The organism is Actinoalloteichus hoggarensis (genome assembly GCF_002234535.1).
Classification (GTDB): domain Bacteria; phylum Actinomycetota; class Actinomycetes; order Mycobacteriales; family Pseudonocardiaceae; genus Actinoalloteichus_A; species Actinoalloteichus_A hoggarensis.
This window is the reverse complement of the sequence record NZ_CP022521.1, coordinates 1,956,495-2,071,837: the sequence shown is the minus strand read 5'-3', so window position 1 is coordinate 2,071,837 and position 115,343 is coordinate 1,956,495. Positions and strand designations below refer to the sequence as shown.

99 protein-coding genes and 1 pseudogene (2 of these 100 cut by a window edge) are annotated in these 115,343 nt (G+C 71.9%); 27 read left to right on the top strand and 73 right to left on the bottom strand.

All coding sequences use genetic code 11. From position 1 onward, the window contains the following. Positions 1 to 846 carry the 5' portion of a cytochrome P450 family protein gene (locus AHOG_RS09185; RefSeq protein WP_093940971.1) on the bottom strand. 360 nt of this gene lie to the left of the window's left edge, so the window shows 846 of its 1,206 coding nt (coding positions 1-846); its start codon is at positions 844 to 846; its stop codon lies beyond the left edge, outside the window. 414 nt (positions 847 to 1,260) lie between these two features. Between AHOG_RS09185 and AHOG_RS09180 the strand changes: the two genes are divergently transcribed. Both AHOG_RS09180 and AHOG_RS09175 read left to right on the top strand, forming a co-directional pair. Then, a complete protein-coding gene (locus AHOG_RS09180) occupies positions 1,261 to 2,106 on the top strand; it encodes a DUF4253 domain-containing protein (protein WP_245856662.1) in 846 nt (281 codons plus the stop codon). A 316-nt stretch (positions 2,107 to 2,422) separates the two neighbouring features. Next, a complete protein-coding gene (locus AHOG_RS09175; protein ID WP_093940969.1) occupies positions 2,423 to 3,523 on the top strand; it encodes an AsnC family protein in 1,101 nt (366 codons plus the stop codon). A 353-nt stretch (positions 3,524 to 3,876) separates the two neighbouring features. Here the strand turns inward: AHOG_RS09175 and AHOG_RS09170 are convergent, their stop codons facing one another. From AHOG_RS09170 to AHOG_RS09095, 15 genes are all read right to left on the bottom strand, one after another. Then, a complete protein-coding gene (locus AHOG_RS09170) occupies positions 3,877 to 5,619 on the bottom strand; it encodes a PH domain-containing protein (RefSeq protein ID WP_093940968.1) in 1,743 nt (580 codons plus the stop codon). Continuing rightward, complete coding sequence (locus tag AHOG_RS09165) at positions 5,616 to 6,164, bottom strand: PH domain-containing protein (protein ID WP_093940967.1); 549 nt, start codon at positions 6,162 to 6,164, stop codon at positions 5,616 to 5,618. Before AHOG_RS09165 ends, AHOG_RS09170 begins: the two co-directional genes overlap by 4 nt. Continuing rightward, positions 6,161 to 6,799, bottom strand: coding sequence for a TetR/AcrR family transcriptional regulator (locus AHOG_RS09160; protein ID WP_093940966.1), 639 nt, complete (start codon positions 6,797 to 6,799; stop codon positions 6,161 to 6,163). Before AHOG_RS09160 ends, AHOG_RS09165 begins: the two co-directional genes overlap by 4 nt. Positions 6,800 to 7,899: 1,100 nt before the next feature. Then, the gene (locus AHOG_RS09150; protein WP_093940964.1) at positions 7,900 to 8,346 is read right to left on the bottom strand and encodes a hypothetical protein; all 447 of its coding nucleotides are present in this window, start codon (positions 8,344 to 8,346) and stop codon (positions 7,900 to 7,902) included. 93 nt (positions 8,347 to 8,439) lie between these two features. Beyond that, on the bottom strand, positions 8,440 to 9,369 hold the full coding sequence (locus AHOG_RS09145; RefSeq protein WP_093940963.1) for an RluA family pseudouridine synthase: 930 nt from the start codon (positions 9,367 to 9,369) through the stop codon (positions 8,440 to 8,442). Then, positions 9,366 to 10,193 carry a signal peptidase II gene (lspA, locus tag AHOG_RS09140; protein ID WP_093940962.1) on the bottom strand — a complete coding sequence of 276 codons (828 nt, stop codon included), beginning with the start codon at positions 10,191 to 10,193 and terminating at the stop codon, positions 9,366 to 9,368. The genes AHOG_RS09145 and lspA overlap by 4 nt, the downstream gene beginning before the upstream one ends. Then, complete coding sequence (locus AHOG_RS09135; protein WP_157736727.1) at positions 10,147 to 10,827, bottom strand: histidine phosphatase family protein; 681 nt, start codon at positions 10,825 to 10,827, stop codon at positions 10,147 to 10,149. Before AHOG_RS09135 ends, lspA begins: the two co-directional genes overlap by 47 nt. 286 nt (positions 10,828 to 11,113) lie before the next feature. Further along, on the bottom strand, positions 11,114 to 14,278 hold the full coding sequence (gene ileS / locus AHOG_RS09130; protein WP_093940960.1) for an isoleucine--tRNA ligase: 3,165 nt from the start codon (positions 14,276 to 14,278) through the stop codon (positions 11,114 to 11,116). A gap of 436 nt (positions 14,279 to 14,714) precedes the next feature. Beyond that, a complete protein-coding gene (gene wag31, locus AHOG_RS09125; RefSeq protein WP_093940959.1) occupies positions 14,715 to 15,539 on the bottom strand; it encodes a DivIVA-like cell division protein Wag31 in 825 nt (274 codons plus the stop codon). Positions 15,540 to 15,615: 76 nt separating this feature from the next. Further along, a complete protein-coding gene (locus tag AHOG_RS09120) occupies positions 15,616 to 15,900 on the bottom strand; it encodes a YggT family protein (RefSeq protein WP_093940958.1) in 285 nt (94 codons plus the stop codon). A gap of 25 nt (positions 15,901 to 15,925) precedes the next feature. Next, positions 15,926 to 16,534, bottom strand: coding sequence for a cell division protein SepF (locus tag AHOG_RS09115; protein WP_093940957.1), 609 nt, complete (start codon positions 16,532 to 16,534; stop codon positions 15,926 to 15,928). A gap of 103 nt (positions 16,535 to 16,637) precedes the next feature. Continuing rightward, positions 16,638 to 17,384, bottom strand: coding sequence for a YggS family pyridoxal phosphate-dependent enzyme (locus AHOG_RS09110; protein WP_245856660.1), 747 nt, complete (start codon positions 17,382 to 17,384; stop codon positions 16,638 to 16,640). Further along, entirely contained in the window at positions 17,381 to 18,091 is a 711-nt protein-coding gene (pgeF, locus tag AHOG_RS09105) for a peptidoglycan editing factor PgeF (RefSeq protein ID WP_093940955.1), read from the bottom strand. The genes AHOG_RS09110 and pgeF overlap by 4 nt, the downstream gene beginning before the upstream one ends. 198 nt (positions 18,092 to 18,289) lie before the next feature. After that, on the bottom strand, positions 18,290 to 19,663 hold the full coding sequence (ftsZ, locus tag AHOG_RS09100) for a cell division protein FtsZ (protein WP_093940954.1): 1,374 nt from the start codon (positions 19,661 to 19,663) through the stop codon (positions 18,290 to 18,292). Positions 19,664 to 20,055: 392 nt separating this feature from the next. After that, on the bottom strand, positions 20,056 to 21,516 hold the full coding sequence (locus AHOG_RS09095; protein WP_211290559.1) for a xylulokinase: 1,461 nt from the start codon (positions 21,514 to 21,516) through the stop codon (positions 20,056 to 20,058). Between the two features lie 240 nt (positions 21,517 to 21,756). Here AHOG_RS09095 and AHOG_RS09090 point away from each other — a divergent pair, with 240 nt between their 5' ends. The 3 genes from AHOG_RS09090 to AHOG_RS09080 are packed head-to-tail and all read left to right on the top strand — an operon-like array spanning position 21,757 to position 24,265. Continuing rightward, positions 21,757 to 22,620: a LamB/YcsF family protein gene (locus AHOG_RS09090; protein ID WP_093940953.1), complete on the top strand. Its 864-nt coding sequence runs from the start codon at positions 21,757 to 21,759 to the stop codon at positions 22,618 to 22,620. Between the two features lie 5 nt (positions 22,621 to 22,625). Further along, positions 22,626 to 23,384, top strand: coding sequence for a 5-oxoprolinase subunit B family protein (locus AHOG_RS09085; protein ID WP_311770132.1), 759 nt, complete (start codon positions 22,626 to 22,628; stop codon positions 23,382 to 23,384). Further along, positions 23,384 to 24,265, top strand: a complete 882-nt coding sequence (locus tag AHOG_RS09080; protein WP_093940952.1) for a 5-oxoprolinase subunit C family protein — start codon at positions 23,384 to 23,386, stop codon at positions 24,263 to 24,265. The genes AHOG_RS09085 and AHOG_RS09080 overlap by 1 nt, the downstream gene beginning before the upstream one ends. Before the next feature lie 139 nt (positions 24,266 to 24,404). Here AHOG_RS09080 and AHOG_RS09075 read toward each other — a convergent pair whose 3' ends face one another. The 14 genes from AHOG_RS09075 to mraZ all read right to left on the bottom strand — a co-directional run bounded on the left by AHOG_RS09075 (position 24,405) and on the right by mraZ (position 42,443). Next, positions 24,405 to 25,250 (bottom strand): helix-turn-helix domain-containing protein, encoded by an 846-nt coding sequence (locus AHOG_RS09075; protein WP_093940951.1) that lies wholly within the window; start codon positions 25,248 to 25,250, stop codon positions 24,405 to 24,407. A 149-nt stretch (positions 25,251 to 25,399) separates the two neighbouring features. Beyond that, positions 25,400 to 26,416, bottom strand: a complete 1,017-nt coding sequence (gene fgd, locus AHOG_RS09070) for a glucose-6-phosphate dehydrogenase (coenzyme-F420) (RefSeq protein ID WP_093940950.1) — start codon at positions 26,414 to 26,416, stop codon at positions 25,400 to 25,402. A gap of 379 nt (positions 26,417 to 26,795) precedes the next feature. Further along, positions 26,796 to 27,653 carry a cell division protein FtsQ/DivIB gene (locus AHOG_RS09065; RefSeq protein WP_169725831.1) on the bottom strand — a complete coding sequence of 286 codons (858 nt, stop codon included), beginning with the start codon at positions 27,651 to 27,653 and terminating at the stop codon, positions 26,796 to 26,798. Positions 27,654 to 27,731: 78 nt separating this feature from the next. Continuing rightward, on the bottom strand, positions 27,732 to 29,183 hold the full coding sequence (gene murC, locus AHOG_RS09060; RefSeq protein WP_093944303.1) for a UDP-N-acetylmuramate--L-alanine ligase: 1,452 nt from the start codon (positions 29,181 to 29,183) through the stop codon (positions 27,732 to 27,734). A 127-nt stretch (positions 29,184 to 29,310) separates the two neighbouring features. Beyond that, positions 29,311 to 30,513, bottom strand: coding sequence for an undecaprenyldiphospho-muramoylpentapeptide beta-N-acetylglucosaminyltransferase (gene murG, locus AHOG_RS09055; RefSeq protein ID WP_093940948.1), 1,203 nt, complete (start codon positions 30,511 to 30,513; stop codon positions 29,311 to 29,313). Positions 30,514 to 30,574: 61 nt separating this feature from the next. Beyond that, positions 30,575 to 32,017 (bottom strand): putative lipid II flippase FtsW, encoded by a 1,443-nt coding sequence (gene ftsW / locus AHOG_RS09050; RefSeq protein WP_211290625.1) that lies wholly within the window; start codon positions 32,015 to 32,017, stop codon positions 30,575 to 30,577. Further along, on the bottom strand, positions 32,014 to 33,603 hold the full coding sequence (murD, locus tag AHOG_RS09045; protein WP_093940946.1) for a UDP-N-acetylmuramoyl-L-alanine--D-glutamate ligase: 1,590 nt from the start codon (positions 33,601 to 33,603) through the stop codon (positions 32,014 to 32,016). The genes ftsW and murD overlap by 4 nt, the downstream gene beginning before the upstream one ends. Positions 33,604 to 33,964: 361 nt before the next feature. Then, positions 33,965 to 35,014 (bottom strand): phospho-N-acetylmuramoyl-pentapeptide-transferase, encoded by a 1,050-nt coding sequence (gene mraY, locus AHOG_RS09040; protein ID WP_221438486.1) that lies wholly within the window; start codon positions 35,012 to 35,014, stop codon positions 33,965 to 33,967. 20 nt (positions 35,015 to 35,034) lie between these two features. Continuing rightward, positions 35,035 to 36,537 carry a UDP-N-acetylmuramoyl-tripeptide--D-alanyl-D-alanine ligase gene (locus AHOG_RS09035; protein ID WP_093940944.1) on the bottom strand — a complete coding sequence of 501 codons (1,503 nt, stop codon included), beginning with the start codon at positions 36,535 to 36,537 and terminating at the stop codon, positions 35,035 to 35,037. Further along, positions 36,534 to 38,075 (bottom strand): UDP-N-acetylmuramoyl-L-alanyl-D-glutamate--2,6-diaminopimelate ligase, encoded by a 1,542-nt coding sequence (locus AHOG_RS09030; RefSeq protein ID WP_093940943.1) that lies wholly within the window; start codon positions 38,073 to 38,075, stop codon positions 36,534 to 36,536. The genes AHOG_RS09035 and AHOG_RS09030 overlap by 4 nt, the downstream gene beginning before the upstream one ends. A gap of 264 nt (positions 38,076 to 38,339) precedes the next feature. After that, entirely contained in the window at positions 38,340 to 40,160 is a 1,821-nt protein-coding gene (locus AHOG_RS09025; RefSeq protein WP_245856658.1) for a peptidoglycan D,D-transpeptidase FtsI family protein, read from the bottom strand. A 23-nt stretch (positions 40,161 to 40,183) separates the two neighbouring features. Further along, positions 40,184 to 40,813, bottom strand: a complete 630-nt coding sequence (gene ftsL / locus AHOG_RS09020; protein WP_157736726.1) for a cell division protein FtsL — start codon at positions 40,811 to 40,813, stop codon at positions 40,184 to 40,186. Then, positions 40,810 to 41,796 carry a 16S rRNA (cytosine(1402)-N(4))-methyltransferase RsmH gene (gene rsmH / locus AHOG_RS09015; RefSeq protein WP_093940940.1) on the bottom strand — a complete coding sequence of 329 codons (987 nt, stop codon included), beginning with the start codon at positions 41,794 to 41,796 and terminating at the stop codon, positions 40,810 to 40,812. The genes ftsL and rsmH overlap by 4 nt, the downstream gene beginning before the upstream one ends. 215 nt (positions 41,797 to 42,011) lie before the next feature. Continuing rightward, entirely contained in the window at positions 42,012 to 42,443 is a 432-nt protein-coding gene (gene mraZ, locus AHOG_RS09010) for a division/cell wall cluster transcriptional repressor MraZ (RefSeq protein ID WP_093940939.1), read from the bottom strand. A 660-nt stretch (positions 42,444 to 43,103) separates the two neighbouring features. Between mraZ and AHOG_RS09005 the strand changes: the two genes are divergently transcribed. Genes AHOG_RS09005 through AHOG_RS08995 form a run of 3 tightly spaced genes read left to right on the top strand, consistent with a single transcriptional unit; the run spans position 43,104 to position 47,881 of the window. Continuing rightward, positions 43,104 to 44,096 (top strand): AAA family ATPase, encoded by a 993-nt coding sequence (locus tag AHOG_RS09005; protein WP_245856930.1) that lies wholly within the window; start codon positions 43,104 to 43,106, stop codon positions 44,094 to 44,096. Between the two features lie 60 nt (positions 44,097 to 44,156). Further along, the gene (locus tag AHOG_RS09000; RefSeq protein WP_093940938.1) at positions 44,157 to 45,434 is read left to right on the top strand and encodes a DUF58 domain-containing protein; all 1,278 of its coding nucleotides are present in this window, start codon (positions 44,157 to 44,159) and stop codon (positions 45,432 to 45,434) included. Next, positions 45,431 to 47,881 (top strand): transglutaminase TgpA family protein, encoded by a 2,451-nt coding sequence (locus AHOG_RS08995; RefSeq protein ID WP_093940937.1) that lies wholly within the window; start codon positions 45,431 to 45,433, stop codon positions 47,879 to 47,881. The genes AHOG_RS09000 and AHOG_RS08995 overlap by 4 nt, the downstream gene beginning before the upstream one ends. 503 nt (positions 47,882 to 48,384) lie before the next feature. On the opposite strand, the gene AHOG_RS08990 is transcribed toward AHOG_RS08995, so the two are convergent. From AHOG_RS08990 to AHOG_RS08980, 3 genes are all read right to left on the bottom strand, one after another. Further along, positions 48,385 to 48,603, bottom strand: a complete 219-nt coding sequence (locus AHOG_RS08990) for a hypothetical protein (RefSeq protein ID WP_093940936.1) — start codon at positions 48,601 to 48,603, stop codon at positions 48,385 to 48,387. Positions 48,604 to 48,696: 93 nt separating this feature from the next. Continuing rightward, the gene (locus AHOG_RS08985; protein WP_093940935.1) at positions 48,697 to 49,110 is read right to left on the bottom strand and encodes a DUF3040 domain-containing protein; all 414 of its coding nucleotides are present in this window, start codon (positions 49,108 to 49,110) and stop codon (positions 48,697 to 48,699) included. A 216-nt stretch (positions 49,111 to 49,326) separates the two neighbouring features. Continuing rightward, entirely contained in the window at positions 49,327 to 50,109 is a 783-nt protein-coding gene (locus AHOG_RS08980) for a class I SAM-dependent methyltransferase (RefSeq protein WP_093940934.1), read from the bottom strand. A 191-nt stretch (positions 50,110 to 50,300) separates the two neighbouring features. On the opposite strand from AHOG_RS08980, the gene AHOG_RS08975 reads away from it, so the two are divergent. Then, positions 50,301 to 51,098 (top strand): ParA family protein, encoded by a 798-nt coding sequence (locus AHOG_RS08975; RefSeq protein WP_425427593.1) that lies wholly within the window; start codon positions 50,301 to 50,303, stop codon positions 51,096 to 51,098. Positions 51,099 to 51,577: 479 nt separating this feature from the next. Here AHOG_RS08975 and AHOG_RS08970 read toward each other — a convergent pair whose 3' ends face one another. The 9 genes from AHOG_RS08970 to AHOG_RS08930 form a co-directional block, all read right to left on the bottom strand. Then, a complete protein-coding gene (locus tag AHOG_RS08970) occupies positions 51,578 to 52,837 on the bottom strand; it encodes a uracil-xanthine permease family protein (RefSeq protein ID WP_093940932.1) in 1,260 nt (419 codons plus the stop codon). Positions 52,838 to 53,233: 396 nt separating this feature from the next. Beyond that, positions 53,234 to 54,019 carry a phage shock envelope stress response protein PspM gene (pspM, locus tag AHOG_RS08965; protein ID WP_093940931.1) on the bottom strand — a complete coding sequence of 262 codons (786 nt, stop codon included), beginning with the start codon at positions 54,017 to 54,019 and terminating at the stop codon, positions 53,234 to 53,236. Positions 54,020 to 54,031: 12 nt separating this feature from the next. Beyond that, positions 54,032 to 54,850: a PspA/IM30 family protein gene (locus tag AHOG_RS08960; RefSeq protein ID WP_093940930.1), complete on the bottom strand. Its 819-nt coding sequence runs from the start codon at positions 54,848 to 54,850 to the stop codon at positions 54,032 to 54,034. Positions 54,851 to 54,975: 125 nt separating this feature from the next. Then, positions 54,976 to 55,731: a hypothetical protein gene (locus AHOG_RS08955; protein ID WP_093940929.1), complete on the bottom strand. Its 756-nt coding sequence runs from the start codon at positions 55,729 to 55,731 to the stop codon at positions 54,976 to 54,978. Between the two features lie 106 nt (positions 55,732 to 55,837). Further along, entirely contained in the window at positions 55,838 to 56,278 is a 441-nt protein-coding gene (locus AHOG_RS08950; protein WP_093940928.1) for a helix-turn-helix domain-containing protein, read from the bottom strand. A 120-nt stretch (positions 56,279 to 56,398) separates the two neighbouring features. Next, positions 56,399 to 56,878 (bottom strand): CinA family protein, encoded by a 480-nt coding sequence (locus AHOG_RS08945; protein WP_093944301.1) that lies wholly within the window; start codon positions 56,876 to 56,878, stop codon positions 56,399 to 56,401. Positions 56,879 to 57,102: 224 nt separating this feature from the next. Then, complete coding sequence (gene pgsA, locus AHOG_RS08940; RefSeq protein ID WP_093940927.1) at positions 57,103 to 57,717, bottom strand: CDP-diacylglycerol--glycerol-3-phosphate 3-phosphatidyltransferase; 615 nt, start codon at positions 57,715 to 57,717, stop codon at positions 57,103 to 57,105. Beyond that, positions 57,714 to 59,156, bottom strand: a complete 1,443-nt coding sequence (gene rimO / locus AHOG_RS08935) for a 30S ribosomal protein S12 methylthiotransferase RimO (protein ID WP_093940926.1) — start codon at positions 59,154 to 59,156, stop codon at positions 57,714 to 57,716. The genes pgsA and rimO overlap by 4 nt, the downstream gene beginning before the upstream one ends. 71 nt (positions 59,157 to 59,227) lie before the next feature. Further along, complete coding sequence (locus tag AHOG_RS08930; RefSeq protein ID WP_093940925.1) at positions 59,228 to 59,749, bottom strand: RloB family protein; 522 nt, start codon at positions 59,747 to 59,749, stop codon at positions 59,228 to 59,230. Between the two features lie 89 nt (positions 59,750 to 59,838). Here AHOG_RS08930 and AHOG_RS08925 point away from each other — a divergent pair, with 89 nt between their 5' ends. Further along, positions 59,839 to 60,351 (top strand): amino-acid N-acetyltransferase, encoded by a 513-nt coding sequence (locus AHOG_RS08925; protein WP_093940924.1) that lies wholly within the window; start codon positions 59,839 to 59,841, stop codon positions 60,349 to 60,351. Between the two features lie 196 nt (positions 60,352 to 60,547). Further along, positions 60,548 to 61,057, top strand: coding sequence for a phospholipase (locus AHOG_RS08920; RefSeq protein ID WP_245856656.1), 510 nt, complete (start codon positions 60,548 to 60,550; stop codon positions 61,055 to 61,057). Positions 61,058 to 61,253: 196 nt separating this feature from the next. Here AHOG_RS08920 and AHOG_RS08915 read toward each other — a convergent pair whose 3' ends face one another. After that, positions 61,254 to 63,653 (bottom strand): FtsK/SpoIIIE family DNA translocase, encoded by a 2,400-nt coding sequence (locus tag AHOG_RS08915; protein ID WP_376700029.1) that lies wholly within the window; start codon positions 63,651 to 63,653, stop codon positions 61,254 to 61,256. Here AHOG_RS08915 and AHOG_RS30470 point away from each other — a divergent pair. Then, positions 63,631 to 63,864, top strand: coding sequence for a hypothetical protein (locus tag AHOG_RS30470; RefSeq protein WP_425427592.1), 234 nt, complete (start codon positions 63,631 to 63,633; stop codon positions 63,862 to 63,864). The two genes, AHOG_RS08915 and AHOG_RS30470, sit on opposite strands and share 23 nt — an antisense overlap. 159 nt (positions 63,865 to 64,023) lie before the next feature. Here the strand turns inward: AHOG_RS30470 and AHOG_RS08910 are convergent, their stop codons facing one another. The 6 genes from AHOG_RS08910 to AHOG_RS08885 form a co-directional block, all read right to left on the bottom strand. Next, complete coding sequence (locus tag AHOG_RS08910; RefSeq protein ID WP_211290558.1) at positions 64,024 to 64,275, bottom strand: PIN domain-containing protein; 252 nt, start codon at positions 64,273 to 64,275, stop codon at positions 64,024 to 64,026. A gap of 14 nt (positions 64,276 to 64,289) precedes the next feature. Then, positions 64,290 to 64,496, bottom strand: coding sequence for a type II toxin-antitoxin system Phd/YefM family antitoxin (locus AHOG_RS08905; protein ID WP_093940922.1), 207 nt, complete (start codon positions 64,494 to 64,496; stop codon positions 64,290 to 64,292). Between the two features lie 130 nt (positions 64,497 to 64,626). Then, positions 64,627 to 66,318, bottom strand: coding sequence for a ribonuclease J (locus tag AHOG_RS08900; RefSeq protein WP_169725830.1), 1,692 nt, complete (start codon positions 66,316 to 66,318; stop codon positions 64,627 to 64,629). Beyond that, entirely contained in the window at positions 66,315 to 67,271 is a 957-nt protein-coding gene (gene dapA, locus AHOG_RS08895) for a 4-hydroxy-tetrahydrodipicolinate synthase (RefSeq protein WP_093940920.1), read from the bottom strand. Before dapA ends, AHOG_RS08900 begins: the two co-directional genes overlap by 4 nt. 637 nt (positions 67,272 to 67,908) lie before the next feature. Beyond that, positions 67,909 to 68,661, bottom strand: coding sequence for an FAD-dependent thymidylate synthase (gene thyX, locus AHOG_RS08890; RefSeq protein ID WP_093940919.1), 753 nt, complete (start codon positions 68,659 to 68,661; stop codon positions 67,909 to 67,911). A gap of 381 nt (positions 68,662 to 69,042) precedes the next feature. Continuing rightward, positions 69,043 to 69,798, bottom strand: a complete 756-nt coding sequence (locus AHOG_RS08885) for a M23 family metallopeptidase (protein WP_093940918.1) — start codon at positions 69,796 to 69,798, stop codon at positions 69,043 to 69,045. Positions 69,799 to 70,717: 919 nt separating this feature from the next. Between AHOG_RS08885 and AHOG_RS08880 the strand changes: the two genes are divergently transcribed. Both AHOG_RS08880 and AHOG_RS08875 read left to right on the top strand, forming a co-directional pair. After that, the gene (locus AHOG_RS08880) at positions 70,718 to 71,281 is read left to right on the top strand and encodes a toxin-antitoxin system HicB family antitoxin (RefSeq protein ID WP_093940917.1); all 564 of its coding nucleotides are present in this window, start codon (positions 70,718 to 70,720) and stop codon (positions 71,279 to 71,281) included. Between the two features lie 54 nt (positions 71,282 to 71,335). Next, complete coding sequence (locus AHOG_RS08875; protein ID WP_093940916.1) at positions 71,336 to 72,244, top strand: DUF4097 family beta strand repeat-containing protein; 909 nt, start codon at positions 71,336 to 71,338, stop codon at positions 72,242 to 72,244. A 367-nt stretch (positions 72,245 to 72,611) separates the two neighbouring features. Here the strand turns inward: AHOG_RS08875 and AHOG_RS08870 are convergent, their stop codons facing one another. Continuing rightward, complete coding sequence (locus tag AHOG_RS08870) at positions 72,612 to 73,829, bottom strand: winged helix-turn-helix domain-containing protein (RefSeq protein WP_093940915.1); 1,218 nt, start codon at positions 73,827 to 73,829, stop codon at positions 72,612 to 72,614. Positions 73,830 to 74,227: 398 nt separating this feature from the next. Between AHOG_RS08870 and AHOG_RS08865 the strand changes: the two genes are divergently transcribed. Together AHOG_RS08865 and AHOG_RS08860 are read left to right on the top strand one after the other, a co-directional pair. Next, positions 74,228 to 74,824 (top strand): GNAT family N-acetyltransferase, encoded by a 597-nt coding sequence (locus AHOG_RS08865; RefSeq protein ID WP_093940914.1) that lies wholly within the window; start codon positions 74,228 to 74,230, stop codon positions 74,822 to 74,824. 63 nt (positions 74,825 to 74,887) lie between these two features. After that, positions 74,888 to 75,352, top strand: coding sequence for a VTT domain-containing protein (locus AHOG_RS08860; protein WP_093944299.1), 465 nt, complete (start codon positions 74,888 to 74,890; stop codon positions 75,350 to 75,352). A 407-nt stretch (positions 75,353 to 75,759) separates the two neighbouring features. Here AHOG_RS08860 and AHOG_RS08850 read toward each other — a convergent pair whose 3' ends face one another. The 5 genes from AHOG_RS08850 to rpsO form a co-directional block, all read right to left on the bottom strand. After that, a complete protein-coding gene (locus AHOG_RS08850; RefSeq protein WP_093944298.1) occupies positions 75,760 to 76,197 on the bottom strand; it encodes a hypothetical protein in 438 nt (145 codons plus the stop codon). Continuing rightward, positions 76,197 to 76,967 carry a 4-hydroxy-tetrahydrodipicolinate reductase gene (gene dapB / locus AHOG_RS08845; protein ID WP_093940912.1) on the bottom strand — a complete coding sequence of 257 codons (771 nt, stop codon included), beginning with the start codon at positions 76,965 to 76,967 and terminating at the stop codon, positions 76,197 to 76,199. The genes AHOG_RS08850 and dapB overlap by 1 nt, the downstream gene beginning before the upstream one ends. Then, positions 76,964 to 78,307: a M16 family metallopeptidase gene (locus AHOG_RS08840; protein WP_221438616.1), complete on the bottom strand. Its 1,344-nt coding sequence runs from the start codon at positions 78,305 to 78,307 to the stop codon at positions 76,964 to 76,966. Before AHOG_RS08840 ends, dapB begins: the two co-directional genes overlap by 4 nt. Before the next feature lie 86 nt (positions 78,308 to 78,393). Further along, the gene (locus tag AHOG_RS08835; RefSeq protein WP_245856655.1) at positions 78,394 to 80,649 is read right to left on the bottom strand and encodes a polyribonucleotide nucleotidyltransferase; all 2,256 of its coding nucleotides are present in this window, start codon (positions 80,647 to 80,649) and stop codon (positions 78,394 to 78,396) included. A 228-nt stretch (positions 80,650 to 80,877) separates the two neighbouring features. Further along, the gene (gene rpsO / locus AHOG_RS08830) at positions 80,878 to 81,147 is read right to left on the bottom strand and encodes a 30S ribosomal protein S15 (protein ID WP_075739921.1); all 270 of its coding nucleotides are present in this window, start codon (positions 81,145 to 81,147) and stop codon (positions 80,878 to 80,880) included. A 410-nt stretch (positions 81,148 to 81,557) separates the two neighbouring features. Here rpsO and AHOG_RS08825 point away from each other — a divergent pair, with 410 nt between their 5' ends. The 6 genes from AHOG_RS08825 to AHOG_RS08795 all read left to right on the top strand — a co-directional run bounded on the left by AHOG_RS08825 (position 81,558) and on the right by AHOG_RS08795 (position 91,946). Beyond that, positions 81,558 to 83,732, top strand: coding sequence for a molybdopterin oxidoreductase family protein (locus AHOG_RS08825; protein ID WP_157736725.1), 2,175 nt, complete (start codon positions 81,558 to 81,560; stop codon positions 83,730 to 83,732). Next, positions 83,732 to 85,195, top strand: coding sequence for an FAD-dependent oxidoreductase (locus AHOG_RS08820; protein ID WP_093940910.1), 1,464 nt, complete (start codon positions 83,732 to 83,734; stop codon positions 85,193 to 85,195). The genes AHOG_RS08825 and AHOG_RS08820 overlap by 1 nt, the downstream gene beginning before the upstream one ends. Before the next feature lie 809 nt (positions 85,196 to 86,004). Further along, positions 86,005 to 87,399: an MFS transporter gene (locus AHOG_RS08810; RefSeq protein ID WP_093940908.1), complete on the top strand. Its 1,395-nt coding sequence runs from the start codon at positions 86,005 to 86,007 to the stop codon at positions 87,397 to 87,399. A gap of 580 nt (positions 87,400 to 87,979) precedes the next feature. Next, complete coding sequence (gene nirB, locus AHOG_RS08805) at positions 87,980 to 90,481, top strand: nitrite reductase large subunit NirB (RefSeq protein ID WP_093940907.1); 2,502 nt, start codon at positions 87,980 to 87,982, stop codon at positions 90,479 to 90,481. Next, entirely contained in the window at positions 90,478 to 90,822 is a 345-nt protein-coding gene (gene nirD, locus AHOG_RS08800) for a nitrite reductase small subunit NirD (protein WP_093940906.1), read from the top strand. The genes nirB and nirD overlap by 4 nt, the downstream gene beginning before the upstream one ends. Next, the gene (locus AHOG_RS08795) at positions 90,819 to 91,946 is read left to right on the top strand and encodes a uroporphyrinogen-III synthase (RefSeq protein ID WP_093940905.1); all 1,128 of its coding nucleotides are present in this window, start codon (positions 90,819 to 90,821) and stop codon (positions 91,944 to 91,946) included. Before nirD ends, AHOG_RS08795 begins: the two co-directional genes overlap by 4 nt. A 593-nt stretch (positions 91,947 to 92,539) precedes the next feature. Here the strand turns inward: AHOG_RS08795 and AHOG_RS08790 are convergent. The 6 genes from AHOG_RS08790 to AHOG_RS28425 form a co-directional block, all read right to left on the bottom strand. Further along, positions 92,540 to 93,076, bottom strand: a complete 537-nt coding sequence (locus AHOG_RS08790; protein WP_093940904.1) for a 2'-5' RNA ligase family protein — start codon at positions 93,074 to 93,076, stop codon at positions 92,540 to 92,542. Positions 93,077 to 93,101: 25 nt separating this feature from the next. Then, entirely contained in the window at positions 93,102 to 93,578 is a 477-nt protein-coding gene (locus AHOG_RS08785; protein ID WP_093940903.1) for a helix-turn-helix domain-containing protein, read from the bottom strand. A gap of 160 nt (positions 93,579 to 93,738) precedes the next feature. Continuing rightward, a complete protein-coding gene (locus AHOG_RS08780; protein WP_093944295.1) occupies positions 93,739 to 94,692 on the bottom strand; it encodes a bifunctional riboflavin kinase/FAD synthetase in 954 nt (317 codons plus the stop codon). A gap of 50 nt (positions 94,693 to 94,742) precedes the next feature. Continuing rightward, complete coding sequence (truB, locus tag AHOG_RS08775; RefSeq protein ID WP_093940902.1) at positions 94,743 to 95,678, bottom strand: tRNA pseudouridine(55) synthase TruB; 936 nt, start codon at positions 95,676 to 95,678, stop codon at positions 94,743 to 94,745. 249 nt (positions 95,679 to 95,927) lie between these two features. Next, a complete protein-coding gene (locus AHOG_RS08770; protein WP_093940901.1) occupies positions 95,928 to 97,268 on the bottom strand; it encodes an MFS transporter in 1,341 nt (446 codons plus the stop codon). Positions 97,269 to 98,282: 1,014 nt separating this feature from the next. Further along, positions 98,283 to 98,822 (bottom strand): hypothetical protein, encoded by a 540-nt coding sequence (locus AHOG_RS28425; RefSeq protein ID WP_157736724.1) that lies wholly within the window; start codon positions 98,820 to 98,822, stop codon positions 98,283 to 98,285. A 432-nt stretch (positions 98,823 to 99,254) separates the two neighbouring features. Between AHOG_RS28425 and AHOG_RS08760 the strand changes: the two genes are divergently transcribed. After that, a complete protein-coding gene (locus tag AHOG_RS08760; protein ID WP_093940899.1) occupies positions 99,255 to 99,722 on the top strand; it encodes a hypothetical protein in 468 nt (155 codons plus the stop codon). 8 nt (positions 99,723 to 99,730) lie between these two features. On the opposite strand, the gene AHOG_RS28420 is transcribed toward AHOG_RS08760, so the two are convergent. Next, entirely contained in the window at positions 99,731 to 99,877 is a 147-nt protein-coding gene (locus AHOG_RS28420) for a hypothetical protein (protein WP_157736723.1), read from the bottom strand. A 340-nt stretch (positions 99,878 to 100,217) separates the two neighbouring features. Here AHOG_RS28420 and AHOG_RS08755 point away from each other — a divergent pair, with 340 nt between their 5' ends. Beyond that, entirely contained in the window at positions 100,218 to 100,649 is a 432-nt protein-coding gene (locus AHOG_RS08755) for a hypothetical protein (RefSeq protein ID WP_245856654.1), read from the top strand. A 73-nt stretch (positions 100,650 to 100,722) separates the two neighbouring features. Here AHOG_RS08755 and AHOG_RS08750 read toward each other — a convergent pair whose 3' ends face one another. Together AHOG_RS08750 and AHOG_RS08745 are read right to left on the bottom strand one after the other, a co-directional pair. Then, the gene (locus tag AHOG_RS08750; RefSeq protein WP_245856928.1) at positions 100,723 to 101,988 is read right to left on the bottom strand and encodes an MATE family efflux transporter; all 1,266 of its coding nucleotides are present in this window, start codon (positions 101,986 to 101,988) and stop codon (positions 100,723 to 100,725) included. A 197-nt stretch (positions 101,989 to 102,185) separates the two neighbouring features. Next, positions 102,186 to 102,488: a helix-turn-helix domain-containing protein gene (locus tag AHOG_RS08745; protein WP_093940897.1), complete on the bottom strand. Its 303-nt coding sequence runs from the start codon at positions 102,486 to 102,488 to the stop codon at positions 102,186 to 102,188. 66 nt (positions 102,489 to 102,554) lie between these two features. Between AHOG_RS08745 and map the strand changes: the two genes are divergently transcribed. Beyond that, positions 102,555 to 103,325 (top strand): type I methionyl aminopeptidase, encoded by a 771-nt coding sequence (gene map, locus AHOG_RS08740; protein ID WP_093940896.1) that lies wholly within the window; start codon positions 102,555 to 102,557, stop codon positions 103,323 to 103,325. A gap of 319 nt (positions 103,326 to 103,644) precedes the next feature. Here the strand turns inward: map and AHOG_RS08735 are convergent, their stop codons facing one another. From AHOG_RS08735 to rimP, 7 genes and pseudogenes are all read right to left on the bottom strand, one after another. Next, complete coding sequence (locus AHOG_RS08735) at positions 103,645 to 104,415, bottom strand: SDR family NAD(P)-dependent oxidoreductase (protein ID WP_093940895.1); 771 nt, start codon at positions 104,413 to 104,415, stop codon at positions 103,645 to 103,647. 376 nt (positions 104,416 to 104,791) lie between these two features. Then, positions 104,792 to 105,280: pseudogene (gene rbfA / locus AHOG_RS08730) on the bottom strand (30S ribosome-binding factor RbfA); the annotation flags it as partial. Between the two features lie 72 nt (positions 105,281 to 105,352). After that, positions 105,353 to 105,649, bottom strand: coding sequence for a DUF503 domain-containing protein (locus AHOG_RS08725; RefSeq protein WP_093944293.1), 297 nt, complete (start codon positions 105,647 to 105,649; stop codon positions 105,353 to 105,355). A 108-nt stretch (positions 105,650 to 105,757) separates the two neighbouring features. Further along, complete coding sequence (gene infB, locus AHOG_RS08720; protein WP_093940893.1) at positions 105,758 to 108,859, bottom strand: translation initiation factor IF-2; 3,102 nt, start codon at positions 108,857 to 108,859, stop codon at positions 105,758 to 105,760. A 143-nt stretch (positions 108,860 to 109,002) separates the two neighbouring features. Beyond that, complete coding sequence (locus tag AHOG_RS08715) at positions 109,003 to 109,287, bottom strand: YlxR family protein (protein WP_093940892.1); 285 nt, start codon at positions 109,285 to 109,287, stop codon at positions 109,003 to 109,005. Between the two features lie 33 nt (positions 109,288 to 109,320). Further along, the gene (gene nusA, locus AHOG_RS08710) at positions 109,321 to 110,370 is read right to left on the bottom strand and encodes a transcription termination factor NusA (RefSeq protein ID WP_093940891.1); all 1,050 of its coding nucleotides are present in this window, start codon (positions 110,368 to 110,370) and stop codon (positions 109,321 to 109,323) included. Further along, complete coding sequence (gene rimP / locus AHOG_RS29850; protein ID WP_245856926.1) at positions 110,367 to 110,951, bottom strand: ribosome maturation factor RimP; 585 nt, start codon at positions 110,949 to 110,951, stop codon at positions 110,367 to 110,369. Before rimP ends, nusA begins: the two co-directional genes overlap by 4 nt. A gap of 302 nt (positions 110,952 to 111,253) precedes the next feature. Here rimP and AHOG_RS08700 point away from each other — a divergent pair, with 302 nt between their 5' ends. Further along, positions 111,254 to 111,805, top strand: coding sequence for a hypothetical protein (locus AHOG_RS08700; protein WP_245856653.1), 552 nt, complete (start codon positions 111,254 to 111,256; stop codon positions 111,803 to 111,805). After that, positions 111,805 to 112,383, top strand: a complete 579-nt coding sequence (locus tag AHOG_RS08695; protein ID WP_157736722.1) for a ferritin-like domain-containing protein — start codon at positions 111,805 to 111,807, stop codon at positions 112,381 to 112,383. The genes AHOG_RS08700 and AHOG_RS08695 overlap by 1 nt, the downstream gene beginning before the upstream one ends. On the opposite strand, the gene AHOG_RS28415 is transcribed toward AHOG_RS08695, so the two are convergent. Continuing rightward, the gene (locus AHOG_RS28415) at positions 112,380 to 114,290 is read right to left on the bottom strand and encodes a hypothetical protein (RefSeq protein WP_157736721.1); all 1,911 of its coding nucleotides are present in this window, start codon (positions 114,288 to 114,290) and stop codon (positions 112,380 to 112,382) included. The two genes, AHOG_RS08695 and AHOG_RS28415, sit on opposite strands and share 4 nt — an antisense overlap. A 50-nt stretch (positions 114,291 to 114,340) precedes the next feature. Further along, on the bottom strand, positions 114,341 to 115,343 hold the 3' portion of the coding sequence (locus tag AHOG_RS08685) for an aminotransferase class V-fold PLP-dependent enzyme (protein WP_184450926.1). 29 nt of this gene lie beyond the right edge of the window; the window shows 1,003 of its 1,032 coding nt (coding positions 30-1,032); the start codon falls outside the window, past its right edge; the stop codon is at positions 114,341 to 114,343.

The window sequence follows — 115,343 nt, the reverse complement described above, 5'->3', positions numbered from 1 at the left end:
TCCGTCGAAACGCAGGAACTCCTCGACCGCTCCCGGCAGCAGACCGGGATCGGCCTTCAGGGCGGCGAGCTGGTCCGGGTGCCGCAGCAGCGCGTGCACACCGTTGCCGATCAGATTGACCGTCGTCTCATGCCCGGCGACCAGCAGGACGAAGACCATGCCCACCAGTTCACGCTCGGAGAGCCGGTCCTCGTCGTCCCTGGCCTGGATCAACGCGGTCAGCAGATCATCGGCGGGCGCCTCCCGCTTGGCCGCGATCAGCCGCATCAGGTACGCGGCCATGCTGGCGGAGGCGGGGCCGGTCTCCTCGGAGTCGACGTCGAGCAGCAGGTTCGACCAGCGCCGGAAGTCGTCGCGATCCTCGCCGGGAACCCCGAGGAACTCACAGATGACCGTCATCGGCAACGGAAACGCGAAGGCGTCCAGCAGGTCCACCTCGGTACGACCCGCCATCTCGTCCAACAGCTCATCCGCGATCTGCTCGACACGCGGACGAAGCTCCGCCACCCGACGCGAGGTGAACGCCTTGGTCACCAGCTTGCGCAGCCTCGTGTGCTCGGGCTGATCCGACTGGAGCAGATTGGCGCTGAGGTCCTGGCTGAAGTAGACGTCGTCCTTGAACCGTCCGACCGCCGCGGCGGGCGGCGACTTCTGCAACGCGGGGTCGGCCAGTGCGGCGCGTGCCTCGTCATAACGGGTCACGATCCAGGTCGCCTCCCCTTCCGGAATCACCATTCTCCGGACGGGGCCTTCGACACGTAATTCCTGGTAGGCGGGGTGCGGGTCCTTGAGCACCACCTTCTCGAAATCGTCGGTCTGCTCGGCGGACGACGGCACTCCGGTCATGGACTCTCCACAGAAGGTGAATGGGCGCAATACCTGACAACTCCAGTAAACACACATAACGGAGAGAGCCAGGTCACACTCGGACGCGGCACGGGAAGATCCACCTGCTGAACCCGATCCTCCGGCGATCGGCCCCCCACCCATATTCACTCGATCGGAGCAATACCGGTGGCGGCCCGCGGCGCGGTCGACGCCCGTCCGCCGATAACCGTCGGATCGGCGGATGATTCCCACTCCGCTGGGTGAGCACGATGACGCATCCTGGTGATCACGATCCGGTCGTGGACCGCCGACAGGGGGTCGAGCGGGCGACGAGGAGTACGAACTTCTCTCGTTGAACGGCTGTGCGTGCCACCGGGCATGAGAACATCGGCGCTGCCGCGACTTCGGGCTCGCTCTCCGGGAGGTCTCGACGTGATCGACCAGCCCAGCACCACCGCCCCGCCGCTCGACGACTGGGGGTCGCTCTTCCCCGAGGGGACCGCGGGTCGCGCGCCGTCGACACCGCTGCCGCCCGGCAGACTGATCCGACCAGACGAGAGCTTCGCACGGACCAAGGCCTCCCGAGAACGACCCGCGCTGTGGCTCGGCGACGCCGCCGCCGACGGTGCACTGTGGTCCCGGCTGCGCGCCGAACACCCCGTCTCAGGACTGTGGCCGCTGATCCTGGAGACCGCCGAACACGGCGGACTGCCGTGGGAGACCGGAGAGCTCGCCCCGGAGACCGTCGCCGACGTCGACCGATACGACGCCGCCCGCGTCATGGCCGACATCTGGGCCGACTGGCTGGAACCCGCGGGCAGCACCGACACCGGCCATCTCGCCCCCTTCGACTCGACCTTCCCCGGCCTCGCCGAGGCGGGGTCCTCGCCGCGCACCGCCGAGGAGGTCGCCGACTGGTACGCCGACCTGATCGCGTCGGAGTCCGCGCGGCTCGGCCTGGTCGCCGCGCCGCGCAGCGCCGACGCGCTGGCCGTCATCGGCTGGATGGGCCCGACCAACCACTCCGACCGCACCGCGCCGATGGCCGCGATCGTCCGCAGCTGGGAGGACCGGTTCGGCGCCCGCGTCGTCCGAGTCGGCTTCGACACCCTCGACCTCAGCATCGCGGCCCCGCCCACCACCCGGAAGCACGCCGAACACGTCGCCGCCGAGCACTGGGCCTTCTGCCCCGACAACATCGATCAGGGCCCCGGCACCCTCCAGGACTACGCGGCGGACATCCTCGGGAAGAACTCCTGGTCCTTCTGGTGGGACTGACCTGCGCCCGTCGACGACACGTCGACGCGGCGTAGATCCGCGAGGTGCGCCGCCGCGTGCGCCCGACGCCCGCCCCGTACCCCCCGCGCACGACCACGCCGCCCCCGCACCGGACCGGCCCGAACGTCCCGGTGCGACCGTCTCGGCCGCTCCACGCCCGCAACGCGGTGCGGGGACGGGCTCGGCGACCGAAGAGGACCGCACGCTCGTCACCGAGTGCCCGCCCGCTCGACGCACCGACGGAATCGCGCCCGGCGGCCGACCGATCGACAACCCTGCGTCTTCGGCGGCGGCCGACCGGGTAGCGTGCGCAACCGTGGTAGCGCCGGATCCCGTGGACACCCGCCTGCTCGCCGTGGTCGCGGAGGCGGGCCGCACCTCCGTGATCGAGGTGGCGAACCACCTCGGCATGGACGTCCGCGAGGTGGCCGCGCGGCTGGCGGCCCTGTCGATCAGCGGCCTGCCGCTGATCGTCGGCGTGGAGTGCGATCCGCAGGGTATTCGAGGCGCGTTGGCCGCGATCGGGTACTGGGGCGGCCCGCCGCAGCAGGCCCCGCCGATGCCCGGTACTCCCAGCGGGGCCTATCCGATGCACGGCGGCCCGAGCGGCCCCTATCCCCCGGCGGCGGTCAGCGGCCCGTATCCCCAGGGCACGCCGAGCGGACCCTACCCCCCGGCCACCCCGAGCGGCCCGTACCCGATGCAGCAGGGGACTCCCAGCGGGGCCTATCCGGTGCACGGCGGCCCGCCCGCGCCGCCGCACCCTGGCCAGCAGTTCGCGCCGCAGCCGCACGCCGCGCCGCAGCAGGTCGGCCCGCCGAGCACGCCCTTCCCGATGCCCGGCCATGGTCAGGTCGCGAGCCCGCCCAGCACGCCCTTCCCTGCCCAGGGCCAAGACCCGATGAGCACCTGGGGGCCGCCCCAGTCGGCATCGTGGGCCAGGGGTGATCAGCCGACCAACGTGCTCTCCCAGCCCGGCCCGGCGACCAGTGTGCGCCGTACCGGCGAGGTGGGCAGCGCCCTGGACATCCAGGGGCTGGAGGGCGAGCAGCTGCGAATCCAGCTGCTGGAGGTGGTGGACCCGGCGAACTTCCTCTTCGAGGCGGCGGGATACCGGCTCCAAGAGGGCGAACGGGCGGTGGTCGTGCACACCGAGCTGACCAATCGCGGGCAGGTCCCCTTCGCCTCGCTTCCGGACCTCTACCTCATGCTGATCAGCGAGGACGGTCAGGAGATCGGGAAGGCCCCGGTCTCGTTGTCCTCTCGACCGCCGTATCGGATCGGCGTCCAGCCGGGCGAGACGGCGGGCGGACACACCGTCTACGTGCTCCCCGAGTCGACCCGGCTGGCCTCGGTGCGCTGGACGCCACAGCAGGGTGAGGATCGACTCGCTCTGACGTGGACGGTCGAGGACTGACCCGTCCGTCGTCCGCGGCGAGGGTGCCCGGCTGCGGGTCTCCGACACAGGCGCGGGCGGAAGGACGTCACACGCCCGACGGCGGTTCCGACCGTCCGCTCAGGCCGTGCCGCCCCGCCCACGTCGGCCGCCCGAAGCCGGCGCCTGCGGCGCGGGGCAGCACCGGCCGCGTCCGTCGGGACGCCCACTCGGACATCCCCACGCGGCATCGGAGTGCGGTGGGCGGCCCCGCAACCGCGAGCCGAGGTCACGCTCACGGTGATCCGGGCCTGCCTCGACGACAGGGGCGGACGCACACCGCCGCTACGCCGCCACCACGCCCTCCCCGAGCCGCGCCCGTCTCCGCACGAGACTCACCCCGAGGTGATCGGCCCGGCCGCGGCGGTCCCGCTGCCCTCGATCGCCGCGGTCTCGGCGGCGGTGCCGCCCAGGCACGGCCGCAGCAGCTCGGGCGTCGCCGAGCGGGCGAAGCGCAGCGCGTCGCCGGTATCGAGGTCGATGGCGGCGTAGAGCCCGTACCCGGCGGCCGTGGTCGCGCCGACCGTCATCAGACCGAGCCGCCGCTGCAACACCGACTGCCGGATGGTCCAGCCGATCACGGCCTCCCGCCGCAGCACCGCCGTCGTGCGGGTCAACCCGCTCCTGGTGACGAGATGGTCGCCGACCAGCGCATGGCCGAGGGAGCGGTAGGAGAGGACGGCCGCCACCAATCCGAGCGGCAGCACGCCGAGGCCGACCTGCCAGGCCCAGTCGGGGATCACCGGCACCGTCGCGCCCAGCCAGGCCAGCAGACCGGCGGCCAGTGCCGTGACCAGCACGGCCCAGCCCGCTCGGCGCCGCATCGCGGCGGCCGGGTGCCGGATCGGCGTGGTCATGAAGGGACGGTCGTCCGCCAGCACGGCACCCGCGACCCGACGTGCCTCGCGCACCGGCACTCGCGGCAGGACGGCCGCCGCCGCGTTCTCCGAGGTGCTGCCCTCGGACAGCCCCGTGGCGATCACGTTGGTGTCCGCCGTGCGCAGCCACCGCAGCAACAACGGCTCCGCGATCTCGACGCCGCGCAGCCGCCGATCGTCTCGGTTGATCTCGCGGGTCTTGAACAACCCCTGCGAGGTGTGCAGCACCGTGCCCTGCGCGCCGGGCATCCGACTCAGCCGGAACCGCCAGTTCTCCGCGAAGAAGTTGACGGTCAGCGCCAGGGACCCGAGGGCGCCCGCCGCCAGGATGCCCAGCAGGATCAGGGCGACGAGCGGGAGGTCCAGGCCGTCGACGAAGGCCACCACGTCGCCCGTCAGATCGAGTCCGAACGACACGGACAGCCAGTGCGCCCCCCAGAGCAGGCCCGCCGCCGCCACGAAGCCCCAGACGCTGAACATGTTGTGGACGAGCCACTGCCAGCGGAACGACGACAGCACGGTCTCGGCCCCCACCGTCTGCGCGGTGCGCGGCACGCCCGCTCCGGCCGAATCCGTGCCGAGGCCCGCCGCCGGCTCGACGGCGGGGGCCGCCACCCGCTGCCGGGCGGACACGGCCGGGTCGTCGACCGACGCCTCCGCACCCGAGCGGGCACCGACACCGGTGAGCTCCCGGCGCAGTGCCTCGGCCTCGGCCCGCGAGACCGCGTCGAGTTCGAGTTCAGCCTCGGCTCCCGTGGACTGGGCGCCCGCTCGGACGTTGACGACGCGCAGGCCGAAGACGCGATGACGCAGCTTCGCTGTGGTGTCGATGCTGCGAATCCGATCCCGCCGCACCGAACGGTAGGTGCGCACCAGAAGGCCGGAGCGGTACTCGACCCGTTCGTCGGTGATCCGGTAGCGGGTCTTCACCCAGCGCAGCAGGTCGGCGAGGGCGGAGCCGACGCCGACGACGCCGAGGATCGCCGTGGGCCAGATCGCCGACTGGTCGATCACGACGTCGAACACCACGGTCGCCAGCACGAACGGGATGAGGGACAGCACCATCATCACCAGGTCGATCCACACCATGCGGATGTCGAGCCTGCGCCAGGGAACGTCCTCGTCGCCTGCGGTGATCGCCGCCGGGCGAGACTCCTCGGCCGGATCGGCGAGTTCGTCGGCCTGTGTCGGCGTGGTCATGTCGCGTCTCCGGGGGTGGCCTGGGTGATCCTGGTCAGTTCGGTGGTCAGGTCGGCCGCGACCCGATGGTCGAGCCCGACGAGGTAGATCGCGCCGTGGGCGGACGCGGTGGTCACCGCGACGGTGGCCAGCCCGAAGAGCTGTTGCAGCGGCCCCCGCACCGTGTCGACGGTCTGAATGCGCGAGATCGGGGCCACCCGCCACTCCCGGACGAACCAGCCGCTCCGGACGTAGACGGCCTCCTCGGTCGCCTCCCAGCGATGGACCGCGTAGCGCCACAGCGGGACGACGGCCAGATGGGCGACACCGAGCACCGAGGCACCGATCAGCACCGGGCCGACCCACGGCCGGGCGGGCTCGGCGAGCACGTAGGCGGCGACGAGCGCCCCGACGACCACCGCCACGGTCAGCGCTCCTCGAACCAGCCACCAGCCGACGGACCGGCGCTCGATCCGGTGGCGCGGCGGCTGCAACCAGATCTCCTCCCGGTCGGGCGGCGGTACGAGAGCCGCGGCGGCTCCGTTCGACACGGACAGGTCGGTCATGAATTCTCCTCGGGCTGTGTGGAGCGGACGGCGAGCACGAACGCCGTGGCGAGCTCGTCGGCGTAGGCGTCCGCATCGGTCTCGGGGTGGGAGTACAACTCCTGCGGGACGGCCTCCAGCGCGGCGGTCAGCATCAGCGCCAGCACACGCACCGAGAAGTCGCGGAACTCGCCCTCCCGGATGCCTTCGCGCAGCAGTTCGGTGATGCCCCCGGTGAGCTGCTCCCGTCCGGCGGTGGCGCGTCCTTCGTTCACCTCGCTGCGCGTCGCGACGTCGATCTCCCGCAGCGCGTACATCTCGGTGCGGTGGTCCGCGCAGTAGCGGACGAATCCGGTGATCAAGGCCCGGAGCACGCCTTGATAGTCCTCGGCGGCCTCCATCCGCTCGGTGAGCGCCTGGTCCATCCCCTCGTTCACGCTGCGCACCACGTGCGCGATCAGGTCGTCCCTGCCTGCGAAGTGATACGAGATCAGGCCGGCGCTGATCCCGGCGTGCGCGGCGATACGAGCCAGCGAGGCCCTGGCCAGCCCGACCTCGGCGATGGTGTCGATCGCCGCGTGCAGGATCTGCTCCCGCCGGGCGCGCTCGATGAACGAGCGGGATTTCTGGTCGTCCCCCTCAATTCCTGATGGCATGACCAAAAAACTAGCAGGTCCATCAGAACGTCGACGAATCCGCTGGTCAGCGCGATCGGACGGGTCCGGAAGAGCGACGATACGGGCCGCGCGAGGGACGAGGACGTCGCCGAGGGAAGCCGAGCAGACAGGCAGGGGACATCGGAGACGAGAGCGACGGGCGGTATCCCGACCCCGCGTCGCACGGCCGAGGATCTTCCTCGGCGGCCGGGGGAACTCGCCGGATCAGGCAGGGCGGGCCTGCCCGTGCGCTCCGGCATGGAGCGCCCGCATGGACCCGGCGGGACCGGCCCGTCACGGAGACGAGGACCGACTGCGGCTGAGGCGGACATCGCGCCGGGACGGCGCGGCGCGGAACCCGCCTGGCGATCGTCGACGGGGACGGGGCATCCGGCCGGCGGGCGATCCGGGTGGGGACGGACGCTCACCGACACCGGCGAGCGGCGCCAACCTCCGGTACCGGCCCCGCCCCCAGGAAGTCTGCCGGTACGGCGGCGAGGCGCCCGAACCCGGTCAGGCACGACCACCCTCGGCTCGGACGCAGCCCGCCCCGTGCCGAGAAGCCAGGTCCGTCGCCGTCGCGACACGAGAAACCGGCGACGCCGAGGGCCGCGGCGCCGCCATGGCGGTGATCGACGGTCACCGAGCCGATCACGGCGCCGACCTCGCAGGCCGCGGTCGCCGCGGCGCGAGAGACCTCCGAGAGGCGGACCGTCCCGGGAACACCGCGCACCCGCCGACCTCGACGACCGGACACGATCCGCCGCCGAGGCCGGGCACGACGACATCGCTCGACACCGGCCGCCCGGCAGATCAGCGGAGCAGACAGCCGGACGATCCGGCGACGCACGACCACTCAGGGATTGCGGAACGGGCCGGCTCGGATCGGCGCCGCCGCGGAGCGGAACGAACCCGACCCGACGACCGACGCCGCCAGGCTCCCCGCTCGTCACGGCCAAGGCCGCGCGGCGATGCCCACCCCTCGGCGGACGACCCGTCGCCGCCCTCGGCCCCCGGCGGTCGGCCCGCCGCGCCGACCGGCCATACCCGGACTCGACCACCCGCCGCCGTACCGCCCGCGGGCCGCCGTGGAGCGGAGATCAGCCCTCGCGCCTGCCGAACATCCGGCCGACCCAGGAGCCACCGGTGCCGTCCGCGTCGTCCGGCAGCCGCTCCTCGGGGCGCTCGCCCCGATTCCGCGCCAGCGTGGGCCACTCCCGATCCGCCCGCCCGTCGTCGAACGGGTCCGACCCGCCGATGACCGCGGGCGCGGCGTGTCCCACGTCCTCGATCAGGCCCGGCGTCCCGACGTCGTCGAGAACGGGGCCCCCGATCGTCACTCCGCTGCTCACGCCGCCGAGCGGCAGCGGGGTCCCCATCGGCGGCGTGACCGGCTCGGCCCGCCCGGACGCCGAACCCGCGCCGTCGAAGCCCCTGCCGTCGTGCTGTGCACCGGGGACGCCCGCGGGCAGTCGGGTGCCCATCGGCGGGGTCACGGGTTCGACCCGCACCTGCTCCGCCCTGCCGAACTCGTCTCTGCCCTGCACGAGGCCTCCCAGTGGTCCCGGACCATGCGTCGCGATGCTATTACGCGCCGATGACGCCTGTTCGTGAAACGCGCGATCCCGGCACCACCGAGATCAACTCTGATCCCGCAGCCGCTCCAGGGCCTCGGCCAGATCCGCCGGGTACTCGCTCTCGAACTCGACGTACCGCCCGTCGGCCGGGTGCTCGAACCCGAGCCGCCGCGCGTGCAGCCACTGCCTGCTGAGGCTCAAGTCCCTCGCCAGGCTGGGATCGGCGCCGTAGGTCAGGTCGCCGACGCACGGGTGCCGCAGCGCGGAGAAGTGCACCCGGATCTGATGGGTGCGTCCGGTCTCCAGACGGACCTCGGCCAGCGAGGCGTGCCGGAAGGCCTCGACCACCTCGTAGTGAGTCACGCTGGGCCTGCCGTCGGCGATGACGGCGAACTTGTAGTCGTGCCGAGGGTGCCGGTCGATGGGGGCGTCGATGGTGCCCCGCATCGGATCCGGGTGGCCCTGGACGACGGCGTGATAGATCTTGTCGACCGTGCGCTCCTTGAACGCCCGCTTGAGCGTCGAGTAGGCGTGCTCGCTCTTGGCGACCACCATCACGCCGGTGGTGCCCACGTCGAGCCGGTGCACGACGCCCTGCCGCTCGGCGGCACCGGAGGTCGCGACCCGCAGCCCCATCGCGGCGAGCCCGGCCACCACCGTCGGCCCCGTCCAGCCGGGGCTGGGATGCACCGCGACGCCGACCGGCTTGTCCACCACCGCGATGTCGTCGTCCTGATGAATCACCCGCAGGCCGTCGACCTCCTTCGGCTCGACGACCTGGGGCTGTGCAGGCCCCGGCAGCACGACCTCCAGCCTGCTGCCCGCGATCAGCCGATCGCTCTTGCCCGCCGGGCTGCCGTCCACGAGCACGTCGCCCGCCTCGGCCATCGCCACGACCGCCGTCCGGGACAGCCCGAGCAGCTTGGCCAGCCCCGCGTCCACCCGAAGACCGTCGAGGCCGTCGGGCACCGGAAGGGTGCGCTGCTCGCTCATGCGGAATCCTCCTGTCGAGTCCGGTCGGACCCGGTCGCCACCGACTTCCCGGTGGTGTCGGCGCCCGCCTCGCGCGGGTGCGCCTTCGCCGCGTCCTTCGCGGACTTCTTCTCGTTCGTGATCGTCGTGCCGTCGTAGTCCTTGCCGAGGAACGCGAGCAGCACCAGCAGCACTACCCCGCTGACCAGCGAGGAGTCCGCGACGTTGAACACCGGCCACACGCTGCCGTCCGGTGCGAACAGCGACAGGAAGTCCACCACGTGGCCCTCCAGCGGCCCCGGCGCCCGGAAGAGTCGGTCCACGAGGTTGCCGAGCGCGCCGCCGAGCACCAGGCCGAGCCCGATGCCCCAGCCGACGGAACGCAGTCGTGGGGCGATCCACAGGATGCCGATCACGACGCCGATCGCGATGAGGCTCAGCAGCCAGGTCATCCCGGTGGCCATCGAGAAGGCGGCGCCGGGATTGCGGAAGAGCACCAGATAGAGGCCGCCGCCGAACAGCTCCACCGGCGGGCGGTGTTCCAACGTGGCGACGGCGACGACCTTGGTGACGATGTCGAGCACCAGGACCAGCAGCGCGGCGAGGGCGAGCAGCCCCACCCGTCTCTTCGGCAGCGGCGCCGCCGCCTGCTCGGGCGAGCCGGTGCCCTCGGCCTGCGCCGAGTCCTGGACACCGCCTGCGCCGTCGACGCCCGCGGGCCTGTCTCCCGCAGGACTGTCTCCCGCAGCGGCGTGGCGCGCGTCGGCGCCCGGCGCGGCCGGCTCGGCACGGGACGGGTCACCCGCCCCGTCGACGGGGTCGGAGTCGGGATGCTCGGAGTTCACCCGGCCATTGTCCCGTACTCCGAGCGGGCGACGGACGGCGACGCACGGCGACGGCCCGCACCCACGAGGCTCGGCCCGGCCGCACCGGCCCCGCAGCGGTCGGCCCGGCGGCGCCCGCTCCCTGATCCGCCCGACGGCACTGCCGCCGGGCGCCGTCGGACCCGTTGCCCGGACGAGCAGCCGAGAGCCCCGGACCCGATACGCGGACGTCCGGCGTACCGATCCCCCGCACCCGGAACACGGCGGCGGGCGAGGCCATGTCTCGGGAGAACGGCCAGTCGACCGCCACGCCCGGCCCGACCAATGCCCTGGCCAGGAAGGTGCCGTGCGTGCCGACGACGATCCTGGCCTCGGGGTGCCGTGCGACGAGGTCGACCAGCGCGGCCGAGGCCCGCGCGGTCAGCTCGCCGAGGCTCTCGCCGCCGGGTCCGCAGTGCTTCGGATCGGCCCAGCTCGCCGCGTAGTGCCGGGCGTAGTCCGGCGTCGGAGCGAGCCCGGAGTCCCACTCACGCAGGTCGGTACGGGTCAGGACGGGCAGGCCCAGCTCCGCCGCCGACGGTGTGACCGTCTGCACGGCACGCCGATAAGGACTGGCGTAGACGACGTCGGGCGGCGGCGAGCACAGCTCGGTCACCAGTCGGCCGCCTGGGCCAGTCCCCCGTCGCTCAGGGGCCGCACCGACTCGGCCGAGGCACCCGGTCGGGGCGGGATCGACTCCGCGTGGCGCACGAGCACCACTTCAGCGCCCATCCGCGCCCCCTCGGCTCGACGTGAACAGCGAATCCAGGTGGACACCGACCGCCCGGACACCGAGGAATCCCCCGGACCGTCCGCCCGGCGGCGGATCACACCGCCGGGCGGAGCCGCCGTCAGCTCGGCTCGGCCGCCTTCGCCGCCGTGCCTCGGCAGCAGTGCGCCCCTCAGGCCTTGGCCACGGCGACGGCGATCTCCGCGCCCTCGCCGACCGTGCCCTCGAAGCCGCCCTCGACCGGGCCGAAGACGACCCGCACCGCGAGCGTCTCCTGGGCGAGGAAGCCCTCCCTCGGGCGCAACGAGTCGACGACCTCGGCGCCGGCCTGCACCGTCAGCTCGATGCGGTCGGACACGTCGAGATCGGCGTCCCGGCGGGCCTGCTGCACCACCCGGACCACGTCCTTGCACAGCCCCTCGGCCGCCAGCTCCTCGGTGACCTCGGTGTCGAGCACCACCACGCCCGTCCCGCCGGGCAGCGCCGAGGTCGCCGACGGATCGGCCGCCACCAGGCGCTCCTCGAACTCACCCGGCAGCAGCCGGACGCCCGCCGCCGAGACGGTGCCGTCGGACTCCGAAGTCCACTCGCCCGCCTTGACCGCGCGGATCACCTGCTGCACGGCCTTGCCGAGCCTCGGCCCGGCCGCCCTGGCGTTGACCACGACCTCGAACCGCCCGTAGGCGGACACGTCGGTGGTCAGCTCGACGTCCTTGACGTTGACCTCGTCCCGGATCAGCCCGGTGAAGGGCTCCAGAGCCGCCGCGTCCGGCGCCGCCACCACGAGGGTGCGCAGCGGCAGCCGCACCCGCAGCTTCGCGGCCTTGCGCAGCGCGGAGGTCGTGGAGCAGACCTGCCGCACCCGGTCCATCGCGATGACCAGCGCCGGGTCGGCGGGCAGCTCGTCCACCAGCGGCCAGTCGGCCAGGTGCACCGACCTGCCGCCGGTCAGCCCCCGCCACACCGCCTCCGTGGTCAACGGCAGCAGCGGCGCGGCGACCCGACAGAGCACCTCCAGCACGGTGTGCAGCGTGTCCACCGCGGCCTGATCGCCCGCCCAGAACCGCTCGCGCGACCGCCGGACGTACCAGTTGGTCAGGACCTCCAGGAAGCCCTCGATCTGCGAGCAGGCGCCCGGCAGGTCGTACACGTCGAACGCGGCGCCGACGTCGACGACCAGCTCATGCGTCTTGGCCAGCACATACCGGTCCAGGACGTGGTCGGAGACCGTCCGTCCCGTCCTCGCGGTGTACTCGGGGTCGGCCTGGGAGGCGCCCTCGATCGACTCCGCGTTGGCGTAGAGGGCGAGGAAGTACCACGAGTTCCACAGCGGCAGCACCGACTGCCGGATCGCCTCGCGCACCCCGCGTTCGGTGACGATGAGGTTGCCCCCGCGCAGGATCGGGCTGGCCATCAGGAACCAGCGCATCGCGTCCGAGCCGTCCCGCTGGAAGACCTCGTCGACAGCCGGGTAGTTGCGCAGCGACTTCGACATCTTCTGACCGTCGTCGCCCAGCACGATGCCGTGCGCCGCGACGTTGCGGAACGCGGGCCGGTCGAACAGGGCGGTCGCCAACACGTGGAGCGTGTAGAACCACCCCCTGGTCTGGCCGTTGTACTCGACGATGAAGTCGCCGGGGTAGTGGTGTTCGAACCACTCCCGGTTCTCGAACGGGTAGTGCACCTGCGCGAAGGGCATCGAGCCCGACTCGAACCAGCAGTCCAGCACCTCCGGCACCCGGCGCATGGTGGAGCGGCCGGTCGGGTCGTCCGGGTTCGGCCTGGTCAACCGGTCGATGAACGGCCGGTGCAGGTCTTGCGGACGAACGCCGAAGTCACGTTCCAGCTCGTCGAGCGAGCCGTACACGTCGACCCTCGGATAGGCCGGGTCGTCGGACGTCCACACCGGGATCGGCGAGCCCCAGTAGCGGTTCCGCGAGATCGACCAGTCCCGGGCGCCCTCCAGCCACTTGCCGAACTGGCCGTCCCTGATCTGGCTCGGCACCCAGTCGATCTGCTGGTTCAGCTCGACCATGCGGTCCCGGAACCGCGTCACGGCGACGAACCAGGAGGAGACGGCCCGCTGGATCAGCGGATTACGGCACCGCCAGCAGTGCGGGTAGGGGTGGTCGTAGGTCTCGTGCCGCACGAGGAGCCCGGCGGCCTTGAGATCCCGGATGATCTCCTTGTTCGCCTCGAAGACCTGCCGCCCCTCGTACGGCGGAACCTCCCCGGTGAACCGTCCCCGCGAGTCGACCGGCACCACCGGTTCGATGCTCGCCGCGTCGGTCACCGCCTTGTCCTCCTCACCGAAGGCCGGGGCGATGTGCACGAGGCCGGTGCCGTCCTCGGTGGTGACGTAGTCGGCGGCCAGGATGCGGTGGGCGTTCTCCCGGCCCGCGAAGAAGTCGAAGGGCGGCGTGTAGCGACGGCCGAGCAGATCCGCTCCCGTGCAGCGCGCCACGATCCGGTCGGCGGCGTCCTCACCCAGCTCCCTGGCGTAGTGGGCCAGCCGGGCCTCGGCGAGCAGATAACGCTCGCCCTCGTGCTCGACCGTCACGTACTCGACGTCCGGGTGGACGGCCATGGCGAGGTTGCTGGGCAGCGTCCACGGGGTCGTCGTCCAGATCAGGGCCAGCTCACCGGTCTCCAGCCGCATCGCGACGGTGACCGCCGGGTCCTGTCGGTCCCGGTAGACGTCGTCCATCTTCGTCTCGGTGTTCGACAGCGGCGTCTCGCAGCGCCAGCAGTACCAGAGGACCCGGAAGCCCTCGTAGACCAGACCCTTGTCCCAGAGCGACTTGAAGGCCCACATGACGCTTTCCATGTAGTCCAGGTCGAGGGTCTTGTAGTCGTCGTCGAAGTCCACCCAGCGGGCCTGCCGGGTGACGTAGTCGCGCCACTGGTCGGTGTACTGGAGCACCGAGGTGCGGCAGGCGTCGTTGAACACCTCGACGCCCATGGCCTCGATCTCGGACTTGTGGTCGATCCCCAGCTGACGTTCGGCCTCCACCTCGGCGGGCAGGCCGTGGCAGTCCCAGCCGAAGCGGCGCTCCACGCGCCTGCCGCGCATGGTCTGATAACGGGGGACGACGTCCTTGACGTAGCCGGTGAGCAGGTGCCCGTAGTGGGGCAGGCCGTTCGCGAACGGCGGACCGTCGTAGAAGACGAACTCGTTCGAGCCGTTCTCGCCGGAGGGACGGGCACGCACGCTCTCCGCGAACGTGTCGTCGGCCGACCAGTAGGACAGCACCGCGTTCTCCAGTTCCGGGAAGAACGGCTGCGCGGGGACGCCTGCGGTGTCCGGACCGGTGAGACGGACCTTGGGGTAGGCCATCGGAGTTTCTCCTCGCAGGGTGGTGGCGATCGTCGCGGAGGTCCGCTGCCGTGCGGACTCCCTCCGGGGACGACGTGCCGCCTTCGACACCCCGCGGTACCACCCCGCTTGCCGACGCACCCCGCTCTCGGCGGCGTCGACCTCTCGTTCGCGGGCTGTGACGGGCCCACCCGGCCGGTTCTACTAGGGGCCCGCGGCGGCGCCCGGTTCTTCCGGCGGCTCCCCGGTGATGTCCGGATCAACGCCTTCTCACGCATAGATTAGCGCCGAGCCGAGATCCGCTTCATCCGGCCGACGCCGCACGACGATCGGCACGGCCGCGCGGCACCGCGGCCATCGACCCCGAGACAGACGGCACCGCCCCAGCGGAGCCCGCTGGGGCGGTCGACGATCCTCGACGCCGATCCCGACCGACGTCGCCGGTCGGCCTCGGTGCTCAGCCCGCCTCGGCGGTGCGACCGCCGAAGCTGTATCCCGTCTGGTGGCTGGATCGCGTGGACTCGGCGGACGGGACGGCGCTGCCCCGATCCTCCAGTTCCCGCAGCTGCGAGTCCAGCATCGTCTTGAGCCGGGTCCGGTACTCGCGCTCGAAGGTGCGCAGCACCTCGATCTCCTTCTCCAGGCTGTTCTTCTCCTGGGTGATCCCCGCGAGGATCTCCGAGTGCTTGCGCTGCGCGTCACGCTCGAGGGTGGCGGCCTTCTCCCTGGACTGCCGCTCCACGGTCTCGGAACGGGTCCGCGCGTCGCCCAGCATGGTCTCGGCCCGAGTGCGGGCCTCGTTCACCATGCCGTCGGCCTTGGTTCGCGCGTCGGAGAGCAGCTGCTCGGACTTCGTCCTGGCCTCCGAGAGCATTCCGTCGGCCTCGGCCTTGGCCTCTCCGGTGAGGCGGTCGGCCATCTCCTGCGCGAGCCCGAGGACCTTGGCGGCCTGCACGTGGTGGTCGCCCCCCGGCGCGGTCTGCTCCACCAACGACGGCGGCGGCACCGGCGAGAGCCTGCGGGGCTCCTCCTGCCTGCTCGCCGCGACCGGTGCGGCCGCTGCCCCCGCGCGAGCGTCCTCCAGGTCGGCACGCGCGTTGTCGAGCTGCTGGTCCAGCTGCTCGATCTGGTTACGCAGCTCGTTGTTCTCCTCGATCAGTCTGGCAAGTTCGCCTTCAACCAGGTCGAGGAATGCGTCCACCTCGTCCTCGTTGTAGCCCCGCTTGCCAATCGGTGGCTTGCTGAACGCGACGTTGTGCACGTCGGCGGGCGTCAACGGCATGGCTAGATCACCTCACGCACTCCTCGACAGCGGAACCCCGGAGCTCCCCGCGGCCGGTCTGCCCGTGTCGTCTTGTTCAAGTCGGGATCACCAGTCGCATCAGGATGAAGACGACCAGCAGTAGAACCATAATCGACAGGTCTAGTCCGACACCGCCGATCCGAACTGTCGGGATCACGCGCCGCAGCGCACGAACCGGCGGGTCGGTCACTGTGTAGATGGTCTCGAGCGCGACCGCAACCCCCCCGGCCGGACGCCACTCCCTGGCGAACGACCGGACCAGCTCCACCACGATACGCGCCATCAAGAGCAGCCAGAAGAAGAAGAGCGCGTAGTAAGCGATGATCCGGAAGAGTTCCACACCCCAACTCTGCCATCATCCGCCGTCAGCCGAACAGACCACCCTCGGCGATCCGCCGCCGCTGCTCCGCCGTGACGTCCACATCGGCGGGCGAGAGCAGGAAGACCTTGCTCGTCACCTTGTCGATGTCCCCCCGGAGAGCGAACGCCAGCCCGGCGGCGAAGTCGACGAGACGCCGGGCGTCCGCGTCGGTCATCTCGGTCAGGTTGATGATCACCGGGGTGCCCTCGCGGTAGTGCTCCCCGATGGTCCTGGCCTCGATGTAGGTCTTGGGGTGCAGCGTCGTGATCCGGCCCGCCGCCGCCGAGGCGGCCGAGGACTCCGTCGCGGGCCGGATCCTGGTCACCGAGTCGCGCTGCGAGTCGACCGCCAGCGCCCCCCTGGTGGCGGGCTGCGGCGACCACGCGCCCCGGGCCCTGGACCTGCCCTGAACCGCCTCGACGGCGTCATCGTCCTCGTCGAAGTCGACCGGCCGGTAGCCGCCGCGCAAGGCGGTCGCACGCCGCGACCGAGCCCCCGCCCGATCGGGGTAGGAGTCGTACTCGTCCGATTCGTAGCCCGCCTCGTCGTAGTCGTCCATGTCCTCGGCGGGGACCATCCCGAAGTAGGCCTTCAGCTTCTGCAGTGCGCTCATCGACAGCCCTTCCCCGCATCCGGACTGGCTGACCTGGCCACCGTCCCGACGCCTGTCCCGACGACGGTGTGACCCGCCGTCTGCCTCCCCACAACGCCCGTACTCACGCTATCGGCCTGGTACCCAGAAGCGCCGTTCCGACACGCACACTCGTGGAGCCCGCCGCAATCGCCCGTTCGAGGTCATTACTCATCCCCGCCGAGATCTCCACCGCGTCCGGGTGATCACGCCGCAGCAGGTCCGACACCGTGTTCAAGGTCTCGAAAGAGCGCTCAGAGTCTCCTCCGAGCGGGGCGACAGCCATCACCCCAATGAGTCGCAATTCACCCGAATGGTCGACCATTTCTGCGATCTGCGCCACCTCTTTCGGCGGACAGCCGCCCCGCCCCGGCGCTCCGTCGAGGCTGACCTGCACCAACACGTCGAGACGAGACTCACGTCGGCCCGACTCCCGCGCCGCCGCCACCGCCCTGGTCAACGCCTCGACGAGCCGCGGACTGTCGACCGACTCGACGACGTCCGCCCACCTGGCCACCGACCGCGCCTTGTTCCGCTGCACCTGCCCCACCATGTGCCAACGAGGCCGCAGGCCGGGCCGCAGCTCGGCGACCTCGGCCGCCTTGGGCGCCGCGTCCTGATCCCGGTTCTCGCCGAACTCGGTGAGTCCGAGATCACCGAGCAGCGCGACGTCGGAGGCCGGGAACGTCTTCGTCACCGCGAGCAGTCGGACCGCGTCGAGCGGTCGACCGGCGGCGGAACAGGCCGCCGCGATGCGGTCGCGGACCGCCGCGAGCCGCCCCGCGAGGAACTCGCGGCGCTCGTCCGCACCGGAGACGTCCTCTTCAGTCACGAGTCCGCGTCCAGCCAGATCGCCGCGCCGAATCGCCCAGTGGTCGATTCCCTGCGGTGACTGAACAGCTCTGGAGACTCCACGGTGCATCGCGGGTCCATCCCGAGCCTGGCGATCCCCGCCTCGGTGAGCTGCCTGCGCAGTCCGGCCCGCAGATCCAGCCCCGGCCTGCCCTGCCGGGTCCGTGAGGCCGAGCCGGGCAGATGGGCGTCGACGTCGGCCCGCATCGCGGCGGGCACCTCGTAGCACTTCCCACAGATCGACGGGCCGAGCAGCGCCTCCACCCGTTCGACACTGGCGCCCATCTCGATCATCGCGCGCAACGCGGCGGGGACGACGCCGACTCGGCTGCCGACCCGACCCGCGTGCACCGCGGAGACCACGCCCGCCTCCGGGTCCGCGAGCAGCACCGGCACGCAGTCGGCCACCAACGCCACCAGGGCCAGACCCGGTCTCGTGGTGACCAGCGCGTCGGTCGCCTCCACCGGCTCGGCCGTCGGCCCGTCCACGATCGCGGTGCCGCGGCCGTGTACCTGCTCCATCCAGACCAGGCCGTCGGGTGTCCCCGGGAGCTCGGCGGCGAGCCGCCGCCGATTCGCCTCGACCGAGGTCGGGTCGTCTCCGACGTGGTCACCGAGGTTGAACGAGTCGTACGGAGCCGAGGACACACCGCCGTCCCGCGTGGTGATCACTCGCCGGACTCGCACCCGTCACCCCTCCTGCCGCCGAAGGGTCCGCCCCTTCGCCGCGCGGCTCCCCGCCGCACGGCGAAGGGGCCGCGAGGACGGGTGCCGTCCGGCACCGGGCATCCCCACCTCAGGCGATCTTAAAGCCGGGCGGGCGACGCATCTCCCACCGGGCACGCCTCGCTACCGAGTCGTGACGCGCCGGGTGGAGGGGGCGATTCAGCGCCGCATGAACGGCGGGATGTCGACCTCGTCGTCCTCGCCCTCGTCGGACACCGGCAGTGACCGACCGGGCAGACCGCCCGGCCGCGCCGTTCCCGGGAGCGACGAGCGGGATGTTTCGTAACCGCCCAGATCACGACCGGGCGGCGGCCCGGCGGAGTCCAGACCACCGAAACGCCCGCCGTGCATCGGCGGCGGCATCGTCGGCCGAGGCCCCATGGGATCGGACTGCCGCGACACCGAGGGCGTCACGGGATCGGGATTCACCGGATGCTGATGACGCATCGGCGAGGCCGTCCGTTCCGGAGCGTGCTCCGGCTGCGCCGTCGGCGGCGGCTCACCCGAACCCGGCGGCCCCGAGGTGGCGGCGGCCACCGGCGCCCGTGAGCTGACGGGCGCGGGCTCCAGCTTCTTGTGCGTCGGCCCGCCGCTGTCGAAGCCCGCGGCGATCACCGTCACCCTGACCTCATCGCCGAGGGAGTCGTCGATCACCGTTCCGAAGATGATGTTCGCCTCCGGATGCGCGGACTCCTGGACGAGCGAGGCGGACTCGTTGATCTCGAACAGCCCCAGGTCCGAGCCGCCCGCGATGGAGAGCAGCACGCCGTGCGCTCCGTCCATCGAGGCCTCCAGCAGCGGCGAGTTGATCGCCTTCTGCGCGGCCTGCACGGCTCTGCCCTCGCCTCGGGCCGAGCCGATGCCCATCAAGGCACTGCCCGCCCCGGACATGACGCTCTTCACGTCGGCGAAGTCGAGGTTGATCAGACCCGGCGTGGTGATCAGGTCGGTGATGCCCTGGACACCGGACAGCAGGACCTCGTCCGCCGAACGGAAGGCGTCCATGAGGCTGACCCCGATGTCCCCGAGCTGGAGGAGTCGGTCGTTCGGGATGACGATCAGGGTGTCGCACTCGTTGCGCAACTCCTGGATGCCGTCCTCGGCCTGCTTCCCCCGCCGCTTGCCCTCGAAGGAGAACGGCCGGGTGACGACGCCGATGGTCAGCGCGCCGAGCTTGCGGGCGATCGAGGCGACGACCGGCGCGCCGCCGGTTCCGGTGCCACCACCCTCGCCCGCGGTGACGAACACCATGTCGGCGCCCTTGAGGACCTCCTCGATCTCCTCGCGGTGATCCTCGGCGGCCCGGTGACCGACCTCGGGATTGGCTCCCGCACCGAGGCCGCGCGTGAGCTCGCGGCCGATGTCGAGCTTGACGTCCGCATCGGACATCAGCAGTGCCTGTGCATCGGTGTTGACCGCGATGAACTCAACACCCTTGAGCCCGACCTCGATCATGCGGTTGACTGCGTTGACTCCGCCGCCACCGATGCCGACGACCTTTATCACCGCGAGATAGTTGTGCGGGGGCGTCATCGGGTCCGCCTTCCTGATCGTGGCTCGTGCTCGGGCTGTCGTGCCTGCGCCTGCACGTCCAGGCCGCCTGCCCTGGACCGACAGAGGTCGACCTCCGCGATGAGGCCGGAGGTCCGTCGACCCCGGTACTTCCGCTGCGGACGTTAGGCACCGTAGCGCCCCCGGTCCAGCAGCCACGCCGGGCGCCGATGATGTGAGACATCACCCGTGAGGATCAGTCCCCTTCGGATGATGACCAGAACATCCAAGCGGCCGCCCGAGTCTGATGCAAGCCTGCCAGACGAACGACTTCGATGCGCGGCACACCGCTGTACTGATGGGCGATCCCCCGTCACGACCGCCGACCGATCGCCGCCTGCCGGGAACTCCGTGACGGCGGATCACGTGGCGGCTCAGTGGTGATGCCCGTGCCCGAACTCGTCCTCCTCGGGCGGCTCCACGAGTTCTCGATACCGCTCGAAGGCCGCGTCGTGATCCCGACCGCTCGGACGCACCGGAGTCCCGAGGGCCGGACGGGCGGACGGGACGGGCACCCCCGCCTCGGCGGCGGCGAGCATCGCCGCGCCCACCGCCGAGGCGCTGCGCAGCTCCACGGGAGACAGCTCCACGTCCAGCACATCGGCCACCAGCGCACGGAACCGGTCGTCCCGGACGGCACCACCGGCGAGCCGGATCGAGTCCGGCAGCGGCTCAGGCAGCGCGCTCGCCGCGTCCCGCACGGCGAAGGCGACACCCTCGACGGCGGCCCGCAGGATCGTGCGTCGATCGTGTCCCAGCCGCAGCCCGGTGAACGCGGAGGCGAGCGTCGAATCCATCCTGGGGGTGCGCTCGCCGGTGAGGTACGGCACGAAGGTCACGCCGTCGGCGCCGGGTTCGTCGTCGGCCGCCGCGTACACCTCGGACCAGTCGGCGCCCACGAGGGATCGAACCCAGTCCAACGCCAAGCCGGCGTTCTGCACCGCCGCCATCCGATACCAGCCCCGCGGCCGCGCCGTCCGGTACAGGTGGACGAGCGGCTGCGGTGCGGTGCTCGGATCATCGGTGAGCGTCACGAGTTGAGCGCCGCTGCCGATGGTGAGCTGGGCCTCGCCCGGGCCCAGGCCGGTGGCCAGCAGCGCGGCCGCGGTGTCGGCCGCGCCGAACACCACCGGGATGTCGGCGGGCAGTCCCAGCTCGGCGGCGGGCTCTGGTCGCAGGGCTCCGGCGACCGCGGCCGAGGCGCCCACCGGGGGCAGCAGCCGGGTCGGCAGGCCCATGGACTCGACGACGCGCTCCGACCAGGTGTCCGCCCCGACGTCCCACAACAGGGTCGCCGAGGCGTCGCTCGGCTCGGTGCCGACCGCGCCGGTGAGTCGCAGCCGCAGCCAGTCCTTGGGCAGCAGCAGCCGGTCGGCCGCCGCACAGTTCCCGGGTTCGTGCTCGGCCACCCAGCTCAGCAGCGGACCGGTCATGCCCGGCATGATCGGGTTGCCCAGCGTGCCGCGCAGCGCCGTCGGCAGCTCGCCCCACTCCTCGGTCTCTGGCAGGGCGCGCCGATCCGGCCAGAGCAGCGCGGGGCGCAGCGGCTCTCCCCGCCGATCGACCAGGACGAGCCCGTGCATCTGGCCGGTCACGCCCACCCCGGAGACCGCGATCGCGGACCGACCGCCGCACCGGGCCGCCGCCCGGCCGACGGCGTGCACGACGGCGATCCACCAGTCCTTCGGGTCCGCCTCCGCCCAGCCCGGCCGCGCGCTACGCGGGGGACAGTCCGCGGCGCCCTCGCCGAGGAGCTCACCCGACGCCGCCAGGAGCACGGCCTTGACCCCGCTCGTCCCCAGGTCGATCCCCAACAGCGCCTCGGTCCTCACCACGACAGCCTCTCATCCGCGGCACGGCAGGACACGGACGCCGATCCCGTGTCTCTCACACCGTCGAGCCGGACCGCCGACGCCCCGGAACCCGACCGCCGGTTCCGGCGGGCGAATGGGCGACGGGCGTCCGCCGCGACCGTGACGGCGGGTCTGCCGTAGCGAACCGTCCGCAAGCCGGCAGGCTCGACGACGCAGGCGCCGGGGCAGGACCGGCGAGCACGAGGCGGAGGGCGACCGGCGATGAACACGGGCAGCGTTGCCGACGAGACGACGGGCGGGACCGACACGGTCGCCGCCGGGACGCCCGCCGGCGCCCCCGCGACCGGCGCTCCCGCCCGAGCGGCGGCGTCCACGGTGGACCTGAACTGCGATCTCGGCGAGGGATTCGGGATCTGGACACTCGGCGACGACGACGCGCTGCTGGACATCGTCACCAGCGCGAACATCGCCTGCGGCTTCCACGCGGGCGACCCGAGCATCCTGCGTGGAGTGACCGAGCGGGCGGTCGCCGCAGGCGTGGTGATCGGGGCACAGGTCTCCTATCGCGACCTGGCGGGCTTCGGCCGCCGCTTCATCGACGTCGAACCGGCCGCGTTGGCCGACGACGTCGTCTACCAGCTCGGCGCGCTCGACGGCTTCGCCAGGATCGCGGGCGACCGCGTCCGCTACGTCAAGCCGCACGGCGCCTTGTACAACGCGATCGTCACCCACGCCGAGCAGGCCGCCGCCGTCGTCGCGGCGGTGCGGGACTACGACCCGACGCTGGCGGTGCTCGGGCTGCCCGGCTCGCGATGGCTCGCCCAGGCCGAGGAGGCCGGGCTGCCCACCGTGCACGAGGCGTTCGCCGATCGGGCCTACACCGCGCAGGGCACGCTGGTGTCGCGCCGCGAGCCGAACGCGGTGCTGCACGACGCCTCGGAGATCGCCGACCGGTGTGTCCGGATGGCGCGCGACGGACTGGTGCGGGCCACGACCGGCGAAGACGTCGAGGTCCGGCCGCACTCGTTGTGCGTCCACGGCGACACCCCGGGTGCGGTGGAGATCGCCCGGCTGGTCCGCGATCGACTCACGGCGGCGGGCATCGTGCCCGCGGCCTTCCGGTGACGGCCGTGCCCGAGCCCGTCGCGAACGGCGACCCGAGCGAGCCCGAGGCCGCCGCGGTCGCCTCGGCGGAATCGGCGGCCGCACCGGCCGCGCTCGACGCGGACGGACCGGCGAGGGCCCGCTCCGGGACGGCCCGGCCCGCGTCGTCGGGACCGACCATCCGCCGGATGGGACGCGGCGCGCTGCTCGTCGAGCTCGACGACCTGACCCAGGTGCAGGCGCTGCACCATGCGCTGACGGTGGATCGACCCGCGGCGGTCGAGGAGATCGTGCCCGCGGCGCGCACCGTGCTGATCCGCTTCGACGCCGATCGGCTCCCGGCCGCCCGACTCGTGGACGAGCTGAGATCGCGGGATCTCGCCCCCGTTCCGGACCGGGAGGGCACGCTCGTGGAGATCCCGGTCTCCTACTCGGGTCCGGATCTCGGCGAGGTGGCCGAGTTGACGGGACTGTCCGAGCAGGACGTCGTGCGCCGCCACAGCGGGCGCGAGTACCGGGTGGCGTTCTGCGGATTCGCTCCAGGCTTCGGCTATCTGGTCGGTGGCGATCCGCGTCTGCGCGTGCCGCGCCGCGAGACGCCGAGGGTGCGGGTCCCCGGCGGCGCGGTGGCGCTCGCCGACGAGTTCAGCGCCGTCTATCCCCGCGAGTCTCCCGGTGGCTGGCGGCTGCTGGGTCGCACCGAGCTGACGTTGTGGCGGCCCGACCGGCCGGACCCGGCCCTGTTGACGCCGGGAGACCGCGTCCGCTTCCGTGAGGTGCGCTGATGTCCGTCGACCCGCACGGTTCGGTGACGGTGCGCGCACCGGGCTCGCTGGCCACGGTGCAGGACCTGGGCAGGCCCGGCTACGCCGCGCTGGGGGTGACGCGATCGGGGGCGGCGGACCCGCCCGCGCTGCGACTCGCCAATCGGCTCGTGGGCAACCCCGAGTCGTGCGCCGCGATCGAGGCCACCTTCGGCGGTCTGCGAGTCGAGTTCGACACGCCCGTTCTGCTCGCGCTCGCCGGTGCCGAGGTGCCCGCCACCGTGAGCGGCCGGGCGATCGGCATGCACGCGCCGGTCTGGGCCGAGGCGGGCGACCGCCTGAGCCTGGGTCGTCCCGGCCGCGGCCTGCGCACCTATCTCGCGGTGCGCGGCGGCATCGCCGCGCCGCCGACGCTCGGCTCCCGATCCACCGACCTGCTCTCCGGTCTGGGCCCCGCGCCCCTGACCGAGGGCGTCCGACTGCCGTTGGGTCCTCGGCCCGACGGCTGGCCGGTGGTGGACCAGGCACCGGTCGCCCCGCTGCCCGAGATCCCCGTGCTGCGCCTGTGGCCCGGGCCTCGCGACGACTGGTTCGATCCCGCGGCGCTCCGGCTGCTGTGCACGAGCGACTACGAGGTCACGGAGCAGAGCAACCGGGTGGGGCTGCGACTGGCGGGTCCCCCGCTGCCCAGACTGGTGGCGCGGGAGCTGCCCTCCGAAGGCATGGTGCGGGGTGCGATCCAGGTTCCGCCGAGCGGCCTGCCCGTGCTGTTCCACGTCGACCACCCGGTCACGGGCGGCTACCCGGTGATCGCCGTGGTGGACGAGGACGATCTGCCGTCGGCCGCGCAGGTCCGGCCGGGTGGAGTGATCCGTTTCCGGCTCGCGACCGACCGCGACTGACCCGCCGCGCACGGCCCGATACGTGCGGCGGTGTCCTCGGGCCGATCGACGCGACGAACCAGGCTGTTCGCCGAACCAGGCCGTCGCCAGACCCGGCGGCGACCGGCCCGGCACGAGGAAACTCCGGCCCGGACCGCGATCAGCGCAGCCCGGCGGCGATGGTGTCGATCAGTCGCGCGGAATCGGCCTCCGAGAGTGCACTCCAGGACAGCAGATCGAACGTCGCCGCGTAGTGTTCGACGTCCTCGGCGTGCTCCACCACCTGCGCGACGCGATCGTTCTCCAGCCAGACCGCGGACCGACCGGGGACGTCGTCGAAGCCCAGCAGTGTGAAGGCCGATTCCATCGACGGATGAGCCCCGCTGTGGAAGGGCAGCACGCGGATCGAGATCTCCGGCTGCTGTCCGGCCACCAGCAGCCAGTCGAGCTGATCGCGCATCTCTCGAGCACCGCCGACCAGCCGTCGCAGGGCACCCTCGCCGACGACCGAGACGAGGCGGACGCCGTTGTCCGAGAGCGCCTCTCGCCGCAGCCTGCCCAGCCGGACCGCCTCGTCGAGCTCCTCCGCGGAGAGCCCCGGCAGCGCCGCCGCCCGGACCGCCCGCAGATATCCGTCGGTCTGGGCGAGCGGCGGCAGCAGCTCAGGATGCCAACTCCGCAGCTCCGTCGCGGTGCTCTCCATCTCGAGCTGGTAGGCCCCGACCTGGCTGACCGAGGGCTGCGCCCGCTCCCACCAGCCGGGCCGGTCGGCCTCCTCCGCCAGCTCGAGGTAGCGCCCTGCTTCGGCCGGATCGACGCCGTAGGCCGCCAACAGCACCCGCACGTCCACGGGGCGCACCCGCCGCACCCCGTTCTCGATGCGGCTGACCGTGGGCGTCGAGAGACTGGTCTGTCGAGCCGCCTCCAGCACCGTGATGCCTCGCGCCATGCGCAGCTCCCGCAGCGCGGCGCCGAGCTGCCGTCTTCTCAGACTGGGACCGGACATGGTGGACCTCCGCTCGGTGTCTCCCTTGCCCCCTACTCTGATCAACAGCAAGCCCGCCGCCAAGGAGGTTCACCCGACCGGGCATACCTCTGGTGATCCACGGAGGCGTCCGACGCCCAGGTGGTCCGACGCCCGAACGCCCCGACGACTCAGCCCAGACGCGCCGGGCTCAGCTCGCGCAGTCGGGGCAGGACCTGCTCCGCGTAAAGCTGGAGGAATCGGGGCTGGTCCTCGCCGGGGGCATGGAACACCAGGTGGTCGAAGCCGAGGTCCAGGTAGGTCTTGATCCGCTCGACGTGCTCCTCCGCATCGTCGGAGACGATCCACCGGCTCGCGGCCTGCTCGGCCGTCAGCTCGGCCGCCAGTCGCTCCATCTCGCGCGGGTCCTCGACCCCCACCTTCGACTCCGGCGGCAGCGCCAGCGCCGCCCAGTTGCGGGTGTCCTCCATCGCCCTGGCGCGGTCGAGGTCGAAGGACACCTTCACCTCGATCATCCGTTCCAGCTTCTCCGGATCGCGTCCGGCCTTGGCGGCGCCCTCCACCAGGCCGGGCAGGAGCGCGTCCCGGTACAGCTCGACGCCCTTGCCGCTGGTGCAGATCATTCCGTCGCCGGACCGCCCGGCGAAGCGGGCCATCCTGGGGCCGCCGGCGGCGATGAAGATCGGGATCTGCTCGTCGGGGCGGTCGTAGACCGTCGCGTTCTCCGTGCGGTAGTAGGTGCCCTCGTGGCTGACGTGATCGCGCTGCCACAACTCCCGGATCAGCCCGACCGACTCCCCCAGCCGCTCGAAGCGCTCCTTGTACGCGGGCCACTCCATCCCGGTGGCGGGCACCTCGTTCAGAGACTCGCCGGTGCCCACGCCCAGGATCACCCGACCGGGGAAGAGCACGCCCAGCGTCGCGGTCGCCTGCGCCACCATGGAGGGGTGATGCCGGAAGGTCGGGGTCAGCACGCTCGTGCCGATCTGCACTCTGGTGGTGCGTTCACCGAGGGCGCCGAGCCAGGCGAACGCATAGGGCGCGTGCCCGTCGGTGTGCTTCCACGGCTGGAAGTGATCGCTGATCATCACCGAGTCGAAGCCCGCCTCCTCGGCGAGCACCCCGAACTTCAGCAGCGTGCGCGGTTCGAACTGCTCCGCCGATGCCTTGTAGCCGATCTTGAGCATGTCGTCGCCTTTCTGTCGCCAAGGACGTCGCCCGCCGGTCCGCCCGGCCGAGTTGATCCACTGATCATCCCAAGTCGATTCGGCGAGTGAGGATTCCCGAGCCGACGCGGATCACCTTCTCGTCCGCGGCGCGGTGCGCGCCGCGGGCCGAGTCGGACCCGGCATCAGGGTTCGCGGGCCGAGTACTCCGCGCCGACACCACGGGGCCTGCGCCGCACCGCCCCACGGGGTCCGCACTCTCGAACGCCACATCGGGGACCCTCGGTTCACAGTGCCGGTCGAGCCCGCGGCAAGTCGTCCGACCGCGCAGGTGAAGCGCCCGATCGGGTGGAAAGCCGAAACGAACCGGCGTGGCGCGCGCCCGTGTCGGCCCGACGGCTCAGCTGATCGTGGGCAGATCGGGAGAGGCGACGTCGTACACCGCACCCTCCTGGGTGAGCAGGGCGGCCAGAACCCGCCCCTTGCGCTCGGAGTCCAGCGCCTCGCCCCAGCGGACCTCACGCCCCAGGCTCAGGGCCAGTCGGATGTCGTGGACCGAGTCCGCGCTCACCGAGCGCACCTCGGATCGGACCTCGTCGGGCAGCGAGTCCACGACTCGCACGGCCGCCAGCGTGGCCGGGTCCTCCGGGCCGGGGCTGCTCACCTTCAGCTCGGGCAGTCCCGCAGGCGGTTCGTCCACCGTCGCGTAGGCCAGGCCGGTCCGATCGGTGAGCCAGAGACCGTCGGAGTCGCGCAGCAGCACCACGGGCTCCCGCTCCACGACGTTCAGCACCGCCGTCGACGGCCACGAACGCCCCACCGTCACCTGAGCGACCCTGGGCAGCTCGGCGATCCTGCCGTGCACCGTCTCGGTGTCCAGCCGCAGCATGGGCGTGCCCAGCGTGACGCCCGCCGCGTCGAGGACGTCCTGCTCCGCGAGTTCCCGGACGCCGACGACCTCCACGGAGCGGACCGACAGCAGCGGGCTGTACCAGAGCACCGCCGTGATGGTCAGTGCCGCGAGGAGCAGGATCGCCAACCCCCGGGGACGCAGCAGGTCACGCAGCAGGGTGCGCGGGGTCCGCCGTGCTCGACGCTGCCGGTCGCGACGCGACCGAGCCCGTACCGAGCGGCCGCGGACGGAGCGGACCGGGCCGGTTCGTCGCCCGGCGCGTGCCTCCGTGTCGCCCGCGCCTCGAGTCCGGTGTGCGCTGCGGACGCCCGCGTCGGAACGACGTCGGGCCCGACCGGACCGCACGCCGCGTCCGGCGGGCGACGAACCGCGTTCCCCGGCACGCCGAACGCGCCGGGCTCCGCGAGCCGTGGCCGCCGCCACCTACCGCTCCCGTACCGAGGCAAGCCTGCCGAGGATCTCCGGACCGAGCATGGTGACGTCGCCCGCGCCCATGGTGATCACGACGTCGCCCGGATCCGCCAGCCGGGCGACGACCTCCGGCAGCTGCTCGAACGACGGCTCGAACCGCACCTGCTCGGCGGGCAGCGGCACCTGGGAGACGACGAGGCTGCCGGTGACACCGGGCTCCGGCTCCTCCCTGGCGCCGTAGACGTCCAGGACCACCACCTGGTCGGCCAGGGCGAGCGCCGTCCCGAACTCGGCGGCGAACGTCTTGGTCCGCGAGTACAGGTGCGGTTGGAAGACCACGATCAACCTGTGCTCTCCCGCCACGGGCCGGGCCGCTCGCAGCTGCGCCTCGACCTCCGTCGGGTGATGCGCGTAGTCGTCGTAGACCCGGACTCCTCCCGCCTCGCCCTTGAGCTCGAACCGGCGGCGCACGCCTCGGAAACCGGCCAGCCCAGCGAGCAGCTCGTCCCGGTTCGCGCCCAGCTCCAGACCGGCCAGCAGCGCGGCGACCGCGTTGCCCGCCATGTGCTCGCCGGGCACCGCGACCTTGATCTCCAGCCTCTCCGGTGCGCCCCCCGGCTCGCCGAGCAGGTCCACCGTGACATGGCCGAGCAGCTCGGCGGGCGCGTAGCCGACGATCCGGGCGTCGCCGGGTGCCTCGACGTCTCGGCCGTACCGCCGGACCCGGATGCCCTGTGCCTCGGCATACCCGGCCAGCGCCGCCGAGCCGGGATCGTCGACGCCGATGATCATCACACCGTCGGGCCGGACGCGGGAGACGAACGACTCGAACACCTCGGTGTAGGCCTCGGCCGTGCCGTGGTGATCCAGGTGGTCCGGCTCCACGTTGGTCACCACCGCGACGTCGGGGGTGAAGAACAGGAAGGAGCCGTCGCTCTCGTCGGCCTCGGCGACGAACACGTCACCCGTGCCGTGATGGGCGTTGGAGCCGGACTCGTTGAGGTCGCCGCCGATGGCGAACGACGGGTCGAGCCTGCACCGCTGGAGCGCCACCGTGAGCATCGAGGTGGTCGACGTCTTGCCGTGGGTGCCCGCGACGCACGCCACCCGGCTGCCGGTGGTCAGCTCCGCCAATGCCTCCGCCCGGCGCAGCACCGTGATGCCCCGTTCCCGCGCGGCGGCGAGCTCCGGATTGGTCGCGCGGATCGCGGTGGACACCACCACCGCCGTCGGCGGCTCGTCGAGCTGGTCGAGATGCGCCGCCTCGTGCCCGAGCGCCACCTGGGCGCCCTGGGCGCGCAGGGCGAGCACGGTCCGCGAGTCCTTGGCGTCGGACCCGCTGACCTCCGCTCCCCTGGCCAGCAGGATGCGGGCGATGCCGCTCATCCCGGCGCCGCCGATGCCGACCAGGTGCACCCGGCGCAGCACCGGCGGCAGCGCACCGTCGGTGTTCCGCAGTTCCATCGTTCCCCCCGTGTCGCCCCGGTCCTGTCGCTCAGGTGCGATCCGCTCAGCCTCGGTCATCCCCGCCATCGGCCCATCCTGCCCTGACACCCGTCTGATTCGCGTCTCGCCTCGCCAGAAGGCGCGATCACCGACCCGCCGCCCGCAGCACCATCGCGGCCAGGACGTCGGCGGCCTCCCGGTGCCCGCTGCCCGCCGTCGCGCCCGCCATCGCCGCCAGCCTGCCCTGATCGAGCACGAGCGGCAGCACGGTGTCGATCACGCGCTGCGCGGTCAGCTCGGCGTCGGGGATCAGCAGTCCGCCGCCGCCGTCGACCACCGGGACGGCGTTGAGCGCCTGCTCGCCGTTGCCGTGCGGCAGCGGGACGAACACGGCGGGCAGGCCCACGGCCGAGATCTCCGCGACCGTCATCGCGCCGGACCGGCAGAGCACCAGGTCGGCCGCGGCCAGCGCGAGGTCCATCCGCTCCAGGTAGGGCACCGCCACGTAGGGCGGGGTGCCGGGCACGGACTGCACCGCCACGGTGTTCTTCGGACCGTAGGCGTGCAGGACTCCGACGCCCGCCCTGGACAGGGCGCCCGCCGCGCCGGAGACGGCCGTGTTGAGCGTCCTGGCGCCCTGCGAGCCGCCGGAGACCAGCAGCGTCGGCGCGTCCGGGTGCAGGCCGAAGTGGGCGCGGGCCTGGGCACGCAGCGCTCGCCGATCCAGCGAGGTGATGGACTGCCGGAGCGGGATGCCGATCACCTTCGCGTCGGGCAGTCCGCTGTCGGGCACGGCGGCCGCGACCGAGGCGGCGAACCGGGCGCCGACCTTGTTCGCCAGTCCGGCACGGGCGTTGGCCTCGTGGACGACGATCGGCACTCGGCCGCGTGCGGCGAGGTAGGCGGGCAGCGACACGTAACCACCGAAGCCGACGACGACGTCGGCGCCGACCCTGGCGAGCACCGCACGGGTGTCACGCACCGCGGAACGCACCCGCAGCGGCAGCTTCAGCAGGTCGGGGCTGGGCTTCCTCGGCATCGGGACGGGCGGGATCAACTCCAGCGGGTATCCCCTGGCCGGGACGAGCCTGCTCTCCAGACCCCGTTCGGTGCCCAGGGCCACGATCCTGGCGTCGGGACGCATCCGGCGCACCGCGTCGGCCAGCGCCAGCGCGGGCTCGATGTGCCCTGCCGTGCCGCCGCCCGCGACGACGACACACAGCCCCCGGTCCGCGGGCCGGGCCGGGCCGCCCGAGGCGGCCGGGCCGCCCGCGGGAGTGAAGCGCACCGTCTCGTCCGCGCCGTGCTGATCGCTGCCGCCGGCAGGACCGGCTCCGGGTCCGACCATCGTCGAAGACCTCCTGATAAGTGGGATGCCGGGATCGACGCGACCCGGCGATCGGGGGTGGTCATGGCGCCCGCCTCGGACGACGTCGTCGGCCGGTCCGTGCGGAGGGCGCCCGACCGGCGCGGCCGCGCGCGGCCGCCTGTCCGGTCGTGCGAAGGGTGCCCGTCGGCCGTCCCGGCCGTCGGGGCTGGGTGGCGGGCCGCGCGGGCCTGCGGCGCGGCCGAGGCCGGTAGGCGTCGGGCAGCGGCAGGTGGAACCAGCGGCGCCGTCGGTTCACGCCCTGCGAACGCAGCGCGGCCACGGCCTCCGGCTCATGCCGGGCGAAGTTCGCGAGCATACCGAAGACGATCATCACGGCGATGAGACTCGTTCCGCCGGAGGACATCAGCGGGAGTTGGAGACCGGTGACCGGCAGCAGGCCGACCACGTAGCCGATGTTGACCGCGGCCTGGGCGACGAGCCAGGTGGTCAGGGTCGCGGCCACCAGCCGGTTCCACGGGTCGGTGTTGCGGGCGGCGATGCGCAGACCGACGTAGGCCAGCGTCGCGAACAGCCCGATGACCAGGGCGCAGCCGACCAGGCCGAGTTCTTCGCCGACGACGGCGAAGATGAAGTCGTTGTGCACGTTGGGCAGATAGCTGAACTTCGCGCTGCCCTGGCCGAGCCCCTTGCCGAGCATCCCGCCGTCCGCCAGCGCGAACAGTGCCTGGCGCGCGTGATAGCCGGTGTTGAGCGGGTCGCCCGCCGGATCGAAGAAGGACAGCATCCTGTCCAGCCGGTAGGGCGCCGACAGTGCGAGCACCAGCGCGCCGGTGACGCCCGCGAGCACGATCACGGCGAAGAGGCGCAGCGGAGCCCCGGCGAACCACAGCAGCGCCAGCATCACGATGCCGACGGTGATCGTGCTGCCGAGGTCCGGCTGCATCATGATCAGGGTGAAGATCAACAGCGCGACCGGGATCACCGGGACCAGCAGGTGCCGCCACTGGCTCAACAGCGCCCGCTTGACCACCAGGACGTGCGCGCCCCAGAGAGCGAAGGCGACCTTGGCGACCTCGACAGGCTGGAAGGACGGCAGCGGCCCCAGCCGGAACCAGCTGCGCGCTCCGCCAGCCTCGTGCCCGACGACCAGCACCAGGGCCAGCAGGAGCAGGCAGACCGCCAGCATCAGCGGGCTGAGTCTGCGGAACGTCTTGGGCGGGATGCGCAGCACCACGAGGAAGAGGACCAGGCCCACCCCGCAGTAGAGCAGCTGCCGGTAGAAGATCGCGTACGACGACCCGTACTGGTCCATCGAGTCCACCGCCGAGGCGGACAGCACCATCACCAGGCCGAACACGGTCAGCAGGCCGAACACGGCGAGCACGAGGTGGAACGACGTGAGCGGGCGGGCCAGCCACGCGGTCAGGACTCCGCGCAGCAGTGCGAAACCGCTGAGCCGATCGGACTTGGCCCCCGGTGTCGCCCTGGCGCGTGAGTTCTTCGTCGCCGCGTCTCGTGTCAGACCGAGCCACCCCGTTCGACAACGTCGTCGGAGCCGGTGTCGGCTCCGCTGCCCGGGCGGCCGGCGCCGGTGTCGTCGCCGCCGAGCCGCTCAGCCCCGATGCGGTCGGAGTCGGCGCGTTCGGTCCCGGCGGGGCGGGCGACGGGACGGGTGTCACGCTCAGGGGCGCCGCCATCGCCCTCGGCGGACTCCTCGGCCACGCCCTCGGCGGCCTGCCGATCCAGTACCGCCGCCGCGAAGGAATCACCCCGATGGGCGTAGTCGGTGAACATGTCCATCGACGCTGCGGCGGGAGCCAACAGCACGGTCTCACCCGGACGAGCTACCTGGCTCGCGATGTCCACCGCCTCCCGCATGGCCTTATCGTCACCCGTGGCGACCTCGTAGACCGGGACATCCGGTGCGTGTCGCGCCAGGGCGGCGGCGATGAGGGCCCGGTCGGCGCCGAAGAGGACGGCGGCGGCGAGCCGATCGCCGGTCTCGGCCACCAGGTCGTCGACCGAGGCGCCCTTGAGCAGCCCGCCCGCGAGCCAGACGACCCTGGCGTGTCCGCGCAGCGACGCGGCGGCGGCATGCGGATTCGTGGCCTTGGAGTCGTCGACGTACACGATCCCGTCGTGCTCGGCGACGACCACCGCTCGGTGCGCGCCCGGCCGGAAGTCCCGCAACCCCGCCTCGACCGACTCCGGCGCGACGCCGTAGGACCTGGTCAACGCGGCCGCCGCCAGGGCGTCGACGATTCCGGTCGGTCCGACTGGTCGGATCAGTTCGGCGTCGATCAGCGACACCGCGTCACCGTCCGGTCCGAAGACCCGGTCCACCAGCACGCCCGCCGAGACGCCGAACTGCCCCTCGGCGGGCTCGGCGGCCGTCACCCCGATCCGACGATCGGCGGGCGACGCAGCCAGCAGCGCGGCGGCGGGCTCGTCGTCGACGCCCGCGACGGCGACCGGCCCGAGCAGGGCCCGTGCCTTGGCCGCCCCGTAGGCCGCGGCGGAGCCGTGCCAGTCCAGATGGTCCTCGGCGACGTTGAGCACCAGCCCGGCGGCGGGCCGTACGGAGGACGACCAGTGAAGCTGGAAGCTCGACAGCTCCACCGCGAGCACCCGGTGGCCGGACAGGACGGCGTCGACGACGGGCAGCCCGACGTTGCCGCAGGCGACCGCGTCGAGGCCGGCGGCGAGCAGGATCGACTCCACCATGCTCACCGTCGTGGTCTTGCCGTTGGTCCCGGTGACGACCAGCCAGTCCGCGGGCCCGTCCGGCCGCGCCTGGTCGAGTCGCCAGGCCAGCTCCACCTCGCCGATCACCTCGACGCCCGCGTCGGCGGCGGCGACCAGCAGCGGTGCGGTGGGCCGCCATCCGGGGCTCGTGACCACGAGGTCGATTCCCGGGGGCACGACGTCGACGCCGACCAGCCCGGTGACCGCAGGCAGGTTCATCGATTCGATCCGGGCAGGCGAGCCGTCCACGACCGACACCGTCGCGCCCTGCGCGAGCAGTGCCCTGGCGGCCGAGACACCCGACACGCCGGCGCCCGCCACGAGCACCGAGAGCCCGGCGAAGGGTGAGCCGTCCACCGTCATCTCCTCCTGCTGATCACGTCATATCCCGTCTCGTTCCGCCGTGCCGAACCCCGCGGCGAGCTCACGGGAGCGCCGAGGCGTCGGTGCCCGGCCGTCCCGGCGGGCTCGGGCCGCGCCGCCCGAACCCGATACGCGCACCGAGCCGCGCCGCGGTGTGTCCTTCGCCGCGGGCGAGCCTCGCCGTGCCCGCCGTCACCGCTCATGCGGCGTTCTTCGTCCCTCGCCTTCGCGGAGCGAGGCGGCTGATCCCGGGCCTGTCGGCATGCCGTGTCCGCCGCCGTCCGCCGAGGGCCGCCTGCCCGTCGGCCGTCCGCTGCCGCGATTCTCCACGGTGGACGACCGACGGTGCCGCCGAGGTGAGCTACGGCGTCAGACCGGACGCGCCCGCCCAGTCGCTGTAGAAGATGCCCAGACCCAGCAGACAGGTGACACCGGACAGCAGCCAGAACCGGATGATGACCGTGGTCTCCGCCCAGCCGCCCAGTTCGAAGTGATGGTGGAACGGTGCCATGCGGAACATTCGTCTGCGTGTCGTCCGGAAGACGACGACCTGAAGGCTCACCGACAGCGCCTCGACCACGAACAGGCCGCCCAGGATCACCATGAGCAGCTCGGTCCGGCTGGTGATGGACAGGCCCGCGAGCAGACCGCCGAGGGCGAGCGAGCCGGTGTCGCCCATGAAGATCTTCGCGGGTGCCGCGTTCCACCAGAGGAAGCCGATACAGCCCGCCATCGCGGCGGCCGCGATGATCGCCAGGTCCAACGGGTCACGGACGTCGTAACAACCGGGAGTGGGCCGGATTCCGCAGTCGTAGCGGAACTGCCAGAAGGTGATCAGCACGTAGCTGGCCAGAACCATGGCCGCGCTGCCGCCCGCGAGCCCGTCCAGGCCGTCGGTCAGGTTCACCGCGTTCGACCAGGCCATGATCGCGATGTTGCAGAAGACCACGAAACCGACGACGCCGAACGAGACCACCGCGATGTCGCGCATGAACGACAGGTGCACGGAGGCAGGCGTGAGTCCCCGGTCGTTGGCGAATCGCAGGGCCAGGATGGCGAAGATCACGGCGGCCAGGAACTGCCCGACGAGCTTCGCCGTCTTGTTCAGGCCGAGGTTGCGCTGCTTGCGGATCTTGAGGAAGTCGTCGAGGAATCCGACGATGCCCAGCACCGTGGTGAGCATCAGGACCAGCAGTCCGGAGGCCGTGGGCCCGTCGCCGACGGTCAGGTGCGTGGCGAGGTAACCCGCCCAGATCGCCAGCAGGATCGCCACGCCGCCCATGGTCGGCGTGCCGCGCTTGCCCTGGTGGCTCTGCGGTCCCTCCTCCCGAATCTCCTGGCCGAAGCCCTGCCGAGAGAACACTCGGATCAGGTATGGGGTGAGCAGGATCGATACCGCAAGCGCGACCATGGCCGCGATGAGGATCGGTCTCACGAAGTGCCTCCGTTCGATGCCCGTGACTCGTCGAGGATCGCGTCGGCCACTCGCCAGAGTTCGGCGACCTTCGACGCCTTGACCAGCACGACGTCACCGGGCTGCAGCTGATCGCCCAACAGATCGACGGCGCCTGCCACGTCAGGCACCAGTACCGCTTCGTTCCCCCAAGAGCCTTCCAGGACCGCGCCCTGATACATCGGGCGGGCCTGCTCCCCCACGACCACCAGCCTGCTGATGTTCAACCGGACCGCCAGCCTGCCGATCTCGTCGTGTGCGGCGACGCCGTCGGGCCCCAGCTCGCCCATCACCCCGAGCACCGCCCAGCTTCGGCGCGGCTCCCCCTCGGTGTCCCGTGCCATCGACGCGAGGGTCCGCAGCGCGGCCCGCACCGATTCGGGATTGGCGTTGTACGAGTCGTTGACCACCACGACGCCGTCGGACCGCTCGGTGACCTCCATCCGTCGCGCCGATCGCCGCCGGGCGGTGGACAGCCGCTCGGCGACCTCCGCGACGGACGCCCCCAGTTCCAGGGCGATCGCGGCGGCGGCGAGCGCGTTGTCCACCTGGTGGGCGCCGTGCAGCTCCATGCTGACCGGCGCCTCGCCCTGCGGAGTGACGAGCCGGAAGCTCGGCCGCGCCGTCTGATCGAGGGTCACGTCGACCGCTCGCACGTCGGCGTCCTTGCCGTGTCCGAAGAAGATGATCTTGGCAGAGGTGCGCTCCGCCATCGCGGCCACCCTCGGGTCGTCTCTGTTGAGGATCGCCACGCCGCCGTCGGCCTCGGCGGGGAGCGCCGCGGGCAGCTCACCCTTGGTGCGGGCCACCGCCTCCTGCGAGCCGAACTCCCCGAGATGCGCGGTGCCGACGTTGAGGACGGCGCCGATGCGCGGCGGGGCGATCGAGCACAGCTCGGCGATGTGGCCGGGGCCGCGCGCCGACAGCTCCAACGCCAGATGCCGGGTGTGCTCGTCGGCCCGCAGCACGGTCCAGGGATGCCCCAACTCGTTGTTGAAGGAGCCGGGCGGCGCCACGGTCTCGCCCATCGGCTCCAACAGCTGTGCGATCAGATCCTTCGTCGAGGTCTTCCCGGACGAGCCCGTGACCCCGACGACGGTCAACCCGGCCCGGCTCAGTCGGGACGCCACCTCACGCGCCACGGCGGCCAGCGCGGCCAGCACCGACGCCCCGGCACCGCTCGCGTCACCCAGCAGGGCCACCGGAGTGCCCGGTCGATCCGACTCCGTGACGGGCGGGACGATCACCGCCGGGGCGTCCACCGCACGGGCCGCCAGAACGCCTGCGGCGCCTGCCGCGACGGCCTGAGCGGCGAAGTCGTGTCCGTCGACCCGCTCGCCGGGCAGCGCGACGAACAGGCCGCCCTCGGTCAGCTTCCGTGTGTCGAACTCCACCGTCGAGGTGATCGTCTCCGACCCGTCGGCCCGGTGCAGCCTGCCGCCGACGACCTCGGCGATCTCGCCCAGCGTGAGTCTGATCAACGGTTCTCCTCGGTCTCACGGGCCCGGACGGCCTCGGCGAGCACATCGCGATCGGAGAAGGGCAGCACGATCTCGCCCACGTGCTGCCCGGTCTCATGCCCCTTGCCCGCGACCACCAGGATGTCGCCGGGCCTGGCCCTGGCCACCGCCTCGGTGATCGCCGCACGACGATCGCCGATCTCGACGATCTCGCCGCGCTGGGCCCTCGGGACGGCCAGGGCGCCCGTCAGCATCGCCGAGCGGATCGAGGTCGGGTCCTCGCCCCGCGGATTGTCGTCCGTGACGACGAGGAGATCGGCGCGACGGGCGGCCTCCTCACCCATCGCAGGCCGCTTGCCCGTATCGCGTTCACCGCCGCAGCCCAGTACCACCAGCACGCGGCCCTCGGTCTGGGCGCGCGCGGCGTCCAGCACGGCGGCCACGGCGCCGGGCTTGTGCGAGTAGTCGACCATCGCGACGAACGGCTGGCCCTCCACGACCCGTTCCATCCGACCCGGCACGTCCACGGCGGACAGGCCTGCGGCGATGGCGTCGGCCGGGATGCCGTCGGCGTGCAGACACGCGGCGGCCAGCAGCGCGTTGGCGATGTTGAACGGTCCGGGCAGCCGAATCCGGAGGTCGAGGCGCACGCCGTCCGGGCCGAGCGCGACGAAGGTCTGCTCCCCGGTGGGCAGAGCGCGCGCGTCACGGACGGACCAGGATGCCTCGGCGTCCGCTCCGGTGGCGACGGTGATCGTGTCCGGGGTGACCAGCCGGGCGCCCCAGCCACCGTCGACGCAGACCACCTCGTGCCTGGCGCGGCCGTCGAACAGCCGAGCCTTGGCCGCGAAGTAGTCCTCGAGATCACGGTGGAAGTCCAGGTGATCCTGAGAGAGGTTCGTGAACCCGCCGACGGCGAACTCGGTGCCGCCCACCCGCCCCAGCGACAGCGCGTGGCTGGAGACCTCCATCGAGACGTGTCCGACACCGCGCTCGACCATCAGCGCGAACAGCGCTTGGAGGTCCGGCGCCTCGGGAGTGGTGAAGGCGCTGTTCAGACGCTCGCCCGCCACCCGAGTCTCGACGGTGCCCACCAGTCCGGTCGACACGCCCGCCGCCCGCAGACCGCCGTCGATCAGATAGCAGGTGGTGGTCTTCCCGGAGGTCCCGGTGATGCCGAGCACGCGCAGCAGCTTCGAGGGATCGCCGTAGACCCGCGCGGCCGCCGGCCCGATCGCGGCCCGAGGGTCGGGGTGCACCAGGGTCGGCAGGGCGACGCCCGCCGCGACGGCGCGTCTGCTGCCCTCCTCGTCGGTGAGCAGGGCGACGGCACCCGCCGCCGCCGCCTGATCGGCGAAGTCCGCGCCGTGCGCACGGGCACCCGGCAGGGCGGCGAACAGATCACCGGGGCGGACGTCCTGAGCACGAAGAGTGGCACCGGTGACCACTCGCGCGTCCGGCGTCAGACTGGTCTTCTCGACCTGAAGTCCGGCAGCCACGACGCTCGCGAGTTCTGCCACCGAACTGGGCGTCACGTGGGCCGGTCTCGGCGCCTTCATGACGGCTTTCGGGGAGGCGAGGGCTGACACGCGCGAAAGGCTACCGACGCGGCTCGCGACACCTGACACATGGGACCGTCCCAGCAGTCGATTCCGATGGCGTAACAGGCGAGGATCCGCCCTGGTCTCGAACACCCCCGGTGGCGGGCCGCCGGAGAGTCCACACGCGATCGGAGTTCCCCGTCGAGCCGAGGTCCACACCCGGTCATCCGGACCGAGCGCAGGTCGCCCGAGAAGATCGAGTCTCCCGGCGGCCCGGCGGCCTCAGCGCTCGGTCAGGGTCACGATCGGGCTCGGCTCCGGCGACAGCGGAATCTCATGACGCTGCGTCAGGTAGGAGGCCACCTCGCGGAAGAGGGGCGCCGCCGACGTGCCGGGCTCCGGTGCGTCCAACATCACTGCGATCACGAATCTCGGATCGTCGGCGGGGAGGATGCCCGCGAAGGTGATCCACTCGTCGACGCTGCTGTAGGCACCGGTCTCTGGGTCCGGCTGCTGGGCCGTGCCCGTCTTGCCCGCGATCTGGTATCCGGGCAGCGCGGCGCCCGTCCCGGTGCCCCGCTGGCCGGGCTCGTCCTGCACGACCGCGCGCAGCATGTCCCGCACGGTCGACGCCGTCTCCGGGCTGACGACCTTCACCCCGTCCGGCGTGGGCTCCTCGGTACGGACGCCGTCCTGGTCTATCCGCGCGTCGATGATCCTCGGCGGGATGCGCACGCCGTCGTTGGCCAACGCCTGGTACATGCCCGCCATCTGCAACGCCGTCATGCTCAGGCCCTGCCCGATGGGCAGGTTGCCGAACGTGCTGCCGGACCAGTTCTCCCTGGCCGGGACCTGACCCGCGCTCTCGCCGGGGAGGCCGACGTCGGTGCGGCGCCCCACCCCGAACCGGCCGAGCATCTCCATGAACCGGTCCTCGCCGACCTCGTCGGAGATCATCAGGGTGCCCACGTTGGAGGAACGGGCCAGTACACCCGTCGCGGTCATCGCCTCGACCCCGTGCGGCCAGGAGTCGCGGATCACCCGGTCGGCGACCTGGATCGAGCCTGGGACCTGCAACACGTCGTCGGGTGCCAGCAGCCCGTCCTCGACGGCGGCGGCGACCGCGACGATCTTGTTCACCGAGCCGGGCTCGAAGGGATGCGAGACGGCGGGGTTGGCGAGCTGCTCAGGGGTCACCCCCGCGGTGTTGTTCGGATCGAAGGTCTTGTCGTTGACCATGGCGTGGACCTCGGCGGTCCTCGCGTCGAGCACGACCAGGCTGCCGCCCTCGGCCCCCGTCTCCTCCACGTGGCGGGTGAGCTGGTCCTGCACCACGAACTGCAGATCGGAGTCGAGGGTGAGCATCAGATCGGAACCCGGCACGGCGGGCTCGACGACGTGCGACGAACCGGGGATGACGACCCGTGACCCCTCCGCGGTGTCCGCGACGAGCAGTCCGTCCTCGCCCGCCAGCAGATCGTTGCGGGAGTTCTCCAGGCCGTGGATGCCGCGGACCAGCTTCTCGTCCGGCCGCCAGTTCGCGAAGCCGAGGATGTTCGAGGCGAGCGAGCCAGCGGGATAGCTCCGGCGGGCGCGGTACTCGCTGCCGATCTCGGGGTACGTCTGCCGAATCAGTTCGGCCTGGCTCGGCTGGACGCCGTCGACGAGATAGACGAAGGTCCGATCGCTGAGGAGGTCGTCGAGAAGCTCCTGCTCGTCGACGGCGTCGCCGAGCACCTCGACGAGATAGGCCGCCATCTCCCGCTTGTAGGCGGCCGGGTCCTCCCCCTCCTCGCGCTGCACCCGCTCGATGACGCTGGGCTGCGCGAAGAGCTGTCTGGTCTCGATGCTGATCGCCAGCGGACTGCCGTTGCGGTCCAGGATGGCGCCGCGCTCGGCGTTGACGACGGTGTCGTTGCGCCGCTGCCGCTCGGAGCCCTCGGAGATCGTGCCCGCCTGAACGACCTGCACCTCGACGAGCTTCACCGAGGTCATCAGCAGACACAGCACCAGGAAGAGCCTGCCGACGCGCAGCCGTCGATGATTGTTCTGCACGTCCGATCGGACCCGGTTTCGCGCCCGGACCTGGACCTGGCGGCGCATCCCCCTGCTCCTGGCCTCCGGCATCAGGGGGCCTCGGAGTCGTCGGCGGCCGCCTCGTCGTCGGCGGTGCCGGAATCCCCGGTGCCGGAGTGCTCAGCGCCGGGATCCTCGGCGGAGTCGGCCTCCTCGCCCACCGGCGGCACCAGGCCCGCCTGCCGCTCGGGGTCGCCGCCGCCCGATTCCGGCGCCGCGCCCGAGGCCGGGTCCGGATCGTCGGTGTCGGCCTCGGCGGGCCACGGCTCACCGACCAGTTCGACCGACCCGTCCGGCGACACCAGCAGTCGTGCCGGGTCCGCCACGGGGACCATGCCCAGTTCGGCCGCCTTCTCCGCCAGTGTTCCCGGCGCCTCCAGCTCCGCCACCTGCTGCCGCAGCAGCTCGGTGTCCTCGGTCAACGCGGCGACCTCGGCATGCAGGTCGCTGAGCTCGTAGGAATCCGAGGCCGCCGAGGTGGAGAGCCAGAGCGTGCCGATCAGACCCGCGCTGAGCAACGCCATCACCAGCAGCACGAACGGCGCCCTCGGCGCGGAGCCGGGGCGTCTCCGAGGCAGCACGGCCGAGAGGCGTCGACGACGTCCCCGGCGGGCCGTCTGGATGCTGGTCGCCGTCCTGCTGCGACCGGCGCGGCCGGGGGTCCGCATTCCCGTGGTCATCCCGACGCCTCCTTGATCCGCTCGGCGGCACGCAGCCGCACGGAGGCGGCCCTCGGGTTGACCGCCACCTCCTCCTCGCTCGCCTGTTCTCCTCGCCGTACCAGCAGCCGCAGCTCCGGCCCGTGTCCGGGAAGTTCGACGGGCAGCCCTTCCGGGCTGGTGGACCGCGCGCGACCGACCAGCGCCTGTTTGACGATGCGGTCCTCCAGCGAGTGGTACGAGAGCACCACCACCCGCCCGCCCAGCCGCAGCGCGTCGACCGCGGCGGGGATCGCCCGGCCCAGCACGTCGAGTTCGGTGTTCACCTCGATGCGCAACGCCTGGAAGGTCCGCTTCGCGGGATGGCCGCCGGTACGCCGTGTCGCGGCGGGCACCGAGTCGTAGATCAGCTCCACGAGCCTGCCGCTGGTGACGAACGGCTCCTTGGCACGTTCGCGGACGACGGCGGCGGCGATCCGAGAGGCGAACCGCTCCTCGCCGTAGACGCGCAGCACTCTGGTCAGTTCGCGAGCGGGGTACTCGTTGAGCACGTCGGCGGCGGTCGGCCCGCTCTCCGGGTTCATCCGCATGTCCAGCGGGGAGTCCTGGGCGTAGGCGAAGCCGCGTCCCGCCTCGTCGAGCTGCATCGAGGAGACGCCCAGGTCGAACAGGACTCCGTCGACACGCGAGATGCCCAGTCCGGCCAACGCCTCCGGCAGCTCGTCGTAGACGGCAGGCACGAGTCTCGCCCGATCACCGAAGCCGGCCAGCCGCTCGCCCGCCAGCCGCAGCGCGTGCGGATCGCGGTCGATGCCGACGACGGTGAGCTTCGGACAGGCGGTCAGGAATGCCTCGGTGTGCCCGCCGAGTCCCAGCGTGGCGTCGACGAGCACCGGCCGATCGCCGGTCAGCGCGGGTCTGAGCAGTTCCCACGTCCGGTCCAGCAGGACCGGCACGTGTCGGGCCCGGCCGTTCGCCCTCGACGGCGTGTTCTTCTCTGTCATGGTGGCCCCCTCCCACGGTGGTGCGACTGCGAACTGTGCTGAATTGTCGCGTGATCACCAGGGCGGATACCGTCAGGTCCCCGCCCGCCCGTCTGCCCTGACACCGGGGAAGGTGTGCCAGGACCGTGGACCGAGCGGACCGAGGCCTCACAGCATCCGAACCGCGCTCACCGCCTTCTCGGCGGGGAACGCCCGCGCCACGGGGCTCCGCCGACTCAGAAGACGCCGGGCAGCACCTCCTCACGAGCCTGTGCGTAGCCGTCCTCGTGATCCTCCAGGTAACGCTCCCACGCCGAGGCGTCCCAGATCTCCAGCCTGCTGATCGCGCCGATGACAACGCAGTCCTTGGTGAGACCCGCGTAGCGCCGCAGGTCCGAGGTGATCGAGATCCGGCCCTGCCCGTCGGGCCGCTGCTCGTCGGTGCCCGCGAACAGGTACCGCTGATACGCCCGCACCGACTCGTTGGTGAACGGTGCCTGCGCGACCTTGTGGGCCATCTCCTCGAACACCGCGCGGGGGAAGACGAAGAGGCAGTGATCCTGTCCCTTGGTGATCATCAACCCCCCTGCCAGCGCGTCGCGAAATCGGGCAGGAAGCGTCAGCCTGCCTTTGTCGTCGAGTCGAGGAGTGTGCGTGCCGAGGAACATCGCGCGTCACCTCCCCCACCGATCCGACGGGATCGGCGACGGGGCCCCCGTCTGCCCCACCGGCGGCCACATTACCCCACCGCGCACCACAGTCAACGCGAAACGAGCAGGCCAGGGCGCCGCCGCGCGGACGTTTCGACTGTTGAGAGACGTGCGCTCCGAGGTGGGGCGCGGTGGGGCCTGCGGAGCCCCCCGGCGAAAGCGCGCCCGGGAACCACCCGATCGCGCGAGAAGCAGGCCGCATCATCCGGGCCCGATCGGAGTATCCGCCGGGGCCCGCCCGGCGGAGGAGGTCGCGCGGTGGGCGGTGGTGGGGAACGCGGCCGCCGGACCCTCGAAGCGAGGCGACGGCACACCGCGGCAGGTGGCGAAGGACCTTCAGCCGGCATGGGCCGCCGCACCGAGGTTTGACAGACTGAGTGGGACGCTGCTCGCCGCTCGGTGCGCGACCGACAGCCTGACGTCGGCACACACCGTCGACCGACGTGACGCACTCCGGTCATCGCCCCTCCGTGCCTCGCCAACCCCAGAGGTCCACCGGCCGCGGCGGCACCGAACAGCACAGGAGGTCGTGTGACGTCGAGTATTCACCCCACCGCGCCGCCGTCGGCGCCACATGGCGGGCAGCCCGAGACTCGATCGGCGCCTGGCCTCAACGAGGTGCAGCACGTCGCGGGAGCCATCGCGGCCAATGTGGAGCGAGTGCTGGTCGGCAAGTCGGACGTGGTGCGCACGGCGATGGTGACCCTCCTCGCCGAGGGGCACCTGCTCGTCGAGGACGTGCCCGGGGTGGGCAAGACCTCTCTCGCCAAGGCGTTGGGCAAGTCGATCGACTGCACGGTCAGCCGCATCCAGTTCACCCCCGATCTCCTGCCGAGCGACATCACCGGCGTCTCCATCTACAACCGGCAGAACTCCGAGTTCGAGTTCCGGCCCGGGCCGGTCTTCGCCAACATCGTCGTGGGCGACGAGATCAACCGTGCCTCGCCCAAGACCCAGTCGGCACTGCTGGAGTGCATGGCCGAGCATCAGGTGACCGTGGACGGCACGACCTATCCGCTCGGCGAGCCGTTCATGGTGGTCGCCACGCAGAATCCGGTCGAGATGGAGGGCACCTACGCCCTTCCCGAGGCACAACGGGACCGGTTCACCGCTCGGGTCTCCATCGGCTACCCCGATCCGCAGGCCGAGCTGGCGATGGTCGACGAGCACTCCGGGCACGATCCGATGGCCGACCTGCGACCGGTCTCCACCGCCGCCCACGTCCTCGAACTCGTCAAGGCGGTGCGCGGCGTCCACCTGGCCGCCGAGGTCAAGCGCTACGCGGTGGAGTTGGTGGCCGCCAGCAGGCGGCTGCCCGAGCTGCGGCTGGGCGCCTCGCCCAGGGCCACGCTGCACCTGGTGAAGGCGGCCAGGGCACAGGCCGCCCTGCTGGGCCGCGACTTCGTCGTTCCCGACGACGTGCAGGCGGTGGCCGTTCCGGTCCTCGCTCACCGGCTGGTGCTCACCGCCGAGGCCCACGCCTCGCGACGGACGGCGGTCGAACTCGTGCGCGCCCTGCTGCACCGTGTTCCCGTTCCACAGGGCGGCGCGGCGCCCGCGCCGCCGGCCGGACCGCCCGGCGGATGGCCCACGCCAGGACAGCCGGGCTGACCGCGTCGGGACGCTCCGGCGACGATCACCGATGTCACGATGTCGAGTTCGAGGCGGACGATGCGCAGGGCACTGTCAGGACTGACCACCCGAGGGCGCTGCCTGCTGGCGGCGGGCATCGCGGCCGCGCTGTGCGCTCTGGTGCTCAACGAACGCGACCTCGCGAGGGTGGCCTTGTTCACCATCGCGCTGCCGTTGATCGCGGCCGGGGTCGCGAGCCGGTCGAGCACGAGTGTGGCGGTGGAACGACTCGTCGTCCCCACCCGGGTGCAGGCAGGCCACTCCGCCGAGGTGCGGCTGCGGCTCTGGGGTCGGGGCAGGCTGCGCGGCGGGTCGCTACTGCTGGAGGACTCCGTTCCCTATGCGGTCGGCGAACGTCCGCGCTTCCTCACCCCACGGCCGCGCCAGCGCAGGCCGTTGCTGCTGAGCTATCGGGTCCGGCCGTCGACTCGAGGCTTTCACCGAGTCGGCCCGCTGCTGCTGAAGGTCACCGACAGCTTCGGCCTCGCCGAGTACGACCGGGAGACCGCGGGGACGTCCACACTGATCGTGGTCCCGACGGTGCAGCCGCTGCACGGCGTGCCGGGCGGCTCCGGGCTGGGCGCGGGCGAGGACGGCTCGATCCGACTGCGCTCGGGCCAGGGCGAGGACGACGCCATCGTCCGCCCGTATCGCCAGGGCGACGATCTGCGCAAGGTGCACTGGAAGTCGACGGCACGCCGGGACGAGCTGATGGTGCGCGTCGAGGACCGTCCATGGCGGGGTGGGACCACCGTGCTGCTGGACACGAGGTCGGCGGCGCACCGGGGAGCCGGCCCGACGTCGAGCCTGGAATGGGCCGTCTCGTTCGCGGCCAGCGTCTGCGCGCACCTGCACCGCTTCGGTCACCAGGTGCGGCTGTGCACCGACGACGGCCAGGTGCTGGCGGGCGGAACCGGCGACGGCGGCCATGGCGACGACGCGGTGCTCGACGCGCTCGCGATGGTGGCTCCGTCCCATCGACGTGACCTCCGGTGGACCAGTGATCCGGGAGCGGGACAGGAGACCTTCGCCGTGCTCGGCGCGGTCACGCCCGGCGCCGCTGCGGAGCTGGCCCGACATCGACCGCGTGGACTGCGCAGCGCGGCGGTGCTGCTCGACGTGCGCGCGTGGGCCGGTTCGGATCAGCCTGCCGCCCCCGATCCCGCCCCGGCCGCGGCTCTGCTGCGCGCGGCGGGCTGGTCGGTGGTCGTCGCGCGACCCGACCAGCTGATGAGCGCGATCTGGGCCGAACTGTGTCACGCGGATCTGCGACGGGGTGCCGCCGTCATCGCGGGCGATCACGGGAGGAACGCATGAGCGTGTCGTGGACGACACGGGAGCAGGACTCCGTGACGGCGGCCGTCGCAGGCGGCGCGGTGCTCTGCGCCGCCACGGCCATCGCGGGGGTGGTGGCGCCGATCAGCTGGCTGCTGTTCGCCGTCGTGGCCGTCGTGGCGATCGTCAGCACGGGCATCCTGCTGCGGACGCTCCAAGTCCCCGCGCCGCTGGTGGCGGCGCTCCAGTTCATCGTGCTGGTCTTCCTGATCACAGCCGTCTTCAGCAGGCGAGGCGTCCTGATGATCCTGCCCGGGCCGGAGGCGGTGGAGGATCTCCAGACGCTGCTCTTCCAGGCCGCGGGCGAGGTGCGGGTCGGCATCCCGCCGATCGAGACCACGGCGGCGATCACCGCGGTGCTGGTGGCCGCGCTCGGGCTGGTGGCGATCCTGGTGGACCTACTCGCGGTCTCGGCCAAGGCGCCCGCCGCGGCGGGTCTCGTCCTGCTCACCGTGTTCGCGGTGCCCGCGTCGTTGGCACCGGAGCTGCTGCCGTGGTGGACGTTCGTCCTCGGCGCCGTCGGCTTCGCCACGCTGCTCGCGGTGGACGGGAGACTCAAGGCGCTGGGGTGGCGACGAGCGGGCGGCGCGGGCTCCGGACGCACCGAGCCGGGTCGCTCCCCCATGGTGGCGATCACGGCCGCGGCCGCCGCGCTGGCGTTGGGCGCCGGATCGACGCTGACCTTCATCGGCACCGACGGCCGGATTCCCGGTACCGGCGGCGTCACCCAGGGCATCGGGTTCCAGCCTTTCACCTCGCTGCGGGGCCAGCTGAACCAGAACGACGTGGAACTGTTCCGGGTTCGAGGCCTGGAACAGCCTCGATATCTCCGGCTGTTCACCCTCGATCAGTACGTCGCGGGGGAAGGCTGGGAGATGGGGCCGCTCCAGGACGGCGGTCCCGCCGAGGGCGCCCTGCCGCTGCCGGTCGGCACGCCGGTCCCGTCGGAGGTCGTCAGCGTGGAGATCGAGCCGACGAACTTCGAGGACCCGTGGCTGCCCGTCTACGGGATGCCGACCGCCCTGCGCGGCGTGGACGAGAGCTGGCGGTACGACGAGCGCAGCGGCACCGTCTACGGCGATCGGCAGATCGCCGAGCCGTACTCCGTGGAGACCTCGCTCAGCACACCCGACTTCGCCGAGCTCCAGGCCGCGCCCGCTCCCGTCGACGTCGACCCGCGGTATCTCGACACCGAGGGCATCCCGGCCGAGGTGATCGACCTGGCCGCGGAGATCACCGCGGACGCGCCGACGGCCGCCGACCGGGCCAAGGCCCTCAACGACTTCTTCACCGATCCCGAGAACGGCTTCACCTACAGCCTGGAGACCGAGCAGGGCAGCCATTCCGACGCGCTGAGCGACTTCGTGCTGGAGTCCCGGACCGGGTACTGCGAGCAGTTCTCCTCGGCGATGGCCGCCCTCCTTCGGACCGTCGGCGTACCCTCCCGGGTGGCGCTCGGCTTCACCGGCGGCTACAACGCGGGCGAGTACCGGGTCATCGGAACCCGCGAGGCGCATGCCTGGGTGGAGGCCTACTTCCAGGGCGTCGGGTGGGTGACCTTCGAGCCGACGCCGTCGGACGGCCGCATGATCACCCCGAGCTACCTGAACGAGGACCTGAGCGAAGAACGACCGGACTCGCCGACGCCCACCGAGGACACGGCGCCGACGGACCCGGACACGACGACCACGTCCGCTTCGGACGACTCCGCCACGACCGATTCGAGTCTGGGCACCGGCAGCACTCCGCGGAAGGGCGCCCCGCCTGCCGCGCTGTGGATCTGGAGCGCGGTGATGCTGTCGGCGGCGACCGCCGCGGCGGTGCTGCTGTGGCGCCGTGGACGAGCCGCCGCGCCGGGCGGGGCCGGGCGCGCCGGTCCACCCGACGCCGACGGCAGGGCCGCCCTGCGGGCGATCCAGCTCGCCTGCGGCCTCGCCGTGGTGCTGCCGTGGCTGTGGTGGCTGGCGCTCCCCGTCGGGACGGCCGAGTGGTGGTGGGTGCCGCTGGCGCCGCTGGCGGCGCTCTGCGGACTCTCGGGCCCCGCCTTCGTACGTTCTCGACAGCGGACGGCCCGGTTTCGCGTGATCTCCGCCCTGGGCCCCGGTGCTGCGAGCGCCGCCTGGCGAGAGCTGCTCGCCGAGGCAGGCGATCGGGGCGCCGACGTCGGCCCCAGCGAGACGGCGCGCACCACGGCGAGCAGGCTGATTCGGCAGTTCTCCCTTGATCCGCAGGGCGCGCAGGCGATCGGCGCCCTGGTCTCCGAGGTCGAACGCGCCTGGTACGGGCGGGCGACCGCAGTCGATCCCGCGCTGCCCGCGGCCATGCACACCGTCACGCGGAGTCTGCGGCAGAGTTCGCCGATGTCGTGGACGGCTCGGCTGCTGCCGCGCTCGGTGCTGCGGCCGCGAGGCCGGACCGGGCAGGCCTGACGCGGCCGCGACGGGCCGCCCGGTCGGGATCGCCCGCCGCGCCGCCGGGCGGGGTCTCCTCGCGCGAAGCGCGCAAGGCTCGCGGTGGTCGCCGAGGTCCGGTGTGCGCGCCCATGCCTGCCTACGCCCTTTCGCGGTGTGCCCCGGCGCGCGGGATCTCGGACGCGCGTCGGGCGGCCCGTCGGGCACGGACCTCATCAGGATCACGGACCGCCGCGCCCGCGGCTCCGCCGCGGCGGACACGGCGCGCTGCCCGGCCGCAGGTTCCCGACGGATGCGACGTCGGCCGATCCCGGCCTTTCGACGCCCCAGAGCCGCCCGGACTCACGCGGTCGCCGGTTCGACCCGCCCTCGGACTCTGTACATCCACCCGATCGGGTGTTATCCCGTCCGTAGGCGGCGAGCCGCCGGGAACACGGCCGTCGCGGCCGCTCGGGCTCGGCGAGGCCGTCGGCGGACGACGACGCCCCACCGGTCATGCGGACCGCGGAGACATGACGGGATCACAGCGCGTGGGACGGGATCTCATGCAGGAGACCGCCCCCTCGATCGGCTCGGCGGCCGGTGCCGACGAACGCCCTGACCGCGATGGAGAGTCGAGGCGAGCCGTCGAACGGCTGTGCCGCCCGGCCCCGCATGCGGCGGGATCGGCCGGGCGCGGCCTCGGTCAGGTCGAGCCGCCTGCCCGGTGGGGACGAGAACGTCCGCGTGCCGTGATCCAACGACGTCGACGGTGTGTCCGCTCGCGAACGGCGTCCGCGAACACCGTTCCGGTCGCCGCCCTCACCGGGAGGGACGGCGACCGGAACACGTGATCAGCGATCACCGTCCATGCGCCTGCGGAATCGCTCCTCCATGCGCTGCTGGAAGGAGCTCCTCGGACGGCGCGACGGCGGTGCCGCACTCTCTTCCGCGGCCTCGCCCTGAGCCTCCTCGCCCTCCGCCGGTGTTGAGCGGAGAGCCATCAGCATCAGGGCGACACCACCGAACATGAGCAGGAAGCCGAGGACACTGATGATCGGGATGTCCGCCACACGTACCGGCAGGACCACCCCCAGCACCAGCATGACGAGACCGACCACCAGCAACGTGATGCCTTGCAGGCGGCGACGCCTGGCAGGCTTGCGTAGTCGTGCTCCACGCACGCTGGAGGCGAACTTCGGGTCCTCGGCATAGAGCGCGCGCTCGATCTGATCGAGCAGTCGCTGCTCGTGCTCGGAGAGTGGCATTGCTCCTCCTCCGGCACTGGGGTCGCGGGCACCGGATGGTCTCGTGGCCTTAGACCCCGGCGGACACCTCGCGTGGGGTGTCACCCCTAAGGATACGAGGCACAGCGAGCCTCGACTACCCGGTCTGGGCACCAGAGCGTTTTCGAATGCCACGAACTCGGCGGCCGTCGAGCGGTGTTGGAGACTCGAACGTCGCTGAGCAGGCATTTCTCGAAATCAGCCTGTGATCGACTCGACTTCCGACGAGACGGGGTCGGCGGCGCGACGGCCCAGTGCGTGCAGTCTGGTGGCCGTCGCCAGCAGCGCGGGGTGGCCGACGGCCGCACGCTCGAGCTCCGTCAGAGTCTCCCCGGTCGCGAGCGAGGTCGGCGGCACGGTGCCGGGAACGAGGTCGGAGAGCACTCCGTCGCCCTGCATCGTCGCCTCGGTCAGCCCGGCCTCGCGGAAGAGGGCCGCCAGACCGGCGGCGTCGAACCGCCGGAGCAGCGGGTCCCGGCTCGGCGTGCCGTCGCGCGAGCCCAGACGTCCCGCCGGATCGGTCAACAGCTCGCAGGCCTCGTCGAGTCGACCGGCGAGCGTCCGCTGGATCACGGCCGCATAGCGATTGGACACCAGCACCGAGACCGCCCCGCCGGGCACCAGCACGGCCGTGAGCGACCGGAGCGCGGCGGCCGGGTCGTCGACGAACTCCAGCACGTCGTGGCCGAGCACGAGGTCGACGTCGCCGGACGGCACCAGGTCGCCGAGCGTCTCGATGTCGCCCTGCACGCCGAACACGCGATCCGCGACGCCCGCGTCGGCCGCACGGCGACGCAGCGTCGCCAGGGCGTCCGGACTCGAGTCGATCACCGTGACGGCACAGCCGGACGCCGCGATGGGCACCGCCCACACGCCGGTGCCGCCGCCGACGTCCAGGACGCGGGGAGCACGGCCCGCCTGCCGGGCGCGCGCGGCGGCGAGCTCGGCGATCAGAACGCGGTGGACGGCCTCGGAACGCATGGCGGAGAGCCTAACGGCCCTGCCTGCACACCTCGGGCGAGGACGCGATCGGAACGCGGGCGAGTCGACGCCGGAACGCACCAGGTGTCTCATTCGATGCGGAAGTGCGGCCGAGCACTGCCTGCCCCACTGGCCACTGCCCGTAGGCTGCACCCGTGCATACCGTGGCAGTCCTCAGCCTGAAAGGTGGTGTGGGCAAGACGACCGTCGCGCTGGGACTGGCTTCGGCAGCCATGCGACGCGGCTTGCGCACCCTGGTCGTCGACCTCGACCCGCAGTGCAATGCGACGTCGGCTCTGGAACCCGAGGACGCCGAGGCGGATCTCGCCGACGTCCTCGCCGATCCGAGCCCGTCGGTGCTGGCCTCCGCCATCGTGCCCAGTGGCTGGGGTGAGGACGTCCACGTCCTGGTCGGCTCGGAGGACGCCGAGCTGCACAACGTCCCCGATCCGAGCCTGAACCGGCTGTCGACGCTGTCGCGGGTGCTCGGCGCCGTCAACGAGCTGAACCTCGCGCAGGAACGGCCGTTCCAGCTCGTCCTGCTTGACTGCCCGCCGTCGCTGGGCAGGCTCACGCGGTCGGCGCTGGTGGCCGCGCATCGGGCGCTGCTGGTCGCGGAGCCGACGATGTTCGCGGTCTCGGGCGTGCAGCGCGCCTTCGAGGCCGTGCAGCACGAGCGCGACGAGAACAACCCCGATCTCCAGCCGTTGGGGGTCGTGGTCAACCGCGTCCGGCCGCGGTCTCACGAACACCAGTTCCGGATCAACGAGCTGCGGGAGATCTTCGGCCCGTTGGTGATGCCGGTCGTGCTCCCAGACCGACTCGCGGTGCAGCAGGCGCAGGGCGCGTGCATGCCGATTCACCAGTGGGGCACGCCCGGTGCCAGGGAGGTCTCTCTGGCCTTCAACCTGCTGCTGGCGCGGGTGCTGCGGGCCGGCCGCGCACGCCGAATCCGGCAGCCCGTCACCGACGAGTCCGAAAGCGGCTGAGCAGCACCACGCGCGGCACCCCGTCACCGGCCCGGCCGAGGACGCGGGGGCGGGGGCGTGGAACGAGCCGAAGGCCGTGACGGCGCCCGACCTCGACAGCCTGTCGCCGTCGACGCCGACCGCTCGAACCGAGAAGGCCCACGCTCGATCGGAGACACCGGCCCCGCGGTGTGCCGTCGGCGTGGACGTCTCGGTCCGGCCCGGTCCGGGCGAGCCGCCACGGGTCGCAGGAGGCCGCTCGACGACTGGATCAGGCCGAGACGGACCCGACCGCCTCACGCGGGCGCGGGAACCCGAGGAAGGGCCGCGTCGACCTCGGGCCTGACCTCCCGGCGCGATTCCCGCCTCACCCGCCGCGGACAGGCGAGGCACGGCGGGAGAGCCTGCGTCGCCGGGGGCGCACGATATCCGCTCGACCGGCGGCCGGACATCGTCGAGGCGGGCGGGCGGACGGGTTCCCGATCGGCTCGGCACCGGTCCTAGCGCCGCCGCGACAGCTTGTTCAGCAGCGGGTACAGCACGACGACGAGCAGCGATCCCCACACGACGCCGCCGAGTTCGACGCCGCCGACCACGAAGGTGAGGTCGCCGACGCCCGCCATCAGCGCCGCCGCCGCGACGAGCAGGTTCACCGGATCACCGAGGTCCACCCGGTTGTCCATCCAGATGCGGACTCCCACCAGACCGATGAGTCCGAAGAGGACCATCGTCGCTCCGCCCAGCACGCCGAGCGGCATCGTGAGGATCGCGGCGCCGAGCTTCGGCGAGAACGACAGGAGCAGGGCGATCACGGCGGCGATCACATAGGCCGCCGTGGAGTAGACCCGCGTCACCGCCATGACGCCGATGTTCTCGGCATAGGTCGTCGTCGCGGAGCCGCCGCCCGCCCCGGCCATGGCGGTGGCCAGTCCGTTGCCGATCAGCGCGTCGCCGACGCTGCCGTCGAGGTCTCGTCCGGTGACGGCCGCGACGGCCTTGACGTGCCCGACGGTCTCGGCGACCACGACCAGGATCACCGGCAGCACGAGCAGCGTCGTCGAAGGCGACACCATCGGGGCGGTCAGTTCGGGCACCCCGATCCACGGCGCCTCGGCGAGCCGGGCGACGCCGGCCGGGTCGACGCCGTCCACCAGCACGGCCACCAGCCAGCTCACCGCGACTCCGAGGAGGACGGACAGCCTGGCGGGCATCCCGCGTCCCAGGATGGCGATGCCGATGACGCTCAGCAGCGTCATCAGGGCGATGCCCGGCTGGGCACGGACGTCGTCGACGGCCGTCGGCGCCAGTGTGAAGCCGATCAGCATCACGACGGCGCCGGTGACCACCGGTGGCATGAACGAGTCCAACAGCCGCACGCCCAGTGCCTTGACCGCGATGCCCACCATGACCAGGAGCAGCCCGGCGACGAGCACACCGCCCAACAGCACGGCGGGCGCTGCGCCCTCGGCCTGCGCGGCGCTCAGCGGGGCGATGAACGCGAAGGAGGAGCCGAGATAGCTGGGCACGCGATTCCGGGTGACGAGCAGGAACAGCAGGGTGCCCAGCCCCGAGAACAGGAACGTGGTGGTGACGGGGAAGCCGGTCTGTAACGGCACCAGCACGGTGGCGCCGAACATGGCGAAGACGTGTTGCAAGCCGAAACCGATGGTCACCGGCCAGCTCAGCCGTTCATCAGCCGCGACGGCCACGCCGTCCGGTATCGAGCGACCACCGCCACCGCGGACAGCCCACAGCGCCAACTACCTCACCCCCGACAGGTGCTGTAGTGGGCGATCCTGCCACGGGTTGTAGCCAAATTCGGCAGATAACTATCCGATATCACTCGGATGTACGAAGAAATCCCGCTCGATCGGCAAAAATGCCGAAAATATGTCACGGAACGTAGCGGCCAGTGCGTGCAGGACACACGCTTCGCGGCAACGTCGACACGCCTCGCCCGACTACGCGAATCCGGCCTAGGCGGCGGATCACCGAGCGAAACCGGCCCGCCCGCCCGCGAACGAGCCAGCCCGGAGCCACCACGGCCCGGAGCCGGCCGGGACCCGCGTCACCTACAGCGGGCTCCCGGACCGCCCCCGATCACTCCTCCGTGCCCCGACTGGAGCGGGCACACCCGGGCCAGGACGGGCCGGCCTTCAGAGCCCCGGCCCGCGCGACAGCTCACGCAGCGCGGCGGCCAGGCCGGCCAGCCGATCCGATGCGTCGGTGAGCGCGGCCTGAGGCTCGGCAGCCGAGGCCGAGGCCGCCACCGCCCGTCCCGCCGCGGCGACCAGCCTGCCGTACCCGTCGACGCTCTCCTCGAGCTGTTCGGCCAGCCGCCGGATCTCCGGCGTCAACGCGGCACGCTCGGCGGCGGGAGCCGCCTCGGCGGCCCGCTCCACGGCCTGAAGGCGCTGGGCACCGTCGTGCACCGCGGAGGCCGCGTCCGCGGCGGTGAGACGGATCTGCACCACCGAGTCCACCGGGACGCCCGACGCGGGTTCACTCAGCCGGTCCAGCAGCTCGCGCAGGCTCTCCTCCGCCACGGTGAGCCGCTGGATCGGCGCCCGAGCGGCCGAGCCCACCGGAGGCAGCTCCGGTGGCGGCGCGGCGGCCTCGGGCAGCGGGGTTCGATACAACCGGCTGACCCGGACCGCGGAGGAGACCGACGAGGCGGTGGCCACGACGGCGACACCGCCCAGCACCACCTCGCCGAACTCGATCCCCGGATCACTGCCGATCAGGAATGCCCCGGCCCCCGTCAGCGCGGCCAGGCCCACCCGGAACGCGAGGCCACGCCTGGCACGCTTGCGACGTCGCTCCGCCTTGGCCCTCGGGTCCCGCCAGGTGGCGACACCACGACGGACCTCGTCGGCCAGCTCACTGCCGAGCCGGCCGACCGAGGTCGCGTACCTCGCCCAGTCGCGGTTGTCGGTTGCCATCGTCGTCGAAGACTAGGCCTGACCCGGCTGCTGCTGACCCGGTTGCTGGATGGCCTGCGTCGCGGGCTGCGGCGCAGCCTGACCGCTGGTCACCTCGCCCGCGGCGCCGCCGCCCCGCATCGAGGCACGGATCTGCTCCAGACGCGACGAGCCCGCCATGTCCATGGTCGACTGCTGAACCTCCAGCATCCGGCCCTGAACCGAGTTCTTCGCCAGCTCCGTCTGGCCCATGGCCGTCGCGTAGCGCTTCTCGATCTTGTCCCGCACCTCGTCGAGGCTCGGGGTGTTCTTCGGCGCGGCCAGCTCGCTCATGCTCTGCAACGAACTGGAGACCTGCTCCTGCATCTTCGCCTGCTCCAGCTGGCTGAGCAGCTTGGTGCGCTCGGCGATCTTCTGCTGGAGCTGCATCGAGTTGCGCTCGACGGCCTGCTTGGCCTCGCCCGCGGCCTGGATCGCCGAGTCGTGCAGGCTCTTGAGGTCCTCGATCTCCTGCTCGGCGCTGACGAGCTGAGCCGCGAAGGCCTGCGCGCTGTTCTCGTACTGCGTCGCCTTCTCCGCGTCACCCTTGGCCATGGCGTCCTCCGCCATGACCAGGGCCTGCCGCGCCGAGGCCTGAAGCTTCTCGACGTCGCCGAGACGCCGATTGAGCTTCATCTCCAACTGGCGCTGATTACCGATGACGGCTGCGGCCTGCTGAGACAAAGCCTGGTGCTGCCGCTGTGCCTCCTCGATGGCCTGCTGGATCTGCACCTTGGGGTCGGCATGCTCGTCGATCTTCGACGAGAACGCCGCCATGAGGTACTTCCAAGCTTTCACGAACGGGTTGGCCATCTCCTCCGCCTGCCTTCTCTAACCACTCGGACTTCACCTAGACCGCTTCCGAGCACTGACCCGGTTCCGATTCCCATTACATCGTGTCAGGTGCGCTCATCGGGTTCCACCGCCCCCGGTAGATATCAGGGCGGTCCCTGAGCGGGCGGGGAGCCGTGCTCCGGCAGCCGCCGCACTTCGACCAGCCCCTCCCGTAAGCCTTGCAGCCGTTCGGCCAGCTCCGCGGACGCGCCCGACCGGGCGGGCGGCGCCGGCCGGGAGAGCGCGGCGGAATCGGGGGAGGCGGTGTTCGAGACATATCGCGCGGGGTCCGTCGCGTCCGTGAGCGCCGCGTCCGTGAGCGTCGACCCCTCGACCGGTTCGACCCACTCGCGCACCTCCAGCACGGCGGCCTCCAGGCCCGCCACCGTGCCCGCCATCTTCGCGAGCAGCGCGTCACGGGAGGCTCGTCGACGCCGATCCGCCTCCAACGCCTGATCGACCGACCGCGCCGCGTCCAGCAGCTCGGCACGGTCCTCCTCGGCGCCGGACTCCGCCGAGGCGACCAGCCGATCCCGACCCGCCGCCAGCTCCGGGGAGGGGACGGAGGCGATCGCCTCGTCGAGGACGGCCACCCGGCCCGCGGTCTCCCGCAGCTCGGCCGCCACGGCCTCGGCATCGGCCCGGACACCGGACAGCTCCGGCCGGGAGTCCGTCAGCTCCTCGATGCGCGCCACGGCCTTGTCGCCGCGCGCACGCCATTGGCGTGCCGGGCTGTCCAGGGTCGAGCGCGCGGCGTCGGCGTCCCGACCCGCGACGCCCCGCCGCCTCGCGTGACCGACGAGCAGCACGAGGACGGCGACCGCAACCAGCACCGCCACCGCGACGATCGTGGTCAACACCGCTGCTCCCCCGTTCCCACCGACGACTCCCCGGCGTCCGTGCTCCGGCGAACTGCCTCTGAGGATCGATTCTAGGGAATCGCGCGACGGCCCGGGCGAGGTCGCCTCACGCCGCCACCACCACCTTGTTGGTGATCTGCATCGTCGAGCCGAGCCGCGCCCGTCCGCGCACGGGCTGGACGCGCAGGTCCGAGCCGATCATCGAGGGGACCAGCCTGCCGCCCTCGATCTCTCCCGTGCCGTGTCCGGTCGAGCGCTCCGCCGCCGCGGCAGCGGCCGCAGGCGCCTGGACGGGCACCGTCTCCGAGTCGAGTTCGCTTCGGATGTCGGTGGCCACGTCGTCGAGGAGCCTGGCGAGCTCCAGTTCCAGGGCGTGGCAGATCGCGGCAAGGAGCTCACTGGAGGCCTCCTTACGCCCCCGCTCGACCTCGGACAGGTAACCCAGGCTCACCCGGGCGATGCGCGACACCTCGCGAAGCGTTCGACGTTGCGCGGTGCGCTCGTGGCGCAGCCGCTCGCCGATAGCCTCCCGCAGCAAGACGGCCATCCTGTGTCTCCTTCCACCGTGAGACCACCGTACCGAGCCTCGCAGGCACCGTCAGCGACTCTTCTCCCCAGTCCGCCCATGGCGAACGTGTGACCACGCCGAGAGGTTCCCGGCGTTCGCTCAAGCGAACGGATCGCCGGCTGCGGGCGGTCGGCGGACATCCGCCGTCATCGCCTCGGCCAGCAGCCCGAAGGCCAGTTCGGCGGCGCCGATACGGACCCGCGCCCGGTCGCCGTCGAGTCGGGCGGAGCGGACCAGACCGCGTGTCGGACCGCACACGGCCACATGCACCGTCCCGGGTGTCACGCCGTCCTGCGCCGAGGGGCCCGCGACGCCGGTGAGGCCCATTCCCCAGTCCGCGCGGCAGCGCCGTCGCGCGCCGTCCGCCAGCTGCCCGGCCACGTCGGGATGGACCGCGCCGTGCTCGGCGAGCAACGCCGGGTCGACGGCGGCCAGCTCGGACTTGAGGTCCGTGGCGTACACCACCAGGCCGCCGCGGAACACCTCGCTCACGCCGTCGATCGCGGTGACGGCGGCTCCGACGAGCCCGCCGGTCAGCGACTCGGCGACCGCGAAGGTCTGCCCCCGGTCCCGCAGCATCGCCACGCAGCGCAGCAGTGCGTCGGTGCGCACCACCGCCTCGAACACCGCAGGCTCGGCGGGCCGATCTCCGATCTTCCGGGACTCCGTCTCCGAGGACTCCGTCTCCGGGGGCCCTGTCTCCGGGGGCCCTGTCTCCGGGGGCCCTGTCGGAGCCGTCCCGGCCCGCACGACACGCACGCTCGCCGATCTCGCCGACGCCCGGGCGGATGACTCGGCCGAGGTCACGGAGCTCCCGCGATCGCCCTGCGTCCCCTGGCCCGCAGCCGCACCGCCCGCACCACGTAGTCGACTCCGGTGGCCAGAGTCAGTCCGACCGCCACCGCCATCACCGTGCCGACGGCGAAGGCGAACCCGGCGGGCAGCGGCAGGAGATAGAGCACGATGGCGACGATCTGCGCGATCGTCTTGACCTTGCCGCCTCGGCTGGCCGGGATGACGCCGTGGCGGATCACCCAGAACCGCAGCAGGGTGACGCCCAGCTCACGCCCCAGCACCAGGCCGGTGACCCACCAGGGCAGCTCGCCCAGGATGCTCAGGCCGATCAACGCCGAGCCGATGAGCATCTTGTCCGCGATGGGGTCGGCGATCTTGCCGAAGTCGGTGATGAGCCCGCGCTTGCGTGCCAGATCCCCGTCCAGGCGATCGGTGGCGGCGGCGAGGAGGAAGATCCCGGTCGCCACCAGCCGCCAGGTGGTGCTCTCACCGCCGTCGTCCAACAGCGCGAAGAGGAACACCGGGACGAGCAGGAGACGGAAGACCGTCAGCGCGTTGGCGACGTTGACGACGGGGACCGGAGTCGGCGTCGGCTCGACGGTGTCATCGGCGGCGGCGGTCACGACTGCTGCCCTCCCGGACCCGTGCCGACCAGACCCGTGCCCGTCGACCCCGTGCCTACCGGCTCAGCCCGGATCGGCTCCACGATGAGGTCGACGCCCTCCGACCCGATCACCCTGGCCCGGACGAGATCGCCGACCTTCAGGCCGTCGGACTCGCTGAAGACGCATTCCCCGTCCACCTCGGGACCCTGGTGTGCGGCGCGACCCGCACAGTCCTCGTCCTCGGTCTCGATTCGCTCCACCAACACGGTGACCTCCTCGCCGACACGTTCCTCCGCGCGCTGCGCGGTCAGCTCCTCCACCAGCGAGGAGACCCTGGCGACCCGCTCGGCGATCACGTCGGCGTCGACCTTGCCGTCGAAGTCCGCCGCCTCGGTGCCGTCCTCGTCCGAATAGCCGAAGACGCCCACCACGTCGAGCCGGGCTCTGGTGAGGAAGTCCTCCAGTTCCGCGACGTCCGCCTCGGTCTCCCCGGGGAACCCGACGATCACGTTGCTGCGCAGCCCCGCCTCGGGGGCCTTGGCGCGGATCTGATCGATGAGGGCCAGGAAGGACTCAGTGGAGCCGAACCGGCGCATCCGGCGGAGCACCGACTCACTGGAATGCTGGAAGGACAGGTCGAAGTAAGGGGCGACGCCGGGTGTGGTCGCGATGGCGTCGATCAGCCCCGGCCGGGTCTCGGCGGGCTGGAGGTAGGAGACCCGCACCCGCTCGACGCCGGGGACGGCGGCCAGGCGCGGCACCAGCTTCTCCAGTGCCCGCAGGTCGCCGAGGTCCTTGCCGTAGGACGTCGAGTTCTCGCTGACCAGGAACAGCTCGCGGACACCGTGCTCGGCCAGCCAGGCCGCCTCGGCGAGGACCTCGTCGGCCGTGCGGGAGACGAAGGCGCCTCGGAAGGAGGGGATGGCGCAGAAGGTGCAGCGGCGGTCGCAGCCGGAGGCGAGCTTCAACGGGGCCACCGGGGCGTCGTCCAGTCTGCGTCGCAGGACCGTCGGCCCCCAGGCGTGACCGGGCACCGTGACGTCCTCGGCGGCGGTGGGGCGCCGCACCGGCGAGATGGGCAGCAGCAGCCTGCGGTCGGTCGGGGTGTGCGAGGCGAGGGCGCGACCCGCGACGACGTCGTCGAGCCGCTCGGCGACCGCCGGGTAATGGTCGAAGCCCAGCACCGCGTCGGCCTCGGGAAGCTGATCGGCCAGCTCGACGCCGTACCGCTCGGCCATGCAGCCGACGGCGACGACCTTCGCGCCGGTGTCGGCGGCGGCGAGCAGCGTGTCCACCGAGTCCTTCTTCGCCGACTCGATGAAGCCGCAGGTGTTCACCATGACGACGTCGGGCCGCTCCGGACCGTCGGGCTCGACCAGGTCCCAGCCGTCGGCCGAGAGCCGTCCGGCCAGCTCCTCGGAGTCCACCTCGTTTCGAGAGCATCCGAGGGTGACCATGGCGACGCGGCGAGTGGCAGGTGGTGGCGGCACGGCCCAAGGGTAACGGCCGACACCAGAGCACCATGACCTCATGGGGCCCTGATGCGCTCGACCAGGCGCCACACGCTGGTGGAGAGGTTCCGCGTGTGGTGCGGCGTGTCGCGCTCGGCGGCCTTGGCGCGGCGGACCGCGTCGTCGATGCCGTCGGCGAGATCCGGAGGGCTCACCCTGCTCTCGTCGTAACGCGGCAGATGCCGCCGGAGTTCCCGGATCGTCATGCTCGCGTCGTCCAGCCAGGCGGTCCACTGCCGGAAATGCAGAAGCAGCCAGAACTCGCAGGGGTTCGCGACGATCAGCTCGACACGGTTGTCCTCGGCGAGCGCCGTCGCCTGATCGAAACCGCCGAATCGGTCGACGTCCACGGCGCACCACACCTCGTCGAACTCCTCCCCGGCCTGTCCGCGCACCGTGTTCCGGTGCCGGACGAGGTTCCGCGGCGAAAGGACCTCCGCCGGCGCCCTGACGGCGAATGGCCGATCACGGCCTGGGCCTGTACATCCAGGCGCAGGTCGCCGACATCCCGGAAGTCGGAGTGCCGCCCTTGCGACCATGCCGAGAAGGCCGCCCGGTCGATCTCACCTGGTGAGGCGGCGGGCTCGGCCGGGATCGGCGGGCACGGCTCGGGGCTAGTCTTCTCGACGTGCCACAGCAGCCAGGGGTTCTCGTCCGTCGCGCCAGGATCTCCGACGTCCGTCCCATCAAGACGCTGGTGGACGCCTACGCGGGCAAGGTCCTGCTGACCAAGGAGCTGGTGACGCTGTACGAGAGCGTCCAGGAGTTCTGGGTCGCCGAGGTGGACGGCGAGATCGTCGGCTGCGGGGCGCTGCACGTACTGTGGGAGGACTTGGCCGAGATCAGGACCGTGGCGGTCGCGCCGTCGGCGGCGGGCCGAGGCATCGGTCATCGGGTGGTGGCGCGGCTGATCGAGGCGGCGGTGGAGCTGGGCCTGGCCCGGATCTTCGTCCTGACCTTCGAGACGGAGTTCTTCGGCAGGCACGGCTTCGTGGAGATCGAGGGCACCCCGGTCTCGCCCGAGGTCTACGAGGAGATACGGCGCTCCCTCGACGAGGGAGTCGCCGAGTTCCTGGACCTGCCGTATGCCAAGCCGAACACTCTGGGCAACAGTCGGATGCTGCTGACACTGCCGTCGTAAATCACCCGAACGGCAGTTGACACCATTCTTTTGGCGACTATCGGTCACGGTGGGTCGCCATTTTCCGACCACCCCTATCCATTCCGACTCGTGAGTCACCCCTAATTCAGCCGCGCTTTGCCGCCTGGTCCTGGATTTACCGAGAGACAACGGTTAGAAATCTCCTACCAGCATCGCGACCCTGCTAGGAGATCTCGTGATCGCCACCGTGCGCCGCACCGCCAAAGCCGCCGTCGTCTCCGTCTTAGCCGCCGCCGCCCTGTTCCTCGGCACCGGGACCGCGAGTGCGGCCCTGCCGCCCGCCGAACTCCAGTCGTTCACCGACAATCAGATCTTCGGCGTCTCCCTCGGTCAGTTCGTCACCACCCGCGGACAGGCTCCGCACTCGGATCAGCTCGACTGGTCGTCGGACGGGTGTTCCTGGTCGCCCGATCAGCCCTTCGGATACGAATTCCTCAACTCCTGCCAGCGCCACGATTTCGGCTACCGGAACTACAAGCGGCAGGGCCGATTCACCGAGGCGAACCGGCTGCGCATCGACAACAGGTTCCGGTCGGACATGTACTCGGTGTGCGGCGGCGCCTGGACGTGTGAGCGGACCGCGGACGTCTACTACCACGCGGTCCGGACCTTCGGCGGCTCCGGCACCACGGCCGACGCGCTGAGCAGGGTCGCGACGCGGGCGCAGCTGATCGACGCACGCTGATCGACCGGCGGGCGGCTGGTGCGGCCCCGCGCCACACCAGCCGTCCGGCGGGCGTCCGCCCCGACGGGCTTCGGCGACCCGCCGCCGGCCGTGGCACGCGAGGCCCGACGACGTCGGCGCCGGAGTCCACCGCCGAGCCGCGCCGCCGGAGCAGGCGAGACGAACTCGGCGGACCGCAGCGCCCGGCGAGCCGGCCTCAGTCCTCGTCGGCCGGACCCCCACCCTTGATCAACAGCAGCACGGAGTCCAACTCCTCCGGCTTGACCAGCACGTCCCGTGCCTTCGAACCCTCGGACGGGCCGACGATCGACCGGCTCTCCAACAGGTCCATCAGCCTGCCTGCCTTGGCGAAGCCGACCCGCAGCTTGCGTTGCAGCATCGAGGTGGAGCCGAACTGGCTGGTCACCACCAGTTCCGCCGCCTGCAACAGCACGTCGAGGTCGTCGCCGATGTCGGGATCGATGTCCTTCTGCTCGCCCGCCTTCGCCGCGGTGACCCCGTCCTGATACTCGGGCTGGGCCTGGTCCTTGGTGTAGGCGACGACGGCCGAGATCTCCTCGTCGGTGATGAAGGCGCCCTGCATCCGCACCGGGCGGGACGCCCCCATCGGCAGGTAGAGCCCGTCGCCCATGCCGATCAGCTTCTCCGCGCCCGGCTGATCGAGGATGACACGCGAGTCGGTCAGCGAGGATGTGGCGAAGGCCAGTCGGGAGGGGACGTTGGTCTTGATCAGGCCGGTCACCACGTCCACGCTGGGCCGCTGCGTGGCCAGCACCAGGTGGATGCCCGCCGCCCGCGCCTTCTGGGTGATCCGCACGATGGCGTCCTCGACGTCACGCGGCGCGGTCATCATCAGGTCGGCGAGTTCGTCGACGATCGCCAGGATGTAGGGATAAGGCTGGTAGACCCGCTCGCTGCCCGGCGGAGCGGTGATCTCGCCCGACCGCACCTTGCGGTTGAAGTCGTCGACATGGCGGACCTTGCTGACCTGCATGTCCTGGTAGCGCTGCTCCATCTCCTCCACGAGCCAGGCCAGCGCGGCGGCGGCCTTCTTCGGCTGGGTGATGATGGGCGTGATCAGGTGCGGGATGCCCTCGTACGGGGTCAGCTCGACCATCTTCGGGTCGATCAGGATCATCCGGACCTCGGCGGGCGTGGCGCGTGCCAGCAGCGAGACCAGCATCGAGTTCACGAAGCTCGACTTGCCGGACCCGGTCGAGCCCGCACACAGCAGATGCGGCATCTTCGCGAGGTTCGCCGTGAGCATGTGGCCCTCGATGTCCTTGCCGAGGCCGATCACCAGCGGATGCTCGTCGCCGACTGCCGTCGAGGAGTACAGCACGTCGGCGAGTCGGACCATCTCGCGATCGGTGTTGGGCACCTCGATGCCGACCGCCGACTTGCCCGGAATCGGCGCGAGCAGCCGGATGTTGTCGGTGGCCGCCGCGTAGGCGATGTTCTTCGTCAGCGCGGTGATCTTCTCGACCTTCACGCCGGGGCCCAGCTCGACCTCGTAACGGGTGACCGTCGGGCCGCGCGTGAAGCCGGTGACCTTCGCGTCGATGGAGAACTGCTCCAGCACCCCGCTGATGGCCTCGATCATCGACTCGTTCGCCTTGCTGCGTGCCCTCGGCGGGTCGCCCGCCTTGAGCAGGTCCGCGGGCGGCAGTCGGTAGTCGCCCTCCACCGCCCGCACCGGGGCGAATCCGGCCGATCCGGCGCCGTCGGCGGGCGGCGGCGCGGCGACGGCCGTCACGGCGGCGTCCTGTTCGGCGGGGGCCGACGCCCCGGCGGGCGCGCCGCTCGCCACGGCGGCCGCGGCCGCCTGCTTCGCACCGGTCTTCTTCGCCCGAGGGGTTCGGGGGGACGCCGCGGCGGCGGGAGCGTCGGCCTCCGTCGCGGTCTCGGCGTCGTCCGGCGAGACCGCCGACGCGGAGGCGGCCTGCCTGCGCCGGGACGGTCTGCGTGTCCGGGCGGTCACGGGTTCGATCGGCTCGGCGTCCACCGGGTAACGCTCGTCGCGGAGCACCTGGTCGGGGTCGGTGAGCCCGGCCAGCTCACGCAGCCGCTCGGGGATCCGCCGCACGGAGGTGCCGGTGAGAATCAATACGCCGAGGCCGGAGATGAGGGCGAGCAGCGGCCCCGCGACCCAGGCGGTGAGGCCTTGGCCGAGCGGGCCGCCGAGCAGGAAGCCGATGACGCCCGCGGAGTCGCGCCAGTCAGGCGGGTCGGTGGGGGCGCCGGTCGCCAGGTGCAGGATGCCCTGGACGCCCAAGACCGTGAGCAGCGAGCCGACGGCGTGCCGGGGGCGGTTCTCCGGCTGTGCCTCGGCACGCATCAGCGAGAACCCCACGCCGAGCAGGACGATCGGGAAGGCCACCGCGCCCACGCCCAGGAAGCTGCGCAGGGCCGCGTCCACCCAGGCTCCGACCGGGCCGCCCGCCTGCCACCAGACACCTGCGGCGGTCACGATGGCCAGGCCGATCAGCACCATGCCCAGGGCGTCGCGGCGATGCTCCGGGTCGAGTTCCCTGGTGCGCGACACCGCACGGACCACGCTGCCAGCGCCGCGCTTGAGCAGCGTCAACGTGGTCACCGAGCCCTTGCGCCGCCCCGAGGTCGACGCCCGCTTCGCCGCGGGCCGCCGCGCCGAGGACCGACTGCCGGAGCGAGCGCCACCCGACTTCGACGTGGTTCGACTTCCCGTGGTGCTCTTCCCCGAGGTCGTGGTCCGCCCAGCCATGTGTCATACGGTAGTAGGCGGCACCACCGGCCACACGAACCACACGGCTTCTGGTGTGATCTGAGGCAGCTGGACATTGCCGAGGGTGACCGGCCCCGGGCGAGCGGAGCGGTGCGGGCGGCTCAGGCCTGGATCACCGTGACGCCGGGGAGGTCGTCGAGGTCGGGCTTCGCATCGGTGGTGACCACGACCCGATCGGTGCTCACCGCGGTCGCCGCGATGATCAGGTCTTGCGTGGCCTGCCGATGCGACGAGTGTGTGCGCGCAACGCGGCGTGATAGCGGACCACGGCGAGGGTGTACTCCTCGACAGAACCTGTGCCGCTCGACGAAAGTCGCACGTCCCGTCGCCCGGCAGTCGCCAGCCGTACTCCCGCCAAGAGCTCGGCACCGGTGGCCGAGGCGATCGCGATCTCATCGTCGTCGTGGATCAACGCATCGAGGGCGAGTCTGCGGCGCTCAGCCTCGACGAACACCCCCGAGTCGAGTATCAGTCATCGTGCCACGGAGACTCCTGCTCGATAAGGAGATCTCGGGCCTGTTCGACATCTCGTCCGAAGTCCTCGTCGAGTCCACCTCGGCTGACGAGATCCTTGAAGGCCCGACCGGAGAAGACCGGAGCGGGACCGATCACGGCGATCCGTCTGCCTCCTCGGGTCACGACGATGCTCTCGCCGTGCTCTGCCCGGTCCAGCACGGCGGAGAAGCATCGGGAAGCCTCGGTGGCCGTATCACCTTCATGGAGTCATGATCTCTGATTCAGCGTGCCCCGGCCGAGCCACCGCCCGCCCGCACTCGATGTGCCGGGCAGACGGCAGCCGAGCGGCTCAGACCGGCAGCACCGTCGGGATGATCATCGGTCGACGTCGGTAGGTCGCGGCCACCCAGCGGCCGACGACCCGACGCACCGCCTGCGCGACGCGGTGCGGATCGGTGATGCCCTCCACCTCGGTGCGGGACAGCTCCGACTCCACCAGCGCGACGACCTCGTCGAGTGCCTTGGGATCGTCGGAGAAACCGCGTCCCGAGACCGTCGGCGGTGCCACCGCCCGGCCGGTGGCGGCGTTGATGGCGACGGTGATGGCGATGAAACCGCCCTCGCCCAGCACGAGCCGGTCCGACAGCGTCGACTCGCCGACGTCGCCCACCGAGAGGCCGTCCACGTAGACGTGCCCGACCTCGACCCGACCCGCGATCTGAACGATGCCGTCGATCAGGTCGACGACGACGCCGTCCTCCGCGATCACCGTGCGACTGGCGGGCACCCCGGTGGCCTCGGCCAGGGCGGCGTTGGCCCGCAGATGCCGCCATTCGCCGTGGACCGGCATCACGTTGCTCGGGCGCAGCGCGTTGTAGAGGTACAGCAGCTCCCCCGCCGAGGCGTGGCCGGAGACGTGCACCTTCGCGTTCGCCTGATGCACGATCTGCGCGCCGAGCCGCACCAGGCCGTTGACCACGCCGAACACGGCGGTCTCGTTGCCGGGGATCAGCGAGCTGGCGAGCACGACGGTGTCGCCCGCCCGGATGGAGATCTGTCGGTGATCGCCCCTGGCCATCCGGGAGAGGGCCGACAGCGGCTCACCCTGTGATCCGGTGGAGACCAGCAGCACCTTGCTCTCCGGCATCTGCAAGGCCTCGTCGAGGTCGATCAGCAGGCCGTCCGGCACCTTGATCAGCCCGAGGTCGACGGCGATGCCCATGTTGCGCACCATGGAACGGCCCACGAACGCGACCCGCCGCTTGTGCTCGACGGCGACGTCGAGCACCTGCTGCACCCGGTGCACGTGGCTGGCGAAGCAGGCGACGATGACCCGCTGAGTCGCCTTGCCGATCACGCCGTTGAGCACCGGCCCGATGTCGCGCTCCAGCGGGACGAAACCGGGGACCTCGGCGTTGGTGGAGTCCACCAGAGCCAGGTCGACCCCCTCGTCGCCCAGCCGCGAGAAGCCCGCCAGGTCGGTGAGTCGCCCGTCCAGGGGCAGCTGGTCGAGCTTGATGTCGCCGGTGTGCAGGACCGTGCCCGCAGGGGTGCGGATCGCGACCGCCAGCGCGTCCGGGATGGAGTGGTTCACAGCGAAGAACTCGCACTGGAACGCGCCGTGGCGGGTGTGCTCGCCCTCCTTGACCTCCTGGAGCTTGGGGACCTGGCGGTGCTCCTTGCACTTGGCGGCCAGCAGCGCGAGCGTGAACCGGGAGCCGACCACCGGCAGGTCGGGGCGCAACCGAAGCAGAAAGGGGACCGCCCCGATGTGGTCCTCGTGCCCGTGAGTGAGGACGAGGGCCTCGATGTCGTCGATCCGGTCCTCGATGGCGCGGAAGTCCGGCAGGATCAGATCCACACCGGGCGAGTCGTCCTCGGGGAACAGGACTCCGCAGTCCACGATCAGGAGCCGACCGTCGTACTCGAAGACGGTCATGTTCTTGCCGATCTCGCCGATGCCGCCGAGCGCGACGATGCGCAGCGCTCCCTCGGGGAGGGGGCCGGGTGCACCGCGCTGATCCGTCGCCGTCAGTGTCACTGGTCTCCCGCCTTCGGGGCCGTCTCGGCCATGGTGTTCGGATTGACCAGGACGAGGCCCGCCTCCCACAGGTCCGCCGCGATCAACCGGGTCTCCTCCTCGGACGGAGCAGGCAGCGGCAGCCTCGGCTGCCCTGTCTCGAAGCCACAGAGGCGCAACGCCGTCTTGGCGAAGATGGTGCCGCCCATCCGGTTCATCGACAGGTACACCGGCAGCAGACTCTCGTGGATCTCCTTGGCCCGGACCGGGTCGCCCGCCTCGAAGGAGTCGAGCATCTCCTTGAGCCGATCGCCGACGACGTGGCCGATGACCGAGACGAAGCCGACGGCGCCGACGGCCAGCCAGGGCAGGTTCAGCGGGTCCTCACCGCAGTAGTACGCGAGGTCGGTGCTGGCGATGATCTCGCTGCCCGCCCACAGGTTGTGCTTGGAGTCCTTCACCGCCAGGATGCGCGGGTGCTCGGCGAGCGTCCGCAGCGTCTCCACCTCGATGGGGATGACCGAGCGCGGCGGGATGTCGTAGAGCATCACCGGCAGCTCGGTCGCGTCGGCCACCGTCGTGAAGTGGGCGATGAGGCCCTCCTGCGGCGGACGTGAGTAGTACGGCGTGACGACGAGCAGCCCGTGGGCCCCCGCCTTCTCCGCGTCCCTGGCCAGCTGCACCGAGTGCCGGGTGTCGTTGGTGCCCGCGCCCGAGACGACCGTGGCCCGATCGCCCACCGCGTCGGTGACCGCCCGGATGAGGTCGACCTTCTCCGCGTCGGTGGTCGTCGGCGACTCGCCGGTGGTTCCGTTGATCACCAGGCCGTCGCAACCCTGGTTCTCCACCAGGTGCACGGCGAGTTCCTGCGCCAGATCGAGGTCGAGCTCGCCCTCGGCGTCGAACGGGGTGACCATCGCGGTCAGCACCCGGCCGAAAGGCCTGCCGGGCAAGGCGGTGGGACATCCGGTCATGATGGTGACGCTACCGTCTCTCTTCGTAGTCCAGCGGGTACGGCGGACGGACACGGCGCGCGGTGGCGCGGGTCCGCCCGAGTGGTTCCGCCCGATCGGGTCAACAGGGCGAAACGGGCATTCGGGCGGCGAGGTGCACCGCCCGAACGGGGTGAAGCCTCATGCTTCGATCGGGTCACGGCCGTACTTCGGGTGCGCTGATTCTCCCGGATCTCCTCCGCCCGAGACGCCGTCTGCCGGTGTGATCCCCCGACCGAGCGCGCCTGACCGGCTCGTCCGCCGCGGTCGCGGGACCGGGGCCTACCGGGTGCCAGGCCGGGAAGGTCGACCTACGGGGCCTCCGCTCGGGCCGACGAGAACGACATGGTCACCCTGCCGGGTGGGATGCGTGGTCGCGTCGCCCTGCTCACAGCCTCGTCCCGCCCACGGCCTCGCCCCAGCCCACGACGTCGACCCGGCGACGAGACGGGCCGAACCGCGATGCCGGCCGGCGACGAGGCCGGCGGATGCGGTCCCGCCGCCCCGACACGCCTGCCGAGACACGCGATGGACCGGCTCCGAACCCGCCGTCGACCGGCCGGGTCGGAATCGATCGGCCTGGTCGACACGATCCGACCCGCCCGCGGCGTCGAGTCGGTCAGCCCTCGGTGACATACGGGCTGGAGGCGACCTCCGTGCCGTCCGCCAGCTCGGCGATGTCGAAGTCGCCGAAGACGTTGGGGACCGCCTTCCGCAACTGCCGCAGACACTCGATCGCGAGGGCGCGAATCTCCACGTCGGCGTTCTCGGTGGCGCGCATCGCGATGAAGTGCCGCCAGGCCCGGTAGTTGCCCGTGACCACGATCCGCGTCTCGGTGGCGTTCGGCAGCACCGCGCGGGCGGCCTGTCTGGCCTGTTTCCGGCGCAGCGTGGCGTTGGGGACGTCGGCGAACTTCTCCTGGAGGCCCTCCAGGAGGTCGTTGTACGCGGCGACGCTCGCCTCGGCGGCGGCGAGGAAGCGGGCGTGCAGCTCCGGGTCCTCGGCGATCACGTCCGGCGCGACCATCGCGGCGTCGCGCTCGGGAACGTAGCGCTGGGAGAGCTGCGAATAGGAGAAGTGTCGATGCCGGATCAGCTCATGGGTCAGCGACCGCGAGATGCCGGTCAGGTAGAAGCTGACACTTCCGTGTTCGAGCACGGAGAGATGGCCGACCTCCAGGATGTGCCGCAGGTAGCCCTCATTGGTGGCGGTGGCGGGGTTGGGCTTGCGCCAGGACTGATAGCAGGCGCGACCCGCGAACTCGGCGAGCGCCTGACCGCCGTCGGCGTCGGTGGTCCACGGCACGTCCTCCGGTGGCGTGAACTCGGTCTTCGCGATCAGTTGCACCTTCGGCGACACCAGCTCGGTCACGTCCACCCACTTCCCTCTTGACACAGTGCACTCGCGCCGACATCGGCAGGCGACCTCGTGCTGCGTCGGCCTGCGTTCCCCCGACGCGGGCCGAAGCGTAACGGTCAACGCCGGGGACGGCGGCATCGGCGTCGCCCTGACGCCTGGCGAGCCGTCGTGATGTTCGTATCCGCGGGGCGGCCGCCAAGCTGACGAGCGATCAGCGCCGAGCTGCGGCGGAGATCGACGTCTTACCCGATATGAGCATCCGGAACGCCCCGATCGGAATCGCTTCGGTTCTTCTTCGATGTCGTCGGGTGGGGCTCGGGTGTCGGAGACGCCGACGCGCCCGCCAGGGCAACCTGGCGGGCGCGTGGGGTGTGTGGCTGTGTCGGGCGGTTCTTACTGGAGGGTGATGCCGCGCTCGGCGAGCCAGGGCTGGGGATCGATCTTCTGGCCGCCGACCTGGACCTCGAAGTGCAGATGCGGGCCGGTGGACTGACCACGATTACCGATCGTGGCGATCTGATCGCCCGCGGCGACCTTCTGTCCGACCGCGGCGGTGAACGACTCCACATGCCCGTAGACGGTGATCGTGCCGTCAGGGGCCTGGACCCGAACCCACTGACCGAACCCGGTCGCCGGACCCGCGTTGATCACCGTGCCCTCGGTCGCCGCGACCACCGGCGTCCCGATCACGTTCGCGATATCGACACCATAATGCGTCGTACCCCAACGACCACCGAACCCAGAGGTGAACGTACCCTCCGCCGGCTTCACGAAGTCCGGACGCGCCGCCGCCTCCGCCGCCGCGGCCTCCTCCGCCGCGAGGCGATCGGCCTCCGCCTTGGTCTCGTTCACCAACGACGTCAACCCACGCGCGGGATTGTCATAGAACGCAGGCAACACCGACCCGGCACCCTCCTGGACCTCCACGAAGTTCTCCGGCGTGTCACCCTCGGCGGCACCAGCCAGCAACGGCTGACCACCCACCAGGAACGCACCCGCCAACACCGACGCCACCACAGCCTTACCCACACCACGACGGGAGGAACGGGCGCTACGGGGAGCCTCAGCGGTGGTGCCGGCAACGGCACCGGCGGACCGGGAAGCGGGCCTGGCGTCGGTGTTGGTGAACAGCTCGGTGAAACGAAGCATGGACGAACTCTCCTCAACCATCTCGGGGGAAGAAGACGGCCACAGTCACCAGACAACCGAGCGGGGGGACATCGGCTGCACCCGCACCACACACACAGGGAAACGGGAACCTTCAACCACGTGACCAGACCGTGACGAACACCAGCGAAGGTAACCACCCCCCGCCACCGCTCCCACCCTCTGTGACCCACCACCCCACCCAGCCACCACCACCAGCCCGAAACTCCACAGACCGTCACCACTCCCCACCAACCCCGTCCCCAGACCCCGAACACCTCCGACGAACCACCACCCCCTCAACCACGACCACGAGGCGGCCCTCCAACGCCGCAGGCGACCCCCTGGCCCCTCCAGCCCCCGGCGCACATCCAGAGCGACGGACTCCACGGCGCCGCCAGGCCTGCCGACGTCGACCACGACGAGGCGAAGCGGAGGTGGTGAGGCGCAGGGCGGCGAGACCGCCTCGCGCGGCGGCCACCCCTCGCGGATGCGGAACGGCGCTCGCCTCGGTCCGGCGTCCCCCCACCGTGGAAGCGCCCGTGCGCCACGGCCGGGGGCCGGAGGTGGCGGCGCGCGTCGTGGCGGAGCCGCCCTCGGTCGCTCGTCGGCTCACCCGGCCTGGGGGAAGGTGCCGCAGGGAACGGCAGGGCTCGGCGAGGTGCGCGGCGACCCCGGCCGGTCCGCCTGCGCACGACGGTGAGCACGGGCCGACCGCGCGGCCCCCGAGCAGGCCGGCCGGCGGAGGACACTGGGGAGCGGACTCCTGACCCGAGCCGGCGCAGGCCCGGACGAGGTCGGGCGCGAGGGACCACGGGAGCCGGGGGCGACCGCGCTCGGCAACGCACGCCGACGGCACTCGAAACCCTGCGCGACGTCACCACTCCTTGCGCGACGTCATCAATGGTGTCACCATGACGTCATGGACCTCACGCCCTATGTCGAGCAGCTACGTCAGGATCTGACCGCCGCCACCTCGACCGCGGACGAGCAGACCCGCCGGACGGCCGCCCTGCTGGCCGCCTCCCTCCAGCCCGCCGCTCGCCTAGCCCTGATGAACGCCCTGTCCGACCTCGCGGCCGAGGTGACGGCCGCGCTGGACGACGACGTGGTCGACGTCCGGCTCTCCGGCCGCGACGTGCAGGTCGTCGTGACCAGGGCCACGCCGGAGCCGCCGCCCGCGGCGAGCACGCCCCCGCCGCCTCCCCCGCCGCCGCCGCTGGACGGCGGTGACATCAGCCGGATCACGCTGCGGCTCTTCGACGAGCTCAAGTCCAAGGCGGAGAAGGCCGCCTCCACTCAGGGAGTCTCGCTGAACTCCTGGGTCGCCCAGGCCGTGCAGGGCGCCCTGCACGGCCACCCTGGTCAGCCCGGCAAGCCGGGAGGAGACGGCGCCGAGAGCGGCGACCGGTCCGACGCAGGCGCCCAGCAGTCCCGTCCCGAGCCGGAGAGTCGTACCCGGCTTCGCGGCTGGGTACAGGGCTGAGCCGTCTCCACGGCCACGTCACATCCCGCGTCCAGACCAGGAAGGCACCACGTCATGACCGAGAACGAGGCGCACGAGGCGACGCCGTCGACGCCGATCCGCACCCAGTCCTTCACCGTCGACGGCCCCGCCGAACTCGACGCCTTCGTCGCCACCGGCCGCATCGAGATCATCCTGAGCGACGATCCCGGCGTCGAGGTCGAGGTGCGTCACGATCCCACCGAGCAGTCGCCGCTGGTCAACGGCTTTCATGACTTCCTCGGCTGGGTGAGCGAGCAGATCAGCGAGGGGCGCGTCCGCGACGTCCCCGGCAACGCCGTTCGTGAGACCAGGATCGAGTCCGTGGGGCGTCGCATCGTGGTGCGCACCCCCAAGGACCTCGGACTGCGACAGGTTGCGCTGGTCGCCCGTATCCGCGCGCCGCACGGCTCCTCCGTCGTGGCCAGAAGCGAGTCCGGCGACATCGCCGTCACCGGGACCGCCGATCGCGTCGAGGTGCAGACGGGCACCGGGGCGATCCGCGTCGAGACGGCCGACGGGCACGCCTCCGTCCACGGCGGCACCGGGCAGGTCCGGCTGGGGGCGCTGCGTGACGGGCTCGTCGTGCGGGCGGGCACCGGCGACCTGGAGATCGTCTCCATCGACGGCCCGGCGACGGTGAACACCGGCACCGGCGACGTCTGGATCGGCGTGGCGCAGAGCAACCTGTCCGTGCGCACCGGCAGCGGCTCCGTGAGCATCGCCGAGGCGGTGTCCGGACGACTCGAGCTGATCAGCGGCGCAGGTGAGATCCGGGTCGGCATCCGGCCGGGCGTCCGCGCGGAACTCGACGTGGCCGCGCCCGGCGGCACCGCTCGCAGCGAGCTGCCGGTCTCGGGCGAGCAGCCCGAGGAGGAGGCCGCGGTGCGGCTCCGCGCCAGGACCGGCGCGGGCAACGCGCTGATCACCCGCGCCACGGCCTGACACCGCCGCCACGCCCTCCGTCCGGCGCCGAGCAGGCTCGGCGGGCGGCCGCCGGCCCCACGGCGGGCCGCCGCCACCGCCGTCGACACGCCTGCCCGGCGCCGCGGAGCCGACAGCCGGTCGATGTGAGGCGGCGAGTCGAAGACGAAACCGTCGATCCGCTCGAGCGCGATCCCGACGCATGAAGGACCCGCGATCCGGGGCCATCGGGAGCAGACGCCGTCGACGGCCCGGCCGACGATCAGCCGGACGGCCGGGCCGACACGCCGGAGACCACGCCCGGGCCGACGTCGCCTTTCGACATGCGGCCACGAGCGAAGCTCCCGACCTCCCCGGCGGCGGACTCCGACGCGGCCCCGTCACAAGATCACAGACACCGCGCCAGCGGCGCGATGAGGTCGCCGCGCTCCCCCAGCCGCACCCCGTCCAACCCCAGCCACCCGGCCATCTCTCGCAACGACGCCGCCAGCTCGGCCGCCACCTCCGGCACCGCGACGTCCACCTCGGCGAAGGCGCCCGGCACCCGCAGCACGCCCGCCTGCCGGTCGGCCTTGAGATCGACGCGCGCGACCAGCCTCCCGTCCAGGAGGAACGGGAACACGTAGTAGCCGAAGACCCGCTTCGGCTCGGGGACGTAGATCTCGATCCGATAATGGAAGCCGAAGATCCGCTCGGCACGCTCCCGACGCCAGATCAGCGGGTCGAACGGGCAGAGCAGCGCCCGCCCCTCCACCGCTCGCGGCGTGCGGGCCGCCGGATGCCGGTAGGCGGGCCTGGTCCAGCCGCGCACCGCCACCTCCTCCAGCGCTCCCGCCTCGACGGCCTCGGCCACCGCTCGCTGCGAGACCTTGGGCGGCAGCCGGTAGTAGTCGCGCAGGTCGGGCTCGGTGGCGATGCCGAGCGCCTGCGCCGAACGCATGATCAGTTCTCGGGCGGCGACGCCCGGGTCGGGCTCCCCCGCCGCGAGGACGGCGGCGGGCAGCACCCGTTCCGGCAGGTCGTAGCGCCGTTCGAAGCCTCGGCGCGTGCCGGTGGTCAGCTCTCCGACGCCGAACAGGTACTCACAGACGTTCTTGGTGTCCGACCGGTTCCACCAGCCGCCTCTGGCGGCGGGGCCGGCGGCGCCGATCGCACGCTCCAGCTCGCCCGCGCTGATCGGGCCCAGCTCCTTGACGGCGGCCAGGACCTCGCCGGTCAGGCCGGGCGATCTCGCCTCCACCGCTTCGTGCTGCGCGCCGTAGCGCTCGGCGTAGCGCCGCATCCGCCACCACAGCAGTGGCCAGTCCTCGGGCGGCAGCAGGCTGGCCTCGTGCGCCCACTGCTCCACCAGCAGCCGTGGCCGGGCGGCGCGATGCGACCACGCGGCCTCGTCCAGCAGCTCTCGCGAGTACGGACCGAGCCTGCTGAACACGGGCATGTAATGCGCCCGGACGGCGACGTTGACCGAGTCGAGCTGGAGTAGCCGGACGCGGTCCAGCACCCGGTTCAGGTGGCGCCGAGTCGGCTCCCCCGTCGGTCGACGATCGGCGAAGCCCTGCGCGGCGAGCGCGGTCCGACGGGCGGTGTCAGCGGTCACGGTCTGCACGGCCGCATGATGCCGGCCACCACCGACACCGACCGGAGGCAGGCGAGGCGGACGGCCCAGCCCAGCCCAGCCCAGCCCAGCCCAGCCCAGCCCAGCCCAGCCCAGCCCAGCCTCGATGATCGTCGATCGCGTGGTCTGACCGGCCGGGAGACGGGCTCTGCCCCGGAGTATCCGGACTCTCCCTGTGCCCGCACAACCTGTGACGCCCGCCACCACCGGGTCCGCCGCGCCATCCGCCGCCCGCGCGGGAGGTGACACCGCCACGGCGGGAACGCATCGGCGGTCCACGTCCGCGACGGCGTGGCCGGCGGCTCGTACCGACTCCCGGACCGGACGTCGCGGGAGGGCGTCGGACCAGGTGCCCGACGGTGCGGCGGGCGGACGATAGGTTGACCGGCATGGCACACGCCGCCGTCCGCCCGGCCCTCCCCGCTGACGCCCCCGAGATCGCCCGTATCCAGTGCGACACCTGGCGAACCGCGTACACCCGGATACTCCCCGCCGCCGTCCTCGACGAACTCGACGTCACGGCGGTCGAGGCCTCGTGGCGCGAGGCCATCGACGACGACCGGGCCGCGGTACTGATCGCGACCGAGGGTGACTGGACCGTGGGGTTCTGCGTGGTCGGCGCGGCACCGGCCGAGGAGACGGCGGGCGCCGACGGTGTACCCGCCCCTGATGTCGCCGAGACCGGTCTGATCGCCTCACTGCTGGTCGAGCCGAGGTGGGGACGCCGGGGACACGGGGGCAGGCTGCTGCTGGCGGCGGGTGAGGAGTTGCGGGCCGCGGGCGCCCGGCGCGGCATCGTGTGGGTGCCGATCGCCGATGCCGCGTCGTTGGCCTTCTACAAACTCGCGGGGTGGGCGCCCGACGGTCTGTCCCGCACCCTGGACACAGGCGATCGCACCGTCCGTGAGCTGCGGCTCACCGGTCCGCTGGACTTTCAGGCCGCCGAGGTGAACGAAGATCCGGAATCGGGGCAGCCCGCCGAGTAAGGTCGCGCCGGTCACCGTCTCGTCGACCCTGGGGCTGCCGCCGTGCTGCTGTGGATCGGTCTCATGTCCGCTGCGTTCGGCGTCTCGGTGCTCGCCGCGCTCATCCCGCTCATCAGCATCGAGCTGTTCGTCATCGCCCTGATGCTTCAGCGGCCGGACACCGCCTGGTGGCAGCTCGCGGCGTTCGTCGCGGCCGGGCAGGTCATCGGCAAGCTGCTCTACTACTACGCGGGACGCGGCAGTCTGCCGCTGCCGAAGCTGTTCCGCCGGTCGGCGGACACGCCGAGCCGGTGGAGTCTCAGGCTGGCCCGCTTCCGCGAGGTGTGCCGTGAGCGGCCTGTCTGGACCGCCGGGGTGCTGCTCAGCAGCTCCTTCATCAGCCTGCCGCCCTTCGCCGCCGTCTCGGTGATCGCGGGCGTGGCGGGCATCCCGCTGCGCACCTTCGTGCTCACCGGACTGGTGGGCCGATTCGGACGCTTCGCCCTGGTGGCCGTGGTCCCCGGCATCGCCGGGGCCTGGTGGTTCTGACGACGACGCGCGTCTGCGCTCGCCGCGGACCGCTCCACCGACGATCGGCCTGTCGCATTCGTGATCGACGGGATGCGGCAAGCAAGCCGACCGAGCTCACGTCCGTACCCCCACCCCTGCCTTCTCGGCGACCGACCGGTGCGGCAGCACGACACGGCGCCCACGAACGGAGGTCACCGGCCGCCGACCGCAGGCCACATCGTCGGACGCCACGTCGTAGGCCACGCGGGCCCACGGCCGACCCCGAACATCGCTCCCCGGACAGGAGGTGGCGGCGCGCACCGTGACGAGGATGTCGGGCACCCCGCCGGGGCGAGGCGGCCACCGCGTACACGGCGCGAGCTCCCAGGACGATGCGCTGCCCGAGCGGCGGACGGACGGCCTGCCGCCTCCGACACGGTCAGCGGTCAATCCGCCAGGTCGACGGCCCGCCGCATCGCCTCCCTGGCCCGGCGTCGGTCGCCGGCCAGGTCATAGGCGTGAGCGAGGCGGAACCAGGCGCGCCAGTCAGTCGGACTCTCCTCCACCTCGCGCCGCCACTCCTCGAACCAGGCGTCGGCCGCCTCCCGCTCGACCCGGCCCGAGGGCGCCCTGGGCAGCTCCGAGCTGTCGGGCAGACCGCCCTCCCCGGCCAGCCGCTCGCCCAGCGCCGCCGTGCGGGCGCCGAACCGCCAGGTCGCGACGACCATCCACAGGCCGAGCACGGGCAGCACCAGGATGGCGACGCCGAGCACGACGGCCACGGCGTCGCCGGAACGGAGCAGGATGAACGCGCGACCGGTCAACAGCCAGAGATAGACGACGAGGACGGCGGTGAGCAGGATCGCCACCCGGCGGGCGGTGATCACAGCTCCAGCAACCCCTCGATGCCGACGGTCAGCCCGGGTAGCCCCGACACCTTGCGCACGGCGAGCAGCACCCCCGGCATGAACGACGTCCGATCGAGCGAGTCGTGACGCAGCGTCAATGTCTCCCCCTCGGTGCCGAAGAGCACCTCCTGGTGGGCGACCAGCCCCGCCAGCCGCACCGAGTGCACCCGCACGTCGTCGACCGAGGCACCACGTGCGCCTGCCGCCTCCTGGGTGGTGGCGTCGGGAGCCGGGCCGAGCCCGGCGGTCCGCCGCGCGGCGGCGATCGCCCTGGCGGTGTGGTCGGCCGTGCCCGAGGGCGCGTCGGCCTTGCGCGGGTGATGCAGCTCGATGACCTCGGCCGACTCGAAGTACCGCGCCGCGATCTCGGCGAAGCGCATGGTCAGCACGGCGCCGATGGCGAAGTTCGGCGCGATGAGCACGCCCAGCTCGGGGCGCGGCTCCAACCAGCCGCGAATGGTCGACAGCCGCAGCTCGTCGAGACCGGACGTGCCGACCACCGCGTGAATGCCCTGCTCGACGCAGAAGCGGATGCCGTCCAACACCACACCGGGGTGGGTGAAGTCCACGGCCACCTGAGTACCCGCGTCGACGAGGGCGGACAGCGAGTCGCCCTGGTCGACCACCGCGGCCAGTTCCAGATCGGCCGCGGCCTCCACGGCCCGACAGACCTCGGCGCCCATCCGGCCGCGCCCGCCGATCACCCCGACTCGGATCGGGCCGTCGTCGGTCTCCGCCAAGCTCATCGCGTCACCTCTCGCACCTTCGCGGGCAGTTCGCCGACATGAGCGTACGGGCCGACCACGGCCGCGCTGATCGGGCGTCGCAGCAGGTCCGCCGCGAGCACGGCCACCTGGTCGACGTCGACGGCGTCGATCTGACACAGCTGCTCGTCGACGCTGAGCTGAGTGCCGAAATTCAGTTCGCGCTTGCCCAGTCTGGTCATCCGCGAGGCGCTGTCCTCCAGTCCGAGGACCAGACCGCCGCGCAGCTGCCCGCGTCCCCTGGCCACCTCCGCCTCGGTGAGACCGCCCTCGGCCACCTCGGCGAGCACCGACCGGACCACGCCCGCGACCTCGCCCAGCCGGGCGGGCTGACAGCCCGCGTAGACCGCGAGGCTGCCCGCGTCGGAGTAGCAGGCGTCGGAGGAGTACACCGAGTAGGCCAGGCCGCGTCGCTCGCGGATCTCCTGGAACAGCCGGGAGCTCATCCCGCCGCCGAGCGCCGCGCTGAGGACGCCGAGCACCTGACGCCGGTCGTCGTGCCGGTCCAGACCAGGCATGCCGAGCATCAGATGAGCCTGCTCGGTCTCGTCGGAGTGCAGGACGAGATCGCGGACCTGGACGATCTCCGCCCGTCCTCGTCTCGGGGCGTCGGGGCGCGCCGCGACCGGCCCGTCCTCGGCCGCCGCCCGGCAGGCGAGCGCTCGATCGAGCAGCCGCAGCACCTCGTCGTGCTCGATGTTGCCCGCCACCGCCAGCACCATCCTGGACTGGGTGTAGCTGCGCCGGTAGAAGGACCGCAGTCGGTCCGGGGTCATGGCGCCGATCGACTCCTCGGTGCCCAGGACCGGTCTGCCGAGCGCGTGCTCACCGAGCAGCGCGGCGCTGAACGCCTCGTGCAGCAGGTCCTCGGGGTCGTCATCGCGGATGGCGATCTCCTCGAGCACCACCCCGCGTTCGATCTCGACGTCCTGGTCCGTCAGCAGCGCGTCGAAGACGACGTCGCACACGAGGTCCATCGCCAGCGGCAGGTCCTCGTCAAGCATGTGCGCGTAGTAGCAGGTGTGCTCCTTGGAGGTGAAGGCGTTCAGCTCGCCGCCGACGGCGTCGGCCTCCTCCGCGATCCGCGTCGCACTACGCCTGCGAGTGCCCTTGAAGAGCAGGTGTTCCAGGTAGTGGGCGGCGCCCGCCTCCGGACCGGTCTCGTCGCGGGAGCCCGCCGCGACCCACATGCCCACCGAGGCGGATCGCACCCCGGGCATGCGCTCGGTGACCACGCGCAGGCCGCCAGGCAGCACGGTGCGCCGCACGATGCGTCCCGTGTCGTCGGAGTCGAGGACGACGGTGGTCCCCTCGTCCTGCAGATGGCCGGCGAGCGCGGTGTGGGAGTCGGATCTGTCGCGAAGGCCGCGGGCCCCGTCGGGACCCGCGGCCGTCCTGTCGCTGATCGTCACGCCGTCGTGGACTCCGACGCCGGGGCGGCGGCCGCGCCGTCGGCGGGCGCCGCGCCGTTCTCCGCGGACTCGGTCTCGGCGACCGGGACCAGGCTGATCTTGCCCCGGTTGTCGATGTCGGCGATCTCGACTCGGATCTTGTCGCCGACCTTGACGACGTCCTCCACCTTGGCGATCCGCTTGCCGTTGCCCAGCTTGGAGATGTGCACCAGGCCGTCACGGCCCGGCACCAGCGAGACGAAGGCACCGAAGGCGGCCGTCTTGACGACGGTGCCCAGGAAACGCTCGCCGATCTTCGGAAGCTGCGGGTTCGCGATGGCGTTGATCTTGTCCACCGCCGCCTCGGCCGAGGGGCCGTCCACCGCGCCGACGTAGATCGTGCCGTCGTCCTCGATGGAGATGTCCGCGCCGGTCTCCTCGGTGATCGAGTTGATCATCTTGCCCTTCGGGCCGATGACCTCGCCGATCTTCTCCACCGGGATCTTCACGCTGGTGACGCGCGGGGCGTAGGGGCTCATCTCGTCCGGGCGGTCGATCGCCTCGGCGATGACCTCCAGGATGGTGACCCGAGCGTCGTAGGCCTGCCGAAGCGCCTGGGCCAGCACGTCGGACGGGATGCCGTCGAGCTTCGTGTCCAGCTGGAGCGCCGTCACGAAGTCCTTGGTGCCCGCGACCTTGAAGTCCATGTCGCCGTAGGCGTCCTCGGCACCGAGGATGTCGGTCAGCGCCACGTAGCGGGTCTCGCCGTCGACCTCGTCGGAGACCAGACCCATCGCGATGCCCGCGACCGGAGCCTTCAGCGGCACGCCCGCGTTGAGCAGGGACAGCGTCGAGGCGCAGACCGAGCCCATCGAGGTGGAGCCGTTGGAGCCCAGCGCCTCGGACACCTGCCGGATCGCGTACGGGAACTCCGCGCGCGAGGGCAGCACCGGCATCAGTGCCCGCTCGGCGAGCGCGCCGTGGCCGATCTCTCGCCGCTTGGGCGAGCCGACCCGGCCGGTCTCGCCGGTGGAGAAGGGCGGGAAGTTGTAGTGGTGCATGTACCGCTTGGTGGTCTCCGGCGCGAGCGTGTCCAGGTTCTGCTCGAGCCGCAGCATGTTCAGCGTGGTGATGCCCAGGATCTGGGTCTCGCCGCGCTCGAACAGCGCCGAGCCGTGCACGCGCGGGATGACCGAGACCTCGGAGGAGAGGCTCCGGATGTCGGCCAGTCCTCGGCCGTCGATCCGCACCTTGTCCCGGAGCACCCGCTGCCGGACGAGCTTCTTGGTCAGCGAGCGGAAGGCCGCGCCGACCTCCTTGTCGCGGCCGTGGAAGGGCTCGCCTTCGCCGAGGGCGACCTCGGTGAGGGTGCGCGCCTTGACCTCGTCGATGCGGGTCTCGCGCTCCTGCTTGCCCGCGATGGTCAGCGCCTCGGCCAGCTCGGCGCCCGCGATCCGCTCGACCTCCGCGAACATGTCCTCCTCGTAGGCGAGGAAGCGTGGGAACGCCACCGTCTCCTTGCCCGAGGAGTCGGCCAGCTGCTGCTGCGCCTCGCACAGGGCCTTCAGGAACGGCTTGGCCGCCTCCAGACCCTGGGCGACGATCTCCTCGGTGGGCGCGGGCGCGTCCTTCTCGATCAACGAGAGGACGTGCTCGGGCGCCTCGGCCTCGACCATCATGATCGCGACGTCGTCACCGACGATGCGGCCGGCGACGACCATGTCGAAGACGGCGTTCTCCAGCTGCTCGTGCGTCGGGAAGGCGACCCACTGGTTCTCGATCAGCGCGACGCGCACGCCGCCGACCGGGCCGGAGAAGGGCAGGCCGGAGAGCTGGGTGGAGGCGGAGGCCGCGTTGATGGCCAGCACGTCGTAGAGCTCGCCGGGAGTCAGGCTCATCACGGTGACGACGACCTGGACCTCGTTGCGCAGGCCCTCGACGAAGGACGGTCGCAGCGGCCGGTCGATGAGCCGACACGTCAGGATCGCGTCGGTGGAGGGACGGCCCTCCCGGCGGAAGAACGAGCCGGGGATGCGGCCGGCGGCGTACATCCGCTCCTCGACGTCCACCGTCAGCGGGAAGAAGTCGAAGTGCTCCTTCGGGTGCTTGGACGCGGTGGTGGCCGAGAGCAGCATGGTCTCGTCGTCGAGATAGGCGGCGACGCTGCCCGCCGCCTGCCGGGCGAAGCGGCCGGTCTCGAAACGGACCGTCCGAGTGCCGAAGCGACCGTTGTCGATGATCGCGGTGGCCTCGGTGAAGTCAGTGTCTGTCACGTAGTTCTCTCCTTGGTGTCTGGAAACGGGCCGGAGCGCACAGACACGGGAGCAGGTTCGAACGTGGCCGGTCATCGATCGAAGTCCGCGGGACCGGGTGTCCCGAGAACCACTACCGAGGACCGGCGAACTGTTCCCGATCGGCGTCTTGACGTGCGGCGGCCACTCCTTCTGGGTCTGACCTCGCGGGCGCGGCCCGATGAGACCGCGCCCGCGAGCGGATCAGGTCTAGCGGCGCAGGCCGAGCCTGCTGATCAACGAACGGTAACGCGAGATGTCGACCTTCGTCAGGTAGTTGAGCAGCCGACGACGGCGGCCGACCAGCAGCAGCAGGCCACGACGCGAGTGGTGGTCGTGCTTGTGCTGCTTCAGGTGCTCGGTGAGGCCGCTGATGCGCTTGGTCAGCATCGCGACCTGAGCCTCCGGGGAGCCCGTGTCGGACTCGTGCACGCCGTACTCGGCGAGGATCGACTTCTTCTCGGCAGTGGACAGTGCCACGGTCTGGTGTCTCCTTATATCCGGGTTCCGTGCGACTCCGCGCGGGCCCGCGACCGGTCGGGCACGTCCGAGGCCGGACGACGTCGGACACCACGAACACCGACCGAGTGGTCAGGCCTTGCGGAAGACGGTCACGGCCGCCACGGAACGCAGCCGGACCCGAGAGCCGAGGGTAGCAGGCGAACGGCCGACCGACCTCACCGCAGACCGGCGAGGCCTGCGCAGACGATTTCGTCTGCCGGAAACGCGACGGCCACGCGACGGGTAACAGCACCTGCCTAGCGTCGGTCGTCCACCCCGGTGATCAGGTGAGGGCCGCCCGGCATGGGAGCGTCTCACGCGGACCGCCGAGATCACGCGGGCCCGGCGGTCCAGGCAAGCCGTGCGGTCCTGCCATGAGGAGGCATACGATGTCGCAGGTCACCGCGTCGCACGACGATGCGGCACGCGCCGAGCACCGCGTGACCGACGCCGCGGGCACCGGCGAACCGGGGGCAGGCACGGCCACCCACTGCCCCTACTGCGCGCTCCAGTGCGCGATGACGGTGACGGCGGACCCGCTCTCGGTGACGCCGAGGGACTTCCCCACCAATCGGGGCGGGCTCTGTCAGAAGGGCTGGACCTCGGCGACGGTGCTGACCTCGCCGGGGCGGCTGACGACCCCGCTGGCCCGGCCTCGCCGTGACGCGCCGCTGCGCCCGGTGAGCTGGGAGACGGCGCTGGACCGGATCGCCGGCGAACTGCGCGGCCTGCGCGCCGAGCACGGCCCGGACTCGGTCGGGGTCTTCGGCGGCGGCGGGCTGACCAACGAGAAGGCGTACCTGCTCGGCAAGTTCGCGAGGGTGGCCCTGGGCACCTCGCAGATCGACTACAACGGCCGGTTCTGCATGTCCTCGGCGGCCGCGGCGGGCACGCGCGCGTTCGGGCTGGATCGCGGGATGCCGTTCCCCGTGTCCGATCTCGGATCGGCGGACGCGGTACTGCTGATCGGCGCGAACCCCTCGGAGACCATGCCGCCCTTCGTCGGACACCTGCGGCGGACGGCCGACCGCGGCGGACTGATCGTGATCGACCCGCGACGGACGCCGACCGCCGAACGGGCCGCGCTGCACCTGGCCCCGACCCCCGGCACGGATCTGGCGCTGGCCCTCGGGATGCTGCACGCGGCCGTGCTGGACGGCCTGGTGGATCACGCCTACGTCGAGTCCCGGACCAGCGGGTTCGACTCGGCATGGCGGGCGGCGGCGGCCTGGTGGCCGGAGCGCGTGGAGCGGGTCGCCGGGGTGGCCGCGGCCGATCAGCATGCGGCGGTGCGCCTGCTGGCCGAGGCCGACAGCGCCTATGTGCTGACCGCCCGCGGCACCGAGCAGCACGCCGACGGCGCCGACACCGTCTCGGCCTGGATCAACCTGGCGCTGGCGCTGGGGCTGCCCGGCACCCCGGGGGCGGGCTTCGGCTGTCTCACCGGGCAGGGCAACGGCCAGGGCGGCCGGGAGCACGGTCAGAAGGCCGACCAGCTCCCCGGCTACCGACGACTCGACGACCCGGCGGCGCGGCAGCACGTCGCGGGGGTCTGGGGCGTCGACGCGGCGGATCTGCCCGGTCCCGGCCGTTCGGCCTACGAACTGCTCGACGCGCTCGGCCGGGACGACGGCCCGCGTGCCCTTCTCGTCTTCGGCAGCAATCCGGTCGTCTCGGCGCCCCGGGCCGCCCACGTGCAGGAGCGGCTGGCGTCGCTGGACCTGCTGGTGGTGGCCGACGTGGTGCTCTCCGAGACCGCCGAGACGGCCGACGTGGTGCTGCCGGTGACGCAGTGGGCCGAGGAGGACGGCACGATGACGAGCCTGGAGGGCCGTGTGCTGCTGCGTCGCAGGGCGGTCGACCCGCCGCCACAGGTTCGCAGCGATCTCGACATCCTGCACGGCCTGGCGGTCCGGCTGGGTCAGCCGCCGGAACGGTTCCCGGTGGCGGCCGAGGAGGTGTTCGCGGAGCTGGGGGCCGCCTCGGCGGGCGGACCCGCGGACTACTCGGGGATCAGTCACGCGCGGCTGCGAGCCGGGGAGGCGCTGTTCTGGCCGGTGCCGGACCCGACGCATCCGGGGACGCCGAGACCGTTCCTGGACGCCTTCGGCCACGCCGACGGACGCGCCCGGTTCATCGCGGTGGACCACCGGGGGCCCGCGGAGCAGCCGGACGCCGAGTTCCCGCTGGTGCTGACCACCGGACGGGTGCTGGCGCAGTATCAGTCCGGGGCGCAGACCCGACTGATTCGTGAGTTGAACGAGGTGTCCGGCGAGGCGCACGTGGAGGTCCATCCCGACACCGCCGCGCGGGCCGGGCTCGCCGACGGCGCGACGGCGCTGGTCCGGTCCCGCCGAGGCGTGATGACGGCCAGGGTGCACTGCGTGCCCTCGATGCGGCCGGACGTGGTGTTCCTGCCGTTCCACTTCCCCGGTGTCCAACGCGCCAACCTGCTCACCAATCCCGTGCTCGATCCGGTGAGCCGGATGCCCGAGTTCAAGGTCTGCGCGGCGCGGCTCGAGTCGGCCCGCCCGACCCCGGTGCAGAGCGAAGGAGAGTTCTGATGAGCCGTCGACAGGTGGTCCTGATCGGCTACGGGATGGCCGGGGCTCGGCTCGCCGAGGAGATCCGCAGGCGTGATCCCACCGGTGACCGGGTCGCCTTGACGGTGTTCGGCGAGGAGCCGCACCCCGCGTACAACCGGGTGCTGCTGTCCGGCGTCGTGGCGGGTTCGCTCTCCGCCGAGGCCGTGCGGACACAGGACGACGACTGGGCGTTGCGCAATCTGGTCGACCTGCGGCGCGGGCTCCGGATGACGGAGCTGGATCGGCGAGGGCGCCGGGTCCGACTCGACGACGGCCGGTGGCGTCCCTACGACCACCTGGTCCTGGCGACCGGCAGCAGGCCGTGGTTCCCTCCGCTGCCGGGGCTGCTCGACTTCGACGGCGAGCCCGCCCCGGACGTCGTGCCCTTCCGGACGCTCGACGACGGGGAGCGGATCTCGGCCGCCGCGCGGGCGGGCCTGCGGGTGGCGGTGCTGGGCGGCGGCCTGCTGGGTCTGGAGGCGGCGCGCGGACTCGCCGGGCGGGGTACCGAGGTGACCGTGGTGCATCCGAGTGACTCGCTGATGGAACGGCAGCTGGACGCGGGCGCGAGCCGGGTGCTGGCGAGTTCGCTGCGTCGGCTGGGTGTCCGGCTGCGGATGGGCGTGCCCGCCGTGGCGCACCGGCCGGGCACGGGTCTGCTGCTGGCCGACGGCACGACGGTCGCCGCCGAGCTGGTCGTCGTGGCCGCGGGCGTGCGGCCCGCGGTGGAACAGGCGCAGGCGGCGGGGTTGGCGGTGGACCGGGGGGTGCTCGTCGACGACCGGCTGCGCACCGCGGACCCGGACGTCTCGGCGTTGGGCGACTGCGCGCGGCATCCCGGTGCGGACGCCGGACTGGTGCAGCCCGCCTGGGAACAGGCCGCGGTGCTCGCGGACCTGCTGACCGGGGCCGATCCGGCGGCCCGGTACCGGGGCACGGCGACGGTGACGCGACTGAAGGCGCGCGACGTCGATCTCGCGGCGCTCGGCGACGTGCACGTGCCGGTGGACAGCGCCGACGCCGAGGTGGTGTGCGTGCAGGACCCGGCGCGGGGCCGCTACGCGAAGCTGGTGGTGCGGGACGAACGGGTGGCGGGAGCGATCGTGTTGGGGATTCCGGACGCCGCCGCGTCGATCATCCGGTTCTTCGACCGGGGCACGCCGGTGCCGCCGGACCGGCTCGCGCTGCTTCTCGGGCGCGCGCTGCCCGCCGCGAGCGGCACCGACCCGAGCACCCGGTCCGCCGACGCCCTGGTGTGTCGGTGCAACTCGGTGCGTCGGGAGGGACTCGTCCAGGCCTGGGAGGCGGGCGCCCGTTCGGTGTCGGATCTCGCGCTGCGGACGAGAGCCACCACCGGGTGCGGCGGCTGTCGGGACGAGGTGTGCGCGTTGGCCGACTGGCTGGCGGATCGACAGCCCGCGGTGGCGGTGCCCGCGGTCTGAGGCTCGGACCGGGGCGGGCCTGGTCCGGCGGGTCCGACGGGTCCGACACCCCGGTGGGCGAGACGTGCGCGGCGCCCGCGGCCGGTGCGTCGCCGGCCGGCCGGACGATCCCGGCCGGCTCGTCGGGGCGGTCGACGGCGACCGTCGAGGGCGTCTCGCCGTCGGCGGCGGCGCGTCCTGCCGGGTCGCTCGACGTCGGGACGACGCGGTGGGGTGGAGTCTGTTCGCTCGCGGGCTCGGCAGCCCGCGCGGGTGCGGGACGTCCGCCTGTCGTCGTCGGAGACACCGCCGTCCGGACTCGGTGCCCACGCGCGTACGGGACGTCCGTGCGCAGCTCCGCAGGTTGATCTTCGTGGTCAGTGGGTGTCCACGCGCGTACGAGACGCCCCGTGCGGCGACTCCGCGCGTGCGCGGGTCACGGGAGATCGCGCCGTCGAGACACGAGCCGCTTCGTCGGCGGATCGGCGGGCGTCTCGCCGATCGGCGCCCGGTTCGCCGACCTGCTCCCCGAGGCCGCCGTGCCGTCGTCGGCGCCCGGCGCCCGTGACCGGCACCATGGCCCGGGCGAACGGGTGCCGCGGCCCGTCGCCCCACGCGCCGCCCGCCGGGGGCGACGGCGGACGCCGCTCCGGGCTCACTCCGCTCGATGGTCTCCGGTGCAGGGGAGTTCGTCCGCCGGTCATCGCTGGTCATCACGCGGTAACGCGGGCTTCCTAGCGTGTGTGACGACTCTCGTGGCCGGGTCGCCGCCGGTGCCGACCCTGGTGTGGCGAGACCGGAGACGATCCAGTGGCACTGGAGGACGACGAATGACCGTGACGGCAGACGACGAGCGAGGGCAGCGGCACGGGCGCCCGACCCGACCGGGACGCCGCTGGATCGAGCACTGGGAGCCGGAGGACCCGGAGTTCTGGGCTCACACGGGCGCCAGGGTCGCCCGCCGAAACCTGATCTTCTCGATCTTCGCCGAACATCTCGGCTTCGCGCTCTGGTCGATCTGGAGCGTGGTGGTGGTGGCCCTGCCGTCGGCGGGCTTCGCCTTCTCCGTCGATCAGCTGTTCTGGCTGGTGGCGGTGCCGAATCTGCTGGGCTCCGCGCTGCGGCTGCCCTACACCTTCGCGGTGCCGCGCTTCGGCGGACGCAACTGGACGGCGGTCAGCGCGCTGCTGCTCCTGCTGCCGGTCCTCCTGCTGATCCTCTGCGTGTCGAACCCCGCGACGCCGTTCTGGATGTTCCTGCTGGCGGCGGCCGGCGCGGGCGTGGGCGGCGGGAACTTCGCCAGCAGCATGGCCAACATCAGCTTCTTCTATCCGGATTCACGCAAGGGCTTCGCGCTCGGCCTGAACGCGGCGGGCGGGAATCTCGGCGTCGCCCTCATGCAGCTGATCATCCCGGTGGTCATCTCGCTGGGCACCGGGGTGAACCTGGCCTACGCCGCGCTGTTCTACCTGCCGTTCGTGGTGGCGGCCGCGGTCTGCGCGCTGCTGTTCATGGACAACCTCGTGGAGGCGCGATCGGACTTCCGAGCCCAGATCAGGGCGGCCCGCAGGCCGCACACCTGGGTGATGTCGCTGCTCTACATCGGAACCTTCGGTTCCTTCATCGGATTCTCCGCCGCGCTGCCGCTGCTGATCTCCACCCAGTTCCCCGACGTCCAGGGCGCGTACTTCGCCTGGCTCGGCGCGGCCGTCGGCTCGCTGGCCCGCCCGCTGGGCGGCTGGCTCGCCGACCGGCTGGGCGGGGCCCGGGTCACGGCGTGGACGTTCGCGGCCATGGGACTCACGGCGGCGGCGGTGGTGGCGGGCCTGAACAGCGGCCGGTTCGAGATGTTCCTCGGCGCCTTCCTCCTGCTGTTCGTCACCAGCGGGATCGGCAACGGCTCCACCTACCGGATGATCCCGGCGATCTTCACCGCGCGGGCACGCCGGGAGGAGTCGGCGGGCGTGGATCGGGCGGAGGCGGTCGCGCGTGGAAAGCGGGAGGCGGCGGCCGCGATCGGCATCGCCTCGGCGGTGGGGGCGTTCGGCGGCTTCTTCGTCAACCGGGGCTTCGCGGCCTCGATCTCGGGCAGCGGCGGCATCGAGGCGGCGCTCTACGGCTTCATCGGCTTCTACGCGCTGTGCCTGGGTGTCACGTGGTGGTGCTATCTGCGGAGGTCCGTCCTGGTGTCCCGCCTGCCGAGCCTGGCGGCGGCGCGGGTCTGACACGGGCCTGCTGCCTCGGTGCGGCACGGCGTCGTTCGCTACGCGAGGCGGTCGCGGGCTCCCCGGCCGGACATGCTTCGCCCGCCGGCCGTCCTGTCGCGCCCGCCTCGATCCGCGTGCCCGGCGGTGGGATCGGTCGTGCGATCGGTGCGGGCGGAGGGGCACGGCGGCCCTCACGACCGAACTCCGACACCTTCTCCTCGGCGTGCCCCGCGACCCCCGCACGCCCGGCGACCCCGCGCACCGGAATCCCCGGCGACCCCTCGTCGGCACCCGCGTCCTCGACGCGGCGGTCCGGGCGCCCGGAGCCGCCGACCGGACCGCCGCGCTCCTCGACGATCACGCCGCAGCCCGTCTCCACCGCCTGCGGACGCCGACGAGCAGGATCCCTGCACGATCTCAACCGCGCAGCGATACCGCCGATCCGGCCCGGCCGCACGCCTCGTCGCGCCGATCACCCGTACCGCACTAGCCGCCACCTGCGCGGAGAGCACCCGTTAACGGTCATGCAATACCGGTGACCCAGCCGGGACACGACGCGCGATGAGCATGGAGGACAGCTGCCGGAGAAGGGACTTCCATGACGCGGACGCTGGTCATCGTCGGCAACGGAATGGTCGGCCATCGGGTCGTGCAGGCACTCCGCGACCGCGACGTCACGGGCGCGTGGCGCGTCGTGATCCTCGCCGAGGAGTCGCATCCCGCCTACGACCGGGTGGCGCTCTCGTCCTATGTGGACTCCTGGTGTCCCGAGGCGCTGCGGCTGCCCGGCGCGGAGTTCACCGAGGACGAGACCGTCGAGCTGCGACTGGGCGATCCGGTGACCGACGTCGACCCGGCGGCACGCACCGTGACGACCTCCTCGGGCGTCGTCCGCTCCTATGACGCCCTCGTGCTGGCCACCGGCTCGCGGCCGTTCGTCCCCCCGGTCCCCGGTCACGATCTCGCGGGCTGTCACGTCTACCGCACCATCGACGATCTCGACGGCATCCGGGCCGCCGCCCGGCATGCCGACGACGGGGTGGTCGTCGGCGGCGGCCTGCTCGGTCTGGAGGCCGCCAACGCGCTGCGGCAGCTGGGCGTCCGGCCGCATGTCGTGGAGCTGGCACCCCGACTGATGCCCCTTCAGGTCGACGAGGGCGGCGGCGCGGTGCTGCGCGGCCGGATCGAACGCCTCGGCGTCACCGTCCACACGGGCGTCGCCACCCAGGAGGTGGCCGGCTCCGCCGACGGCACGGTGACCGGGGTCCGGCTCTCCGACGGCAGCCGGATCGACACGCCGCTGGTGGTGTTCGCCGCAGGTGTGCGGCCCCGCGACGACCTGGCACGGCGGGTCGGCCTGGCCGTCGGCGAGCGGGGCGGAGTGGCGGTGGACGCGAACTGCCGGACCTCGGAGCCGTCGATCTTCGCCGTCGGCGAGTGCGCCTCGGCGGCCGGTCGGGTGTACGGGCTGGTCGGCCCCGGCTACGCCATGGCGGAGGTGGTGGTCGATCAGCTGCTGGGCGGCGCGGCGGAGCTCGGCGCCGCGGACACCTCGACGAAGCTCAAGCTGCTGGGCGTCGACGTCGCCAGCTTCGGCGACGCCCATGCCCAGTCCCCCGGCGCGCTGGCCGTCGTCCACCACGACCCGGTCGCGGGCACCTACAAGAAGCTGGTGGTCTCCGACGACGCGACGACCGTGCTCGGCGGCATGCTGGTGGGCGACGCGGGCGCCTACGGGCTGCTCCGACCGCTCGTCGGCGCCGCGCTGCCCGCGACACCCGATCAACTACTCGCCCCGGAGGGCGGCGGCGGGCCGGTCGGCCCGGCGGCGTTGCCGGACTCCGCACAGGTCTGCTCGTGTCACGCGGTCACCAAGGGCGCTCTGAACGCGGCGATCGACGACGGCTGCGCCGACGTGCCCGCGTTGAAGTCCTGCACCAGGGCGGGCAGCGGCTGCGGCTCGTGTGTGCCGATGCTCAAGCGGATGCTGGCCGCGCGCGGCGTCGAGCAGTCCCGCGCCCTGTGCGAGCACTTCGAGCACACCAGGGCGGAGCTGTTCGAGATCGTCCGGTCCACGGGCCTGCGGACCTTCAGCGATCTGATCGCCCGGCACGGCCGAGGACGCGGCTGCGACGTGTGCAAGCCGGTGGCCGCGTCGATCCTGGCCTCGCTCGGCGGCGGACACGTCCTGGACGGCGAGCAGGCGGGCCTCCAGGACACCAACGACCGTTACCTGGCCAACATCCAGCGCAACGGGACGTACTCGGTGGTGCCGAGGATCCCCGGCGGGGAGATCACTCCGGATCGGCTGCTGTTGATCGCGCAGGTCGCCCAGGACTTCGGGCTGTACACCAAGATCACCGGCGCGCAGCGGATCGACCTGCTCGGGGCGACCGTGGACCAGCTGCCGCGGATCTGGCGCAGGCTGGTCGAGGCGGGCTTCGAGTCCGGCCACGCCTACGGCAAGGCCCTGCGCGCGGTGAAGTCCTGCGTCGGCTCGACCTGGTGCCGGTTCGGCGTGCAGGATTCCGTGAGCCTCGCGGTGGACCTGGAACTGCGCTACCGCGGGCTGCGCGCGCCGCACAAGATCAAGGCGGGTGTCTCCGGCTGTGCCCGCGAGTGCGCCGAGGCCAGGGGCAAGGACGTCGGGGTCATCGCGACCGACTCCGGCTGGAACCTCTACGTGGGCGGCAACGGCGGCTTCACACCCCGACACGCCGAGCTGCTGGTCACCGACGTCGACACCGACACGCTGGTGCGGCTGATCGACCGCTTCCTCATGTTCTACGTCCGCACCGCCGACCGCCTGCAGCGGACAGCCGCCTGGATCGAGGCCATGGAGGGCGGTCTCGACCACCTCAGAGCGGTGATCGTCGACGACAGTCTGGGCATCTGCGCCGATCTGGAGGCCGCGATGGCCGCGCACGTCACCGACTACGTCGACGAATGGCGCGGTGTGCTGGACGACCCGGAGAAGCTGGCCCGGTTCAGCTCCTTCGTGAACGCGCCGGGCACCCCTGATCCGTCCATCTCGTTCCGTGAGGAGCGCGGCCAGCGCGTGCCGGTGCTCCTCGGCGTCCCGGAGGTGAAGAGTCGATGACCGCGGTGTTGGAACCGACCTGGGTGAACGTCTGCGCGCTGCGGATGCTGCCGCCGGAGCACGGCGTGGCCGTGCTGCTGCCTTCCGGAGAGCAGATCGCGGTGTTCCGCACCCAGGACGACGAGCTGTTCGCCCTGGACAATCTCGACCCGGTGAGCGGCGCGGCCGTGCTGTCCCGAGGCATCGTCGGCGATCGGGCGGGCAGGCCGGTGGTCAGCTCACCCATGCACAAGCAGGCGTTCGACCTGCGGACCGGGCGTTGCCTGGACGACCCGACGATCTTCGTTCGGGCTCATCCGGTGCGGCTCGTGGCGGAGACCGTCCAGGTGGGACGTCCGTGACGGCACGCGGGGCGGCCGAGGACGAGCTGCCGCCCCTGGCGGGTTTCACGGTCGGCGTCACGGCCGCACGCCGGGCGGAGGAGCTCGTCGCGCTGTTGGAACGCAAGGGCGCGGTGGTGGTGCACGCCCCCGCGATCCGGATCATCCCGCTGGCCGACGACGCGCGGCTGCGCGCGGCCACCGAGTCGGTGCTGCGTGCCCCGGTGGACGCGGTGGTGGTGACCACGGCGATCGGCTTCCGAGGCTGGCTGGAGGCCGCCGAGGGCTGGGGACTGGGCACGGGGCTGCTCTCCAGGCTCGGGGCGGCGCGGCTGCTGACCAGGGGGCCGAAGTCGCGCGGCGCGGTGCGGGCGGCGGGCCTGGTGGAGACGTGGTCGCCGCCGTCGGAGAGCAACGCCGAGATGCTCGATCGCCTGCTGACCGACGGGGTGGCGGGCAGGCGGGTCGTGGTGCAGCTGCACGGCGAGCCGCAGCCGGAGTTCGTCGGCGCGTTGCGCGCGGCGGGCGCGGACGTCGTGGAGGTGCCGGTGTATCGGTGGCAGCCGCCGTCGGACCCGACGCCGTTGCATCGACTGGTGGACGCCGTCCTCACCCGACAGGTGGATGCGCTGACGTTCACCAGCGCCCCCGCGGTGGCCAGCCTGCTCGCGGCGGCGGCGGAGACGGGCCGGGAGGAGCCGCTGCTGGCTCAGCTGCGCCGCGAGGTGCTGGCGGCCTGCGTCGGCTCGATCTGCGCGGGCCCGCTCGTGGCGCGGGGGGTCCCGGTGGTGCGGCCTGAACGGGCCCGGATCGGCGCGCTCGTGCGGGAGTTGGCCGTGACGCTGCCCGCCAGGGCCGGACGACTGTGGATCGCCGCCCGCGAGGTCGAGCTGCGCGGCCACGCCGCGGTCGTCGACGGGATGCTGCGGCCGGTGCCGCGCGCCCCGATGGCGGTGTTCCGCGCGTTGGCCGCGACCCCGGGGCGGGTGGTGCCGCGTCGGCGGCTGCTCGCGGCGCTGCCGACCGGCGGCGACGAGCACGCCGTGGAGACCGCGATCGGCAGACTGCGCACGGCCCTCGGCGAGCCGCGGCTGGTGCAGACCGTCGTCAAGCGCGGGTATCGGCTGGCGGTGGACCCTCGGTGAGCGGGGCGCCGGGCACCCTGCGGGCCGTCGCCGGCCGGCGACGCGGCGGTCGATCACGACGGGGTCGGTGACACAGGAATCGGTGACGACGCGGTCGGTGCCGCTCGGGTCGGTGGCGGCGGGGAGCGCCTGATCCCGCGGCTCGCCTGCCGTGCCGGGATCGTGGACGTCGAACGAGGGGCGGGGCATCGGCGTCGTCTCGTCCCGCCGGGCTCGCGGTCACGCCGTGAGCGTGCGGCGGACCGGTCGCACCCAGCCGCAGGCCGAACCGAACCGCGGGCCGAACCACACGCCGTGCCCGCTCCGCGGCCGGACCGTCTCCACCCGCCGACCAGCCGATGCCCGGCCGTCCGACGCGATCCGACCCGCTCGGCCCGCCTCACCGCCTCGCCCGGCGCCGTGTCCGCAGGCCCTCGTCTCCGTGCCCTCTCCGCCTCACGGCCGGCAGCGCACCCCTCTGCGGCGGGGCGGGCGGACACTCGCCGACCATCGACGCGCCGAGACAGGACGACGGCCGCCGGTACGGGCCGCCCGAGACGGGACACCCTGAGACGAGCACCCGGTGCCGAGACCCACGGTGACGGGACGTCCGGTCACCGCGTCAACGCGACGTCGAGCACCCGGCGGAAGCGGGAGCCCTCGGCGACGATCGACCCGCTCTCGACGAGCGACGCCTCAGCAGGCCGCCAGCTCGGTCCGACGTAGTCGGCGAGCGCCGCCGTCAACGCCTTCGGCTCGTCGGCGGGCGGTCGCCAGCGTGCCAGTGTCAGATGCGCCTGATAGTCGGCCGGATCGCCGCCCGCCGCGCTCACCAACGCCGTCAACGCGGCGGCGGCCGCGTCGTCCTCCGGAACGACACGTGCCCACAGGACCTTCGCGAAGGTGCCCGCGCCGGCGATGCGCAGCCGGGGAGAGGTCAGCCCCGTCATCAGGGCGCGCAGCCGGTCGGCGACGGGCGCGGAATCCACGTCCTCGCCGTGGAAGGCCAGGGTGACGTGCCACTCCGTCTCGGGGCCGAAGCGCAGGCCCGGACCGGCGATGCCCGGTCGCCGGTCACGAATCCTGGTGAGCGTCGCGCGCAGATCGTCGACGACGGCGGACGTGGGCCACAACGTGGTGAACAGCCGCATGTCGCCGGGCGCCCTGTCCGTGCCGTCAGTCCCGTGCGGCGTCGCGCAGCACGCGCGCCAGCTTGGGCAGTCTGCCCTCGATCAGCTCGGCGGCCTCGATCAGCTCGTCGAAGCTGGCAGCCTGCCCGAGCACCTGCGCGACGATGTCGGCGTGGTTGCCCTCGTTGATCGGCAGCTCGCCTCTGGCCACGGTGGGGCGGGAGTTGCGCACCTCGTCGAGGGCGCGTTGGATGGCCTCGCGGTCGCCTGCGATGACGTCTCGGGCCAGGGCCCGGCGCTCCAGCATGACCAGGCGGGCGAGCACGGAGGGGTTGCCGATCTTGGCCCGCCTGCCGCTCATGACCTGGCTGAGCATCGGGGCGCTGATGCCGAGTACGTCGGCGAGCTGAGCCTGCGAGATCCGGTATGCGACCACCAGCCTGCGCACCCGGTCGCCGAGCGGCTCTCCGTACCACTCTCGCTGCAACGCCAGGTTGCGCTGCACGATCTTCTGCTCCTCCACATCAGCTCCTCGGCTGAGTCGTCGCTCTTCATGCCCACACCACGCGACGGCGGCGACGCCGATGTCCTTCTTCGGCGAGTGGTCCGGCCATCCTGCCAGGTCATCCAGGCATGGCGGACCGGAACCGACGGTAATCACGTACGTCGACGGTGCCCTTCCGTCACGCGCGCCCCGTGAGGATCTCTCGCGTTCGCCGCACGTCCACGTTCATCTGATCGATCAGCGCCTGCACCTCGGCGTAGCGCTCCATGTTCCGCAGCTTGGCGACGAAGTCCAGCTCGACGTGCTCGCCGTAGAAGTCCTCGTTCACATCGAGCACGTAGGCCTCGACGCGACGTTCCTCGCCGGAGAACGTCGGGTTCGTCCCCACCGACACGGCGGCGGGAAGAACGCGCCGCTCCTGTGCTCCGTCGTGGGAGCGCACCACGAATCGACAGGCGTAGACGCCGTCTCCCGGCACGGCGGCATACCGGTGCGTGGAGAGGTTCGCCGTGGGGAAGCCCAGTTCCCGACCTCGGCCGTCGCCCCGGATGACGATGCCCTCCAGCCGGTAGGGTCGCCCGAGCGCCTCGGCCGCCGCCGCGACGTCACCCGCCGAGAGGCAGGAACGGATGTAGGTCGAGGAGTAGGTCAGCTCGTTCTCGGCCAGCAGGTGCGTGCCCTCGGCGACGAAGCCGAATCGCCGACCGAGGGTGCGCAGCAGCGCCACGTCGCCCGCGGCGCGGTGGCCGAAGGTGAAGTTCTCCCCCACCACCACGGCCGCGGCGTGCAACCGCTCCACGAGTACCTCGTGCACGAAGGCGTCCGGCGGGGTCTTGGCGACCTCCGAGGTGAAGGGCAGCACGCAGAACACGTCGACGCCGAGTTCCTCGACCAACTCGGCCCGCCGCCGCAGGGTGCTGAGCTGCGCAGGATGGCTGCCCGGCCGCACCACCTCGGAGGGGTGCGGGTCGAAGGTCAGCAGGACGCACGGCAGTTCGAGCTCACGCGCTCGCCGGACCGCGGAGGCGATGAGCTGTCGATGACCTCGGTGCACTCCGTCGAAGATCCCGATGGTGACCACGCACCGACCCCAGTTCGTGGGAACGGCGTCCAGACCGCGCCAGCGTTGCATGGAGAGCACCCTACGTCGTCCGAGGGCCGGACCGGGTGCGTGCCGGAGGGTCAGCGGGCGTCGGCGGCCGCCCCCGCGGGCGCGAACACCACCAGCGACGTCGCCTGGCCGTTCTTCTCGCTGACCAGCGCGATCAGCCGGCCGGCCGGGTCGAATGCCCCGTAGGCGCCCGTGATGCCCGCGAGCGGCAGCCTGCCGCCGTGGGCGAGCGCCGAGGCCTCGGCGTGATCGAGATCGCGTCGTGGGAAGGCCGCGGCGACGGCGTCGGCCAACCCGAGTGAGAGTTCGGGCTTCTCCTCAAGCCGGGCCAGGGTCTTGGCGGCGCCGATGCCGAACGGGCCGACGCGCGTCCGGCGCAACGCGGCCAGGTGGCCGCCGACGCCGAGCGAGGCGCCCAGATCACGGGCCAGTGCGCGGACGTAGGTGCCGGAGGAGCATTCGACGAGGACGTCCAGATCGACGTACTCGCCCTCGGTGCGCTGGGCCAGCACGTCGAACCGGGCGACGGTGACCGGCCGGGGCGGCAGTTCGACCTCTTCGCCCGCCCGGACACGCGCGTAGGCACGCTTGCCGTCGACCTTGACGGCGCTGACGGCGCTGGGGCGCTGTTGGATGTCGCCCACCAGCGGTGCGATGGCAGCGCGCACGTCGGATTCGCCGATCCCGCTCGCGTCGGCGGTGGAGAGCACCGCGCCCTCGGCGTCGTCGGTGGTGGTGGCGGAGCCGAGCCGAATCGTCGCCAGGTAGGCCTTGGTGTCCAGCGCCAGGTGACCGAGAAGCTTCGTCGCCCGCTCCACGCCGAGGACCAGCACTCCGGTGGCCATCGGATCGAGCGTGCCCGCGTGCCCGATCTTGCGGGTTCCGAGTATTCGGCGGGCCACGGCGACCACGTCGTGCGAGGTCATGCCGCTCTCCTTGTCGACGACGACGAGGCCGGGCGGCACCGGGGGGCGGGAGGCACGGGGCTTGCGAGTCGGTCCGGACACGGGGTGACATCCTGCCGCACGCCTCGGAGCGCCCCGCCCGCCGGGTGAGCGGCGCTGTCGACCCGGCCGTGGCGGCCGGACCGCGGCGGGTCGGAGAGCCGCGGCCCGGTGCTCCCCGCCCTCCGGTGGGACCCGCCCCGGTGGATCCCGGCCGCTCGGGTCCGGGATCCGGAGAGGACCGCCGTGGCGATTCCCGACGGGAGTGCGGGGCAGACACCAAGTCTCGGGCGGACGGCGTCGGCCGCCTGCTCAGACGCGAGCGGGCACCGGCGCCTGCCGCAGGTCCCAACGCTGGTGACGCAGCCGCACCGGCACCGATTCGCCTCGGGCGTCGGCGGCCAGCACCACGGCGCGGGCCCGTCGCCACCAGACGAGGGTGCGCGACAGCCCGAACAGCAGCAGGGCGCCGACGCCGAGGAAGGCGATCCGGAACGAGCCGGTGCCGTCGACGGCCGTCGCGTCGAGCAGCAGCCCGATCAGCAGCGCGGAGAAGGCGGTGGCCAGATGCCCGCCGACGTTGGCGACTCCGGTGGCGGTGCCCACCTCGGTGAGGCTGTTGTAGTCCCGCACCAGGGCGAAGGCCACCGAGGACGCGGGGCCGCCGCAGGCGAAGACCACGAACGCCACGGTCACCAGCAGCAGCGGCGGACCGTCGCCGGGCCAGGCCAGCAGCATGGTCAACGCGCTGACGGTGGCGAGCAGATAGCCGATCACCAGCGGCATCCGGCAGGTGGGCCGGTGGCCGATCAGGGCACCGACCAGCGGCCCCGCGAAGACACCGCCGAAGACCAGCAGCCCGACCAGGACGCCAGCCGTCCCCGGCGAGACGCCGATGCCGTCGACCAGATACGGGAAGCCCCAGAGAAGCCCCAGCACACCGGGCAGGAACATCGTGGAGAAGTGCACCCAGAACGCCAGACGGGTGCCGGGCACCCGCCACACGGCCGGGACCCGGCTCAGCACCTCGCGCAGGCCCGTCGGGGCCGACGAGGCCTGCGGCGGCTCGACGGCCACGGGAGGGGTGTCACGGACGAAGCGACCCGCGATGACGGCGTAGGAGGCGGTGAGGAGTCCGACGATCGCGAAGGTCGGCGTCCAGCCCACGTTCGTCAGGGCCAGACCGAGCGGAACGGTGGCGAGCACGCCGCCGAGAGCGCCCAGCGCGCTGGAGATCGAGGCGACGAGGGCATAGCGGCGGGAGCTGAAGTGTGCGGCGACCAGCCGCAGGATGCTCACCCAGGTGAGCGCGTCTCCGACTCCGACGGTCACACGGGCGGCGAGTGCGGCCGGGTACGAGTCGACGAGGGCGAACAGGAGTTGTCCCACGCCGAGGAGCACGGCGGCGGCGGTGAGCACGCGGCGTGGGCCGAACCGGTCGACGAGCAGTCCGGTGGGGATCTGCATGGCGGCGTAGACGCCGACCTGGACGACGGTGAAGACCCCGAGAGCGGCGGGGCCGATGGCGAAGCGCTCAGAGGCCAGGGTTCCCGCGACGCCGAGGGAACCGCGGTGGAATACGGCGGCGAGATAGACGATGACGGCGAAGGTCCAGATCAACCACGCTCGGCGCGCGTGGCGTTGGGATGACACGGTGTTCCTCCAGATTGTTGCCTCACCTGGTGTATGGCCGCGCCGATCGAATTCGCTACCGGAATGTGACCCAGTCGTTCCTCGACATCAACACTTCGCCCGCAAGCCATCCACGGGCCGCCGGTGAGCGGTGTGGTGGACACCGAGGCTCGCGGCGACCCCCGGCCGTCGCCGATCAGAGCCGGGGCGGCGGACGGCGGCGCTGTGGGCAGGCACGACGGTTCGCCGTGGCACCCGTCTTCCCCATCGCTCCGGCGCGGACGCCGCAGCCGCGATCCGGCGCAGGCCCGCCGTGCTCGACCGACGTCGAGACGAGCCGCGACCGCTGATACGACACGCCCGGCACACCCGAAAGATCACGATTCGGTCTACATCAGGGGCGGACGGTGGAGGTCCGGGGCGGGCGACCGAGACGTTCGCGACGGCGATGAGAGGCGCCCGGCCGCCACTGCGAACGTCCCCGGGCGGTGACGCGACAACGTGCCCCACTGGCCGCACGAGCGCCCCGAAGAACCCGATCACGTCCGCCGTCGGGCGGCCCGGGACGAAGTCCGGCGGCGTGGCGCCGGCCGCCCGGCGGCCGCGATGGCCCGGGCCGGTCACGGCATGGCCGAAGAGGCGGCCGATGTCTGCCCGATCGACACACGACGTCGGCCCGAAGACGTATCGGCGCCCTGCCCCGCCGGGCAGCCGGCGACGATGACGCATCCCGGTCCGGAGTGCGCTCCGCGACGAGCCGCCGGAACGCGGGTGAGCACCCTGACGGCGCTCCGAGGCGGCGGCGCTCGGAGTCATGTCGCCCGCGGCAGACGACCACATCCCCGATGCGTCGGCGGCGTTCGCGGCCGCGCCTGCCCCCCGTTCGCCGGCCCGTGGCGCATCCCCGGGTCGAGCGCCGAGGCGGCAGCGGGAACACTCGTGCCCGACCGCCGATCGGGGGCGACGCCGATGGAGACGGTTCGTTCCTCGCCATCCAAGACTCGGATGGCGACGAAGGACACGGTCCGTCGGGCCTCAGAACATGCACGTCCCCTTGTCGATCGCGCCTTCCGCCCGATAATCCACACCCGCCACCACGGGCGACTCCTGCTGGTTCCGCGCGGCCGACACCTTTCCGTGCTCCCACCACGCCTCCTCGAGTTCCGGTGCATCAAACCCCGACTTCGACCACACGTAACCGTCAGGGTCATACGTCGCCTGATACTCGGCATCCCGATCCCTGATCTCGTCAACGAGGTCAGGGCAACTCAAGCTCTCCGCCGCCTCCTCAATCGAATGACCATACTCCTCGGGATCAGCTCCGTGACGGTAGAACGGACCCTCCCCCTTCAACCGACCAGCAACGACACCACAATAGAACGAGACACATCCACTCCCATGAAGGCGCGGTCGAACTTCTCGTCTGATCGAGATCGGATGCGCGCCGACCATCAAACCAGACCGACGGACAGTAATGGCAATACGACGCCTCTCGCCCTTGAACACTACTTCATACACCGTGCGATCGATGCCACTATGCCCGACACTTTTTCCATGCTCGAGTGCAGCGAACACCAGCGGAATGATGTCTCCCTAGACACCCCCATCGTTCCGAACCGTTCGATCCGGTCATCATCCAGAACATGCTCCCGGCCGCCCTTCTTGTTTCGCCCTTCCACCCAGACGATCCGACCGTCCGGCAGTCTGGCGGTCCGAGTGACGTTCTTCGAGTTGATCATCACGCCTGCGCGTTCTCGATCAGCGATCGAGTCCGCCTGCGGTGTCGAGCCCGTACTGCCTGACGAAGGCCGGGGCCGTTCAGCCCATCGGGCGCTACACCACTCGGACCTGCCGATACGACCTTCAGGAGGCTTCGACGCGAACCGGCTTTACTCCGGATGTAGCGGCGAGTGACCATCTGTCCCGCGACGCAGCGGGCACGTCATGTCCACGTGGAGGCCGGGGGGCCTGGAGATCGCTGCGCCGCTTCACGAGATCTGAGGGGAAATGCGCAGAATCGTCAAGTCATTGTGCTCGATGCTGGCCGTGGTCGGCCTGCTCTTCACCACCGGCGGGGTCGCGGCCGCCGCTCCGGTGAGCGACGGACCGTCGACCGCGGCGGTCTCCTGCTCGGGTCACGTCACGTACTCCGAGACGAGGCCGAACATCGGCAGGCTGGTGATCTACTACAACAGCTCCAACGGCGGCACCAACAGCGCCTGCATGTACCACAACGGGAGCAACTACGGGGTCGCCGCGCCCACCGACGTCCAGATCTGGCGCTGCACCCAGAGCAGCGGCGAGGGCCAGCCGTGCACCGCCGACAAGGCCTCGCCGAAGGACTCGGGCAACTTCCTGTACTACGCGGGCCCGGTCGGCGTCACCGGCACGGCCAATCGTTGCGTGCGTGCCCTCGGACACGTCGCCGTCGGACCGAGGAACTACATCTTCGACAGCAAGCGGCAGGGCTGCTGACCTCTTTTTCAGCGCGCCGGGAACGCCCGGAAGGCCTCGCCATCGGCCTTCCGGGCGTTTCGCGTCGTGAGCGCGATGCCGTACCCGCCGCCGCGGTCCGACCGTCCGCGCCGGTCGGTCGGGAGCAGACCGGCCGTCACGTGCAGCGTCTCCATGCACGCGACCAGCCCGCCGCCACCGGGAGACTCGGCCCGCCCATGACCCGACCACCACCGCCGCATCGCGTCGGAAGCACCGCCCCGGCAGGCGAGATCCGCCGCGCCCGTACAGACGTGGTCAGACTCCGCCACTGATACGCATCACACAAGCCGATCGGACCATTCCCGTCGAATGAGCAGACACCGAAGTCGGTACCCCGCACAGTAGGCCATGGCACGAGCGGCAGCACGCCATCATGCATCGGATACCGAAAGACTCCGCAGGTCGTTCGGAGCCGATCAGGAGATCGAGGGGGAAATGCGAAGAATTGCGAGATTCGTCTGTTCATTACTGGCCGTGGTCGGCCTGCTGTCGACCATGGGCGGTGTCTCTCTCGCAGTGCCGAAGGGGGATCCATCCATCAGATCGCCAGAATGCTCGGGTTGGGTCACGTACTCCGAACGGCTCGCCAACGGACTCGGCGAGCTGGTCATCTACTATAAATCGTCCGACGGCGGGACCAACAGCGCATGCTTCTACCATCTAGGCAAGATGTACGGAGTAGCCGCACCGACCGCAGTTCGGATCGAACGGTGTCTGGAGACCGTAGGTGCAGGCGCACCGGGATGCACCCGTGACTTCCCTGCCGATGTGGACAGCGGAAACTTCAGCTACTACGCAGGCCCGGTAGGAGTTCCCGGCACCGCCGATCGTTGTGTCCGCGCTGTGGGCGAGATCGTCGTCGACGGCCGCCGCCACCATATCGACAGCTACCGTCGAGGCTGCTGACCGCTGATTCCGGTGGTACCCAGTAGGTGCTCGGCGGGCCGATCTCACGTTCGGCCCGCCGAGCACCACTCCGTCACCGCACCGCGCCCACGACGGCCCAACTGCCGGAGCGGGTACGCAGCAGCACCGCGAGCAGGCGGAGCACCATGAACGCGGCCAGCCCGGTCCAGATGCCCGCGAGGCCCCAGCCGAGGAACATCGACAGGAAGATCAACGGCAGGAAGCCGACGACGGCGGCGAGCAGGGTCGCGGTCCGCAGGAACGCGGCGTCACCCGCGCCGAGCAGCACGCCGTCGAGCGCGAACACCACGCCCGCTATCGGCTGGAGTGCCACGAAGAACCACCAGGCGGCGGGCACCTCCGCCAGCACCACGGCATCCGGGGTGAAGACGCGAGGCAGCACGTCGGACACCGAGGCGAAGACCACACCCAGCGCCAGGCCGAACAGCAGCCCGTAGCGGGCGACCTGCCAGGCGAGCCCGCGAGCCTGCCTGCGGTCGCCTCGGCCGAGCGCCGCGCCCACGAGCGCCTGTGCGGCGATGGCCAGCGAGTCCAGCACCAGCGACAGGAACGTCCAGAGCTGGAGGACGATCTGATGCGCGCCCGCGGCGCCGACGGAGTGGCGGGCCGCCACGGCCGCCGCCGAGACGAAGCAGGCCTGGAACGCCAGGCTGCGCAGCACCAGATCCCGGCCCAGCTTGAGTTGAGCGATCATCCGCGCGGGCACCGGACGCAGCGCGATCTTCTCCACCAGCAGCGATCGGAAGAACAACAGCGCGGACAACGACTGGGCGACGACATTGGCGATGGCCGAGCCCTCCAGGCCCCAGCCGAGCCCGTGCACCATGATCGGGCACAGCACGGCGGAGATGCCGTTGCCGATCAGCACGTAACGCAGCGGCCGCATGGTGTCCTGGATGCCGCGCATCCACCCGTTGCCCGCCATCGTGACGAGGATGAGCGGCGCTCCGAACAGCGCGATGCGCAGCCATGACGTGGCCGCGTCGGCGACCTCTCCCGGACCGGCCAGGGCTCTGGCGATCGGCCCGGCCGACAGTTGTCCGAGGACGAGCAGCACCGCCCCGACCGCCAACGCCAGCCAGGTGGCCTGCACGCCCTCGGCGACGGCCTCGTCTCGGCGTCCCGCGCCGTGCAGCCGTGCGGCCCGCGCGGTCGTGCCGTAGGACAGGAAGGTGAGCTGGGTGGAGATCTGGGCGAGCACCACGCCGCCGACGGCGAGGCCCGCCAGCGGCACCGCGCCGAGATGGCCGACGACGGCGGTGTCCACCAGCAGATACAGCGGCTCGGCGGCGAGCACGCCCAGCGCGGGCACCGCCAGCCGGAGGAACTCCTTCGGCCGGACCCGCTGTGCCGCCGGTGACGATTCGGGCGCTGCCTCGGACACGGACCACCTCACGGCTGCCAGACGACGAACTGCGAGCCGCTCACGGCCCAGCACACCCTAGATGCCTCCACCACGACGTCGACGGCGAGCCGAACGATGGTCGACGCTCTGTCGTGCGATGGCCGGCGCCGTCAGGAGGTCAGCCGCTCCCGGTTGTGACGGCCGGAGCCGACCGGCACCGCCGCGCGCTCCGGCTGGTTGATCTCCGTCCACACGGTGTCGAGTGAGAGACCGAGCACGTCGGCGATCGCCGCGATGGTCGAGAAGGCCGGGGTCGCGACCCGGCCGGACTCGATCTTGCGGAGCGTCTCCGGCGAGACGCGGGCCGCGAGCGCGGTCTCCAGCATCGAGCGGTCTCCCCTGGCGCGGCGCAGGAGGGCGCCGAGGCGCTGTCCGCGCTCGACCTCGGCGGGGGTGAGTGGCAGCCTGACCATGAGACCAATTCTAGTCCCGGTATAACATGACCGGGATAGTTATTGGTCCACCGAGGAAGGCACCCCATGGTCGAGATCCTGAACCCCGCCGAACTGGCCAGCGCGAAGGAGGCAGGCGCCCTGGTCGCCCACATCCTCCAGACCATGAAGAGCCGCAGCACCGTGGGGACGAATCTGCTCGACATCGACCGATGGACCAAGGACATGATCCTCGAGGCGGGCGCGGTCTCCTGCTATGTCGACTACGCGCCGTCCTTCGGACGCGGGCCGTTCGGACACTACATCTGCACCGCCGTCAACGATGCCGTGCTCCACGGACGGCCTCACGACTACACACTCGCCGACGGCGACCTGCTGACACTCGACCTCGCCGTCTCTCAGAAGGGCTTCGCCGCGGACGCCGCCATCAGCTTCATCGTGGGCGACTCGCGGCCCTCGGAGAGCCTCGCGCTGATCGAGGTCACCGAACGGGCCCTGCGGGCGGGCATCGCGGCGGCCGGGCCCGGGGCACGCATCGGCGACCTCTCCTACGCCATCGGCTCCGTCCTCAGCTCGGCGGGCTACGCGATCAACGTCGAGTTCGGCGGACACGGCATCGGGTCGACGATGCACCAGGACCCGCACATCCCCAACACCGGACGGCCCGGCCGAGGCTACAAGCTGCGGCCCGGACTGCTGCTGGCCTTGGAGCCGTGGGTCATGGCCGACACCGCCGAACTCGTCACCGACGCCGACGGCTGGACGCTGCGCAGCGCCACCGGATGCCGGACGGCGCACAGCGAGCACACCATCGCGATCACCGACGACGGCGCCGAGATCCTCACCCTGACCAGCTAGCGATCGATCGGCGACGCGCTCGGCGACGGAGACTCCGTTCCTCAGGCGCCGTGCCCCGGTCACCGCATCCCGACGAGATCGACGACCGCGGTCGGGCGGACCGGCGGACCGCTGTTACGGGCACGACGGCAGGCGCGGCCCGGACAGGCCTGCCATCGGGAGCTCGGCGCCGCACCCGCCGCGGCGCGAACTCGTCGTCGAGCACCGAGCTGGGCGGCGACCGGACCTGTCGTGAAAAGGACGCCCCGAAGGACGAGCGCCCGAGAAGCCGGCACCGAGCGGACGCGGCGGCGGCACCCGAGGGCGGGCAGGCCGCGGCTCAACGGCTCGTGTAACCGGCGTCCACATGCAGGGTCGTGCCGGTGACGTACGAGGACAGATCCGAGGCCAGCCACAAGCTCGCCTGGGCGATCTCCCTGGCCTCACCGAAACGCTCCAACAGGCTGAGCTGCTTGGCGTACTCGTGCTCGTCGAAGCCGAACTGTTCGAGGGCACCCCGCAGCATCGGCGTGTCGACGGCGCCGGGCGCCACCGAGTTCACCCGGATGCCCCGGCCCCCGTTCTCCATCGCCGCGACCTTGGTGAGGCCGACGACACCGTGCTTGGCCGCGACGTAGGCCGCATTGTTCGGCTGCGGTCGGAACCCGCTGACCGAGGAGATGTTGACGATCGAGCCGCCGCCGCCCTGCGCGAGCAGCTGACGCAGTTCGTACTTCAGGCACAGCGCGGTGCCCGTGAGGTCGACCGCGATCAGCCGATTCCAGGACGTCTCGTCCAGTTCGTCGAGCGGCTTGTCGTCCGGCGTCAACGCGGCGTTGTTGATCGCGACGTCCAGCCGTCCGAAGCGCTCGACGGTCGCGGCCACCATGGCCTCGACGTCGGCCGCCGACGCGATGTCGGCCCGGTGGAAGAACGCGGTGCCGCCCGCGGCCTCGATCTCGGTGGCCACCCGCCGTCCCGACTCCTCGTCCAGATCGGCGACGACCACCTTGGCCCCGGCCTCGGCGAAGAGCAGCGCCGTCGCGGCGCCCATCCCCTTCGCGGCACCCGTGACGATCGCGGTCTTTCCTTCGAGAACAGGAAACGTCATGGTGGCTGATGCTAGTTCCGGCCCGCGCATCCCGCAGAGCCGAACGCGGCGCCCACCAGCGGCGATGACGGCTGAAGGCCCGTGACCCATGCCCCGGGCCCGACGACGGACGCACGCAGTCGCCACGCGGCCGTCGTCCGACGGCGCGACGCCGAAGACCGTCTCGACACCGGGCTCGCGGCCGGGCGGCCCGCGTCGATCGAGCCGGCGAGCCGACCCCGGACGACGGCGCCCGGCACAGCGGTCCTCAGCGCTCGGCGTCGGTCGAGCCTCCCGGTCCGGTGACGCCGTCCTTCGCGGTGTCCACCGAATCCGCGGCGGACCCGGCGTCCTCGGGCTTCTCGGTGTCGACGGCCTCGGTCTTCTTCGAACCGGCGTCCTCGGAGTCGGCGGCCTCCGAGTCGGCGTCGCGGAGATCCTCCTCCTCGTCGTCCATCTCCGTCGACTTGTACGGATCGGCCTCCCCGGCGAAGGTCGCGCCCGATGCGAGTCGCGCCACCTCCGCATCGGCCTCCCGCGCCCTGGCCAGCAGCTCGTCCATGCTCTTGGCCGCCTCGGGGACGGTGTCGGCGACGAAGGTCAGGGTCGGCGTGAACCGGATCCCCGTCTGCTGTCCGACCAGGCTGCGCAGCACTCCCTTGGCGCTGTCCAACGCCGCGGCGGCCGAGGCCACGTCCGGCGGTGCGTCGACGCTCTCGCCGATCACGGTGTAGTACAGGGTGGCGTCCCGCAGATCCGCCGTGACCTTGGCGTCGGTGATCGTCACCCTCGCCAACCTCGGGTCCTTGACCTCACGTTCCATCGCGGACGCCACGATCTGGGCGATCCGCTTGGCAAGCCTGCGGGCGCGGGCCACATCGGCCACGACGCTCCTCCTTGATCACTAGAATTCAGCCAGGCCGCCGAGAGGTGTGAAACCTGCTCGGCGGGTGGTTCGCTATTCGTCCTCGGGCCCGATCACGCGAGTGCGGGCCGAGAGCAGTTCGATCTCGGGGCGCCCGGCCACCGTCCGCTCACAGGCGTCGAGCACCGTGCGGACATGCCCTGAGTCGGGCGCCACCACCGCGACCCCGATCAACGATCGACGATGCAGATCCAGATGGCCGCTCTCGGCCACGGACACCTCGAAACGCTTACGCAGTTCCGCGATGACCGGCCGGACCACCGACCGCTTCTGCTTCAACGAATGAACATCGCCCAGTAACAGGTCGAGTTCGAGGGCACCGACGTACACCGGCATCACCAGATGAGTTGATCGTCATGGCCCGCCCGCCGGACAGGCGGGCGGGGACGAACTCGGTGGGCAGGCCCTGCTGAAGGGCCTGCCCACCGAGGACTCGTCTCAGGAGCGCTTCTTCTCGCGCATCTCGTACGTCTCGATCACGTCACCGACCCGCAGGTCGGCGTAGGAACCGAGCGTCAGACCACACTCGAAGCCCTCGCGGACCTCGGTGACGTCGTCCTTGAAGCGCCGCAGCGTCGCAACGCCGAGGTTCTCCGCGACGACCACGTTGTCCCGCAGCAGACGCGCCTTGCTCCGGCGTCGCACCTCGCCACCGGTCACCATGCAACCGGCGATCGTGCCGATCTTCGAGGACTTGAAGACCTCGCGGATCTCGGCGCGGCCCAGCTCGACCTCTTCGTACTCGGGCTTGAGCATTCCCGTCAGGGCCTGCTCGATCTCCTCGATCGCCCGGTAGATGACCGAGTAGTACCGGATGTCGATGCCCTCGTGCGCGGCCTGGTCGACCACCTTGCCCTCAGCCCGGACGTTGAAGCCCAGGATGATGGCGTCGGAGGCGATCGCGAGGTCGACATTGGCCTTGGTGATGCCGCCGACGCCCCGGTCGATGACCCGCAGCTCGACCTCCTCGCCCACGTCGATCTTCAACAGCGCGGCCTCGAGAGCCTCGACGGTACCCGAGTTGTCGCCCTTGATGATCAGGTTGAGCTGGCTGGTCTCCTTGAGGGCCTTGTCCAGGTCCTCCAGGCTGACCCGCTTGCGACGCGAGGCGAACTGCGCGTTGCGCATCCGAGCCTGCCTGCGGTCGGCGATCTGCCGAGCCACCCGGTCCTCGTCGACCACCAGGAAGGTGTCACCCGCACCCGGCACCGACGTGAAACCGATGACCTGCACCGGACGCGACGGAGTCGCCTCGATGATGTCCTCGTTGAACTCGTCCACCATCCGGCGGACACGCCCGTAGGCGTCGCCCGCGACGATCGAATCGCCGACCCGCAGGGTTCCGCGCTGAACCAGCACGGTCGCCACCGGGCCCCGGCCACGGTCCAGGTGCGCCTCGATCGCGACGCCCTGCGCCTCCATCTTCGGGTTCGCCCGCAGGTCCAGCGTCGCGTCCGCCGTCAGCACGATGGCCTCCAGCAGTGCGTCGATGTTGGTGCCCTGGCGCGCCGAGATGTCGACGAACATCGTGTCGCCGCCGTACTCCTCCGCGATCAGCCCGTAGTCGGTGAGCTGCTGGCGGATGCGCTGCGGGTTGGCGCCCTGCTTGTCGATCTTGTTGACCGCCACCACGACCGGCACGCTCGCGGCCTGCGCGTGGTTGATGGCCTCCACCGTCTGCGGCATGACGCCGTCGTCGGCGGCGACCACGATCACCGCGATGTCCGTGGAGTTCGCACCACGGGCCCGCATGGCGGTGAACGCCTCGTGACCCGGCGTGTCGATGAAGGTGATCAGGCGCTCCTGCTCACCCACCTCGGTGACGACCTGGTAGGCGCCGATGTGCTGGGTGATGCCGCCTGCCTCGCCCTCTTGGACGTTGGTCTTACGGATCGTGTCCAGCAGTCGCGTCTTACCGTGGTCGACGTGACCCATGACGGTCACCACCGGCGGCCGGAACTCGAGGTCGTCCTCGTCGCCCGCGTCCTCGCCGTAGGTGATGTCGAAGGTGTCGAGGAGCTCGCGGTCCTCCTCCTCCGGGCTCACGACCTGGATCGTGTAGTTCATCTCCTGGCCGAGCAGGCCCAGGATCTCGTCGGACACCGACTGGGTCGCGGTCACCATCTCGCCGAGGTGGAACATCGCCTGGACCATCGCGGCCGGGTTGGCGTTGATCTTCTCGGCGAAGTCGGTCAGCGAGGCGCCACGCGGGAGACGAACCGTCTCGCCGTTGCCCCTGGGCAGGCGGACGCCGCCGACCGAGGGGGCCTGCATGTTGTCGAACTCCTGGCGCTTCTGCCGCTTCGACTTACGGCCACGTCGCGCCGGGCCGCCGGGACGACCGAACGCGCCCGCCGCACCGCCACGGCCTCGGTTGCCACCGCCGCCGGGACGACCTCGGAAGCCGCCTGCCGGAGGAGCGCCCGCGCCGGGGGCGCCGCCGCCACCACCGGGGCCGCCACGGTAGCCGCCGCCACCGCCGCCACCGCCGCCTCGGTAACCGCCGCCACCGCCGCCGCCACCGGGACGACCGCCGCCGCCCGGTCCGCCGGGACGACCCCCGCCGCCCGGGCGACCGCCGCCGCCGGGACGTCCGCCGCCGCCGGGACCACCGCTGGGTCGACCCGAGGGCATCATGCCGGGGTTGGGCCGAGGCGGCATCATGCCCGGATTGGGCCGGGAGCCGCCGCCGCCACCGCTGCCACCGGGGCCCGCTGGACGAGCGCCGCCGCCCGAGGGGCCGCCGCTGCGATCGGAGCGCGGGGCGCCCCGCTCGGGACGACCGCCACCGGGACGAGGTGCACCGCCGCCGGGACCACCGCTGCCGCCGGGGCCGCCGCCGGAACGGGGACCGGCCGGACGCGGTGCCGCGCCGCCGACGCCGAACGGATTGTTACCGGGCCGAGGCGCGCGCGGTCCCGGCTTCGGGGACTGCGGCCTCGGGGGCACGACCGACTGGCCGGGCGCGGGCTTGGCCCCGCCGCCGGGCTTGCCGCCGGGACGCTCCGGGCCACGCTGCTGCGGGGCGGGAGTCTCCGGCTTGGGCGCGGGCTTGCGCGGGCCGGGCATCGGCCTGGCTCCCGACGGGCCGCCCGTGGACGGGCCCTTCGGAGGAGTCGGGGTGGCCGAGGCCGCCGGCCGCTCCTGCGCGGGAGCGGGCGGCGGGGTGGGCGTCGCCGGAGCCTGCGGCTGCTCGGCCTGCGGTGCGGGGCGAGCCGGGCCGGGCTTGGCGGGGCCGGGCTTGAACATGCCGGGGCTGGGGCGAACCGACGGGCGCTCGGCGCCCGTCTCGCCTGCCGGGGGCTTCGGCGTCGCCGGCGGACCGGGACGTGCCGATGTCTCGGGGCGGGGTCCGCCCCGACGGGACCGTCCTCCGTCGCCCTTCGGGAATGCGTCCCGCAGTCTGCGGGCCACCGGAGCCTCCACCGTGGAAGACGCCGACTTCACATACTCGCCGAGGTCCTGGAGCTTGGTCAGTACTTCCTTGCTCGTGACGCCGAGCTCTTTCGCGAGCTCGTGCACGCGGGCCTTGCCTGCCACTGCTCTCCTCATCTGGTGAGGCCGAGCGGCAGTCCCGCACGACCTCGTCCTACCGTCGAAACACGTTCATGGCTTCAGCTTCACGGCTGCTTCATGACGGGTCGACCTGCTTCCTCTTGCGGCAGACGTGGAAGGGCTCCACGTCAGTCTGTAACACCTTCGGCGACGTCGAGGTGCGTCCGCACCGCCGACACGTCCAGCGGCCCCGGTACGCGCAACGCCCTGGGGAATGCCCGACGTCGCTCGGCGAGCCGAAGGCACTTCGAGTCGAGGTGCAGCCATGCACCTCTGCCCGAAAGTCTTCGCCTGGGGTCCGGGACCACGGCCTCGGCCGCGGCCACCACCCTCAACAGCTCGGATGCCACCGCACGACACCGACAGCCGACGCAGGTCCGGACCGGACGAGCGCGTTCTGGAACCGCTGACATGTGGTGATCCAATGAAAGTTTAACCCGTGCCTCTCACTCAGCCGAACCGGCTGTCGGAGAACCTGGGGAATCCGACCCCCGACCGGCTGCCTCGGACGCCGCCGACGAGGGCTCCGCGTCGCTTCGGATGTCGATCCGCCACCCGGTGAGCCGGGCGGCCAACCGGGCGTTCTGACCCTCCTTGCCGATCGCCAGCGAGAGCTGGAAGTCGGGGACGGTCACCCTGGCGGTCTTGGCCCGCTCGTCCACGACGTGGACCGACACCACCTTGGCAGGCGAGAGCGCATTGCCGACGAACGCGGCTGGATCGTCCGAGTAGTCGACGATGTCGATCTTCTCGCCACCCAGCTCGCTCATCACGTTGCGCACTCGGGCGCCCATCGGGCCGATGCACGCGCCCTTGGCGTTGACCCCGGACACGGTCGAGTGGACCGCGATCTTGGATCGATGTCCGGACTCCCGTGCCACCGCGGAGATCTCCACGACGCCGTCGGCGATCTCGGGAACCTCCAGCGCGAACAGCTTCCGCACCAGGTTGGGATGTGTCCGGGAGAGGGTGACCTGCGTCCCCCGTGCGCCCCTGGACACACCCACCACGTAGCACTTGATCCTGCTGCCGTGGGTGTAGGTCTCGGTGGGAACCTGCTCGGCCGGGGGGATCACACCCTCGATCTCCCCCACCTGCACCACCACCATACCTCGGGCGTTCGCCCTGGCGTCGCGCTGCACGACGCCCGCCAGGATCTCGCCCTCCTTCGCCGCGAACTCACCGTAGGTGCGCTCGTGCTCCGCGTCACGGAGACGCTGAAGGATGACCTGCCGGGCGGTGGTCGCCGCGATCCGACCGAAGCCCTCCGGGGTGTCGTCCCACTCCTCGGCGACCGCTCCCTCCGCATCGAGATCGAAGGCCAGCACCCGCACCATGCCCGACTTGCGATCGATGTCGATCCTGGCGTGCGGATGATGTCCCTCGGTGTGCCGGTATGCGGTGAGCAGCGCACTCTCGATGGCCTCGAGTACCGTGTCGAAGGGGATGTCCTTGTCCCGCTCGATCGCCCGAAGTGCGGCGATGTCGACGTTCACTGCGACTTCTCCTCCGTATTCGACCGCACGCCCTCGGCGTGCGCGTCCTGCTCCACGCCGGCAGCCTGCCGGTCGTGTCCTGCCTCGTCGTCGGCGAGCAGCCGCAGATCCTCCTCGGCCGGCGGCCGGAACTCGATCTCCACCGTCGCGCGCTCCACCTCGGAATAGGCGAGGCGGCGCAGCGTCCGGTCGACGAGCAGGGTCACCCCCTCCTCGTCACAGGCGCCGACCCGGCCCGTCAGTTCTCCGCCCGCGACGAGACGCGCCGAGACGAGTCGCCGACGTGCTCGCCGCCAGTGCCTCGGCCTGGTCAACGGCCTGTCGACCCCCGGCGAGGTGACCTCCAGCGTGTAGGGGCCGCCGAAGAGCGCCCCCGTCTCCCCGCCGTCCTGCGGCTCGGCGTCCGCGGCGTCCAGCGCGGCGGACACCGCTCGGCTGGCCGAGGCGACCTCGTCCAGCCCGATGCCGTCCTCCGCGTCCACCACGACCTTGACGACGCGCCTGCTGCCCGCTCGCACGACGTCCAGCGAATCCAGTTCGACGCCGAGCGGGGCGAGCGCGCTGCTGATCAGCGGCTCCAGTGCCGCCTCGGCACCGCCGCTCCGCCGCGCGCGTGCGGCCTCGCCTCGCGCCTGCGATCCGCGGTCCTGCCCACTCGGCACCCTGCTCGACTCCCTAGTCCACTGCTGCGTGTTCCTGCTATGACCGCACCACCGCGGCCGGCGCACCGTCGGCGGCGTCGCGCATGACAGCCCGCCGACCGGCCCCAGTTCACCGACGGTCGTGATGGGAGAGCGTATCGCGTGGACGCGGCAGGCCCGGCCCGAGATCCTGCCCGGCTGCCGAAGAGCCGCGTCGGGCCACGCCGGCAGGATGGGCGATCGTGACCTTCCCGACCACTCCGTGGGCCTCCTCGTCGTCCTCCTCATCACCGCCGGGGTCGTCGTCGGCCCTCTCCGCCCGGCCGATCGGGCGCCGTCGAGTGCTGCTGGCCGCGCTGCTGGGTGCGGTGACGCTGCCATTGCTGGCCGCGTGCACCGACCCGCCACCGCCTCCGGAGCCCGACGTCCTGGAACCACTGCTGGAATCCGCCGAGGCCGATGCCGCGCTGGCCACCGCGGTCGCCGCCGCCTTCCCCGACCTGGCCGAGGGCGCGGGCCTGATGGCCGCCGATCGCACCGCGCACGCCGACGCGCTGCGCCGGGAGATCGACCGCGCCGTCACCGTGGAGCCGCCCGAACCGTCGACCTCGCAGCGACCCGACCCGCCGGTCGAGCCGCCGACGGACGCGGAGGCGGCACGGAGCGGACTCCAGGAGGCACTGAGCCACGCCGCCGCGCAGGCGGCCGAACTGGCGCCACTGCTGAGCGGGCACCGGGCCGGACTCGCCGGCTCGATCAGCGCGTCCTGCACGACCCTGGGAGAGGTGCTGTGATGATCGACCACCGTTCCGACCACCGCCACGCCGCAGACGCCCCGGACGACGCCGGCGCCTCGGACCCTGAGACCTCGGGTACGCCCGCGTCGGGCGCCGAGACGACCGGCTCTCCCGAGACCGCACTGGGCGGCGCCCTCGGCGGAGCCGTCGAGGCCGCACAGGCCGCCCTGGCAGGCGAGCACGCCGCCGTCTGGGCCCACCACCTGGCGACGGCCTTCCTCGATGAGGAGGTCGCCGAGGCGCTGGCCGAGGGAACCCGGACGCACACCGTCCGGCGCGACGACCTGGAGGACGCCCTGCGCGCCGAGGGCGTCGACCCGGTGCCCACCGAGGCCGCGTACCAGTCTCCCGAACAGGTCGTCGATCACGCGACGGCGGTGGCGATGCTCGTCCACGCCGAGTCCGACTGCGCAGGCGTCTGGCGGTCTCTGCTGGAGCACGCCGAGGAGCCGGGGCCGCGAGCCGCCGCGGTGGCGGCGCTGACCGACGCGGCGGTCCGAGCCCTCCGTTGGCGACGAGCCGTCGGGCAGACGCCGTTGACGGTGTCCTTCCCCGGCTCCCCCGACTCGGCCTAGTTCGAGTCCTCGTCGAACTGGCGGACCGCTTCCCGGCAGATCTCGTCCAGGCTCGCCTTGTCGCTGCGCTTGTCGAAGAAGGCCGACTCCGAGATGATCAAAGTGTCCCCGCGTCGCTCCGAATGGTAACCAGCGTTCGGGTGGAGCGAATCGGGACCGCCCTCCGCTCGAACGCCCTCCCTCATCAAGTCGTTGATGTTGCCGGTGCCCGTCCTGGTGGTGAGCTCGTTGAGCTCCTCGGCGGTCTGCTCGTCGGGGAAGCTCACCGTCACCAGCGAGACCACGACGTCCGCGCCCTCATGCCGGGTGGTGTACAGCACCTGCGTGAGGCGCGCGCAGCGGTTCTCCTCCAGGAAGTCCTCCACCTCTCCGTAGGAGTGCTCGACGCAGTCGATGCCCTCGTACCCGCGTCGGGCGCCGGGCACCTCCACGAACTCGTACGGCAGGGGCTCCGCCGGCTCGCTCGGCGCCGAACTCGTCTGCCCGCCGCCGCCCGTGCTGAGGGTGCCGCCGTCGGACTCCGGCCGGGGCTGCATCAACACGTAGATCGTGCCGGAGAGCACCGCGACCAAGACCAGACCCAGGCCCTTCAACAGATAGTCGACGGTCTTGTTCTTGGGCTCGGTGCCCTTCGCCCGGGGACGCCCGGCGGCCGCCGGCCGGTTCTGCCGAGGTTGACCCGCCCCGGCTGGAGCGCCGTTCGCCGGACCGGGCGCCGGACCGCCCGGCGGGGTGTGAGCATTGGGCGGGGTGTGACCGCCGGGCGGGTGCCCGCCCGCCTGCATGGCGAATCCCGGCGCGGGCGTCCCCGCCTGCATCGGCTGGCCCGGCATCGGCACGCCCCCCGGAACCGGCGTGCCGGGTGGAGGCGTCTGGGCAGGCGGAGGCGTCTGGGCAGGTTGCTGACCCGGCATCGGCTGTGACGGCAGGCCCGGCTGGTGCTGCATGCCGTGGACACCGATCCCGTGGGCAGGCGTGCCGTGGAGGGGGCCGCCATGGGCCTGCTGCACGGGCATCCCACCCGCAGGGGTCGGCTGCATGGGCGGGCCGGGAGGCTGCCCGCCCGGCTGAGGCGTGCCGGGGCCGTACGGCGAACCCGCCCCGTGCGCCGCGAAACCCGGGGCCGGTGTGCTCGGCCGAGGCTGCGCCTCATAGCCGTGGCCCGGCGTCGGCGTGGGGTGCTGCTGATGCTGCCCGACCGCAGGCGGGTGCTGCGGATGAGACTGATGCGCCGGTGTGGGCGGCATCGACGACGTCGCGGACAGCGGGACGCCGGGCGGCGGGGTGGCGGCCGGCCGCTCCTGCGCGACGGTGGCCGGGTCGTCGGAAGGCTCGGTGCCCCGTGGCGGCGTCGGCGGACCGAACCTCGGTGCGGCGGCGGTCTGAGCGTCGCCGTACTGGGCCGGGGCGGGCCGGGCATCGGACTGCTGGGCGGCGGGAGCCTGGACGTCCGACGCCGATGCGGCGGTGCCCTGAGTGGTCGAGGCCTGAGTGGTCGAAGCCTGAGTGGTGGGAGCCTGAGCGGTGGAAGCCGAGGCAGCCGGGGCGTCGAGCGCACCGGGCGGGGTGAACCCGTGACGGCCGCCCGTGGAATAGGCCTGCGCCGTCGTGCCCGCAGCCGCACCGTCCTCTGGTGACGGCGCGGCGGCCGCCGCGCCGCCGAACGGCTCGGCGCGAGCCGCCCCGCGTTCCGAATCGGTCGACCCGCCCGTCGCTCCGGCGGCGTGCCGAGCACTCGAATGCCTCGGCGCCGAGTACTCGGAGGTGGGCTGTTCCGCCTCGTGAGCTGCGCTCTCCGGCGTGGACCACGGCGAATCGGACACAGCGGGCATGGGCGTGGTCATCTCGGTGTGAGTCGCGCCCGCCTGTCGTGTGGCCGGGTCGGAAGCGTGATCCGGGGTCGCCATGGGGACACACCGTAATGTGTTTCACCTCATCAGGCGACGACGCCTCTGATTCACCGACCCAGGGCCCGCACCACCTGAAGAACGTCGTCCTCCGTGTTGTAAAGATGGAACGAGAGCCGCACCCGGCCGCCACGCACCGACGCCGCGACTCCGGCCTCGGCGATCCGGCCCGCGCCTTCCGGCAGGTCCATGGCGACGATGGCCGAACCGGCGGGCTCCCGCCCGAGCCGCTCCGACAGCAGGTCCGCCAGCCCGACGCAGTGATCGCGAACCTCGGCGAGATCCAGGCTCGCCAACCAGGTCAGCGACGCGGCGGCGCCGATGTGTGCGTGCCAGATCGGCGACGTGTCCAGCCCGCGTGCGCCGTCGGCCGGTGCGGGTCCGGCGCCGTAGAGGTTCTGCCATCGATCGGCCGCCGCGTACCAGCTCGCGGCGTGCGGCCGGACTTCGGCGAGGCCTCGTTCCGAGCACGCCAGCCAGCACGCGCCGTTGGGACTCAGCAGCCACTTGTGCGAGACCCCGACCACCCAGTCCGCCCAGCCCAGGGAGAGCGGCTGCCACCCTGCGGCCTGGCTGACGTCGAGCAGCACCCGAGCACCCGTGCTCTCGGCCGCGGCCCGCAGTGCGGCCAGGTCCACGGTCCGGCCGTCGAGAGACTGAGTGACCGCCACGGTCACCAGATCGTGCCCCGGGACGTGCGCCGCCAGGTCGTCGAAGTCGACCTCGGTGACGGTGATCCCACGATCGGCCTGGGTGACGAACGGCCGCACGACGCTGCCGAACTCGTCGCGCACGGCCAACACCCGCGCGCCGGCAGGCAGCGCGGCGGCGATCATGCCGATGAGATGGGACACGGCCGAGCCGATCGCCACCCGACCGGGGTCGGTTCCGGTGAGTGCCGCGAACGCCGCACGAGCCGTCTCGACCTCGTCATCGAAGGAGGCATTGGGATGCGCGGCGGTGTACCAGTCCTCGACGGCGGCGGCGACCTGCCTGCCGGTCCGCAGGGGCGGCACCCCGGTGGCGGCGGTGTTGAGATAGCCGTCGGGAATC

Excerpts from the sequence above, each read along its gene's own strand:
- AHOG_RS09170 (WP_093940968.1), bottom strand. The coding sequence starts at position 5,619 with ATGACCACGCCGACACAGGCCGACGAACTCGCCGATCCGGCCGAGGAG.
- AHOG_RS09165 (WP_093940967.1), bottom strand. The coding sequence starts at position 6,164 with ATGACCGACCTGTCCGTGTCGAACGGAGCCGCCGCGGCTCTCGTACCG.
- AHOG_RS09160 (WP_093940966.1), bottom strand. The coding sequence starts at position 6,799 with ATGCCATCAGGAATTGAGGGGGACGACCAGAAATCCCGCTCGTTCATC.
- AHOG_RS09145 (WP_093940963.1), bottom strand. The coding sequence starts at position 9,369 with ATGAGCGAGCAGCGCACCCTTCCGGTGCCCGACGGCCTCGACGGTCTT.
- ileS (WP_093940960.1), bottom strand. The coding sequence starts at position 14,278 with ATGGCCTACCCCAAGGTCCGTCTCACCGGTCCGGACACCGCAGGCGTC.
- wag31 (WP_093940959.1), bottom strand. The coding sequence starts at position 15,539 with ATGCCGTTGACGCCCGCCGACGTGCACAACGTCGCGTTCAGCAAGCCA.
- AHOG_RS09115 (WP_093940957.1), bottom strand. The coding sequence starts at position 16,534 with ATGAGCGCACTGCAGAAGCTGAAGGCCTACTTCGGGATGGTCCCCGCC.
- ftsZ (WP_093940954.1), bottom strand. The coding sequence starts at position 19,663 with ATGACGCCCCCGCACAACTATCTCGCGGTGATAAAGGTCGTCGGCATC.
- AHOG_RS09090 (WP_093940953.1), top strand. The coding sequence starts at position 21,757 with ATGAACACGGGCAGCGTTGCCGACGAGACGACGGGCGGGACCGACACG.
- AHOG_RS09080 (WP_093940952.1), top strand. The coding sequence starts at position 23,384 with ATGTCCGTCGACCCGCACGGTTCGGTGACGGTGCGCGCACCGGGCTCG.
- AHOG_RS09075 (WP_093940951.1), bottom strand. The coding sequence starts at position 25,250 with ATGTCCGGTCCCAGTCTGAGAAGACGGCAGCTCGGCGCCGCGCTGCGG.
- fgd (WP_093940950.1), bottom strand. The coding sequence starts at position 26,416 with ATGCTCAAGATCGGCTACAAGGCATCGGCGGAGCAGTTCGAACCGCGC.
- murC (WP_093944303.1), bottom strand. The coding sequence starts at position 29,183 with ATGGAACTGCGGAACACCGACGGTGCGCTGCCGCCGGTGCTGCGCCGG.
- murG (WP_093940948.1), bottom strand. The coding sequence starts at position 30,513 with ATGGTCGGACCCGGAGCCGGTCCTGCCGGCGGCAGCGATCAGCACGGC.
- murD (WP_093940946.1), bottom strand. The coding sequence starts at position 33,603 with ATGACGGTGGACGGCTCACCCTTCGCCGGGCTCTCGGTGCTCGTGGCG.
- mraY (WP_221438486.1), bottom strand. The coding sequence starts at position 35,014 with ATGGTCGCGCTTGCGGTATCGATCCTGCTCACCCCATACCTGATCCGA.
- AHOG_RS09030 (WP_093940943.1), bottom strand. The coding sequence starts at position 38,075 with ATGAAGGCGCCGAGACCGGCCCACGTGACGCCCAGTTCGGTGGCAGAA.
- AHOG_RS09025 (WP_245856658.1), bottom strand. The coding sequence starts at position 40,160 with ATGCGCCGCCAGGTCCAGGTCCGGGCGCGAAACCGGGTCCGATCGGAC.
- ftsL (WP_157736726.1), bottom strand. The coding sequence starts at position 40,813 with ATGACCACGGGAATGCGGACCCCCGGCCGCGCCGGTCGCAGCAGGACG.
- rsmH (WP_093940940.1), bottom strand. The coding sequence starts at position 41,796 with ATGACAGAGAAGAACACGCCGTCGAGGGCGAACGGCCGGGCCCGACAC.
- mraZ (WP_093940939.1), bottom strand. The coding sequence starts at position 42,443 with ATGTTCCTCGGCACGCACACTCCTCGACTCGACGACAAAGGCAGGCTG.
- AHOG_RS09000 (WP_093940938.1), top strand. The coding sequence starts at position 44,157 with ATGCGCAGGGCACTGTCAGGACTGACCACCCGAGGGCGCTGCCTGCTG.
- AHOG_RS08995 (WP_093940937.1), top strand. The coding sequence starts at position 45,431 with ATGAGCGTGTCGTGGACGACACGGGAGCAGGACTCCGTGACGGCGGCC.
- AHOG_RS08985 (WP_093940935.1), bottom strand. The coding sequence starts at position 49,110 with ATGCCACTCTCCGAGCACGAGCAGCGACTGCTCGATCAGATCGAGCGC.
- AHOG_RS08980 (WP_093940934.1), bottom strand. The coding sequence starts at position 50,109 with ATGCGTTCCGAGGCCGTCCACCGCGTTCTGATCGCCGAGCTCGCCGCC.
- pspM (WP_093940931.1), bottom strand. The coding sequence starts at position 54,019 with ATGGCAACCGACAACCGCGACTGGGCGAGGTACGCGACCTCGGTCGGC.
- AHOG_RS08960 (WP_093940930.1), bottom strand. The coding sequence starts at position 54,850 with ATGGCCAACCCGTTCGTGAAAGCTTGGAAGTACCTCATGGCGGCGTTC.
- AHOG_RS08950 (WP_093940928.1), bottom strand. The coding sequence starts at position 56,278 with ATGGCCGTCTTGCTGCGGGAGGCTATCGGCGAGCGGCTGCGCCACGAG.
- AHOG_RS08945 (WP_093944301.1), bottom strand. The coding sequence starts at position 56,878 with ATGCTGCGGGACCGGGGGCAGACCTTCGCGGTCGCCGAGTCGCTGACC.
- rimO (WP_093940926.1), bottom strand. The coding sequence starts at position 59,156 with ATGGTCACCCTCGGATGCTCTCGAAACGAGGTGGACTCCGAGGAGCTG.
- AHOG_RS08930 (WP_093940925.1), bottom strand. The coding sequence starts at position 59,749 with ATGGTCGCAAGGGCGGCACTCCGACTTCCGGGATGTCGGCGACCTGCG.
- dapA (WP_093940920.1), bottom strand. The coding sequence starts at position 67,271 with ATGACCGGATGTCCCACCGCCTTGCCCGGCAGGCCTTTCGGCCGGGTG.
- AHOG_RS08885 (WP_093940918.1), bottom strand. The coding sequence starts at position 69,798 with ATGCTTCGTTTCACCGAGCTGTTCACCAACACCGACGCCAGGCCCGCT.
- AHOG_RS08880 (WP_093940917.1), top strand. The coding sequence starts at position 70,718 with ATGGACCTCACGCCCTATGTCGAGCAGCTACGTCAGGATCTGACCGCC.
- AHOG_RS08875 (WP_093940916.1), top strand. The coding sequence starts at position 71,336 with ATGACCGAGAACGAGGCGCACGAGGCGACGCCGTCGACGCCGATCCGC.
- AHOG_RS08865 (WP_093940914.1), top strand. The coding sequence starts at position 74,228 with ATGGCACACGCCGCCGTCCGCCCGGCCCTCCCCGCTGACGCCCCCGAG.
- AHOG_RS08860 (WP_093944299.1), top strand. The coding sequence starts at position 74,888 with ATGTCCGCTGCGTTCGGCGTCTCGGTGCTCGCCGCGCTCATCCCGCTC.
- dapB (WP_093940912.1), bottom strand. The coding sequence starts at position 76,967 with ATGAGCTTGGCGGAGACCGACGACGGCCCGATCCGAGTCGGGGTGATC.
- AHOG_RS08825 (WP_157736725.1), top strand. The coding sequence starts at position 81,558 with ATGTCGCAGGTCACCGCGTCGCACGACGATGCGGCACGCGCCGAGCAC.
- AHOG_RS08820 (WP_093940910.1), top strand. The coding sequence starts at position 83,732 with ATGAGCCGTCGACAGGTGGTCCTGATCGGCTACGGGATGGCCGGGGCT.
- AHOG_RS08810 (WP_093940908.1), top strand. The coding sequence starts at position 86,005 with ATGACCGTGACGGCAGACGACGAGCGAGGGCAGCGGCACGGGCGCCCG.
- nirB (WP_093940907.1), top strand. The coding sequence starts at position 87,980 with ATGACGCGGACGCTGGTCATCGTCGGCAACGGAATGGTCGGCCATCGG.
- nirD (WP_093940906.1), top strand. The coding sequence starts at position 90,478 with ATGACCGCGGTGTTGGAACCGACCTGGGTGAACGTCTGCGCGCTGCGG.
- AHOG_RS08790 (WP_093940904.1), bottom strand. The coding sequence starts at position 93,076 with ATGCGGCTGTTCACCACGTTGTGGCCCACGTCCGCCGTCGTCGACGAT.
- AHOG_RS08780 (WP_093944295.1), bottom strand. The coding sequence starts at position 94,692 with ATGCAACGCTGGCGCGGTCTGGACGCCGTTCCCACGAACTGGGGTCGG.
- AHOG_RS08760 (WP_093940899.1), top strand. The coding sequence starts at position 99,255 with ATGCGCAGAATCGTCAAGTCATTGTGCTCGATGCTGGCCGTGGTCGGC.
- AHOG_RS28420 (WP_157736723.1), bottom strand. The coding sequence starts at position 99,877 with ATGGAGACGCTGCACGTGACGGCCGGTCTGCTCCCGACCGACCGGCGC.
- AHOG_RS08745 (WP_093940897.1), bottom strand. The coding sequence starts at position 102,488 with ATGGTCAGGCTGCCACTCACCCCCGCCGAGGTCGAGCGCGGACAGCGC.
- map (WP_093940896.1), top strand. The coding sequence starts at position 102,555 with ATGGTCGAGATCCTGAACCCCGCCGAACTGGCCAGCGCGAAGGAGGCA.
- AHOG_RS08735 (WP_093940895.1), bottom strand. The coding sequence starts at position 104,415 with ATGACGTTTCCTGTTCTCGAAGGAAAGACCGCGATCGTCACGGGTGCC.
- AHOG_RS08715 (WP_093940892.1), bottom strand. The coding sequence starts at position 109,287 with ATGTCAGCGGTTCCAGAACGCGCTCGTCCGGTCCGGACCTGCGTCGGC.
- AHOG_RS08695 (WP_157736722.1), top strand. The coding sequence starts at position 111,805 with ATGATCGACCACCGTTCCGACCACCGCCACGCCGCAGACGCCCCGGAC.
- AHOG_RS28415 (WP_157736721.1), bottom strand. The coding sequence starts at position 114,290 with ATGGCGACCCCGGATCACGCTTCCGACCCGGCCACACGACAGGCGGGC.